At 64.8% G+C, this 114,078-nt stretch carries 102 protein-coding genes, 5 tRNA genes and 1 pseudogene (2 of these 108 only partly in view); 63 read left to right on the forward strand and 45 right to left on the reverse strand.

Annotated features, from left to right (window positions below):
* The 4 genes from P9239_RS14325 to P9239_RS14340 all read left to right on the forward strand — a co-directional run.
* Positions 1-816: the 3' portion of an adenosine deaminase gene (locus P9239_RS14325; RefSeq protein WP_309751916.1), read on the forward strand. The gene continues 207 nt to the left of window position 1, outside the view; the window shows 816 of its 1,023 coding nt (coding positions 208-1,023); its start codon lies beyond the left edge, outside the window; the stop codon is at positions 814-816.
* Between the two features lie 33 nt (positions 817-849).
* Positions 850-2,220: an NCS2 family permease gene (locus P9239_RS14330; protein ID WP_309751918.1), complete on the forward strand. Its 1,371-nt coding sequence runs from the start codon at positions 850-852 to the stop codon at positions 2,218-2,220.
* Between the two features lie 29 nt (positions 2,221-2,249).
* Positions 2,250-3,578 carry a guanine deaminase gene (gene guaD, locus P9239_RS14335; RefSeq protein WP_309751920.1) on the forward strand — a complete coding sequence of 443 codons (1,329 nt, stop codon included), beginning with the start codon at positions 2,250-2,252 and terminating at the stop codon, positions 3,576-3,578.
* Between the two features lie 129 nt (positions 3,579-3,707).
* A complete protein-coding gene (locus tag P9239_RS14340) occupies positions 3,708-4,148 on the forward strand; it encodes a hypothetical protein (protein WP_309751922.1) in 441 nt (146 codons plus the stop codon).
* Positions 4,149-4,157: 9 nt separating this feature from the next.
* On the opposite strand, the gene P9239_RS14345 is transcribed toward P9239_RS14340, so the two are convergent.
* The 8 genes from P9239_RS14345 to P9239_RS14380 all read right to left on the reverse strand — a co-directional run bounded on the left by P9239_RS14345 (position 4,158) and on the right by P9239_RS14380 (position 12,300).
* On the reverse strand, positions 4,158-5,222 hold the full coding sequence (locus P9239_RS14345; RefSeq protein ID WP_309751924.1) for a 2-aminoethylphosphonate aminotransferase: 1,065 nt from the start codon (positions 5,220-5,222) through the stop codon (positions 4,158-4,160).
* Positions 5,222-6,400 carry a phosphonopyruvate decarboxylase gene (aepY, locus tag P9239_RS14350; RefSeq protein ID WP_309751925.1) on the reverse strand — a complete coding sequence of 393 codons (1,179 nt, stop codon included), beginning with the start codon at positions 6,398-6,400 and terminating at the stop codon, positions 5,222-5,224. Before aepY ends, P9239_RS14345 begins: the two co-directional genes overlap by 1 nt.
* Entirely contained in the window at positions 6,393-8,090 is a 1,698-nt protein-coding gene (gene aepX / locus P9239_RS14355; RefSeq protein ID WP_309751927.1) for a phosphoenolpyruvate mutase, read from the reverse strand. Before aepX ends, aepY begins: the two co-directional genes overlap by 8 nt.
* Positions 8,087-8,863 (reverse strand): phosphocholine cytidylyltransferase family protein, encoded by a 777-nt coding sequence (locus P9239_RS14360; protein ID WP_309751928.1) that lies wholly within the window; start codon positions 8,861-8,863, stop codon positions 8,087-8,089. The genes aepX and P9239_RS14360 overlap by 4 nt, the downstream gene beginning before the upstream one ends.
* A gap of 25 nt (positions 8,864-8,888) precedes the next feature.
* Positions 8,889-9,905: a flippase-like domain-containing protein gene (locus P9239_RS14365; RefSeq protein ID WP_309751929.1), complete on the reverse strand. Its 1,017-nt coding sequence runs from the start codon at positions 9,903-9,905 to the stop codon at positions 8,889-8,891.
* Positions 9,902-10,714 carry a 2OG-Fe(II) oxygenase gene (locus P9239_RS14370; RefSeq protein WP_309751931.1) on the reverse strand — a complete coding sequence of 271 codons (813 nt, stop codon included), beginning with the start codon at positions 10,712-10,714 and terminating at the stop codon, positions 9,902-9,904. Before P9239_RS14370 ends, P9239_RS14365 begins: the two co-directional genes overlap by 4 nt.
* Positions 10,711-11,442 carry a CDP-alcohol phosphatidyltransferase family protein gene (locus tag P9239_RS14375; RefSeq protein ID WP_309751932.1) on the reverse strand — a complete coding sequence of 244 codons (732 nt, stop codon included), beginning with the start codon at positions 11,440-11,442 and terminating at the stop codon, positions 10,711-10,713. Before P9239_RS14375 ends, P9239_RS14370 begins: the two co-directional genes overlap by 4 nt.
* A gap of 132 nt (positions 11,443-11,574) precedes the next feature.
* Positions 11,575-12,300 carry a DUF4136 domain-containing protein gene (locus P9239_RS14380; RefSeq protein WP_309754057.1) on the reverse strand — a complete coding sequence of 242 codons (726 nt, stop codon included), beginning with the start codon at positions 12,298-12,300 and terminating at the stop codon, positions 11,575-11,577.
* A gap of 157 nt (positions 12,301-12,457) precedes the next feature.
* On the opposite strand from P9239_RS14380, the gene pepN reads away from it, so the two are divergent.
* The 5 genes from pepN to P9239_RS14405 all read left to right on the forward strand — a co-directional run bounded on the left by pepN (position 12,458) and on the right by P9239_RS14405 (position 18,092).
* A complete protein-coding gene (gene pepN, locus P9239_RS14385; protein ID WP_309751934.1) occupies positions 12,458-15,181 on the forward strand; it encodes an aminopeptidase N in 2,724 nt (907 codons plus the stop codon).
* 150 nt (positions 15,182-15,331) lie between these two features.
* Positions 15,332-16,351, forward strand: a complete 1,020-nt coding sequence (locus P9239_RS14390; protein ID WP_309751937.1) for a class 1 fructose-bisphosphatase — start codon at positions 15,332-15,334, stop codon at positions 16,349-16,351.
* Positions 16,352-16,404: 53 nt separating this feature from the next.
* A tRNA-Thr gene (locus tag P9239_RS14395) sits at positions 16,405-16,480 on the forward strand.
* A gap of 626 nt (positions 16,481-17,106) precedes the next feature.
* Positions 17,107-17,256: a hypothetical protein gene (locus P9239_RS14400; RefSeq protein ID WP_309751938.1), complete on the forward strand. Its 150-nt coding sequence runs from the start codon at positions 17,107-17,109 to the stop codon at positions 17,254-17,256.
* Between the two features lie 230 nt (positions 17,257-17,486).
* Complete coding sequence (locus tag P9239_RS14405; protein WP_309751940.1) at positions 17,487-18,092, forward strand: chorismate mutase; 606 nt, start codon at positions 17,487-17,489, stop codon at positions 18,090-18,092.
* Here P9239_RS14405 and P9239_RS14410 read toward each other — a convergent pair.
* Positions 18,014-19,243, reverse strand: a complete 1,230-nt coding sequence (locus P9239_RS14410; protein ID WP_309751942.1) for an exonuclease domain-containing protein — start codon at positions 19,241-19,243, stop codon at positions 18,014-18,016. The genes P9239_RS14405 and P9239_RS14410 overlap by 79 nt on opposite strands.
* A 642-nt stretch (positions 19,244-19,885) precedes the next feature.
* Here P9239_RS14410 and P9239_RS14415 point away from each other — a divergent pair.
* Complete coding sequence (locus tag P9239_RS14415) at positions 19,886-20,119, forward strand: hypothetical protein (protein WP_309751944.1); 234 nt, start codon at positions 19,886-19,888, stop codon at positions 20,117-20,119.
* A gap of 531 nt (positions 20,120-20,650) precedes the next feature.
* Complete coding sequence (locus P9239_RS14420; protein WP_309751946.1) at positions 20,651-21,796, forward strand: porin; 1,146 nt, start codon at positions 20,651-20,653, stop codon at positions 21,794-21,796.
* Positions 21,797-21,876: 80 nt separating this feature from the next.
* Here the strand turns inward: P9239_RS14420 and greB are convergent, their stop codons facing one another.
* The gene (gene greB / locus P9239_RS14425; protein WP_309751948.1) at positions 21,877-22,428 is read right to left on the reverse strand and encodes a transcription elongation factor GreB; all 552 of its coding nucleotides are present in this window, start codon (positions 22,426-22,428) and stop codon (positions 21,877-21,879) included.
* A 154-nt stretch (positions 22,429-22,582) separates the two neighbouring features.
* Here greB and P9239_RS14430 point away from each other — a divergent pair.
* Together P9239_RS14430 and P9239_RS14435 are read left to right on the forward strand one after the other, a co-directional pair.
* Positions 22,583-22,659 (forward strand) — tRNA-Arg (locus P9239_RS14430).
* A gap of 92 nt (positions 22,660-22,751) precedes the next feature.
* Positions 22,752-22,828: transfer RNA gene (locus P9239_RS14435), tRNA-Arg, on the forward strand.
* Between the two features lie 65 nt (positions 22,829-22,893).
* On the opposite strand, the gene P9239_RS14440 is transcribed toward P9239_RS14435, so the two are convergent.
* The 5 genes from P9239_RS14440 to P9239_RS14460 form a co-directional block, all read right to left on the reverse strand.
* Positions 22,894-23,385 (reverse strand): phage protein NinX family protein, encoded by a 492-nt coding sequence (locus tag P9239_RS14440; RefSeq protein WP_309751950.1) that lies wholly within the window; start codon positions 23,383-23,385, stop codon positions 22,894-22,896.
* Between the two features lie 62 nt (positions 23,386-23,447).
* Positions 23,448-25,844, reverse strand: coding sequence for a bifunctional (p)ppGpp synthetase/guanosine-3',5'-bis(diphosphate) 3'-pyrophosphohydrolase (locus P9239_RS14445; protein WP_309751952.1), 2,397 nt, complete (start codon positions 25,842-25,844; stop codon positions 23,448-23,450).
* Between the two features lie 103 nt (positions 25,845-25,947).
* The gene (gene rpoZ, locus P9239_RS14450) at positions 25,948-26,151 is read right to left on the reverse strand and encodes a DNA-directed RNA polymerase subunit omega (RefSeq protein WP_006025620.1); all 204 of its coding nucleotides are present in this window, start codon (positions 26,149-26,151) and stop codon (positions 25,948-25,950) included.
* Between the two features lie 69 nt (positions 26,152-26,220).
* A complete protein-coding gene (gmk, locus tag P9239_RS14455) occupies positions 26,221-26,895 on the reverse strand; it encodes a guanylate kinase (protein WP_309751955.1) in 675 nt (224 codons plus the stop codon).
* 9 nt (positions 26,896-26,904) lie between these two features.
* Positions 26,905-27,834 (reverse strand): YicC/YloC family endoribonuclease, encoded by a 930-nt coding sequence (locus P9239_RS14460; RefSeq protein WP_309751957.1) that lies wholly within the window; start codon positions 27,832-27,834, stop codon positions 26,905-26,907.
* A gap of 268 nt (positions 27,835-28,102) precedes the next feature.
* Here P9239_RS14460 and rph point away from each other — a divergent pair, with 268 nt between their 5' ends.
* From rph to P9239_RS14490, 6 genes are all read left to right on the forward strand, one after another.
* Positions 28,103-28,861: a ribonuclease PH gene (gene rph / locus P9239_RS14465; protein ID WP_309751959.1), complete on the forward strand. Its 759-nt coding sequence runs from the start codon at positions 28,103-28,105 to the stop codon at positions 28,859-28,861.
* Positions 28,854-29,483, forward strand: a complete 630-nt coding sequence (gene rdgB, locus P9239_RS14470; RefSeq protein WP_309751960.1) for an RdgB/HAM1 family non-canonical purine NTP pyrophosphatase — start codon at positions 28,854-28,856, stop codon at positions 29,481-29,483. The genes rph and rdgB overlap by 8 nt, the downstream gene beginning before the upstream one ends.
* Positions 29,480-30,703 carry a radical SAM family heme chaperone HemW gene (hemW, locus tag P9239_RS14475; protein WP_309751962.1) on the forward strand — a complete coding sequence of 408 codons (1,224 nt, stop codon included), beginning with the start codon at positions 29,480-29,482 and terminating at the stop codon, positions 30,701-30,703. The genes rdgB and hemW overlap by 4 nt, the downstream gene beginning before the upstream one ends.
* Before the next feature lie 29 nt (positions 30,704-30,732).
* Entirely contained in the window at positions 30,733-31,923 is a 1,191-nt protein-coding gene (locus tag P9239_RS14480; protein ID WP_309754058.1) for an MFS transporter, read from the forward strand.
* A gap of 44 nt (positions 31,924-31,967) precedes the next feature.
* A tRNA-Ser gene (locus P9239_RS14485) sits at positions 31,968-32,057 on the forward strand.
* A gap of 573 nt (positions 32,058-32,630) precedes the next feature.
* Positions 32,631-32,951, forward strand: coding sequence for a hypothetical protein (locus P9239_RS14490; protein WP_309751964.1), 321 nt, complete (start codon positions 32,631-32,633; stop codon positions 32,949-32,951).
* Positions 32,952-32,979: 28 nt separating this feature from the next.
* Here the strand turns inward: P9239_RS14490 and P9239_RS14495 are convergent, their stop codons facing one another.
* Positions 32,980-33,138 carry a hypothetical protein gene (locus P9239_RS14495; RefSeq protein ID WP_175939749.1) on the reverse strand — a complete coding sequence of 53 codons (159 nt, stop codon included), beginning with the start codon at positions 33,136-33,138 and terminating at the stop codon, positions 32,980-32,982.
* 133 nt (positions 33,139-33,271) lie between these two features.
* Between P9239_RS14495 and P9239_RS14500 the strand changes: the two genes are divergently transcribed.
* The gene (locus P9239_RS14500; RefSeq protein ID WP_309751967.1) at positions 33,272-33,769 is read left to right on the forward strand and encodes a TonB family protein; all 498 of its coding nucleotides are present in this window, start codon (positions 33,272-33,274) and stop codon (positions 33,767-33,769) included.
* 282 nt (positions 33,770-34,051) lie between these two features.
* Positions 34,052-35,356, forward strand: coding sequence for an MFS transporter (locus P9239_RS14505; protein ID WP_309751969.1), 1,305 nt, complete (start codon positions 34,052-34,054; stop codon positions 35,354-35,356).
* 556 nt (positions 35,357-35,912) lie between these two features.
* Here the strand turns inward: P9239_RS14505 and opgC are convergent.
* Positions 35,913-37,091, reverse strand: a complete 1,179-nt coding sequence (gene opgC / locus P9239_RS14510; protein WP_309751972.1) for an OpgC domain-containing protein — start codon at positions 37,089-37,091, stop codon at positions 35,913-35,915.
* Between the two features lie 214 nt (positions 37,092-37,305).
* Between opgC and P9239_RS14515 the strand changes: the two genes are divergently transcribed.
* Entirely contained in the window at positions 37,306-37,485 is a 180-nt protein-coding gene (locus tag P9239_RS14515) for a hypothetical protein (RefSeq protein WP_309751973.1), read from the forward strand.
* A 263-nt stretch (positions 37,486-37,748) separates the two neighbouring features.
* Positions 37,749-39,128, forward strand: coding sequence for a chloride channel protein (locus P9239_RS14520; RefSeq protein WP_309751975.1), 1,380 nt, complete (start codon positions 37,749-37,751; stop codon positions 39,126-39,128).
* Positions 39,129-39,234: 106 nt separating this feature from the next.
* On the opposite strand, the gene minE is transcribed toward P9239_RS14520, so the two are convergent.
* The 5 genes from minE to map form a co-directional block, all read right to left on the reverse strand.
* The gene (minE, locus tag P9239_RS14525; protein ID WP_008350955.1) at positions 39,235-39,489 is read right to left on the reverse strand and encodes a cell division topological specificity factor MinE; all 255 of its coding nucleotides are present in this window, start codon (positions 39,487-39,489) and stop codon (positions 39,235-39,237) included.
* A gap of 9 nt (positions 39,490-39,498) precedes the next feature.
* Positions 39,499-40,314 (reverse strand): septum site-determining protein MinD, encoded by an 816-nt coding sequence (gene minD, locus P9239_RS14530; protein ID WP_309751986.1) that lies wholly within the window; start codon positions 40,312-40,314, stop codon positions 39,499-39,501.
* Positions 40,315-40,392: 78 nt separating this feature from the next.
* The gene (gene minC, locus P9239_RS14535) at positions 40,393-41,175 is read right to left on the reverse strand and encodes a septum site-determining protein MinC (protein ID WP_309751989.1); all 783 of its coding nucleotides are present in this window, start codon (positions 41,173-41,175) and stop codon (positions 40,393-40,395) included.
* Positions 41,176-41,292: 117 nt separating this feature from the next.
* A complete protein-coding gene (locus P9239_RS14540; RefSeq protein WP_309751991.1) occupies positions 41,293-41,817 on the reverse strand; it encodes a GNAT family N-acetyltransferase in 525 nt (174 codons plus the stop codon).
* Between the two features lie 160 nt (positions 41,818-41,977).
* Positions 41,978-42,760, reverse strand: a complete 783-nt coding sequence (map, locus tag P9239_RS14545) for a type I methionyl aminopeptidase (protein ID WP_309751994.1) — start codon at positions 42,758-42,760, stop codon at positions 41,978-41,980.
* A gap of 220 nt (positions 42,761-42,980) precedes the next feature.
* On the opposite strand from map, the gene P9239_RS14550 reads away from it, so the two are divergent.
* The gene (locus P9239_RS14550; protein ID WP_309751996.1) at positions 42,981-43,331 is read left to right on the forward strand and encodes a hypothetical protein; all 351 of its coding nucleotides are present in this window, start codon (positions 42,981-42,983) and stop codon (positions 43,329-43,331) included.
* Positions 43,332-43,429: 98 nt separating this feature from the next.
* Here P9239_RS14550 and P9239_RS14555 read toward each other — a convergent pair.
* The 3 genes from P9239_RS14555 to P9239_RS14565 form a co-directional block, all read right to left on the reverse strand.
* Positions 43,430-43,520: transfer RNA gene (locus tag P9239_RS14555), tRNA-Ser, on the reverse strand.
* A gap of 109 nt (positions 43,521-43,629) precedes the next feature.
* Positions 43,630-44,925 (reverse strand): serine--tRNA ligase, encoded by a 1,296-nt coding sequence (gene serS, locus P9239_RS14560; RefSeq protein ID WP_309751998.1) that lies wholly within the window; start codon positions 44,923-44,925, stop codon positions 43,630-43,632.
* A gap of 118 nt (positions 44,926-45,043) precedes the next feature.
* Entirely contained in the window at positions 45,044-46,360 is a 1,317-nt protein-coding gene (locus P9239_RS14565) for a replication-associated recombination protein A (RefSeq protein ID WP_309752000.1), read from the reverse strand.
* Positions 46,361-46,594: 234 nt separating this feature from the next.
* Between P9239_RS14565 and cytX the strand changes: the two genes are divergently transcribed.
* A complete protein-coding gene (cytX, locus tag P9239_RS14570) occupies positions 46,595-47,899 on the forward strand; it encodes a putative hydroxymethylpyrimidine transporter CytX (RefSeq protein ID WP_309752002.1) in 1,305 nt (434 codons plus the stop codon).
* 120 nt (positions 47,900-48,019) lie between these two features.
* Here the strand turns inward: cytX and speB are convergent, their stop codons facing one another.
* Entirely contained in the window at positions 48,020-49,030 is a 1,011-nt protein-coding gene (speB, locus tag P9239_RS14575; protein WP_309752004.1) for an agmatinase, read from the reverse strand.
* Between the two features lie 126 nt (positions 49,031-49,156).
* On the opposite strand from speB, the gene P9239_RS14580 reads away from it, so the two are divergent.
* Together P9239_RS14580 and P9239_RS14585 are read left to right on the forward strand one after the other, a co-directional pair.
* Complete coding sequence (locus tag P9239_RS14580) at positions 49,157-50,089, forward strand: LysR family transcriptional regulator (RefSeq protein WP_309752006.1); 933 nt, start codon at positions 49,157-49,159, stop codon at positions 50,087-50,089.
* Between the two features lie 192 nt (positions 50,090-50,281).
* On the forward strand, positions 50,282-50,725 hold the full coding sequence (locus P9239_RS14585) for a hypothetical protein (protein ID WP_309752008.1): 444 nt from the start codon (positions 50,282-50,284) through the stop codon (positions 50,723-50,725).
* 44 nt (positions 50,726-50,769) lie between these two features.
* On the opposite strand, the gene lolA is transcribed toward P9239_RS14585, so the two are convergent.
* Both lolA and P9239_RS14595 read right to left on the reverse strand, forming a co-directional pair.
* Positions 50,770-51,441, reverse strand: coding sequence for an outer membrane lipoprotein chaperone LolA (gene lolA / locus P9239_RS14590; protein WP_309752010.1), 672 nt, complete (start codon positions 51,439-51,441; stop codon positions 50,770-50,772).
* Positions 51,442-51,473: 32 nt separating this feature from the next.
* Positions 51,474-53,801: a DNA translocase FtsK 4TM domain-containing protein gene (locus tag P9239_RS14595; protein ID WP_309752011.1), complete on the reverse strand. Its 2,328-nt coding sequence runs from the start codon at positions 53,799-53,801 to the stop codon at positions 51,474-51,476.
* Positions 53,802-54,145: 344 nt separating this feature from the next.
* Here P9239_RS14595 and trxB point away from each other — a divergent pair, with 344 nt between their 5' ends.
* The 5 genes from trxB (at position 54,146) to P9239_RS14620 (ending at position 57,959) form a co-directional block, all read left to right on the forward strand.
* Complete coding sequence (trxB, locus tag P9239_RS14600; RefSeq protein ID WP_309752013.1) at positions 54,146-55,153, forward strand: thioredoxin-disulfide reductase; 1,008 nt, start codon at positions 54,146-54,148, stop codon at positions 55,151-55,153.
* A gap of 208 nt (positions 55,154-55,361) precedes the next feature.
* Complete coding sequence (locus P9239_RS14605) at positions 55,362-56,153, forward strand: Smr/MutS family protein (RefSeq protein WP_309752014.1); 792 nt, start codon at positions 55,362-55,364, stop codon at positions 56,151-56,153.
* Between the two features lie 9 nt (positions 56,154-56,162).
* Positions 56,163-56,783 (forward strand): trimeric intracellular cation channel family protein, encoded by a 621-nt coding sequence (locus P9239_RS14610; RefSeq protein ID WP_309752016.1) that lies wholly within the window; start codon positions 56,163-56,165, stop codon positions 56,781-56,783.
* Positions 56,784-56,898: 115 nt separating this feature from the next.
* Positions 56,899-57,552, forward strand: a complete 654-nt coding sequence (locus tag P9239_RS14615; protein WP_309752018.1) for a protein-L-isoaspartate O-methyltransferase — start codon at positions 56,899-56,901, stop codon at positions 57,550-57,552.
* 83 nt (positions 57,553-57,635) lie between these two features.
* On the forward strand, positions 57,636-57,959 hold the full coding sequence (locus tag P9239_RS14620) for a rhodanese-like domain-containing protein (RefSeq protein ID WP_309752020.1): 324 nt from the start codon (positions 57,636-57,638) through the stop codon (positions 57,957-57,959).
* 404 nt (positions 57,960-58,363) lie between these two features.
* On the opposite strand, the gene P9239_RS14625 is transcribed toward P9239_RS14620, so the two are convergent.
* Genes P9239_RS14625 through hemC form a run of 3 tightly spaced genes read right to left on the reverse strand, consistent with a single transcriptional unit; the run spans position 58,364 to position 62,651 of the window.
* The gene (locus tag P9239_RS14625; RefSeq protein WP_309754059.1) at positions 58,364-59,557 is read right to left on the reverse strand and encodes a heme biosynthesis protein HemY; all 1,194 of its coding nucleotides are present in this window, start codon (positions 59,555-59,557) and stop codon (positions 58,364-58,366) included.
* Positions 59,557-61,605 carry a fused uroporphyrinogen-III synthase HemD/membrane protein HemX gene (gene hemDX, locus P9239_RS14630; RefSeq protein ID WP_309752022.1) on the reverse strand — a complete coding sequence of 683 codons (2,049 nt, stop codon included), beginning with the start codon at positions 61,603-61,605 and terminating at the stop codon, positions 59,557-59,559. The genes P9239_RS14625 and hemDX overlap by 1 nt, the downstream gene beginning before the upstream one ends.
* On the reverse strand, positions 61,605-62,651 hold the full coding sequence (hemC, locus tag P9239_RS14635; protein ID WP_309752024.1) for a hydroxymethylbilane synthase: 1,047 nt from the start codon (positions 62,649-62,651) through the stop codon (positions 61,605-61,607). The genes hemDX and hemC overlap by 1 nt, the downstream gene beginning before the upstream one ends.
* 284 nt (positions 62,652-62,935) lie before the next feature.
* Between hemC and ppc the strand changes: the two genes are divergently transcribed.
* A complete protein-coding gene (ppc, locus tag P9239_RS14640; RefSeq protein ID WP_309752025.1) occupies positions 62,936-66,088 on the forward strand; it encodes a phosphoenolpyruvate carboxylase in 3,153 nt (1,050 codons plus the stop codon).
* Positions 66,089-66,112: 24 nt separating this feature from the next.
* Here the strand turns inward: ppc and P9239_RS14645 are convergent, their stop codons facing one another.
* Positions 66,113-66,877: a class I SAM-dependent methyltransferase gene (locus P9239_RS14645; RefSeq protein ID WP_309752026.1), complete on the reverse strand. Its 765-nt coding sequence runs from the start codon at positions 66,875-66,877 to the stop codon at positions 66,113-66,115.
* Between the two features lie 131 nt (positions 66,878-67,008).
* On the opposite strand from P9239_RS14645, the gene P9239_RS14650 reads away from it, so the two are divergent.
* The 16 genes and pseudogenes from P9239_RS14650 (at position 67,009) to P9239_RS14720 (ending at position 83,390) form a co-directional block, all read left to right on the forward strand.
* Entirely contained in the window at positions 67,009-67,851 is an 843-nt protein-coding gene (locus tag P9239_RS14650; protein ID WP_404980091.1) for a helix-turn-helix transcriptional regulator, read from the forward strand.
* 55 nt (positions 67,852-67,906) lie between these two features.
* Complete coding sequence (gene argH, locus P9239_RS14655) at positions 67,907-69,310, forward strand: argininosuccinate lyase (RefSeq protein WP_309752030.1); 1,404 nt, start codon at positions 67,907-67,909, stop codon at positions 69,308-69,310.
* A 462-nt stretch (positions 69,311-69,772) separates the two neighbouring features.
* A complete protein-coding gene (locus P9239_RS23400) occupies positions 69,773-71,809 on the forward strand; it encodes a glycosyl hydrolase family 18 protein (RefSeq protein ID WP_404980008.1) in 2,037 nt (678 codons plus the stop codon).
* A 103-nt stretch (positions 71,810-71,912) separates the two neighbouring features.
* Positions 71,913-72,398 carry a type II secretion system major pseudopilin GspG gene (gene gspG, locus P9239_RS14665; protein ID WP_309752035.1) on the forward strand — a complete coding sequence of 162 codons (486 nt, stop codon included), beginning with the start codon at positions 71,913-71,915 and terminating at the stop codon, positions 72,396-72,398.
* On the forward strand, positions 72,395-73,600 hold the full coding sequence (locus tag P9239_RS14670) for a type II secretion system F family protein (RefSeq protein WP_309752037.1): 1,206 nt from the start codon (positions 72,395-72,397) through the stop codon (positions 73,598-73,600). The genes gspG and P9239_RS14670 overlap by 4 nt, the downstream gene beginning before the upstream one ends.
* 4 nt (positions 73,601-73,604) lie before the next feature.
* Complete coding sequence (locus P9239_RS14675; protein ID WP_309752039.1) at positions 73,605-75,251, forward strand: GspE/PulE family protein; 1,647 nt, start codon at positions 73,605-73,607, stop codon at positions 75,249-75,251.
* Between the two features lie 13 nt (positions 75,252-75,264).
* On the forward strand, positions 75,265-76,062 hold the full coding sequence (locus P9239_RS14680; RefSeq protein ID WP_309752041.1) for a hypothetical protein: 798 nt from the start codon (positions 75,265-75,267) through the stop codon (positions 76,060-76,062).
* On the forward strand, positions 76,059-76,910 hold the full coding sequence (locus P9239_RS14685) for a hypothetical protein (RefSeq protein WP_309752042.1): 852 nt from the start codon (positions 76,059-76,061) through the stop codon (positions 76,908-76,910). The genes P9239_RS14680 and P9239_RS14685 overlap by 4 nt, the downstream gene beginning before the upstream one ends.
* Entirely contained in the window at positions 76,907-77,428 is a 522-nt protein-coding gene (locus P9239_RS14690) for a hypothetical protein (protein WP_309752044.1), read from the forward strand. The genes P9239_RS14685 and P9239_RS14690 overlap by 4 nt, the downstream gene beginning before the upstream one ends.
* Positions 77,425-77,985, forward strand: coding sequence for a hypothetical protein (locus P9239_RS14695; RefSeq protein WP_309752045.1), 561 nt, complete (start codon positions 77,425-77,427; stop codon positions 77,983-77,985). Before P9239_RS14690 ends, P9239_RS14695 begins: the two co-directional genes overlap by 4 nt.
* Positions 77,982-79,934: a secretin N-terminal domain-containing protein gene (locus P9239_RS14700; RefSeq protein ID WP_309752047.1), complete on the forward strand. Its 1,953-nt coding sequence runs from the start codon at positions 77,982-77,984 to the stop codon at positions 79,932-79,934. The genes P9239_RS14695 and P9239_RS14700 overlap by 4 nt, the downstream gene beginning before the upstream one ends.
* Positions 79,935-79,956: 22 nt before the next feature.
* Positions 79,957-80,424: a type II secretion system protein gene (locus P9239_RS14705; protein ID WP_309754061.1), complete on the forward strand. Its 468-nt coding sequence runs from the start codon at positions 79,957-79,959 to the stop codon at positions 80,422-80,424.
* Positions 80,424-80,807, forward strand: a complete 384-nt coding sequence (locus P9239_RS14710; protein ID WP_309752049.1) for a prepilin-type N-terminal cleavage/methylation domain-containing protein — start codon at positions 80,424-80,426, stop codon at positions 80,805-80,807. The genes P9239_RS14705 and P9239_RS14710 overlap by 1 nt, the downstream gene beginning before the upstream one ends.
* Complete coding sequence (locus P9239_RS14715) at positions 80,782-81,264, forward strand: type II secretion system protein (protein ID WP_309752052.1); 483 nt, start codon at positions 80,782-80,784, stop codon at positions 81,262-81,264. Before P9239_RS14710 ends, P9239_RS14715 begins: the two co-directional genes overlap by 26 nt.
* A 32-nt stretch (positions 81,265-81,296) precedes the next feature.
* Positions 81,297-81,494: pseudogene (locus P9239_RS23405) on the forward strand (carbohydrate-binding protein); the annotation flags it as partial.
* Between the two features lie 267 nt (positions 81,495-81,761).
* Complete coding sequence (locus tag P9239_RS14720; RefSeq protein WP_309752054.1) at positions 81,762-83,390, forward strand: glycoside hydrolase family 19 protein; 1,629 nt, start codon at positions 81,762-81,764, stop codon at positions 83,388-83,390.
* 30 nt (positions 83,391-83,420) lie between these two features.
* On the opposite strand, the gene P9239_RS14725 is transcribed toward P9239_RS14720, so the two are convergent.
* The gene (locus tag P9239_RS14725) at positions 83,421-84,284 is read right to left on the reverse strand and encodes a lytic transglycosylase domain-containing protein (RefSeq protein ID WP_309752056.1); all 864 of its coding nucleotides are present in this window, start codon (positions 84,282-84,284) and stop codon (positions 83,421-83,423) included.
* A 33-nt stretch (positions 84,285-84,317) separates the two neighbouring features.
* Between P9239_RS14725 and P9239_RS14730 the strand changes: the two genes are divergently transcribed.
* A complete protein-coding gene (locus P9239_RS14730) occupies positions 84,318-85,190 on the forward strand; it encodes a 2OG-Fe(II) oxygenase (RefSeq protein ID WP_309752058.1) in 873 nt (290 codons plus the stop codon).
* Between the two features lie 46 nt (positions 85,191-85,236).
* Here P9239_RS14730 and P9239_RS14735 read toward each other — a convergent pair whose 3' ends face one another.
* Positions 85,237-86,706: a lytic polysaccharide monooxygenase gene (locus P9239_RS14735; protein WP_309752060.1), complete on the reverse strand. Its 1,470-nt coding sequence runs from the start codon at positions 86,704-86,706 to the stop codon at positions 85,237-85,239.
* 373 nt (positions 86,707-87,079) lie between these two features.
* On the opposite strand from P9239_RS14735, the gene P9239_RS14740 reads away from it, so the two are divergent.
* Both P9239_RS14740 and gstA read left to right on the forward strand, forming a co-directional pair.
* Entirely contained in the window at positions 87,080-88,009 is a 930-nt protein-coding gene (locus P9239_RS14740; RefSeq protein ID WP_309752062.1) for a bestrophin family ion channel, read from the forward strand.
* A 108-nt stretch (positions 88,010-88,117) separates the two neighbouring features.
* Positions 88,118-88,723, forward strand: a complete 606-nt coding sequence (gstA, locus tag P9239_RS14745) for a glutathione transferase GstA (protein ID WP_309752064.1) — start codon at positions 88,118-88,120, stop codon at positions 88,721-88,723.
* Between the two features lie 78 nt (positions 88,724-88,801).
* Here gstA and P9239_RS14750 read toward each other — a convergent pair whose 3' ends face one another.
* The 4 genes from P9239_RS14750 to apbC all read right to left on the reverse strand — a co-directional run bounded on the left by P9239_RS14750 (position 88,802) and on the right by apbC (position 93,665).
* Positions 88,802-91,087, reverse strand: a complete 2,286-nt coding sequence (locus P9239_RS14750; RefSeq protein ID WP_309752066.1) for an arginine/lysine/ornithine decarboxylase — start codon at positions 91,085-91,087, stop codon at positions 88,802-88,804.
* Positions 91,088-91,189: 102 nt separating this feature from the next.
* Complete coding sequence (gene dcd / locus P9239_RS14755; protein ID WP_014190693.1) at positions 91,190-91,759, reverse strand: dCTP deaminase; 570 nt, start codon at positions 91,757-91,759, stop codon at positions 91,190-91,192.
* Between the two features lie 158 nt (positions 91,760-91,917).
* A complete protein-coding gene (locus tag P9239_RS14760; protein ID WP_309752077.1) occupies positions 91,918-92,457 on the reverse strand; it encodes a superoxide dismutase family protein in 540 nt (179 codons plus the stop codon).
* A gap of 119 nt (positions 92,458-92,576) precedes the next feature.
* Positions 92,577-93,665, reverse strand: coding sequence for an iron-sulfur cluster carrier protein ApbC (gene apbC, locus P9239_RS14765; protein WP_309752079.1), 1,089 nt, complete (start codon positions 93,663-93,665; stop codon positions 92,577-92,579).
* 258 nt (positions 93,666-93,923) lie between these two features.
* Between apbC and P9239_RS14770 the strand changes: the two genes are divergently transcribed.
* Both P9239_RS14770 and metG read left to right on the forward strand, forming a co-directional pair.
* The gene (locus tag P9239_RS14770) at positions 93,924-94,580 is read left to right on the forward strand and encodes an OmpA family protein (protein ID WP_309752081.1); all 657 of its coding nucleotides are present in this window, start codon (positions 93,924-93,926) and stop codon (positions 94,578-94,580) included.
* A gap of 607 nt (positions 94,581-95,187) precedes the next feature.
* Positions 95,188-97,314 carry a methionine--tRNA ligase gene (gene metG / locus P9239_RS14775; RefSeq protein WP_309752083.1) on the forward strand — a complete coding sequence of 709 codons (2,127 nt, stop codon included), beginning with the start codon at positions 95,188-95,190 and terminating at the stop codon, positions 97,312-97,314.
* Between the two features lie 72 nt (positions 97,315-97,386).
* Here the strand turns inward: metG and P9239_RS14780 are convergent, their stop codons facing one another.
* Both P9239_RS14780 and P9239_RS14785 read right to left on the reverse strand, forming a co-directional pair.
* Positions 97,387-101,496: a translocation/assembly module TamB domain-containing protein gene (locus P9239_RS14780; protein WP_404980090.1), complete on the reverse strand. Its 4,110-nt coding sequence runs from the start codon at positions 101,494-101,496 to the stop codon at positions 97,387-97,389.
* Positions 101,497-101,530: 34 nt separating this feature from the next.
* On the reverse strand, positions 101,531-103,336 hold the full coding sequence (locus P9239_RS14785) for an autotransporter assembly complex family protein (protein WP_309754063.1): 1,806 nt from the start codon (positions 103,334-103,336) through the stop codon (positions 101,531-101,533).
* A 413-nt stretch (positions 103,337-103,749) separates the two neighbouring features.
* Between P9239_RS14785 and P9239_RS14790 the strand changes: the two genes are divergently transcribed.
* From P9239_RS14790 to panD, 4 genes are all read left to right on the forward strand, one after another.
* A complete protein-coding gene (locus P9239_RS14790; RefSeq protein WP_175940608.1) occupies positions 103,750-103,938 on the forward strand; it encodes a DUF3460 family protein in 189 nt (62 codons plus the stop codon).
* 59 nt (positions 103,939-103,997) lie between these two features.
* Positions 103,998-104,825 (forward strand): ScpA family protein, encoded by an 828-nt coding sequence (locus P9239_RS14795; protein WP_309754065.1) that lies wholly within the window; start codon positions 103,998-104,000, stop codon positions 104,823-104,825.
* A 72-nt stretch (positions 104,826-104,897) separates the two neighbouring features.
* Positions 104,898-105,731, forward strand: a complete 834-nt coding sequence (panC, locus tag P9239_RS14800) for a pantoate--beta-alanine ligase (RefSeq protein ID WP_309752087.1) — start codon at positions 104,898-104,900, stop codon at positions 105,729-105,731.
* Between the two features lie 14 nt (positions 105,732-105,745).
* Positions 105,746-106,132, forward strand: a complete 387-nt coding sequence (gene panD, locus P9239_RS14805) for an aspartate 1-decarboxylase (protein ID WP_250499116.1) — start codon at positions 105,746-105,748, stop codon at positions 106,130-106,132.
* 57 nt (positions 106,133-106,189) lie between these two features.
* Here panD and P9239_RS14810 read toward each other — a convergent pair whose 3' ends face one another.
* Positions 106,190-106,816, reverse strand: coding sequence for a ParA family protein (locus tag P9239_RS14810; RefSeq protein ID WP_309752091.1), 627 nt, complete (start codon positions 106,814-106,816; stop codon positions 106,190-106,192).
* Between the two features lie 175 nt (positions 106,817-106,991).
* Between P9239_RS14810 and P9239_RS14815 the strand changes: the two genes are divergently transcribed.
* Positions 106,992-107,408, forward strand: a complete 417-nt coding sequence (locus P9239_RS14815; RefSeq protein ID WP_309752093.1) for a PaaI family thioesterase — start codon at positions 106,992-106,994, stop codon at positions 107,406-107,408.
* Positions 107,409-107,413: 5 nt separating this feature from the next.
* Here the strand turns inward: P9239_RS14815 and P9239_RS14820 are convergent, their stop codons facing one another.
* Positions 107,414-108,886, reverse strand: coding sequence for a cobyric acid synthase (locus P9239_RS14820; RefSeq protein WP_309752096.1), 1,473 nt, complete (start codon positions 108,884-108,886; stop codon positions 107,414-107,416).
* A gap of 56 nt (positions 108,887-108,942) precedes the next feature.
* Between P9239_RS14820 and cobU the strand changes: the two genes are divergently transcribed.
* Genes cobU through cobD form a run of 3 tightly spaced genes read left to right on the forward strand, consistent with a single transcriptional unit; the run spans position 108,943 to position 111,434 of the window.
* Positions 108,943-109,491 carry a bifunctional adenosylcobinamide kinase/adenosylcobinamide-phosphate guanylyltransferase gene (gene cobU, locus P9239_RS14825; protein ID WP_309752098.1) on the forward strand — a complete coding sequence of 183 codons (549 nt, stop codon included), beginning with the start codon at positions 108,943-108,945 and terminating at the stop codon, positions 109,489-109,491.
* 13 nt (positions 109,492-109,504) lie between these two features.
* Positions 109,505-110,446, forward strand: coding sequence for an adenosylcobinamide-phosphate synthase CbiB (gene cbiB / locus P9239_RS14830; RefSeq protein WP_309752100.1), 942 nt, complete (start codon positions 109,505-109,507; stop codon positions 110,444-110,446).
* Positions 110,439-111,434, forward strand: a complete 996-nt coding sequence (cobD, locus tag P9239_RS14835; protein ID WP_309752101.1) for a threonine-phosphate decarboxylase CobD — start codon at positions 110,439-110,441, stop codon at positions 111,432-111,434. The genes cbiB and cobD overlap by 8 nt, the downstream gene beginning before the upstream one ends.
* Positions 111,435-111,608: 174 nt before the next feature.
* Here the strand turns inward: cobD and P9239_RS14840 are convergent, their stop codons facing one another.
* Entirely contained in the window at positions 111,609-111,926 is a 318-nt protein-coding gene (locus P9239_RS14840) for a hypothetical protein (protein ID WP_309752103.1), read from the reverse strand.
* A gap of 164 nt (positions 111,927-112,090) precedes the next feature.
* Here P9239_RS14840 and P9239_RS14845 point away from each other — a divergent pair, with 164 nt between their 5' ends.
* On the forward strand, positions 112,091-112,939 hold the full coding sequence (locus P9239_RS14845) for a cobalamin-binding protein (protein WP_309754067.1): 849 nt from the start codon (positions 112,091-112,093) through the stop codon (positions 112,937-112,939).
* A 7-nt stretch (positions 112,940-112,946) separates the two neighbouring features.
* Here P9239_RS14845 and cobC read toward each other — a convergent pair whose 3' ends face one another.
* On the reverse strand, positions 112,947-113,516 hold the full coding sequence (gene cobC, locus P9239_RS14850) for an alpha-ribazole phosphatase (protein WP_309752105.1): 570 nt from the start codon (positions 113,514-113,516) through the stop codon (positions 112,947-112,949).
* A protein-coding gene (locus P9239_RS14855; RefSeq protein WP_309752107.1) for an adenosylcobinamide-GDP ribazoletransferase crosses the window boundary here: on the reverse strand, positions 113,501-114,078 show its 3' portion. It continues 184 nt past the right edge of the window; 578 of the gene's 762 nt are visible here — the last part of the coding sequence; its start codon lies off the right edge, out of view — the gene reads right to left on this strand; the stop codon is at positions 113,501-113,503. Before P9239_RS14855 ends, cobC begins: the two co-directional genes overlap by 16 nt.

Below are 114,078 nucleotides of genomic sequence, written 5' to 3' on the forward strand. Positions count from 1 at the left end.
AGCGTCTTGCTGCATGAAGCCGATTTCTACGACATGACGATGGCCTACGTCGAGCGCGCGCTCGCCGACCACGTCACGCACGCGGAAATCTTCTTCGATCCGCAAACGCATACGGAGCGCGGCGTCGCCATCGAAACGGTCGTCGCGGGCATCGAGCGCGCGCTTGCCGAAGGCGAGAAGCGCGGCCTCACGTCGAAACTGATTCTCTGCTTCCTGCGTCATCTCTCCGAGGAAGACGCGCTCGCCACGTACGAAAGCGCGCTGCCGCTCTTCGACCAGTACGCGCACCGGCTGATCGGCGTCGGGCTGGATTCGTCGGAACGCGGGCATCCGCCGTCGAAATTCGAGCGCGTCTTCGCCAAGGCGCGTGAGCGCGGGCTGAAGCTCGTCGCCCATGCGGGCGAGGAAGGCCCGCCCGCGTATGTCTACGAGGCGCTGGATGTGCTCAAGGTGGATCGCGTCGATCACGGTGTGCGCAGCATCGAGGACGCCGCGCTCGTCGCACGTCTCGCGGATGCGCGCATCGCGCTGACCGTGTGCCCGCTCTCGAACATCAAGCTCTGCGTGTTCGACGACATGACCAAGCACACGCTGAAAGACCTGCTGGATCAGGGCGTCGCGGTGATGATCAATTCCGACGATCCCGCGTATTTCGGCGGCTACGTCAACGCGAACTACTTCGCTATCGTCGATGCGCTGAAGCTGTCGGACAAGGAGGTCTACACGCTGTTGAAGAACAGCCTGGAAGCCTCGTTCGTCACCGACGACGAACGCGCCACAATGGTCGCGCGCCTCGATGCGTACTGGAAGCAGTAAAGCCAAGCACTAACCGTACTAAACGCAATAAAGATGGATACCACAGCAACAACCCAACGCGACACCACCGCCCTCGAACGATTCTTCGGCATTCGCGCGGCGGGCTCGCGCACGAAGACCGAAATCGTCGCGGGCATCACCACGTTCCTCACGGCGATGTACATCATCGTCGTCAATCCCGGCATTCTTTCGCAGGCCGGCGTGCCGTTTCCGGCGGCGCTCACGGCAACCGTCATCGTCAGCTTTCTCGGCAGCTGCGCGATGGGCCTCTACGCGCGCAATCCCGTGCTGGTCGCGCCCGGCATGGGCATGAACGCGCTCTTCGCCTTCGTGATGGTCCACGGCGGCAAGATGCCGTGGCAGACGGCGCTCGGCTGCGTGTTCTGGGCCGGCGTGATCTTCGCGGTGCTCGCGGTGTTCAACGCGCGCAAGCTCGTCGTGGATGCGATTCCCGCGAACCTGCGCCATGCGGTGTCGTGCGGCATCGGCTTGTTTATTAGCCTGATCGGGCTCGTGAACGCGAAGTTCGTCGTCGGCGATCCGGTGACCATCGTGCACTCGGCATCGCTCAATCCGGTCGTCATCACGTTCCTGATCGGCCTTGCCGTCACGACGATCCTGGTCGCGCGCAAGGTGACCGGCGCGCTGATGCTCGGCATCGTGTTCACGACGATCATCGCCATTCCGATCGGCCGCGTCTGGGGCGACGGCACCGCGTACTGGCCCGCCGCCATCGCCACGAAAACGCTGGTGAACTGGAACGGCCTGTTCTCCGCGCCGGACTTCTCGGGCATCTGGCAACTGGACCTCACGGGCGCGCTGAAAGTGGTTTACTGGCCGTTCATCTTCGTGATGCTCTTCACGTCGTTCTTCGACGCGCTTTCCACTTTCATGGCGATCTCGGAGGCCGGCAAGCTCTTCGACGCGAACGGCAACCCGCGCAACATTCGCCAGTCGATGATGGTGGACGCGTTCTCCGCGCTGGTTTCCGCGCCGCTCGGCACGAGTCCCGCGAACGCCTATATCGAATCGGCAGCGGGCATTTCGGCGGGCGGGCGCACCGGGCTCGTCGCCGTCGTCGCGGGCCTGTGCTTCCTGCCGTTCCTGTTTCTCTCGCCGCTCCTCTCGCTCGTTCCGGCAATCGCGACCGCGCCCGCGCTCGTGCTCGTCGGCGTGTTCATGATGGAAGCGATCACGCAGATCGAATGGCATCGCTTCGATGAAGCCATTCCCGCGTTCCTCGCGATGATCCTGATCCCGCTGACCTACTCGATCACCGACGGCGTCGCGTACGGCTTTCTCGCGTTCGTCGTGCTCAAGTCGGCGACGGGGCGCTTCAAGGAGATCAAGCCGGCGATGTGGATCATCGCGGCCTTCTCGCTCGTATTGCTTTCGCAGCTGTAGACATCACTAGAAATCGGAGACGTTGCACCATGACTCAGACCGCCTACCGCGCCCAGTTGCTCACCTTCCGCGAAGACCCCGCGCTTGCCGCCGACGGCGCGGTGTACGAGGCCGACGGCCTTCTGATCGTCGAGGACGGCAAAGTGGTCGCGGCGGGCGCGTATGCGTCGCTGCGCGACACGCTCGGCGCGGACGCGATCGTTCACACCATGCGCGACAAGCTGATCGTGCCGGGCTTCATCGACTCGCATATTCACTTTCCGCAGACGGACATGATCGCGTCGCCCGCGCCGGGTCTTCTGCCGTGGCTCGACACGTACACGTTTCCGACCGAGCGCGGCTTCGAGAACCCGGCCGTCGCGCGCGAGACGGCGAGCTTTTTCCTCGATGAACTGCTCGCGTGCGGCACGACCACGGCGCTCGTCTACTGCACCGTGCACAAGCAATCCGCCGATGCGTTCTTTACCGAGAGCGAGGCGCGCAATCTGCGCATGGTGGCGGGCAAGGTGCTGATGGACCGCAACTGCCCCGAATTCCTGCGCGACACGGCGCAATCGGGATATGACGACAGCGCCGAGCTCATCGCGCGCTGGCATGGCCGCGGGCGTCAGCATTACGCGCTGACGCCGCGCTTCGCGCCGACATCGACCGAAGCGCAGTTGGAAGCGTGCGGCGCGCTCGCGCAGCAGCATCACGACGTGTTCATTCAGACGCACGTCGCGGAGAACACCGACGAGATCAAGTGGGTCGAGAGCCTTTTTCCGGGGCATCGCAGCTATCTCGACGTCTACGATCACTACGGCCTCCTGCGGCGGCGCGCGGTGTATGGCCACTGCATCCATCTCGACGATACCGACCGGCAGCGCATGGCCGAAACGGGCGCGGTGGCGTCGCATTGTCCGACGTCGAACCTGTTTCTCGGCAGCGGTTTGTTCGATTTCGAGAAAGCTGGCGCGTCGAAGATGCCCGTGGCGCTCGCGACGGACGTCGGCGGCGGCACGTCGTTTTCCATGCTCCAGACGATGAACGAAGCGCACAAGGTTGCGCGTCTGACGGGGCATCACTTAAGCGCGACACGCATGTTCTGGCTCGCGACGACGGGCGCGGCGCAAGTGCTCGAACTCGACGACAAGATCGGCACGCTCGCGCCCGGCAGCGAAGCGGATTTCGTCGTGCTCGACCCGGCCGCGACGCCGCTGCTCGCGCGGCGCACGGCGCGTGTGGAGTCGCTTGAAGAACTGCTGTTCGCGTTTGCGCTGCTCGGCGACGACCGCGCCGTGTTCGAAACCTACGCGGCAGGCAAGCGTGTGCACGAGCGCGAGCGGCGCAACCCGGCGGCGCTGGAACTGGCGGCCTGAGTGTCGATTAAGCGCCCTTCCGACGAAGGGCGTTTTTCTTTGCGATGTGGATCGAGCGCGCTCATCCGAGCACAATTTTTGCGCGCTCGCTAAAGTGCAAGCTTTCGTCCGTCACCGTGAAGACTCCCTATGAAGGCCGACGCGCTTCTATTACGCCTAGCCGCATCACTCGCACTCGCCGCGCTGGCCACGCCGTCACATGCGCGCGCAATCGAAGCGCAGCTCGATTGCCGCTCCACCGCGCACGATTTCATCGCGCCGCTTCAGCAAGACGGGTTGATCGAGAAGAAGCCGATGCGCGTGGAGCCGAACTCGGTCAACGCGTTCAAGGCGGTCAAAGGCGCGGTGCTGACCGCGTACGGTTTCAAGGTGTATGCGGTCGTCGGCTACCAGAAGGACGATCCGATCTTCAAACAGGGCAACGGTGAGCCGATTGCGGATTCGGCTTACGGCGTGGTCGTCTGGGCCAGCGACGACGCCGTGCAGGAGAAGGTCGACGCAGCGGGCAGCGACGCGGACGTGCACCACGTCGCGCCCTTCATCACGGCGATTTTCTGCAAAGGTCCTTGAGGCTTACGCTTAACGCAGCAGTTCCGCGACGGACGCAACGAGGCGGTCCATGTCGCTGGCGTCGAGCGCGCCCATCGTCGAGATGCGGAAGAGCGTCTTGGACAAGCCGCCCTGCCCCGCGTAGATCACGAAGCCCTTGGCCTTCAACGCATCGTGCAGCGTTTCGTAGCTGATGCCCGCCGGCAGCCGATACGCGCGCAACACGACCGACGATTCGTCCGCCGGCAATGCGCTTTCGATGCCGAGCGCCGCAAAGCCCGCGCGCACTTGCTCCGCGAGCGCCGCATAACGCGCGTGACGCTTACGCCAGCCGCCTTCGTCCTCGAATTCGCGCAACGCCTCGACGAGCGCGTAGTACGCATGCACGGACGGCGTGAACGGCGTGTTGCGCGCGTCCTGCAGCTTGGCAAGCCGCGCGATGCCGAGGTAGTACGTGCGGCTCGCGGCCTTCGCCAGCGCGTCGCGCCGCACGATCACGAATGCCGCGCCCGGCACGCCGTGCAGGCACTTGTTGGCGGTCGCCGCGACTGCGACGATGCCGCCGCCGTCGAAGTCGATTGCTTCCGCGCCGAAGCTGCTCACGCCATCGACCAGCAAGCCGACGCCGCGTTCGGCGCACGCCCGCGAGAGCGCGTACAGCGGATTCAGGCGGCCGGTCGTCGTCTCGTGATGGATGATCGCGACGTGCGAGAACGCTTTCTCGTCGATCAATTTGACGATCGCGTCGGTGTTCGGCGCCTGCATCCATTCGTACTTCAGCACTTCATGCTCGATGCCGTATTGCGTCGCGATCTGCGCGATGCGGTCGCCATACACGCCGTTTTCCACGACGAGCAGCCGCCCGCCTTCCGGCACGAGGCCCGCGATCATGCTTTCGACGGCAGCCGTGCCGGAGCCGGTCATCAGCACCGCTGTCCACTTCGCGGGATCGAGCGCGTAGGCGGCGACGAGCCGCGCTCTCGCTTCGTCCTGCAAGTCGAAGAACTCCGGCTCGCGATGGCACATGTCTGTCTGCAACAGGCTGTTGCGCACGCGTTCGGTGAGCGTGACGGGACCGGGATTGAGCAGCAGCATCAGCGTTCTCCGATGTGTCGTTGCAGGCGCGCGCGCACGTCTTCCGGCGTGATCTTCGGGCGCGGCAGGTCGGCGGGCGTGCCGGTGCGGATCGACAGGCGCGCGAAGCGTGCGCCTTCGGGCGCTTGCGCATCGATGAGGCGGTCGATCACGCCGATGTCGTCGCCGTCGAGCGCGAGCGCGTAGCCGCACGCCGCCGCGATCGACGCGAAATCGACGCCGCGCGACACGGTCGCCTGTCCGCCGGTCGATTCGTGCGCGCCGTTGTCGAGCAACAGGTGGATCAGATTGGACGGGCCGTACGCGCCGAGCGTCGAAAACGCGCCCATGCGCATGAGCGCGGCGCCGTCGCCGTCGAGCGCGACGACGGTCAGGTCCGGTCGCGACAGCGCGAGGCCGAGCGCCATCGGCGTCACGCAGCCCATGGAGCCGACGAGATACAGCTGATTCTCGCGGTCGTCGATAGCGTACAGTTCGCGGCCACAGAAGCCGGTCGATGCCAGGACGACCGTCGAATCCTTCGGCGTGCGTGCGATCACGCGCTCCAGCGCGGCATGACGTGTCACGCGCTCGCCTTCGAATCGGTCGACCGGCGCGGCGGCTTCGGCGGAGCGCACGCCCGACAGCCCGGTCTTCTTCAGCTCGTATGGCGCAACGCTGCCCTTCTGCATGACGAGCGCATACGGACGGCCCGTGCGGTCCATGTAGTCGGTCGCGCGATCAAGCGCCGGGCCGATGGCGTCCGCTTCCGTCGGGAAAAGCTCCCACGGAATCTCCATCGTGTCGAGCATCTGCGGCGTGATCGGGCCCATCAGCGCGTGCTGCGGCTCGTCTGCGACGCCCGGCTGGCCGCGCCACGTCACGATCAGAAGCTGCGGCAGGCGAAACGTCCACGTGAGCGAGGTCAGCGGGCTCACCGCGTTGCCGAGCCCGGAGTTTTGCATCATCGCGATGCCGCGACGTTTGCGCTCGCTGTTCCGCGTGCCGCTTCCTGCACCAAGCGCGACGCCCGCAATCAGCGCGACCGCATCGCCTTCGTTCGCCGCCGACACGTAGTGCAGCGATTCGTCCTGCAGCACGTAGTTGATGAACGGCGTGAGAAAGGAGCACGGCACGCCCGCGTACCAGTCGAAGCCGCGCGCGCGCGCCGCCTCGACGAACTGGGCGGCCTCAATCACGCGCGTTCTCCAGACCTTCGGAGCCGATCGGCGTTTGACCGTGCGCGAAGTCGCCCGCGCGGCGGAAGTCGTCCAGGTCGTTCACGCCGCGCCAGTGGCCGTGCACGTACTGCACTTCGATCTTTTCGCCCGCCGCGACGAGCGCGTTCAGGAGCGCTGCCATGTCGAGCGTGTCGAAGTCGGGGCGCTGCTGAAGCTGCGCGAGCACCGCGAGCAGGCGATCACGTGCACTGCTGCGCACATTGATGAGACCCATCCAGCGGCCCTGCGGCGCGCGGCCTTCGGTCAGACCGTGTCCCGCGCCGACCACGCTTTCCAGCCACACTTTCTGGCCGAAGAGCGCGCGGTCATCCGGTTGCGAGCAGTAAGCGAAGTCGGTCGCGGACGCGCCCGATTGCGGCGTCTGCGACGAATCGACGACGACGCAGAAGTCGCTCGGCGATTCGACGAGATCGCGCAGGATGTAGCTGCGGAACAGCAAATCGCCGTAGGAGAGCACCGTGTCGCCGGTGATGTGCTTCGCGGCGCACGCGAGCGATGCCAGTTCGCCCGTCGACGCGTGCTTGTCGTTGACGACGAGCCGCACGCCCGACGTATCGATCGCATCGGCACGGTAGCCACCGACCACGGTGATGTCGTTGATGCCTTCCTTTTTGAACGCCTCGACGAGATGGCGCAAAAGCGGCTTGCCCGCGACCGGCAGCATCACTTTCGGACGATCCGCCGTCACGGCTTCGAGACCCGCGCCGCGGCTCGCCGCCAGCACGACCGCGCTGCGCTTTTCGTTGGCCGCCGTCAGATAGATGTTCTCTGCCGCCGAGTATTCGTCGGCGTCTTGCAGGCGGAAAATCTCGTTCACCGTCGCGATGCGGTCTTCAACATTGACGAGCGTTTCGCTGTCGTGGATTTCCTTCGCGATGGCCTGCATCGCCGACACCGCGCCGCGAATCAGATGGTTCGCCCAGATCACGCAGCTGATGCCCGCCTGACGGAACGCGTCGGTCGGCGTGCTGTAGTACTTCGTCGGCACGATCACGAGCGGACCGCGCCCGGCCCATTCGCGCGCGAAGGTCAGGATTTCGTCGGGCTTCGAGAGCTTGCTGTGGATCAGGATCGCGTCTGCGCCCGCCTGGCGATATGCCTCGGCGCGCTTGAGCGCCTCTTCCATGCCCCAACCGGCGATCAGCGCCTCGACGCGCGCCACGATCGAAAAGTTAGGATCGCTCTGCGAATCCTTGCCTGCCTTGATCTTTCCGCAGAACTCGTCCATGTCGGCGAGCGGCTGCGCTTCGCCGTTGATGAAGCTGTTGGTCTTCGGGAACTGCTTGTCCTCGATGCACACGCCCGCGATGCCGCGCTGCTCCAGCTTCTTCACGAGCCGGCGCACGTTGTTGAAGTTGCCGTAGCCGGTGTCGCCGTCGAGCAGAATGGGCAAGTCACTCGCGTCGGCCATGAATTCGAGGTTATCGACGACCTGCGTCCAGCTTGCTTCGTTGTTGTCGCGCACGCCGAACTGCGCGGAGATCGACAGGCCCGAGCCCCAGATCGCCTTGAAACCGGCTTCCTTCGCGATGCGCGCGGAGATGCCGTTGTGCGCTTCCATCAGGAATTCGAGGCGGTTGCTTTGCAGCATCTCGCGCAGACGCATGGTGCGCGAGTAGCCGACGGGAATGGTTCCGGGTGCGTTCATTGTTGGGATGCTCCTGCAAACTCACGTAGCGGTTGCAACTGCGGCAGCACTTCGTCGGCTGCGCGCGTTACATCGTTCTGAAAGTCGATTTCGATCCACGGCGCGCCGGTGACATCGGCGATATCGAACACGTGGGCTTTTTCCAACAGCAGGTCGCGCACCGCTTCTTCATGCGGCATCTTCGCGCGGCCCGTCTCGACGTAATGCGCGACGATCTCGGCAAGACGCGCGGCCGTCTTCTCGTCGAAGCGGAAGAAGCCGACCGATTCGCCGATGGTGTCGTACGTGAGGCCCGCCGCGACCTGCTTGCGCAGTTCCACCGGCACGCCGTTCTCGACGCACAGCTTCACCGGCTCGTCGCCGGCTTCGAAGTCGCGGTCGATAAGCAGGCGGTTCACGGCGCCGCCAGCGACCAGCGGTTCGATGATGCGCTCATCGTAGAGCACGTCGGCATCCATCAGCAGCACGTCGCCGCCGCGCGTCATGGCTTCGCGCGCCGTGTGAACCGACAACACGCTGCCGAGCGTGAATTCCTCGTTCACGACGATTTCCGTCTTCGGCTTCCAGTCGATCGACGCCAGTTCCGCCTCGATCTGTTCGTGCTTGAAGCCGGTCACGAAGACGATTTCATCGACGCCCGCGCCCTTCAGATAATGAAGATGGCGTTCGAGAAGCGACGCGTCGCCGAAGCGCAGCAGGCACTTCGGCTTTTGCTGGCCCTCGGGCTGAACGAGACGAAGTCCCATCCCGGCCGCAAGAATGATTGCGCGCATGGTTGTTGTTCCCTTCGAGGGTGAATCAGTCGATATCCGGCACGCGCGCAAGACGGCGGCGCTGCCAGCCTTTTTCAACGAAATGCAGATAGACGATGCCCGGCACGCCCAGCAAGAGCTCGCGGGCACGCTTGGCCAGCGAGAGCGCCAGCGCCGTTTCGGGCGGCAGGCCGACGAGGCGCGCGAGCAGCAGATAACCGCCCTCCTGCACGCCGAGCGAGCCGGGAATGGCGAACGCCGCGCCGCGAATGGCCTGACCCAGGCTTTCGAGCAGCAGCGCCTCCGTCCAGCCGACCGGATGCCCGAGCAGATCGAGCACGATCCAGACTTCGCCCGTGCCGACGATCCAGCCAAGCATGCTCAGGCCGAAACTCGCCGCCACCTTGCCGCGCTCGCGATACAGCGCGTGAACCGCCGTATCGACCGCCTCGGCGCGCGTGACGAGCGACGACCAGTCGCGCTTCTTCGAAAAGCGCGCTGCGATGCCGGATGCGAAGCGCATCGCGCGGCCGAACAAACCGCGCCGCTGCGCGAGATAGAACCCGAAGATCATCGCCCCGATGACGCCGACGACCGCCAGCACCGCAATCGACACGACCGTCGACGAGCCGCCCGCCGCGTAGCCCGTCAAGAGGACGACGCCGACGAGCGCGAACAGCAGTTGCGCGACGGTCTGCATCGTCGTGCTGACGGTGATGACGGCGGCGGCGTCGCGCGCGCGCATGCCGCGCTGCGAGAGATGCCGGACCATCAGCATCGGCCCGCCGATCTGCCCGGCGGGCATCAGACTATTGACCGATTCGCCTGCCCAGCGCGCGAGCAGCGCGTCGCGCAGCGTGACGTCGCGTTCGTTGCGGGAAAAGAGCACGCTGATCGCGCCGGCGTCGAGCACGAGCGGCGCAAAGTGGAACGCGGCCACGGCGAAGAGGCCCCAGCCTGCGGCGGCGAGCGTCGTAGCGACGGAGCCGAAGCCTTGCCAGCCGAGCAGCGCGATGAACAACACCACGCCGATCGACAGCAGAAACGTCCCGGCGCGACTCATGCCTGCCCGTTCTTGCCGCCTTTGCGGCGAAAGACCTGCTTGAACCCGAAGTACGCGATCGAGTCCTTCATGTTCGAAATGAAACGCTGGAACGGCCGCATTTCCGGGTTCGTGACGTACTCGAACGTGAGGGACACGCGCATCTCGTTCTCGCCGAGCGGCGTCACGCGATGCCGGAGCTTGTCGCCGTCGAAGAACACCAGCGCGCCCGGCGGATACTGCACGGAGCCGGGTTGCGGCGGCACGTTTGGCGTGCGCGTATGCAGTTCGTAGTCGAGACGGCACGACGAATCGTCGATCACGCCGAGCAGCATGGTGTAGCGCCGGCCGTTGTAGTACGACGTGTCGTAATGCCAGCCGATGTGATCGCCGGGGCGGGTATAGAAATACAGCGCGTAGGCGTGAGGATCGTCTTCGGGCGAGAGTTGCAGCTTGTCGCCGCTTACCGCCTCCAGCCACTTGATGAGCGCCTCGGAGCGGTACAAGTCCGCGATGAACGGCGCGAGCTTGTCGAGCGTGTGACGGCTCACGCTGCCGCCCGCCTTGTGCCCCGGCAAGTAGTTGCGGTTAACGGCCGGCATCACGTCGTGGACGGCGGCGATCAGGCGTTCGGTATAGTCGCGCGGAAGGAAGTCGTCGAGATAAAGGAAGGAGCCTTGCTTCTCGTAGTCGGCGTGCAGCCTGGGCGTGGACAATGTCGCCAGACGCGCGTTGAGCGTCGCGTCGATGTCGCGCGGTGACGGGCGGCTCGCGCGGTCTACCTGTGACTGTCCCGGATGCTGGTTGACCGGAGTTGCCGTATCGCTCATCTCACCGCCTGAAAATCGTTGCCGTCCTTGCGCGCAGGGTGCGCCGCCTTCGCCGCCTTCGCCGCCGTGCACACCGTCGCTTCAGCCCGCACGCGCCGTATGACCCGCCGATAATCCACCGCGACGTACACGGCGAACAACGGCGCGCCGATGGCTGCGGCAATCAGAAACGGCGTCATGCCGTTGAGCACCGTAACGAGCGGCAGCAGGTACAGCACGTCCTCGGTCTCGAAGCCGCCCGCCGAAGCCTGCTTGGTTCCGGATTTGCCGACCATCGACTCGATGCGCATACGCAGGAAGAAAATCAGCGCGACCGCGACGCCCGCGACGCCGCCGAGCCACTGCGCGGCGACCGCGTACGAAGGATGATGCGCCGCGACATAGAAACCGATGCCCGCGAAGAGCAGCACGGTCACGAGCGCGTCGCACGCAAGGTCGTAAAAGTGTCCGATCTTACTCGACTGACCGCTGATGCGCGCAAGCTCGCCATCGGTGTGATCGACGAAATTTGACAGCGCAATCAAGAGCGCGCCCAGCGAGCACAACCAGAAGTCGCCGAGCGAGAGGCAGTACGCGCCGCCGAGCCCGATGGCGAGGCGAACGGTCGTCAGATGATTCGGCGTGACGGGCGTGCCGACGAGCGGCGTGACGAGGCGGCGGGCGAGCCGCGCGTCCCACGTGGTGGGCTCGGGAACGGCTTTCGGATGGGGCGGACACGGTTTTGTCATGACCGCGAATATATCGCTTATTGACCGCCGCTGCATATATTGCGGCGGGTTTCCCGCGCGCCCGAACGCTTTGTCCGCGTGCCTTTCGGCGTGACGCAGGCGCGTTCGGCGCACGCTCTCATTCCACCGTTTTCATTCCACCGTTTTCGGCGCGGCCGCGGGCGCCGGCGCGGTCCCGCTCGCCGCCGTATCGAGCGATGCGGCCGTCTCGTTGCCGATGCCGCCGCTCTTGTCCACCGGCAGCGTCACCGTGCGCACCGTGCCGTTGCCGAGCGGGAAACCGGCGAGCGCGCTGCGGGCAAGATACGGCATCGCGCGATACAGCGAAGAGTCGTCGGTTGAATTGACCGCCGTCACCTTGTAGACCTCGCGTCCCGTCGAACGGTCCGTCATGCGGATCTGCAGCGCGTGGATATAGACCGGGTAACTCTGATCCACATAGCCGGTCGGGCCCCACGGCCCGTAGGGGCCGAAGCCGCCCCACGGACCCCAGAACGGACGTCCGTAATAGCCGTACCACGGCCACGGGTCGTAGTAGACGGGCTGGCGCACGGTCACGAGATCGCCGCGCACCGAAAACGCGAGCGCGACCTGATAGCGCGCGCTCGCCTCCGGCACCTGTCTGAACGCGAGCTTCGCCAGTTCGTTCGCGACGAGTGTTTCGTATGTCCTCTGCTCGATGCTGTTCTGCTGCGCGTCCTGGCGCGCGAAGGCATAAGTGCGCGTGGCGTCGCTGCCGGTCCAGTCGGAGAACGCGGTCACTTGCGTCTGCACATAGGTCGTGCAGCCCGCGAGCCACAGTGCGCCGGCCACGCACGCGGCGCGCATCAGTCGAGATGTCGAGCGACTCATGGTCATCCTCACTTGGTTCACTGCGCTTTCCAGGTCGAACGGCGCCGACTCACGACAGCCCACCGTTTTGTACAATGGTTCGACCTGCCGAGCCCGCATTCGTGCCTGACGTCTTGCCGCACGTAAGCGTACGGGCCGCCACTCTCACCGAGAAGATCTTGCCATGTCCAACACGCCCGCACCGACCGCGTCCGCTGTGATCCGCCGCGAGGACTATACGCCGCCCGCATTCCTGATCGATTCGGTCGCGCTGGAATTCGACCTCGTGCCGTCGCGCACCGTCGTGAAGAACACCATGCGCCTGCGCCGCAACCCCGACGCGCCCGGCCATGCGGCGCGCCTGGAACTGATCGGCGAGCAACTGGAGTTCGTGCGCGCCGCGATCAACGGCGCCGCGCACGCAGATGTCCAGATCAACGAGCACGGTCTGTCGATCGGCGATCTTCCCGGCGACGCGTTCGAACTGACCATTGAAAGCATCTGCAATCCGGAACAGAACACGACGCTCTCCGGACTTTACGTGTCGAGCGGCAACTTCTTCACGCAATGCGAGGCGGAAGGCTTCCGGCGCATCACGTACTTCCTCGACCGTCCGGACGTGATGTCCACCTACACCGTCACGCTGCGCGCCGACAAGGCCGCGTATCCGGTGCTTCTGTCGAACGGCAATCTGATCGAAGAAGGCGATCTGTCCGATGGCCGCCACTTCGCCAAGTGGGAAGACCCGTTCAAGAAGCCGAGCTATCTGTTCGCGCTCGTCGCGGGCAAGCTCGTGGTGCTGGAAGAGCGCATCAAGAGCGGCTCGGGCAAGGAAAAGCTGTTGCAAGTGTGGGTCGAAGAACACGATCTCGACAAGACGCGCCACGCCATGAATTCGCTGATTCACTCGATCCGCTGGGACGAGAAGCGCTTCGGGCTGGAGCTGGATCTTGACCGCTTCATGATCGTCGCGGTGAGCGACTTCAACATGGGCGCGATGGAGAACAAGGGCCTCAACATCTTTAACACGAAGTACGTGCTCGCCAACCCGGAAACGGCAACGGACACGGACTTTTCGAACATCGAGGCCGTGGTCGGCCACGAGTACTTCCATAACTGGACCGGCAACCGCGTGACGTGCCGCGACTGGTTCCAGCTGAGCCTGAAGGAAGGGCTGACGGTGTTCCGCGATCAGGAATTCTCCGCCGACATGGCCGCGGGCGACGCCGATGGCGCGGCGAGCGCCGCCGCCCGCGCAACGAAGCGCATCGAAGACGTGCGCGTGCTGCGGCAAATGCAGTTCGCCGAGGACGCCGGCCCGATGGCGCATCCGGTGCGCCCGGAGAGCTACGTCGAGATCAACAATTTTTACACGATGACCGTCTACGAGAAAGGCTCGGAAGTCGTGCGGATGTATCAGACGCTCTTCGGCCGCGACGGCTTCCGGCGCGGCATGGACCTCTACTTCCAGCGCCACGACGGCCAGGCCGTGACCTGCGACGACTTCCGTCAGGCCATGGCCGACGCCAATCATCGCGACCTCGCGCAGTACGAACGCTGGTACAGCCAGGCGGGCACGCCGCGCGTGAACGTCCGCGCGTTTTACGACGCCGCGAACAAGACATACACGCTGACGCTCACGCAAGGCTACGGCGAGACGTCCGAAGCCGCCCGCGCGACGCAGAAAGGGCCGCTCTTGATTCCGTTCTCGGTCGGTCTGATCGGCGCGAACGGCGCGGATTTGCCGCTGCGTCTGGAAGGCGAAAAAGAGCCGAGCGGCACGACGCGTGTGCTTGAATTCACGGAACGCGAGCAGTCGTTCACGTTCGTCGATGTCGACGAGGCGCCCCTGCCCTCGCTGCTGCGCAATTTTTCGGCGCCGGTGATCGTCGAATTCGATTACACGAATGAACAGCTCGCGTTCCTGCTCGCGCACGACAGCGATCCGTTCAACCGCTGGGAAGCCGGCCAACGCCTGGCCACGCGCGAGTTGCTCGCGCTCGCCGGGCGCGCGGCCAAGGGGGAAACGCTTTCGATTGGCGACGAAGTGATCGCGGCGTTCGCTCAAGTGCTCGACGACACGTCGCTCACGCCCGCCTTCCGTGAACTCGCGCTGATGCTGCCGTCGGAAAGCTATCTGGCGGAGCAAATGAGCGTATCGGACCCTGCCGCCGTGCATGCAGCGCGCGTGTTCCTGAGCCGCCGGCTCGCGACGCAGTTGCGCGACAAGTGGCTCGCCGTCTACGAGGCGAATCAGACGCCGGGCGAGTATCGTCCGACGCCGGAAGACGCCGGCAAGCGCGCGCTCAAAAATCTGGCGCTCGCGTATCTCAGCCAGCTCGACGATCCGAGCGACGCCGTGCGTCTCGCGCAAAAGCAATACGACGACGCGAACAACATGACGGACCGCTCCGCCGCCCTTTCCGCGCTGCTGGCGAGCGCGACGGCAGGCGCCGACGCGAGCGTCGCGGACGCGGCGCTGGCGGACTTCTATCGCCGCTTCGAGAAGGAGGCGCTGGTCATCGACAAGTGGTTCGCGCTTCAGGCGACGCAGCGCGGCGGCGACGAGCGCAAGGTGATCGAGATCGTGCGGCAGCTGATGCAGCATCCGGCGTTCACGCTCAAGAATCCGAACCGCGCGCGTTCGCTGATTTTCAGCTTCTGCAGCGGCAATCCGGCGCAGTTCCACGCCGTCGACGGCTCCGGCTATGCGTTCTGGGCCGAACAGGTGATCGCGCTCGACGCGCTGAATCCGCAAGTCGCGGCGCGGCTCGCGCGCGGACTCGAAATGTGGCGGCGCTTCACGCCGGCGCTGCGCGAGAAGATGCACGCGGCGTTGAGCGAAGTCGCGTCGAAGGCTAAGTCGCGCGACGTGCGCGAAGTCGTGGAGAAGGCGCTGGCCGCGTAAGAGCGTTTCAGCCGTTCGATGGCCGTCGCGCGTTGTTTCGCGCGACGGCCATTCTTGTTTATGGCGGCGACGGCCGGTGCTGTCACATCGGCGAGCAGGATCGAGCGGTTAGAATCGTGAATATTCGTCTAACGCTCACCGGAGCCCAGCATGTCCTCCATTTCCAGCCGTACCACGCTTACGAAGTACCTGATCGAGCAGCAGCGCGAACACCAGAATCTGCCGGCCGACTTGCGTCTTCTGATCGAAGTCGTCGCGCGTGCCTGCAAGCAGATCGGCTATCAGGTGAGCAAAGGCGCGCTCGGCGATGCGCTCGGCTCCGCCGGCAGCGAAAACGTTCAGGGCGAAGTGCAGAAGAAGCTCGATGTGCTCTCGAACGAAATCCTGCTAGAAGCCAATGAATGGGGCGGAAACCTGGCCGCGATGGCCTCGGAAGAAATGGAAAAGATCTTCCCGATTCCGAACCGCTACCCGAAAGGCAACTATCTGCTGACGTTCGATCCGCTCGACGGCTCGTCGAACATCGACGTCAACGTGTCGATCGGCACCATATTCTCGGTGCTGCGCTGCCCGGATGGCGCCGATCCCTCGGAAGCGGCGTTCATGCAGCCGGGAAGCGCGCAGGTGGCTGCGGGCTATGCGGTGTACGGCCCGCAGACGGTGCTCGTGCTGACCGTCGGACATGGCGTCAACTGCTTCACGCTCGACCGCGAGCTCGGCTCGTGGGTGCTGACGCAGCGCGACATGCAGGTGCCGACCGAAACGCGCGAATACGCGATCAACGCGTCGAACAGCCGCCACTGGTACGAGCCGGTGCAGCGTTACGTCAACGAACTGAACGAAGGCAAGGACGGCCCGCGCAAGGAAGACTTCAACATGCGCTGGATTGCGTCAATGGTCGCGGACGTGCATCGCATCCTGAATCGCGGCGGCATCTTCATGTATCCGGCCGACAAGCGCACGCCCGACCGTCCCGGCAAGCTGCGCCTCATGTACGAAGCGAATCCGATGGCGTTCATCGTCGAGCAGGCGGGCGGCGCGGCGACGGACGGCGAACGGCGCATTCTCGATATCGTCCCGACGAGCCTGCATCAGCGCGTGCCGGTGTTCCTCGGCTCGAAGAACGAAGTGGATCGCGTGACCCGCTACCATCAGACAAAGAAAATTTGATTCAGGCTATTGCCAAATCGAGAATGTGGTCGCTATAATCTTGTTTCTCTGATGCCGGAATAGCTCAGACGGTAGAGCAGCGCATTCGTAATGCGAAGGTCGGGGGTTCGATTCCTCTTTCCGGCACCACAAGATTCAGCAGTAATCAAAACCCCGCGTTCATGCAAATGGCGCGGGGTTTTGCTTTTGGTCTTGACCAAGCGCGTCAGGACGTCTCCGCTCTCTCGTGCGTCTTTTTGCAACGCACATCCCCACGATCTCCCGATTCGCATTTCTTGGCGCAATTGCGCACAAGCGTTTCGCATTCGGGCACTCGACTTCGCTAATTCCAGCGTTATGTGCGCTTTCGTACAACGACGCGTCGTTTTCCGCTTCGCACCATGCAGCGTCAACGACGGTTTCCCGGTATCGTTATATCCATAGAGGAAAGGCGAAAAATTCTGCGCGCGGAATCGGCGGCAGCCGCAACGCCAAGCGCGACGGGCCTTTCCGCCGTGCCGACCATTTGGACGACCGCGCAGTTTTTGCTAAAACTGAAGTGCGCGAGCGGAGTCGGAGAGGCGGAAATTACCGGCCGCCGTGCGAACGGTCATACGCTCGACTAAAGCGCTCGATTCACGCTCAAGCTGAAGCCACGCCGATCCGATAACGCATAAACAGAGGAACAGCTAATCGGCTGTTGCGGTCGTTCGTAAAAGGTGCGGCGACCGGATTGGCCAGCAATCGAATGTCGATGTCACCCCGAGGAGAGAACCATGGACGCCAAACCGACGAAAATCCCGACGCCCGACAAGGTGCACTGTCCGGACCCGGAGCCGGTAGCGGTGGAGTTTCTCGCGACTGAACTGCCTGCGCACGTGCGCGCGTTCTTCGACGAGCAGCGCAAGCTGACTTCGGTCAAGTAGGCGGCCGAGCTGAATCATCACGCCGCCGTCGTGAGTTCGACGCCCGGTGCGCGCGGCGCGCACGGACTTCGCTGTCCGGTTCGCAGTCCGCATATGGCAGACGCCAGGACGCGTCACGCCCTGTTCTTCTGAACGGAGTCGGGCGCGCGCCTGGCTTTGTTCGTCCGATCCCCGCCTGCGTTCTCTCGCGCCTGCGCTATGCTGGCGCTTTTGTGCGGACCGCCCAGACGATGCACGCTCGATCGGCCCTTACTTTCCTATCTCGCCTGACCGTCGCTTGCGCGCTGCTGTTCGCGGCCGCCGCGCCCGCGCCTGCGCACGCTGACGGCGACGATACCGCGTTCACCAACCTCATCGCGCTGGTTTCGCAGCGTCTCGCGCTCGCCGAACCGGTCGCGCGCTGGAAGTGGGCGCGCCACGAACCGATCACCGACGCGCCGCGCGAAGCCGCGCTGCTCAAGCAAGTCGAGGAACGAGCGCGCGCCGCGGACCTCGATCCGGAATTCGCGCAGCAGTTCTTTCGCGACCAGATCGACGCAAGCAAGGACGTGCAGAACGCACTGTTCGCGAACTGGCGCGCGTTGCGAGCCGCGCCCGAAGGCTCGCCGCCGGATCTTGCCAGCGACACGCGCCCGAAGTTGGATCGCCTGACGACCGCACTCTTGAGCGCCCTTTCGCGCGTCGAGCCGATGCGTCATGCCGACGATTGCCCGCTTCGCCTCGCCGACAGCGTCGCGCGCTGGAAGCATGTCACGCGCTATGACTCGTCGATGAACGCGCCGCTTGCGCGTGCGCTGTCGCATGTGTGCGCGGGCGGCGTCGGCGCTGTCGGCTGAGGTGACGAGACGGCGGCCGCGAGCGCGTCCTGCCGCAGCGGCGTGACCGCGAGACCGCGCGACAGGCGCTCGCCGAGGATGCGGTAGATCGCCAGATCGAACGACGCAGGCTGGCCGTTCGCGCGCAGTTCGCGGGCTTGCGGCAGCGCGTCTGCGGTACCGAAGTATTGCCAGTTGTCGATGACGTGCCACGCGCGCTGCCCCGTCGCCGCGTCGCGTTCCTCGATCGCAATGGCGCCTGCATAAGGCCACGGCATGCTGCGGGCATCGCCGGCTCGCGATTTCGGCGCACGGTTCAGCGAAGGCCGCAGTGTCGCGATCATCTTCGCTTCGGCGAGCATCGCGCCGATTTCACCGCCAGTCGCTTTCCATTCGACACGACGCACTAGCGCCGCGAGTCGCAAATCCTTCGCCGAGCGGCGCGGCCCCGTGAGATGCGAACGCACGCGCTGACGCAGCCGCACGCTTCGGCCGACGTAGAGCGGTGCGTCGTCGTCGCCGAAAAATGTGTACACGCCGCAGCCCGCCGGAATGCGCTCGATGGTGTCCTCGTCGATCTGCGCCGCGAGCCGGAACCGGCGCGTCACGCGCTCCACATGCGCGCGCAGAATCTCCGGGGCGTGCGCACGATGCAGATGCTGCCAGAACTGCCACAGAAGATCGGCATCGGCGAGCGCGCGGTGGCGCGCCGCGGGCACGAGCGCGTGCCGTTCGACGAGCGCGTCCAGACCGTGCCGCGTTTCCGCCGGATATACCGCGCGCGAGAGCTGAACCGTGCATAGCACGTCCGGCATGAAGCGCATGCCGATGCGTTTGAACTCGCCCTTCAGAAAGCTATGGTCGAAGTGCGCGTTGTGCGCCACGAAGAGCCGCCCGTCCATTCGCTCCAGCAGGCCGGCGGCGAGTTCGGCGAACGTGGGCGCATGGCGCACCATGGCATCGTCGATACCGGTCAACTGCTGGACGAACGCCGGAATGGACCGTTCGGGGTTGACGAGCGATGTCCACTGCGACACGCCGTGCGGCCCGACCTCGACAATCCCGATCTCCGTAATGCGATCGACACCGAACGTCCCGCCTGTCGTTTCCAGATCGACGAAAATCAGCGGAGCGGACGGCAGCGTGAAGTCGGGAGGCGGTGGAAGATGCATCGTGATGGAAGGCAGTGCGGCTAAATCGGGCCGTGCGGTACAGTTTCGGATTGCTCATTCTAACGCACGGGTACTTCGGCACGCCGGCGGCGACGCGAAGCCCGGCTGTATCGGCATTTGCGTGAAAAACTTGAGCGCGTTCGGACGTAAGTAGTATTACCGATTTACGTGACTATTATGGAGCCGCACTAGCGATCCGACTTTTTCGCGCACCTCCCATGGTATGTGCGAGTTTGCAATTCCGGGGAAACCCGGAATCCGGACGTTACCGCTCGAATACTTTTTCGATTTTCGGTGTGGTATGGCTTGCCAGCACCGTCGTCCCGCGCCCTCGCCCGCGCGCCTCTGCGCCCCGTAGCGCCTGCCGCAGCGCCGCGCGACCGCAAAGCGCAGATCAGACCGCATTAATGCGCTTAATAGTCGGGGCAATTAAGCTTTGCGTTCGCCTTTTATTTTATCTGCCAATGGACCCTTATTCTTTTAACCGCTCTCATCCACCCGCGTTACTTGAATGCCGATCTTTTCTCAGCGCAAAGCGTGTTAATCCAATTCTAGGCAGTAAGTGTTAACTCGCCTTGCCCGATTCTCCGCGCGCGCGCATCATCGAATACAGCTAGTCATGTAATGAGAGGAGGTTAAACGATGAACCACTTAACGCGTCTTGCGCAATGGTGCAAATCGTTCGCCAATTCGTCGACTATTCCAGGCGAATCGTCCTTATCTTCCATTGCATTCGAACCAGCATGGCATGGCGATCATTGGCAGAACCTGCTTTCATCGCCGATGGATGCCCGCCGCTACGTGATGGAAGACTGGGCGACGCCGCTGGACGACGACCTCGTGCCGGCTCAAACGACCGACCTGGAAGCGCTCTGACGGCACCGCGCAGGCGGCAAACGGCGAAAAAAAAGCGCGACCGCAAGGCCGCGCTGACAAAGTTTGGAGATCTTTTCCGTCAACGAAAAAGTCTGCTTCGGAAAGCAGAAATGACAGTATAGCCAGCCACGTCGCAACTATTACCCTTACTCGGCGCAAACTTCTGTTTCCGTTTCATCAACAATCGATTTTCAGGGCTTTCCGATTCCCTCGCATTGCAAATGCGTGTCGCACATCCGCAACGCAGTTTATGTTGACACTTAGGTCCTTACGACTTTATTCGGCTTTAAAGCACTGAATATAAAAGAAAAAACGCCCGCTTTCGATCATTGCTGATCGGAGAATGATTTATTGCGGAAACTGGAACGCCCTCGCCTGTAACACCGTCTTTACACTTCGTCTGGTCCGGAAACAGATGCGTCGCTCTGCGCGATACATCGCTCCTCCGATCGTGCCTCTCGCAGCCGGTCGCAGCGAGGTTTCCTCAAAGCCTGGGTTCCTTAGGCCCAAACTGCTCTCGGAGTGACAAAGATGAAAAAGACTCTCATGGTCGCAGCCCTCACGGGCGTCTTCGCAACCGCTGCTCATGCGCAAAGCAGCGTCACGCTGTACGGCCTGATCGATGCGGGCATCACCTACACGAACAACCAGAACGGCCACAGCAACTGGAAGGCGACGAGCGGCTCGGTCAACGGCAGCCGTTGGGGCCTGCGCGGTTCGGAAGACCTGGGCGGCGGCCTGAAGGCGATCTTCACGTTGGAGAACGGCTTCAACATCATGAACGGCACGAACGGCCAGGGTGGTCGTGAGTTCGGCCGTCAAGCATACGTCGGTCTGTCGAGCAACCAGTTCGGCGCCGTCACCCTCGGTCGTCAATACGACTCCGTGGTCGACTTCCTCGGGCCTCTCGCTCTGACGGGTACGCAATACGGCGGCACGCAGTTCGCCCACCCGTTCGATAACGACAACCTCGACAACACGTTCCGCGTCAACAATTCGGTCAAGTACACGAGCGCGAACTACGCTGGCCTGAAGTTCGGCGCGCAGTACGGCTTCTCGAACGCAGCCGGCGGCTTCTCGAACAACCGCGAGTACAGCGCGGGCGTGTCGTACAACTACGGTCCGTTGAACATTGCCGGTGCTTACCTGCAACTGAACAACACGCAGACGACGGGCGCATTGGCAAACGCCGCCGGCGCAGTCGCAGGCGACGCTCCGTTCTCGGCAGGCCGTCAGCGCATCTTCGGCGGCGGCATCAGCTACGCGTTCGGCCCGGCTACCGTCGGTTTCGTGTTCACGCAGACGATGCTCGACAACGCGATCTCGATCAACCCGAACGGCACGCAGAACGGCACGACGGTCAACCTGACCAACGGCCACGTCCGCTTCACGAACTACGAAGTGAACGGCCGTTACAACCTGACGCCGGCTCTGTCGCTCGCAGCGAACTACACGTACACGAACAGCCGCATCGACGGCGTGGCGCCGAAGTGGCACCAGGTCGACCTGCAGACGGCGTATGCGCTGTCGAAGCGCACCGACGTGTACCTGCAAGGCGAGTACCAACACGTTTCGGGCACGGGCGATTCGGGTCTGGGCGCAACGATCAACGGCGTGGGCGTTTCCTCGACGCCGAACCAAGTTTCGGCAACGGTTGGCGTTCGTCACCGCTTCTAAGCCGCAACAGCTGTTCTGCTTGTCAAAAAGCCGCTCTTCGGAGCGGCTTTTTTTCGTCCCTACACAGCGCGACGCCCGCCCTAGCGCGGATACCGGACGTCCAGAATATCGATCTGCTGCACGCCAAGAGGCGTATGCAGCGGCACCGTATCGCCGATTCTCGCCTTCAGGAGCGCACGCGCGACCGGCGAGACCCAGCTTACGTGCCCGCGATCCAGATCCACCTCGTCGACGCCGACGATAGTGACCGTATGCACGATGCCGTCATCGCCGGCGTAGTCCACCGTCGCGCCGAAGAAGACCTGATCGACGTTCTCCTGCTTGCGCGCATCCACCACCTCCGCGAGATCGAGACGCTTGGTGAGAAAGCGGATGCGCCGGTCGATCTCGCGCAGCCGGCGCTTGCCGTAGATGTAGTCGCCGTTTTCCGAGCGATCGCCGTTCGACGCCGCCCACGACACGAGCTTGACCACTTCCGGGCGCTCGTTATCGAGCAATTGCAGAAGTTCGTCGCGCAGCCGCTGATGCCCCGCCGGCGTGATGTAGTTCTTCGCGCCCGCCGGCACATCCGGCTGGGCCAGCTCGAGATCGTCGTCGCTCTCGTCCGATTCTTTGACAAATGCCTTGTTCATGATGCAAAACGATTCCAGATTTCCGCGCATCGCGCGCTGAGTGAGTAGAGGCGTGTACTCGTCAACTTACCACGGCGCGTGCCAGCGTCAGCCATTTTTCGGTCAACGCCTCTTCCTTTTTCAAACAGGCTTGGCTATAATTCCGCTTCTGCGTGCGGCTGTAGCTCAGTTGGATAGAGTACTTGGCTACGAACCAAGGGGTCGTGGGTTCGAATCCTGCCAGCCGCGCCACTTATTCCGGTGTTTTGCCTCGAAGCCGAACATTAGCGCTTAACCAAAAGCGCGTTGAAGTCACAAGCAGTAACGTTAGTACCGTTTCGCGTGCGGCTGTAGCTCAGTTGGATAGAGTACTTGGCTACGAACCAAGGGGTCGTGGGTTCGAATCCTGCCAGCCGCGCCACTTTTAAAGGGCCTTCCATCCGGAGGGCCCTTTTTGTTTTGGCCGCGCCATCGCTATGCTGATCGTCAGGGCCGTGGCGGCGACTTGATATCGCCAATGCGCGCGTTGGGCGCGGGTACGTCCTCCGCCGAATAGAAGGCTGTCGGCTCGCTGATCGCTTCGGCACGCGTGCCGAGCAAGGTCTGCGGATGCCGCAAATAGACGTCCTCGACGCTATCGCCGAACGAATGCCGCACGAACGCACGCAGCAGCGCGATCCGCAACGACGGCCCCTTCGCCTGCACCGGCTCGCCATCCTTGCCGAACGTCGCCGTGCATTCCACTTCGCCGCGCCCGATATCGCTCATTTCCAGCCGGCAGGCGCGCTCCAGCACGACAGACGCCGCTTCCCACGACGTCGACGGCAGAAAGCGCCCGTCCCACGCCTTGCCGCGGTCGTTGCCGCGGATCGAGAGCGTCTCGCCGCTGTCGGTAAAGTGAATTTCCCTGATGAAGTCGTGAAGGCCGCGCGCCACCCAGTAATCGAGCGTGGGGCCTTCGAGGTCGGATGTATTCATACGGCGCTCTCCATGCTTTCGGTCGACTGACAGCCGCATGCACGCCGCGTTCCCGCGCCGGATCAGTAGTCGGCGCGTTCCCGGTCGATGCGCATGCCGCCGTCCTGATTGCGATGATGCGGCTCGTCGCTCGGACGCTCGCGCGCAATGCGCATCACGTCGAGGTTCGTGCGCACGCGACGCATCACGTTCGCAAGATGCACGCGGTCGCTCACCTGAATCACGAAGCGCAGCAGCTTCGCTTCCTGCGAAACGTCCTCGTCCATCGCGATATGAACGATGTTCGCGTCAGCCGACGTGATATCCGCCGCCACGCGCGCGAACACGCCCTTCGTGTTCTTCACGAGCACCTTCACGGCGACGTCGAAGAGACGCCCCGGCTGCGGCGCCCACGCCACGTCGATCCAGCGGCCGGGATCGCGCCGGTGGATGCGCTGCGCGACACGGCATTCGGTCGTGTGGATCGCCATGCCGAGCCCGATGCCGATATAGCCCATGATGTCGTCGCCGGGAATCGGGCGGCAACACGGCGACAGTTGCACCGACATGCCTTCCGTTCCCGTGATGACCACGGGCGGCGCGGTATTGGTGTTGTGGTGCTCGCGATGCGGATGATCCTCGTCGTCCGCGATGCCGTTCATCAACACTTCGATGCGCTTTGCCATGACCGCCGCCACGCGCCGGCCGAGACCGATATCCGCGAAAATTTCCTGGCGCGTCTTGTTGCCGGTCCACTGCACGAGCTTTTCCCAGACCTCCGGCGTCACGTCCGACAGCGCGAGGCCGTAGCCCTTGAGACTTTGATCGACGAGCCGCTCGCCCAGCTGCACGGATTCGTTCAGGCGCATCGTCTTCAGGTAGTGACGGATGGCCGAGCGCGCCTTGCCGGTGCGCACGAACCCGAGCCACGCGGGATTGGGCTTCGAGTACGGGGCGGTGATCACTTCGACGATATCGCCGCTCTTCAGCTCCGTGCGCAGCGGCAGCAGTTCGTTGTTTATCTTCACCGCGACGCACTGATTGCCGAGGTCGCTGTGAATCGAATACGCGAAGTCGAGCGCCGTCGCGCCACGCGGCAGCGGCATGATCTTGGACTTCGGCGTGAACACATAGACCGCGTCCGGGAAAAGATCGATCTTGACGTGTTCGAGGAATTCGCTGGAATCGCCCGCTTCGCTCTGAATGTCGAGCAGCGACTTGAGCCACTGATGCGCGCGCTTCTGTACGTCGTTCAGATCCGCGCCGCCGTTCTTGTAGAGCCAATGCGCCGCGACGCCTGCCTCGGCGATCTCGTGCATCTTGCGCGTGCGAATCTGGAACTCGATGGGCGCGCCGAACGGCCCGACGAGCGTGGTATGCAACGACTGATAGCCGTTGACCTTGGGAATCGCGATGTAATCCTTGAACTTGCCCGGCACGGGCTTGTAGAGCGCATGCAGCGCGCCGATGCACGTATAGCACTCGAGCGCGCTTTCCACGACCACGCGAAAGCCGTACACATCCAGCACTTGCGAGAACGACAACTGCTTGTCGCGCATCTTCTTGTAGATGCTGTAGATGGTCTTTTCGCGGCCGGTCACTTCCGCGCTGATCTTCGCGTCCGCAATCGTGCGCTGCACTGCTTCGAGAATCTTGCCGACCACTTCGCGCCGGTTGCCGCGCGCCGCCTTCACCGCTTTTTCGAGCGTGGCGTAACGGTTCGGATTGAAGTTCGCGAAGCTCAGGTCCTGCAGCTCGCGATACGTGTTGTTGAGGCCGAGCCGATGCGCAATCGGCGCGTAGATATCGAGCGTTTCGCGCGCGACGCGCCGGCGTTTCTCCGGCGGCACCGCGCCCAACGTGCGCATGTTGTGCAGCCGGTCGGCGAGCTTCACCAGAATGACGCGCACGTCGCGCGCCATCGCGAGCAGCATCTTGCGGAAGTTTTCCGCTTGCGCTTCCTCGCGGTTGCGGAACTCCATCTTGTCCAGCTTGGACAAGCCGTCGACCAATTCCGCGACCTTCGCGCCGAACCGCTCGGCGATTTCCGTCTTGGTCACGCCCTGATCTTCGATCACGTCGTGCAGGAGCGCGGCCATGATCGATTGCGCGTCAAGCTTCCAGCCCGCGCAGATTTCCGCGACCGCGACCGGATGCGTGATGTACGGCTCGCCGCTCTGGCGATACTGCCCGAGATGCGCTTCGTCGCTGAAGTGGAAAGCCGACTTCACTTCCTTGATCTCGTCGGCGGAGATGTAGCTTGCCAGCGCGTTCGTCAGATTCGCGATGGAAACGACGTCGTGCTTGCGTGGCTGCTCCGGCGTGGCGGTCGGCCCGAACAGATGGCGAAACGACTGTTCGAGAACCGCGTCGATGTATTTGCGCGCCGCGTGCGGCTTGTCGGCATCGAGAAGCGAATCCTGATCGATCTCGATGTCCGGATCCACTGAAGCGGAGACGGGCAGCGGTGTCTGACTCATGTTCGCCTCCGTGTTCGTCTGACGCGCCGCTTGTCCATCAGTTGCGCCGGTTGCAAGAAGTAAAACGGATGAAACGGATAAAAGACTTAGAAAAAGCCAGCCGTCAGACGGGCACTTTCTTCAGCATTTCGACGCCCACCTGCCCCGCCGCGATTTCGCGCAGCGCGACGACGGTCGGCTTGTCGCGGCTTTCGATCTTCGGGGTGTGACCTTGCGCGAGCTGACGCGCGCGATACGTTGCCGCGAGCGCGAGCTCGAAGCGGTTCGGAATTTGTTTCAGGCAGTCTTCGACAGTGATGCGGGCCATGTTTGTATCCTTCTCGATGTGTGTTTTATTCTACCTTATGTGACCGATACGACTCGGCCACCGCTCGCGTCATTGCGGGTGCGTGGGATGAATGCCGAGCTCGACGAAAAGCTGCGTGTGACGCGCGTATTGCGAGGTGAAGCGCAGGCGCGTCGCGGCGACGAGGCATCGCAGTTCGGTGAGCGCGCGATCGAAATTCTCGTTGATGACGACATACTCCGCTTCCGACGCATGCGCCATCTCGCTGCCCGCCGCGAGCAGCCGCCGCACGATCACGTTCGGCGCGTCCTGGCCGCGCTTCTTCAGTCGGTCTTCGAGCGCATCCAGCGAAGGCGGCAGAATGAAAATCTCGACCGCGTTGCGAAAGCGCTTCTTGACCTGCTGCGCGCCCTGCCAGTCGATTTCGAGCAGCACGTCGTGCCCCATCTTCATCTGGTCTTCGATCCACAGACGCGACGTCGCATAGTAGTTGCCGTGCACTTCCGCACTTTCGAGGAACTCGCCCTTGTCGTGCCGCTCCATGAATTCGTCGACGGACACGAAGTGATACTGCACGCCGTTGGTCTCGGCCGGGCGCGGATCGCGCGTCGTGTAGGAAACGGACAGGCGGATGGCCGGGTCCTGCGCGAGCAGCGCATTCACGAGCGTGGACTTGCCCGCACCCGACGGCGCGACGACCATGAACAGGTTGCCGGGATAGATGCCCGTGTACGTGCTATGCGAGCGGTGCGTGGTGTTCGGCATGATCGAGCGTTACTCCAGATTCTGTACTTGTTCGCGCATCTGTTCGATGAGCAGCTTCAGCGTCATCGACGCATCCGCGAGTTCCTTGGCAGCCGCCTTCGAGCCGAGCGTGTTCGCTTCGCGATTGAGCTCCTGCATCATGAAATCGAGCCGCTTGCCGACCTTGCCGCCCTTTTGCAGCACGTGGCGCGTTTCGGTGAGATGCGCGCTCAGGCGCTGCAACTCTTCCGCGATGTCGATGCGGATGCCGTACATCGTCACTTCCTGACGGATGCGCTCGGCGATTTCATCGCGCGGCACGCTCGTCGTCGCGCCGTTTTCCGACGTTGCGATGCCGAGTGCGTCCTGCAGGCGCTCGACGATCTTCTGCTGATGCTTCGCGATCAGTTCGGGCACGAGCGGCGTGATGCGCGCGACGATCGCTTCCATCTCCGTCACGTTATTGATGAGCACGTTGGCGAGCGCCGCGCCTTCGCGTGCGCGCACGTCGATGAGATCCGCAATCGCCTGCTTGGCGCACGCGAGCACCGCTTCCCGCAGCGTGTCCTGCGAGACCGAGCTTTCCGCGAGCACGCCCGGCCAGCGCAGAATTTCGCCGGTGCGCATGCGTTCGGCATCCGGGAAGATATCGAGCACCGCGCGCTCGAGCGTGGCGAGTTGCGTGAGTGCGTCGCGATTGAGCGCGCCCGCATTGGCCGTCTGCTCGACGCGATTCAGGTTGATGCGGATATCGACCTTGCCGCGCGAGAGCTTCGTCATCAGCATTTCGCGCATTTGCGGCTCGGTGGCGCGCACGTCTTCGGGCATACGGAAGTTCAGGTCGAGAAAGCGCGAATTCACCGTGCGCAATTCCACCGAAACGCCGACACCTGCGCCGCCCGCGCCGTCGGCGACCACTTCGCGCGTCGCGCTGGCATAGCCTGTCATGCTGTAGATCATGGTACGTCTCGCGATGTGAGCCTTCGCTTGGCGGAAGGCCGGTTCAACGAAACGCCCGGCGCGAATGAAGGTGCGCTGGGATTGGCACGCGTTTGGCCGCCGGGCGATGAACCCGCATTATCCCATTTTTACCGCGCCCGCCGTCCAGCCGGGCGGGACGCCGTGCATTCCGTGCCCGAAAACGCGGCGCATTGATTGACGATAAAATCTTGCCACTTGGCGCACCGACGGCTCGAACCGCGCCCGACTCTCTCTTTCCTCGCTCACCATGACCGACTCTCCCCTGCTCAAGCCTTCCATCCCGCGTCCGAGCGGCCGCCGCGCGAGCCAGTTGCGCGACGTGCGCATCACGCGGCATTACACGAAGCACGCGGAAGGATCGGTGCTCGTCGAGTTCGGCGATACGAAAGTGATCTGCACGGCAAGCATCGCCGAACGCGTGCCGGCGTTTCTCACCGGACGCGAGCAAGGCTGGCTCACCGCCGAATACGGCATGCTGCCGCGCGCGACGCATACGCGCAGCGACCGCGAAGCCGCGCGCGGCAAGCAGACCGGCCGCACACAGGAGATTCAACGCCTGATCGGCCGCGCGCTGCGCTCCGTTTTCGATTTGAACGTGCTCGGCCCGCGCACGCTGCACCTCGACTGCGACGTGATTCAGGCCGACGGCGGCACGCGCACCGCGAGCATCACGGGCGCGTTCGTCGCCGCGCACGATGCCGTGACGAAGCTGCTCGCGAGCGGACGCATCACGCAATCGCCGGTAAAGGATTTCGTCGCGGCCATTTCGGTCGGCATCTTCGAGGGCTCGCCGGTGCTCGACCTCGACTACGAAGAAGACTCGCAGTGCGATACCGACATGAACGTCGTGATGACCGGCGCGGGCGGCTTCGTCGAAGTGCAGGGCACGGCCGAAGGCGCGCCGTTCTCGCGCGACGAAATGAACGCGCTACTCGATCTCGCCGACAGCGGCATCAAGGCGCTGATCGCCAAGCAGAAGGCCGCACTGGAGATCGACGGTGTCTGAGTCACATGGCATCGGGCATGGCATCGGCCGCGTGGTGCTCGCGTCGAACAACGCGGGCAAGCTGCGCGAGTTTGCGTCGCTCCTGAACGCCGCGGGCATCGAACTGATCGCGCAGGGCGAACTGGGCGTGCCGGAAGCCGAGGAGCCTCATCCGACATTCGTCGAAAACGCGCTCGCAAAGGCGCGTCACGCGTCGGCATTGACCGGCCTTCCCGCACTCGCTGACGACTCCGGCCTCTGCGTGCGCGCGTTGAACGGCGCGCCCGGCGTGCACTCGGCGCGCTACGCGATGAAGCACGGCGGCGAAAAAAGCGATGCCGCGAACAACGCGCGGCTCGTCGCCGATCTCGCGAAGGAAGCGGACCGCCGCGCGTATTACTTCTGCGTGCTCGTGCTCGTGCGCCACGCCGACGACCCCGAGCCGCTCATCGCGGAAGGCCGCTGGCACGGCGAAGTGATCGACACGCCGCGCGGCGCGAACGGCTTCGGCTACGACCCGTACTTCTTTCTGCCGGCGCTCGGCGCGACCGCCGCCGAACTGGACCCGGCGCGCAAGAACGCGGTGAGCCATCGGGCGCTTGCATTGCGCGACTTGCTGCAACGACTGAAGGAACTCGCGTGAGCAGCGGACCGAAGACGATCAACATCGTGCAGGCATTCACGTCGCCCGGAAGCATCCGGCTGACGTCGCTGCCGCCGCTTTCGCTGTACGTGCATTTTCCGTGGTGCGTGCGCAAGTGCCCATATTGCGACTTCAACTCGCACGAGTGGAAGGACGATACGTTCCCCGAAGAACGCTATCTCGACGCCTTGCGCGCCGACCTCGAACGCGCGTTGCCGCTCGTCTGGGGACGGCAGGTGCATACCATTTTCATCGGCGGGGGCACGCCGTCGCTGCTGTCGGCCAAGGGCCTCGACAGGCTGCTTTCGGACGCGCGCGCGCTCTTGCCCATCGACGCCGACGCCGAAATCACGCTCGAAGCCAATCCCGGCACGTTCGAAGCGGCGAAGTTCGCGTCGTTCCGCGCGAGCGGCGTGAACCGGCTGTCCATCGGCATTCAGAGCTTCAACGAGGCGCATCTGAAGGCGCTCGGCCGTATCCATGACGCGACGCAGGCACAGCGCGCCGTCGAGATTGCGGCGAAGCATTTCGACAACTTCAATCTCGACCTGATGTTCGCGCTGCCGCAGCAGTCGCTCGACGAATGCCGGCGCGATATCGACACGGCGATTGCGTTCGCGCCGCCGCATCTGTCGCTGTATCACCTGACGATGGAGCCGAACACGCTCTTCGCCAAATACCCGCCCGCCCTGCCCGACGACGATGCCGCCGCCGACATGCAGGACTGGATCCACGAGCGCACGCGCGATGCCGGCTACGAGCGCTACGAAGTGTCGGCGTATGCGAAGCCGCATCGGCAGAGCCGCCACAATCTCAATTACTGGCGCTTCGGCGACTACCTCGGCATCGGCGCGGGCGCGCACACGAAGCTGTCGTTTCCGTCGAAGATCGTGCGGCAGGCGCGCTTCAAGCATCCCGCGACGTATATGGATTACGCGTTGTCGCCCACTGAAAGCGCGATTCAGGAAGAGCGCGAAGTCGGCCCGCGCGATCTGCCGTTCGAGTTCATGCTGAACACGCTGCGGCTGGTAGAAGGCTTTCCGGTGCATGCTTTCGTGGAGCGCACGGGACTCGCGCTCTCGGCCATCGAGCCGGCGCTCGTCGAAGCAGAAAAGCGCGGCCTCATCACGCGGAATTTCGAGCGCATTGCGCCGACCGAGCGCGGCCAACGCTTCCTCAACGATTTGCAGGAGCTGTTCTTGCAGGATGCCGCAGAGTGAGCGCCCCGACGGTGGCGCCGGGTTCGGTCATGCGACATCGCCCGTTCGCGCTCTTCTGGACGGCGCGCGTGATGTCGTCCGTCGCGTTTCAGATGATGTCGGTCGCAATCGGCTGGCAGGTCTACTCGATCACGCACAGCGCGTTCGCGCTCGGTCTCGTCGGCCTCGCGCAGTTTCTGCCGATGTTCGTGCTGACGCTCGTCGTCGGGCACGTCGCGGATCGCTACGACCGGCGCACGATTGCGTACGTCTGTCAGACGGTCGAGAGCATCGCGGCGCTCACGCTGTGTCTTTACGCGTGGCGCGGCTGGAATCACGCCGGCCCGATCTACGCGATCGCCGCGATCACGGGCGCGGCGCGCGCGTTCGAATCGCCGTCGATGGCGGCGCTTTTGCCGAACCTCGTCGCGAGAAAACAGTTGCAGCACGCAAGCGCCTGGTCGACTTCCGCGAATCAGACAGCGCAAATTCTCGGCCCCGCGATGGGCGGCCTGCTCTACGGCCTAGGCGCGCTGACGGTGTACGGCGCGGTGACGGTGGCGTTTCTCGTGGCGGCGTGCGCGGTCGGCGCGATCAAGATAGACAACGCCGTGCGCATGCGTGCGCCGCTTTCGTTCGAGGCGCTGTTCTCGGGCATCGCGTTTATTCGCAGCAAGCCGGTGATTCTTGGTGCGCTGTCGCTGGATCTTTTCGCGGTGCTGCTCGGCGGCGCCACGGCGCTGCTGCCCGTGTTCGCGCGGGACATTCTGCATACTGGGCCGTGGGGACTCGGCATTCTGCGCGCGGCGCCTGCGGTGGGCGCGCTCGCCGGGTCCATCTGGCTCGCGCATTTTCCGCTGCGGCGGCGCGCGGGCACGGCGCTCTTTGCCGGCGTGATTGCGTTCGGCATCGCGACGATCGTCTTCGGGCTCTCGCGCAACGTCTATCTTTCGCTGGTTGCGCTGGCGGCGCTCGGTGCATCGGATGTGATCAGCGTGGTCGTGCGCATGTCGCTCGTGCAGTTGCAGACTCCGGACGATATGCGCGGCCGCGTCGGCGCGATCAATTCGCTCTTTATCGGAACGTCGAATCAGCTTGGCGAATTCGAGTCCGGCATGACGGCTGGATTGTTCGGCGCGGTGCCGGCGGTGCTGATCGGCGGATTGGGAACGATTATCGTCGCGATTCTGTGGATGCGGCTTTTTCCCGCGCTACGGGCGACGCGCACGCTCGAAGGCTGAGGTCGCTCGACGCCGACGAGTTGCGCTACAATACGCGCCTTGCTGGAGGTGTGGCCGAGCGGTTTAAGGCACCGGTCTTGAAAACCGGCGAAGGAGCGATCCTTCCGTGAGTTCGAATCTCACCGCCTCCGCCAGCATCGCCTCTCCGCTTGTTCCCCGCTGCCTGCAACAGCTGCGCGAAGAAGCGCTCGCTCGTCAACAACAAGCCCGGCAAGCCCGCTCGTTCCGGCCAGCGCAAATGCCCGCAACCGTGATAAAGAGCAAGTCGCCGCGCCGTCACATCGTTCGGAAGACTCAACAGTATCTATCCGAGGCTCTCGCGCCCCCACGATCATTCCGAAACAAGCGGGCTAGCTCCGATGCTCGATCCGACTGCCCCAGCGGCGGGAAAGTATCGCAAAGAGTTACTCATGCGGGAGTTGCAATCCCAGCGCTCCCCGTCTTGGACGAGCATTCACCATCGCACGAACACGCGCCCAAAATTCAGACAAACCGCATTGCGCCCCAATCGCCCGCCACGTATCGTCGTGGAGCTTCTTCACGCGTTCCCCCGTATCCGCGTGACGGGAGCCTTCAATGGTAGGTTGGCTTGGCCTCGCCGCGTGCGAGGCTTTTTTTCGTCATCGGCGTCTCTTCAAACTCACTAAGTGAACGCCGCGCACTCTGCGTCATCTAACCGCGCTCATGGGAATACCGGAGCCCTGCCGATGAAGCGCCCTCGCAACATCACACTTGTCCTGGCGCTCGCCGCCTGCTGCAGCCCGGCCTTGGTCCACGCGGACACATTGCCCAACGCGCAATGGCGCCTTGCCGACACCACGTTCTTCGACCTGATTCAGAACGGCTACGGCATCGTCGGCGTGACGAGCGTCGCCGCGCGCGGTTCGGGCTTGCCCGAGGACACGTACATCCTGCAGAAAACGAACAGTGTGTACCGCTGCGTCGAAACGCGCGCCGCCGAATCTGCCGCCACGCGATCGACCTCGCCGCTGCACTGCGCCGAGCTCGTCAAGCCCTACTCCGACTAGCCCGGCGCGAACGTGCGCGCAACCGCGCTCAACCCACGGGCGGTTCGCCCTCGCCAGGCTGCTGGCCCGGATTGTCGTGCGGCGCCTGCTTGCGCCCTTGATCGTCACGCTCGGGCAGCTTGCTCTTCTCGTTATCGCTGTGCTCGGCAGGCTGCGCGTCGTCGGGACGATTGGTTTCACCGGTCATGACTCCCTCCTTGTACGTTCGAAGTATCGAAGTAACGGAGCAAAACCCGCACCCGGAAAGCGCTAATACCGGGTGGCTCCCGCAGCAGCTAGTATGTCGTTATCGCCCTGCGCGCCACTCGTCCTCACGAATCATGATCGCGACGCCCGCATCGCCCGTCCGGATTACCGCGGCCTCACTTGGCATCGCGCTGTTGCTCGCGACGACCGCCTGCACGATCACGCCGCCGCCGAGCGTCGTTCAGGCGCGCGCCGCCGCACCGTCCGCTGCGCCCGGCCTCACGCTCGATCAGTACAAATCGCGCATCGCCGAGCGGATATTCGAGCGCAATCCGTCGCTCGTGCTGCACGGCACGCCGCAGGCGATGCTGCGGTCCTTCGTGCTCGTCACGTTCACGGTGGACCGTGGCGGGCGGCTCGTGCAGTCGTCCGTGTATCGGACGAATGGCGACGACGAAGCCGAAGCCACCGCGCTCGCCTCCCTGCGACGCGCCGCGCCGCTGCCGCCACCGCCCGCGCGCCTTTTAAACGGCAAAGGTCAGGTCGAATTGTTCGAAGGATGGATGTTCAACGACAACGGCCAGTTCCAGCTTCAGACCTCGCACTCGCCGCAAGCGACGAGCATCGACTAGCGCGCATTGGTACAGATTGGCGCTCGCGAGGCACGATCGTTATAATTTTTGGCATCCCCCGCCGGCTCACCGCCGGCCCGGCCTTCGCCACGCGCTCACCCCGCGCGACGTGCGAAGCGCTCCTCGAGCGTGGCCCGCCCGCGCCAGCCTCGCGCATCACGCCCTGCGCAGCCCGAGCCATCGCGCCCGTCTCCCCAGACGCATGACGCAGCGCCCGTCGAGCACGATCCGCCGATGCGCGCGAGCAGTACACACGACACACACACGATAAACGGAGACACCATGTCATCACCCTCGCTTTCCGCCGCCAAACCGGGCGACGGCGCCCAAAGCACCTCTCGCGTGATTTTCGCGAGTTTCATCGGCACCGCGATCGAGTTCTACGACTTCTACGTCTACGCGACCGCCGCCGCGCTCGTCATCGGGCCGGTGTTCTTTCCGCACGGCTCGCCCGCCGCGCAGGCGCTTTCCGCGTTCGTGACGTTCGGCATTGCGTTTCTCGCGCGGCCGGTCGGCTCGTTCCTGTTCGGGCATTTCGGCGATCGCGTCGGCCGCAAATCGACGCTCGTCGCCTCCTTGCTGGTGATGGGCCTCTCGACGACGCTCATCGGCTTGGTCCCCGGGTACGACTCCATCGGCGGCCTCGCGCCCGTGCTGCTGTGCGTCCTGCGCTTCGGGCAGGGCATCGGGCTCGGCGGCGAATGGGGCGGCGCGGCGCTGCTCGCCACCGAATACGCGCCGCAAGGCAAGCGCGGCCTCTTCGGGATGTTCCCGCAACTCGGTCCGTCGGTCGGTTTTCTGGCGTCGAACGGTCTCTTTTTCGGCCTCGCGCTCTCGCTGTCGGACGAGCAGTTTCGCAGCTGGGGCTGGCGCGTGCCGTTCCTCGTCAGCGCGGTGCTTGTGGCGCTCGGGCTCTATGTGCGGCTGAAGATCGCCGAGACGCCCGCGTTCCGTGCGGCGCTCGAACGCCAGGAACGCGTGAAGGTGCCCATCGCGACGCTCTTCAGCCGCTATCTCGCGCCGACGCTTCTCGGTGCGCTCGCGATGGTCGTCTGCTACACGCTCTTCTACATCTCGACGGTCTTCTCGTTGTCGTACGGCGTCGCGACGCTGCATTTCTCGCGCGAGAAGTTCCTCGGGCTGCTGTGCTTCGCGGTGCTATTCATGGCGATTGCCACGCCCATCTCGGCTATCGCGAGCGACCGCTTCGGCCGCAAGCCGGTGCTGGCCGTCGGCTGCATCGCGGCAATCCTGTCCGGTTTCGCGATGTCCCCGCTCCTCGGCAGCGGCAACACCGCGTATGTGGCGCTCTTCCTGACCATCGAACTGTTTCTGATGGGCGCGACCTTTGCCCCGATGGGCGCGCTCCTGCCCGAACTCTTTCCGACGAACGTGCGCTACACCGGCGCCGGCGTCGCGTATAACCTCGGCGGGATTCTAGGTGCGTCCGTGGCGCCGTATATCGCGCAACTGCTCGCGAATCGCGGCGGGCTGGCGTGGGTAGGCGGATACGTGTCGGCGGCGGCGGCGGTCAGCCTGCTGGCGGTGCTCGCCATGCGCGAGACACGCGACATCGTGATGGAGTGAGGGCGGCGGTTACCGGTGTGCGTGGGCGCGGGCCGTCGAGGTTCGGCGGCCGGAGCGCGGAGTCGTGCGACGTCTAGACCGACGAGTGCGGCTATTAGGCTGCAACAGCGCGTTGACGTCGTGCACGGCCGTCGCTATTTTGCGGCGGGCATATAGCACCGCAAAGGCGCCGGAGTCGAAGCGGTGAGTCCGGTCAGCCATCACCGCGGACCGTGTGCGCGGGACGTCGCGATTTTGCGGTCGGCGTGTGGATCGGCGCAACCGACACTGCAACAGAGCGGCGGGTCTTTCGGCAATCACCCGTCAGTCGCGTCGGCGTGACGTCGCGATTCGCGTGCTCTTCCGCGCGACGAACTATCGAAGAAAAGCGGTTGGCTTCGGTCGGGGATCAACCGCCTCGAGACCGCACGCCGAGGATGTCGCGCCTGCCAATCCGCGCACAACAGACACTGGCACCGAAGCGGCTGATCCGGTCACCGATCGCAGGTTGACGGCCAGCGTAGGATCGGCCTGCGCCGCTTCCTGCCCGGCGCTCGCCTAGACATAGTCGCAACGCTCACCGCTCCCGCCGATGCACCGCATGCGCCGGCACGGGCCGTCGCTCGATCACGGCGCGCCGCTGCGCCGTCTCAACGCAGACCCGCGTCGCCTTCGCCGCCTTCCGCTCCGCCCAGAATCGCGCGAGCCACAGCAGAAAGCCGACGGCGATCGCATCCGCGACGATTCCCGCCAGCCAGTGCGACGGATACCGTCCGAGGTTCTCGACGCCCATCGCGCGCAACGCCGAATCGAGCACGAGCGAAACCGCCGCGCCCGCGATGAAGCACACGAGCCCCTGCTGCCCGACCGTCACGACGCCCGTCAGTCTGTGCGCGAGCCTCCCGATCCAGCCCGCATAGACCGCACGCGCGATGATCCAGGCGACCGCGCCGAAGCTGACGATACGCAGCGTCGCCAGATTCTGCTTCATGTAGCCCGGCGGCGCCTGCGTCTCCAGAAAGAGCTTCGCGAACGCGAACGTCAGCGCAAACGCGACCGCCACACACGTGAGCGCGCGCGCGGTGCGTCCCGCGTGAAAGCCGTCGCTGATCGGCTGAACGCGCGCAAGCACGCCGGTCATGAACATGAGCTGCCAGGCCAACGGATTGAACGACCACGCCTGCGCGTAGGAAGGCGGAAGCGCGTTCGCAAGCGGCGTCGCGGCGAGCCACACGAGCAGGCTGCCGAACATGGCGACGACCGGCCTGCGTTCGGCAAGCGGCACCGCGACCGGCACCGCGAGCGCGAAGAGGGAATACATCGGCAGGACCGACGAGAGATACGGCTGCTGCCGAAACAGCGCGACATCGAAGAGCAGAGTGAACGGATGCGCGAGCAGCGCCGGCCACTCGGTGTACTGGAGCATCGGCGAATCGATACGGAGCAGCATCAAGAGCGCGCCGCCGATCAGCATGAGGACCGCCGTCAGCAGATACGCGCGGTAGATCTCCCAGCTGCGCCGGAAAAAGCGACGGCGAGCGGCCGAATCACTCCGGCGCGTCGCAAGCGCCGTGTAAGCCGCCGCCGACGCGTAACCGCCCAGAAACACGAAGACCTCTGCGGAATCGCAAAACGCATATTGGTGCAGCGTGAAGCGCGACAGCACGCTTCCCGATATGTGGTCCACCGCGATGATCAGAAGCACGATTCCCCGAAAGAAATCGACTTCGAGCGAACGTGTCGGCGGGGAAGTCATCTGGCGATTGCTCCTCGGACTGCGGTCGGCGCGCCTGTCGGAAGCGATCGCGCGCATACGGGGTTTGTACCTAGCGTCGAAACAAAATTCCCGTGGCAACGTAATCAGGTACGTGTATTCAAAGTAACACCGGCACACGGTCGGCAAGCTGACGGAGAAATGACTTTTTCGTCGGAATCGCCGTGCGCGGTTAGACCGATCCTGGACAATCGACATGCGCATTCATCTGGTCAGTTCCCATCTCGTCGCGATGATCGCCATCGCGCTCTCGGTCGCCTTGCTGCTCGCCATCAGGTTTCGGCCCGCGACGTGGCGCGGCGTGGTCTGCGAGGCGCTCGTCGCCAATCTCGGGGCGATTGCCGCGGTCGTCGCCTTCGAAATGCTGACGGCCTGACCGAAGTCGTGGCCGACTTTCGATTTGTTTGAACTCTTGTCAGCCGGCGCGGTCGGAGACTGTATTGCCGGTCGTCTCGCTGCCTGTGGCGCGCCCGGCTCCCTTCTCCTCTCCGCTCCTGATTGACGGGAGCGTTTCCTGGGCGCCTGGCGAAAGCCTCGCGCCTGTTCTTTTTTCTGCTCCAGCTTGCCGTCCGGCGCCTGCGTCGCGAAATGCTATTTTGAGATCGTCGCTATAATCGGCGCTTTGCCGATGGCCTTTGCATGATCCGCGCGCTCCGTTCCATCTCGACCGTCACCACGCGCCGAACGCGCAGCCTCTGGCGCCGCTACGGCATCTTCTGGCTCGGCGCCATTCTCGTCGGTCTGGTCGCCGTGTATTACGCGCGGCTCATCGACTGGGGCTACGGCCTCTTCATGGGTTTTCGCGCGGAGCACGCGTGGCTGCCGCTCATCGTGACGCCGGCGGTCGCGGCGCTGTGCGTGTTCGTCACGCGCGCGTTCTTTCGCGGCTCGGAAGGCAGCGGCATTCCGCAAGTCATCGCCGTGCTGCACAGTCCCACATCGGCGGCGGGCGGACGCTTGCTGACGCTCAGAATTCTCGCGAGCAAGATCGCCGTTTCGTTCCTCGCGATTCTCGGCGGCTTCACCATCGGTCGTGAAGGGCCGACGGTGCAGGTCGGCGCGGCGCTCATGTTCAACATGCGGCGCTTCTATCCGCGCTCGAACTCGCTCATCGAACGCCAGCTCGTGCTGGCCGGCGCGGCTGCCGGACTCTCGGCGGCGTTCAACACGCCGCTCGCGGGCATCGTGTTCGCCATCGAGGAACTCACGCGCAGCTTCGAGGTTCGCGCGAGCGGCGTGCTCATCACGGGCATCATCATCGCGGGTATCGTCGCGCTCGGGCTCAACGGCAATTACACGTACTTCGGCACCATCGACATCGGCGCGCATTTTCCGAAACTGCTGGCCGTGGCTGTCGTGGTGACTGCGATCGTCACCGGCATCGCGGGCGGCGTCTTCTGCTGGCTGCTGCTCAACACGAGCAAGTGGATTCCGGCGCCGCTGCGCAAGCTGCACGCGTCGCAGCCGGTCGCGTTCGCCGCGCTGTGCGGGCTCGTGATCGCGGCGGTAGGAATCGTGTCGGGCGGCAACACCTTCGGCAGCGGCTACGCGGAAGCGCGCGGTCTGCTCGAAGGGCGCGAGCATCTGTCCGTGTTTTATCCGCTGTTGAAAATGATCTCGATGATCGGCTCGTATCTGCCCGGCATTCCCGGCGGGATTTTTGCGCCGTCGCTGTCCATCGGCGCGGGCTTCGGCAACGTCCTGCACATGGTGTTCGCCGACATGCAGTTGCCCATGCTGATCGCGCTCGCAATGGTCGGCTATCTCGCTGCCGTCACGCAATCGCCGATCACCGCGTTCGTCATCGTGATGGAGATGATCAACGGTCACGCGCTCGTCATCTCGCTCATGGCCACGGCGCTCATCTCGAGCCGCGTGTCGCGCGTGTTCGCCCCGCCGCTGTACGAGGCGCTGTCGGAGCGTTATATGACGCCGCTCGCGCATCCGGCGGCACCTTCACCCGAAGTGCCGGACCCCGAGACGGAGGCGGCTGCCGAGGCGGCTGCATCGCAGAAATAGCGCGCGCAAACGATAGCGCGCCAAAGCAAAAAGCCAGGATCACCCGATCCTGGCTTTTTTCATTTCGATGTCCGCGACAGCAGCGCCGCGCGGACCGATGGCGGCGCTAGGCCTGCGGAATCTCGATCTTCACTTCCAGCACTTCGAGATCGTCCTGACGTTCGAGGCTCACCCGAATATCGTCATCGGAAATCTTCACGTACTTCGAAATCACGGCAACCAGTTCTCGTTGCAACGCCGGCAGATAATCGGCGGCGGCTTTGCCACCCGCGCGCTCGTGCGCAATGATCAACTGCAAGCGTTCCTTCGCGACCGTAGCGGACTTCTTCTTCTCGCCCAGCAAAAACGAAAGAATCGACATTGCGTCCCCTTACTTGGTGCCGAAGATGCGTTGCAGCAGACCAGGCTTCTGATAGTCGGTGAAACGCAGCGCCTTTTCCTCGCCGAGGAAACGCGACACCACGTCCTTGTAGGCTTCCGCGACATCCGTGCCGTCCAGATGCACCGCCGGCAAACCCTGATTCGATGCATGCAGCACCGCTTCCGATTCCGGGATCACGCCGATGAGGTCGATTCGCAGAATCTCCTGGATGTCGCTAAGCGACAGCATCTCGCCTTCGGACACACGCTTCGGGTTGTAGCGCGTGATGAGCAGATGCTCCTTCACGGGCTCCTTGCCTTCCATCGCGCGCTTCGTCTTGGAAGCCAGAATGCCGAGAATGCGGTCAGAGTCGCGCACGGACGAGACTTCCGGATTCGTCACGATAAGCGCCTCGTCGGCGAAGTGCATGGCCATCAGCGCGCCCGACTCGATACCGGCCGGCGAATCGCACACGATGTACTCGAAGTCCATCTTGATCAGTTCGTTGATGACCTTCTCGACGCCTTCGAGCGTGAGCGCGTCCTTGTCACGAGTCTGAGACGCCGGGAGGATGTAGAGGTTCTCGCACTTCTTGTCCTTGATGAGCGCCTGATGCAGATTCGCCTCGCCCTGGATCACGTTGATGAGGTCGTACACCACACGGCGCTCGCAGCCCATGATGAGATCGAGGTTGCGCAGACCGACGTCGAAGTCGATCACGGCCGTCTTGTGGCCGCGAATCGCGAGCGCCGATGCGAAACTCGCGCTCGTGGTCGTCTTGCCGACGCCGCCCTTCCCCGAAGTCACCACAATGATTTTTGCCATACAAGTACCTTGTGTTCGTCAAATGGGTCCGCCTGCGCTTCCTGCATGAGCGCGCGCCAACGCACCGGGCGCGCGGCTTCAGGTCAGCCGCAGCGGTTCGATCATGAGTTTTTCATCGTCCAGCCAGATCTGCACGGGCTTGCTCGCCACGTCGGCGGGCAGCGGGTTCTCGGTCGTCCGGTAGATCCCCGCGATGGAGATCAGTTCCGGTTCGAGACACGTGCAGAAGATGCGCGCGTCGAGATTGCCGTGCACGCCGGCGAGCGCGCGGCCGCGCAGCGGCGCATAGACGTGGATGTTGCCTTCCGCGATGACCTCGGCCCCGTACGACACGAGCCCGAGCACGATGAGATCGCCCTTCGCGTAGACCTGCTGCCCCGAGCGCAGCGGCCGGTCGATGATGGTCGCCGGTTGCGGCACGGCGGGCGGCGGTTCTTTGGCGACGGCCGCTTCGATGACGGCGGCGGCTTCCGTGTTCGGCTTGGCTTCGTCCACCGAAGGCTTCGGCGCGCCGCGACGGTCGCGTGCTTCGAGAATCGGCAGGCCGCCCGAGTTCGCCCATTGAATCGCCCACGTCTGCGCGGGCAGCGCGACGACGCCGACCGGCCGCATGCGCACGCTCTTCAACAACGTCTCCAGCTCCGCGAGCGAGATGCGTTCGCCTTCGCCGCCATTGCCCGTACCGGCGAGACGCCGCACGTCGATGGCGACGACATCATTGGCGAAAAATTCGGGAGTTGCCTCGAAACGCCGCGTGAGTTCGGTGCGCAGGGCATCGAGGTCGGGAGTCTTGACGACGAAGAGAAGCGTGTCGACGGAGCCGCTGCGCAGTTCGAAGAAGGGCGTTTTGTTGAGCGACATAAGAACGGCCAAAAATTTTGCGTATTTTACAGGCGTACACGCTCGCGGCCATATTTTTTAGGACCGATTTTCAGCTGCTGGAAAAGAAGAACGCGCGACGAGATGCGCCCGAAAGTCTCAGGCGTCGCGCCCGGGCTTCACATGACGCACATAGAGCGATTCGGCTTCCTGCTCGTTCGGAGGCATGGCGCGGCGGTCGCCCGTGGGACCGAAGCCGAGTCTTTCGTAGAAGCGCATCGCGGTGCGGTTTTCGTCGGCGATCCAGGCATGTACTTCCGCTACGCCCTGCCCGGCCAGCCATTCCGACGCGACGTTCACGAGCAGTTCCCCGCCGCGCAGATGGCGCACCGCCGGCGCGACCCACAGTGCGCTCACGAACGCGCGCTTGTCGCCGCTCTCTTCGATGTATGCATGCACGAGCCCTGCGGGATGACCTTCGGTGTACAGCAGGAACGTCGCGAGCCGGGGCGACGTCGCGTGCAGCGCGGCGGTCTGATCGAACGACGCGGGATCGACGAGCAGCGCATCTTCCAGCGTCTCGCCGAACGCATACGGCGCTTCGCGCAGCGACGCCGTGCGAAGCTCGCGCAGAACCGAGCCCTGGTGCGCGGCAATGCGGCTGACGGTCAGTGAGGGACTCATGCGGGCAATTATCTCTCTGGCTTCCTGGCTGTAATCCGAGCGCCTCGCGGCGGCTCGGGCACATCGCCCATTCGCGTAGCTTCAACCGAACGGGCGAACCCGTCAATTCCTAAATCCTTGGAAAGTGCCTTACAGCGCACACGTCGGCGCGAGTCGCGGCTCAAGGCGTCTGATATGCGCCCGTGCCGTCCGGCCACGGCGTGAGCACTTCGTAGCCGTCGTCGGTGACAGCGACCATGTGCTCCCACTGCGCGGACAGCGAACGGTCCTTGGTGGTCACGGTCCAGCCGTCGCGCGATTGCTGCGTGGCCGCGCGGCCCGCGTTGATCATCGGCTCGATGGTGAACACGAGGCCGGGTTTCAGGCGCAGACCCGCGCCCTTCTGACCATAGTGCAGCACTTGCGGATCTTCGTGATACACGCGGCCGATGCCGTGGCCGCAATACTCACGCACGACCGAGAAACCTTCGCGGTGCGCGACCGACTGAATCGCGAAGCCAATGTCGCCGAGTGTCGCCCCCGGACGCACCTCGCGAATGCCCGCGAGCATCGCTTCGTAGGTCGTCTCGGTGAGGCGGCGCGCTTCCTTGCCCGGCGTGCCCGAGTAGTACATGCGGCTCGTGTCGCCGAAGTAGCCGTCCTTGATGATCGCGACGTCGATGTTGACGATGTCGCCGTCCTTCAGTTCTTTCGGCCCGGGGATGCCGTGACAGACGACATGATTCACCGACGTGCAGACCGTCTTCGGAAATCCCATGTAGCCGACGTTCGCCGGCACGGCCTTCAGTTCCTCGACGATGAACCGGTTGCAGCGGGCGTCGAGTTCGTCGGTGGTGACGCCGGGCCGCACATGTTCGGCGATCATCGCGAGAACTTCGGCGGCCATGCGGCCTGAGATGCGCAACTTTTCGATGTCGGCGGGAGTCTTGAGCGTGATGGCCATTGAGCGATGCGGATGGATTCGTGCCGCCTGCATGCGGGCGCTGCGCCGCCGTTCGCGAACGTTCGACGCGCGCCGCGCACGAGGACAATGAGGCCGATGATAGCATTCCCGCTTTCGTCGCCGGCTGCTTCGAGGCTTTGAATCGCGCGGGATCGCTGCCCTTGCGATGCATCTTCGACTGTGGTCGACTGCGGCGGATCGACTTTTTGTACGGAGTGTTATGAGCTTGTATCGCTTGACCTTTGCTTGTGTTCTCGCGTCGGCTGCGGCGGCGCTCGCCGCGTGCGGATCGACGAGCGGCCCCGAATTGCGGGCGTCGAAGCCGGTGATCTATGTCTCGTCGGCGCGCACGGCGTCTGACATATCGAGCTGCCTGCAGCGCATGCTGCCTTCCGCGAAGATGACGCGTGACCAAGGGTCGACGGAGCTTCTCGTCGGGTCGAATGCGTGGCTCGTCACGCTGACGCCTTCGGGCTACGGGTCGATCGTGAAGGTGCAGCATGCCGCGTCCGACGACGGTGGCGTGCCGGAACCTGAACTGCGCTTCGACGTGGCGCGCTGCGCGGTCTGAAGGCGACGAGCGGCCGTCGCGCCGCTCGCCTAGCTCCGAAACCGTCGCCCCAAAACGAAAACCCCGCAAGTCTGACGACTTGCGGGGTTTTGATGTCTTGGCGGAAAGGGTGGGATTCGAACCCACGGTACGGGGAAACCGTACGCCTGATTTCGAGTCAGGTACATTCGACCACTCTGCCACCTTTCCGTCTACCAGCTTGCTGCTGCCGGCCTTCGCTGAACGGGTCGTGCTCAACGAAGAATCGAAGTATATCGAAGTCCCGAAAGCTTTCCAAGCACCTTTTTGCAAATTAACGTCAAGCCGCAGGCGCTTCGATTCGCTCCGCGCCGCGCATATAGGGACGCAACGCCGCGGGAATCGTGACCGAGCCGTCCGCGTTCTGGAAGTTCTCCAGCACCGCGACGAGCGTGCGCCCGACGGCAAGCCCCGAGCCGTTGAGCGTATGCACGAACTCCGGCTTGTTCTGCGCGTTCCGAAAACGCGCGTGCATGCGCCGCGCCTGGAACGCTTCGGTGTTGGAGCAGCTCGAAATCTCGCGATACGTGTTCTGCGCGGGCAGCCACACTTCCAGATCGAAGGTCTTCGTGGCGGAGAAACCCATGTCGCCCGTGCAGAGCGTGATCACGCGATACGGCAGTTCCAGCTTCTGCAAAATGGCTTCGGCCTGACCGACCATCTCGTCGAGCGCCGCGTAGGAGTGTTCGGGCGCGACGACCTGCACCATCTCCACCTTGTCGAACTGATGCTGGCGAATCAGGCCGCGCGTATCGCGTCCGTAGGAACCCGCCTCGGAACGGAAGCACGGCGAATGTGCGGTCAGCTTCACCGGCAGCGCGCTCGCCTCGAGGATGCTGTCGCGCACCGTATTCGTCAGCGAAATCTCGGACGTGGAGATGAGGTACTGCGTGACCGTATTCTCGTCGCCGCCCTTCTCGACGCGGAACATGTCGTCGGCGAACTTCGGCAACTGGCCCGTGCCGTAAAGAATCTCCGGATTCACGATGTACGGCGTGTACGCCTCCGTGTAACCGTGCTGTTCCGTGTGCGTGTCGATCATGAACTGCGCGAGCGCGCGATGCAGCCGCGCAATCGGCCCGCGCAGCAGCGTGAAGCGCGCGCCCGAGAGCTTCGCGCCGGTCTCGAAGTCGAGGCCGAGCGGCGCGCCGACGTCCACGTGATCCTTGACTTCGAAGTCGAATGAACGCGGCGCGCCCCAGCGCCGCACCTCGACGTTCTGCGTCTCGTCCTGACCGACAGGCACGCTTTCGTGCGGCAGGTTCGGCACGGTCAGCATGAGGTCCGACAGGCGCGTCTGAATCTCTTCCAGCTTCGCTGCCGATTCCTTCATGGTGTCGCCGATGCCGCTCACCTCCGCCATCACCGCCGACGTATCCTCGCCGCGCCCCTTCATCGCGCCGATCTGCTTCGACAGGCTGTTGCGGCGCGCCTGCAGTTCTTCGGTGCGCGTCTGAATCTCGCGGCGCTCGGCTTCGAGCGCGGCGAAAGCGGCGACGTCGAGCGTATAGCCTCGATCGGCGAGGCGCTTCGCGACGCCGTCAAGGTCTTTGCGGAGAAGTTGAATGTCGAGCATGGCGGGGCTGCGTTTGTTAAGTATTCGGAAACGCCGATTTTAGCGCACGGCCATCGGCGTTCGCGGGCGTCGCGGGATCGCTTGGCGAAATGGCTTGCGTCCAGCAGTGAAACGGCGCTCAGCGCTTCTTCGGCTCCTGATGCTCGCGGCGCCAGGCGTCATCGAGTTCGGAGAGCCGCGCGAGCTTTTCGCCGATCTTCCCTTCGAGGCCACGCGGCGTCGGGTGATACCAGTGCGGATCGCGCATACCGTCGGGCAGATACGTTTCGCCGGCAGCATACGCGTCCGGCTCGTCGTGCGCGTAGCGGTACTCGTGACCGTAGCCGAGCTCTTTCATCAGCTTGGTCGGCGCGTTGCGCAGATGCACCGGCACGCCGCGCGACTGATCCCGGCCGACGAAGCGCCGCGCCTCGTTATACGCGTTGTAGCCCGCGTTCGACTTCGGCGCGACGGCGAGATAGATGAGCGCCTGCGCGATTGCGAGTTCTCCCTCCGGCGAGCCGAGGCGCTCGTACGTTTCGGCTGCGTCGAGGGCGATGCGCGCGCCGCGCGGATCGGCAAGCCCGATGTCTTCCCACGCCATGCGCACGATGCGCCGCACGAGATAACGCGGGTCCGCGCCGCCGTCGAGCATGCGGCAGAACCAGTACAGCGCGGCGTCCGGATTGCTGCCGCGCACCGACTTGTGCAGCGCGCTGATCTGGTCGTAGAACGCGTCGCCGCCCTTGTCGAAACGGCGGAGATTCTCGGCGAGCGCGCTGCCGAGCAGCGCGCCGTCCACTTCGGTTTTCTTTTGCTGCGCCGCCGCCCGCGCGACGATTTCCAGATTGTTCAGCAGCTTGCGGCCGTCGCCGTCGGCCGAACCGACGAGCGCCTCGCGGGCTTCGTCCGTGAACGTCAGTCCGCCGAGTTCCGCGGTCGCCCGTTCGAGCAGTTCCTTGAGCTCGTCGGCATCGAGGCTCTTCAGCACGTACACGGCCGCGCGCGATAACAACGCGCTGTTCACTTCGAACGACGGATTCTCGGTGGTCGCGCCGACGAACACGAAAAGTCCGGATTCGACGTGCGGCAAGAACGCATCCTGCTGACTCTTGTTGAAGCGATGCACCTCGTCGACGAACACGAGCGTCTGCCGCCCGTTCGCGCGATGAATCTGCGCGGTCTCGACCGCCTCGCGGATATCCTTCACGCCGGAGAGCACCGCCGACAGCGAAATGAACTCGGCGTCGAAGGCCGCCGCCATGAGGCGCGCGAGCGTGGTCTTGCCGACGCCGGGCGGCCCCCACAGAATCATCGAGTGCGCCTCGCCCGACTCGAACGCGACGCGCAGCGGCTTGCTCGGCCCGAGCAGATGCTTCTGCCCGATGACTTCGTCGATGCTGCGGGGACGCAGACGCTCCGCGAGCGGAACGGTGCCACGGTTTTCTTCGAACATGTGCTGTGGACGCAATTTGAAGCGATTGAAGCAATGGAAGCAGGCTGCCGCGCAAACCGCGCACGCGGCGATAATCTTGCGCTTTTCAGAGTGCGCGCGGCATCGGCCGTTCGGCCTAGTGTTCAAGCCGGACGCCGGCAGGCACAATCGCGCACGATTCGCGTGATTATGACAGCCGCGCGCCCGGCGCGAATGGCGCCGTTCCAATCGACCTCCCTATAGGCAGACCTTTCGATGCAGCAAGAGAACACTTCCACTTACGCGCCGCTCGTGCCGGTGCCCGCCGAGCGCCGCGCCTTCGGCGTGAGCGACGCCTTCGCGCTCTGGTTCTCGCTCGGCATCGGCTTGCTCGTCGCGCAGGCGGGCGCGCTGCTGGTGCCGGGGCTGTCGCCGCCGCACGCGCTCGCCGCCATCGCCATAGGCACGGTCATCGGCGTCGTGCTGCTCGCCCTCGCGGGCGTGGTCGGCACGGATACGGGACTCGCGGCCATGTCCTCGCTGCGCCCGACGCTCGGCGTGCGCGGCGCGTCGGTGCCCGCCGTGCTCAACGCGGTGCAACTGGTCGGCTGGGGATCGTTCGAGATCATCGTCATGCGCGATTCCGCCGACGCGCTCGCCAAACAATCGTTCCATTTCTCGATGCCGCTCGTCTGGACGCTCCTCTTCGGCGCCCTCGCGACGCTGCTCGCGGTGAGCGGACCGCTCTCTTTCGTGCGGCGCTTTCTGCGCACGTGGGGCATCTGGCTTTTGCTCGGCGGGGCGGGCTGGCTGACATGGAATCTGCTGTCCAAGCACGATCTCGCCGCGCTGATGGCGCGCCCCGGCACCGGCGAGATGGCGTTCGGCGCCGGTATCGACCTCGTGGTTGCAATGCCGCTGTCGTGGCTGCCGCTGATTGCCGACTACACGCGCTTCGGCCGCAGCGCGGGCGGCACGTTTCGCGGCACGCTGCTCGGTTACGGCATCGCGAACCTGTGGTTCTATGCGCTCGGCGCGGTGTACGGGCTGGCTGCGGGCGGCGGCGACACGCTGCTGACCGTGGCGCTCGCGCAGGCAGGCGGCGGCATCGCGCTGCTCTTGATTCTCATCGACGAAATCGACAACGCGTTCGCCGACATTCACTCGGCGGCCGTGTCCACCGGCACTTTCTGGGCGCGCGCGAGCGTGCCGATGCTATCGGCGGCGTATGGCGCGTTGTGCACGCTCGTCGCGCTCGTCGTGGCGATGGGCAAGTATCAGAACTTCCTGCTCTTAATCGGCTCGGTATTCGCGCCGCTGTTCGGCGTGGTGCTGGCGGACCACTTCATCGTGCGAAAGCGCCGTGTGGATGCTGCCGCGGTGGGCCGCATCGACGGGCGCTATGGCTACTCGGGCGGCTGGCACGTGAGCGCGTTCATCGCGTGGGGCGTGGGAATCGCGGCTTATCACGCGATCAACGCATGGCTGCCGAACCTCGGCGCGACGCTGCCGTCGCTCGCGCTGGGCGCGGTGTGCTATCTGCTCCTGGTGTCGGCGCGGCGAACGGCGGTGGCTTCCTGAGCGCAATGTCGGCGCGCGCCGATTCGTCTTGCGAATCAGCGCGCTAGCCGACTTGTCAGGCGATTTTCCACAGGGCGTTGCACAGAAGTTGTGGAGAACTGCCCGGGGCGCGCGCCATCGTCAGTTGCGTCTCTCTACGCCCGGCAGCACGCAAAGCAGTTCGAACGCCAGATTCGCCCCGAGCAGCGCAGTCGTGCCGAACGGATCATAAGGCGGCGCCACTTCCACCAAGTCCGCCCCGACGATGTTCAGCCCCCACGCGCCGCGGACGATCTCCAGCGCTTGCGGCACAGTCAGCCCGGCTATTTCCGGCGTCCCGGTGCCCGGCGCGAACGCGGGGTCGATGCCGTCGATATCGAACGTGATGTACACCGGTCCGTCGCCCATCTGCGCGCGCACCTCGTCCATCAAGGGCGCGAGCGAGCGGTGCCAGCACTCCTCCGTCTGCACGACGCGAAAGCCCTGCTCGCGGCACCAGTCGAAGTCGCCCGCTTCGTAGCCCGTGCCGCGCAAGCCGATCTGAACGACGCGCTCGCAATCGAGCAGTCCCTCTTCCACCGCGCGGCGAAACGGCGTGCCGTGCGCGATTTTCTCGCCGAACATGGTGTCGTTGACGTCCGCGTGCGCGTCCACATGAATGAGGCCGACTTTCCCGTGCTTCGCGTGCATCGCGCGCAGAATCGGCAGCGCGATGGTGTGGTCACCGCCGAGCGTGATCGGCTTGCAATCGTGCTCCAGAATCTCCCGATACGCGCGCTCGATGCGGTCGATCGAATCGAGCAGGTTGTACGGATTGATCGACACGTCGCCGATGTCCGCGACGCGCAACGAATCGAACGGCGCGGCGCGCGTCGCCATGTTGTACGGACGCAGCAGCACCGACTCGCTGCGCACCTGACGCGGCCCGAAGCGCGCGCCCGTGCGGTTGGATGTGCCGAGATCGAACGGCACGCCGACGAAACACGCGTCCAGCCCCGACGCCGACTCGACGTACGGCAGACGCATCATCGTCGCGATGCCGCCGCAGCGCGGCATCTGATTGCCCGAAAGCGGCTGCGGCCGCTCCGCGCGATGGTCGCGCAAATAGGAATCGAAGTGGTCGGCGGGCGCGAACAGCGAGGACGTATTCATATCGGTCAATGTCGGTCAATGTCAGTTGAAGTCGGACACTTCGTATTAATACGCGCATCTGCCGCGAGATAAAATGCGGCCGAAATAACCTTCACATCGATTTCGATCGATGTTCCGGCGGCGCGCATGTTCACTCACCTTTCCGACCTCGATTTGCGGCTCATCCGCGTCTTCCTCGCCATCGTGGATGCGGGCGGCGTCTCGTCCGCGCAGGCGACGCTGAACGTCGGCCAGTCGACCATCAGCACGCAGCTGGCGACGCTCGAAAGCCGCCTCGGTTATCGGCTGTGCGAACGCGGGCGCGGCGGCTTCGCGTTGACATCGCGCGGCGAGCAATTCGTCGATGCGTGCCGCACGCTGCTCGCCGCCGTCGATACCTTCGATTCGACCGCGCGCAATGTCGGCAAGAAGCTCGTCGGCACGCTGACGCTCGGGATGATCGGCAATACACCGGTGAGCGCGAACGCGCGCATCAGCGAGGCCATCGCGCGATTCAGGCAGCGCGACGAATCGGTGCGCTTCTCCGTGCTCGTGCGATCGCCGGGCGAACTCGAAGAAATGCTGCTCGCCGGGCGCATCCAGATGGCGATCGGCTATTTCTGGCATCGGGTGCCGTCGCTCGACTACACGGAGATCTTCGCGGAGGACCAGCTCGCCTATTGCGGGCAAGCGCATCCTCTCTTCAAGCGCGCGGGCCGCGTCACGCTTGCGCAGACCGCCGGTCACGACTGGGCGTGGCGCAGTTACCCGCTGCCGGAGGCCGCAGCGCTGATGCCGGGCTCGATCACCGCCGTCGCCGACAACATGGAAGCGGTCGCCATGCTCGTGCTGTCAGGGCGGCACCTCGGCTATCTGCCGGAGCATTTCGCTGCACCGTATGTAGACGACGGCTCCCTTGCGGCGCTGAATCCGAAGGCGATGCGCTACCGGGTCGCGTTCCAGATGGTCACGCGCGCGGACAGGGCGCGCGGCGCGCGCGGAACGAAGAGCGATATCGTCGATGCGTTGATCGAGGATATGACGACAGCGCATCGCGTGTCGCCAATAACAGCTTCTTAGCCGTCAAAACTAATCAACGCCTGCCTCTACAACATGCATCGCGCATTTTTCAACCAGGTAGGCGAAAATCGATTGCGAATTCAATCGGACTCCTCTTATTATCGTCTGACGCATCAACGGATCGCTTGAGAACAGTCCGTCCATGCGCGCGGTCTCGACAGCCGCGACAACACGACCAATAAGGGGAACACGATGAGCAAATCGAAGCTGCGCAGTGCGGAACGCTGGGGAATCGCAATGACGGCCGCGGCCGCCTGCGTTGCCACGTCGGCGAACGCGTACACGATGCCGGGCGGCACGATCACATTCAGAGGCGCACTGGTTTCGCCGCCGTTCGCGGTAGCGGCGGTATCAGCGCAAGCGGGATCAGCGACATGGAGCCGAAGCGGGCAAACCGCGATTGTCGCGTTCGACGCCTATCCGAACAGCACACCGAACGCTGCCGTTTCGCTGAGGGCGGACAACCATCGCGCGACATCCGATGCCCTGACCACGGACTTCGTGGACGGCAACGGTCGTCGCATTGCGGCGGGCAGCGACGGCGCGTTTCGCGTCGGCGGCTCTGGTGGAGTCTTATCGATAGAGAGCAAGGCGCGATCAGCACAACGCGTGACGGTCGTCACCGAATATCGCTAGACCCGCGAACAGGACGCGCGGCTCCGACGAGCCGCGCCGAGAAATCATCCGTTAATGACGTCCGCGCCTTTGGGCACGTTGAACTTGAAGGTATCGGCCTTGACAGGCGGATTCTTCTGGATGTTCGAGAACGTGAGCAACGTCACGTTGCCGAATACGTCGTGCAGTTCCATCGCTTCCAGATTGCCGTCCTTGAAGCCGATGCCAACCGTCTGGAACTGCGTGTCCTTCGCCTTCGGTGTCAATTCCAGCCAGTCGATGCCGCCTTTTACGCCCGCATCGCGCAACGTGAAGTTCTTTTCCAGATCGTTGCTGCCGAAGAGAATGGCCGCCGGGCTCGCGCCGAGCGCGCCGCCGAGACTGCGCACCGTGACCTGGTTCAAGTCCTTGTCGTAGACGTAGAGCTTGTCGCCGTCTGCCTGCAAGAGCTGCGAGTACGGCTTCTCATAGGACCAGATGAACTTGCCCGGCCGCGCGAACATGAACGTGCCGCTCGACATCGTGCCCTTGGTCGGCGTCGTGACCGTGCTCGCGCCGTTATTGACCTTGCCGGGCGCCTTGACTTCCTGCTGCGTGAAATCGCCGCGCGCCGCGTGAACCTGCGACACGAACAACTTCAACTGCTCGGTCCCGCTCGCGAATGCGTGCGATGCAAACGACATCGACGCCGACAGCAGCGCCGCGCCGAATGCCTTCTTCCCCGTGTACTGCTTCATCCTGTTGTTCTCCTTCCGTAGCCGTCCGCGCGCTATTCCGACTCGCGAGCGGGCGTGAGGATCTCGCGGTTGCCGTTCGACGACATGGCGGACACGAGACCCGAATTCTCCATCTGTTCCAAAAGGCGCGCGGCGCGGTTATAGCCGATGCGCAAGTGCCGCTGCACGAGCGAAATAGACGCGCGCTTGTTCTTGATGACGACCTCGACCGCCTGATCGTACAAAGGATCGGACTCGCCATCGGTCGACCCGGTTCCGCCCGCGCCCGCCGCGCCTTCGTCGCCTTCGCCCGCCAGCCCGCCTTCCAGAATGCCTTCGATGTAATTCGGCTCGCCGTGCTCCTTCAGCTTGTCGACCACGCGATGCACTTCCTCGTCCGACACGAACGCGCCGTGCACGCGCACAGGCAGGCCCGAACCCGGCGGCAGATACAGCATGTCGCCCATGCCGAGCAGCGATTCGGCGCCCTGCTGATCCAGAATCGTGCGCGAGTCGATCTTCGACGACACCTGGAACGCCATGCGCGTCGGCACGTTCGCCTTGATGAGGCCGGTGATCACGTCCACCGAGGGACGCTGCGTCGCGAGAATCAAATGGATGCCCGCCGCCCGCGCCTTTTGCGCGATACGCGCGATCAGTTCTTCCACCTTCTTGCCGACGACCATCATGAGATCGGCGAGTTCGTCGATCACCACCACGATGTTCGGCAGGCGCGTAAGCGGCTCCGGATCGTCGGGCGTGAGGCTGAACGGATTCGGAATCTTCTCGTCGCGCTTCTTCGCTTCGTCGATCTTCGAATTGAAGCTCGCGAGATTTCGCACGCCCATCTTGCTCATGAGCTTGTAGCGGCGCTCCATTTCGGCGACGGCCCAGTTCAGCGCGTGGCCGGCCTGCCGCATGTCGGTGACGACCGGGCACAGCAGATGAGGAATGCCTTCGTAGACACTCATTTCGAGCATCTTCGGATCGATCAGAATGAGCCGCACCTGGTCCGCGCTCGCCTTGTAGAGCAGCGACAGGATCATCGCGTTGATACCGACCGACTTGCCCGAACCCGTCGTGCCCGCGACGAGCAAGTGCGGCATCTTGGCGAGATCGGCACAGACCGGATTGCCGCCGATGTCCTTGCCGAGGCCCATCGTGAGCGGCGAGGCCGCCGCCGCGTAGACTTCGGAGCCGAGAATCTCCGAGAGCTTGACCGTCTGCCGGCGCTGGTTCGGCAATTCCAGCGCCATGTAGTTCTTGCCGGGAATCGTCTCGACGACGCGAATCGACACGAGCGACAGCGAACGCGCCAGATCCTTCGCCAGACCGACGATCTGGCTGCCCTTCACGCCCGTCGCCGGCTCGATTTCATAGCGCGTCACGACCGGCCCCGGATACGCGGCGACCACGCTCACTTCGACGCCGAAATCCTTCAGCTTCTTTTCGATCAGGCGCGACGTGTATTCCAGCGTATCGGCGGCGATGGTTTCCTGCGTCTTCGGCGGCGGATCCAGCAACGCGATGGCCGGCAACGTGGAATCGCCCGGCAGATCCGCGAAAAGCGGCACCTGCTTTTCCTTTTCGACGCGCTCCGAGCGCGGCGGCGTCGCGACCGGCGGCACGATCACGACCGGCTCGTGATCCTCGTGCTTCACGCGCGAGCGCACGACCTTGCCTTCGCGCTTCGATGCGGCTTCTTCGCCGAGCTTGCGGTCGCGGCCCGCTTCGCGGCGCAGTTGCGCGCCGGTGATCGCGTTGAGAATGCCTTCGCCGACTTTCTCGCACACCGAGAGCCACGAGAACCGGAAATACAGCGACAGACCAATGGCGAGCGCAATCAGCAGAAAAAGCGTCGCGCCCGTGAAACCGAGGGCATGCGATACGTGACGCGCGATCATGTCGCCGACCACGCCGCCGGGCGCGCGCGGCAGCGGCACCTTGAGCGACCACATGCGCAGCGCCTCGATGCCGTCCGTTGCGAGCAGCACCAGGACGAACGCGAACGCTTGCGCAAGCCACGTGCGGTCGCGCGGCGCGCCTTCATCGTCCGACGATGCTTGCGCCGCAGGTTCCGCGATGCGCCGGTAATTGGCGACAATGCGCCGCCCGAGCAGCACGACGAGCCAGTACGACGACAGCCCGAACACCAGCAGCAGAATGTCCGACGTGTACGCGCCGACGCGCCCCGCCCAGTTTGAAATGTGATCGACGCTCACGGCGTGCGTCCAGCTCGGATCTTTCCGGCTGTACGAAATGAGCGCCATGACGAGGAAAAGCCCGAGGGCGACCTGGAGAATCCAGCGAATCTCGGTGAAGAGCCGCGACATGCGGTGCGGCAACGCCTGCGGGCTCGCGGAATAGGATGCTTTGGCCATTGATTCGGTGTCGCTTGTCGCGGCCGCCGTCGATTCGATCGGGGCCGCATGAACGGTGACCTATTGTAAACGCTGCATTGCGGCGAGAGGCGCAAAAACGGCCGCGTTCTTGCAACCTGTAACACTCCTCACATGCCGTTCATCGCCCGTTTCTGCGTGAAATCTGCGGCGCGCGCCTATCAAAGCGATTGAAAGGTTCACTCGGAGGGCTCTCGCGGCGGCCTTTATAATTGACGTCTCGCATCCAACTACGGGTCATCGGCGGCACGCACCAGGTGCCGAATTTGCTGCACGAATCGCAACGCATGCACTGCCGATCCGACCATCAATAACGGACCACCATCATGTCATCACCGCAACCCGCGCCCAAACACGCCAAAGTGCTGATCCTCGGTTCCGGCCCCGCCGGCTACTCCGCCGCCGTCTACGCGGCCCGGGCGAATCTGGCGCCGCTGCTCGTCACCGGCCTCGCGCAAGGCGGCCAGCTGATGACCACGACCGACGTCGAAAACTGGCCGGGCGATCCCTCGGGCGTGCAGGGTCCGGAACTGATGCAGCGCATGGAAGAGCACGCGCGCCGGTTCAACACCGAAATCGTGTTCGATCACATCCATACCGCGAAACTCAACGAGCGTCCGCTCCGTCTTATCGGCGATGCGGGCGAATACACCTGCGATTCGCTGATTATTGCGACGGGTGCGTCGGCGCAGTATCTCGGCAATCCGTCGGAGCAGGCGTTCATGGGCAAGGGCGTGTCTGCCTGCGCGACCTGCGACGGCTTTTTCTATCGCAATGGCGAAGTCGCCGTGATCGGCGGCGGCAACACGGCCGTCGAAGAGGCGCTGTATCTGTCGGGCATCGCAAAGAAAGTGACGGTCATTCACCGCCGCGACAAGTTCCGCGCCGAGCCGATTCTGATCGACCGCTTGCTCGCGAAGGAAAAGGAAGGCGTGGTCGACATCAAGTGGAATCACGTTCTCGACGAAGTGACGGGCGATGAATCCGGCGTCACCGGCCTGCGCGTGAAGCACACGCAGACCGGCGAGATCACGGACATTGCGTTGCAGGGCGTGTTCGTCGCGATCGGCCACAAGCCGAACACCGAACTGTTCGCGGGTCAGGTGGAGATGAAAAACGGCTACATCCTGACGAAGGGCGGCACGAGCGGCAACGCGACGGCAACCAGCATCCCCGGCGTGTTCGCGGCCGGCGACGTGCAGGACCATATCTACCGCCAGGCGATCACCAGCGCGGGAACCGGCTGCATGGCCGCGCTCGACGCGCAGCGTTACCTCGAAGCCATCGACGAAACGCCGACGCCGCATTCGATGAGCCACGAAAAGGATCGGTAAGCAGGGAGGCGCCGCGCGCCTAGCCGACGTTTCGTCAAAAACGGGCCCCGGTTCGCGCCGCCGGCCCGTTTTTTGTTTCCAGCATCGTGGACGGGCGTTTCGTGCCGGCGCATCCGGCAATGACCGCGCCCGTGGCACAATCGGCGCTTCACGTCGGATCGCCGCTCCTTCCGCCGCTGCATTCGCAGCCGTACTTTCTGGCCGAACGATGCCCAAAAATCTTCCCCACCCGAACGAACCGAAGCCGCGCCGACCGCAGACGCCGCGTCCGGCCGCTGCGGAAAAGCCGCCTGCCGCCGATCCGCGCGATGTGAAGGACGCGCTCAAGCGCGACGGCCTCGCGGGGCTGGCTGCGCTGAAAAGCGCGCTCGAGGCGGACGCCGACAAGCGCGCCGCCGAACGCGCCGCGGCGGCGCTCGCCGAGCGTGAAGCGGCCGCGCACGCTGACGAGTTTCGCCGCTCGATCGGCCAGATCGAGCCGCTGAAAACGCCGCCGCGTATGACGGTGACGCGCGTTCCCCCGCCGCCGCTTCCGCTGCAAAGCCGCCGCGACGAGGAAGCCGTGCTGCAGGAGGCGCTCTCCGACGAGTACGACCCGGAAAGCCTGCTCGACATCGACGAGACGCTTTCGTATTGCCGGCCGGGTATCAGCCAGGAAGTCGTGAAGAAGCTGCGGCGCGGCGCGTGGATCGTGCAGGCGCAGCTCGATCTGCACGGCATGCGCCGAGAGGAAGCGCGCGAGGCGCTCGCGGAATTCATCCGTGAATCGGTGAAGCGCGGGCTGCGCTGCCTGCGCGTGATTCACGGCAAGGGCTTGGGCTCCATCGGCAAGGAACCGATTCTCAAGGGCAAAGTGCGCGCGTGGCTCACGCAAAAGGCGGAAGTGATTGCCTTTTGTCAGGCGCGTCCGCACGACGGCGGCGCAGGCGCCGTGGTCGTTCTGCTGCAGCCGGGCGGCACGCCGCGGCATCACAATCATCCACAAGACAAGACCCGCTGAACAACGAACGTGCATCCCAGACTCACCCTCGCCATTTCCATCATGGAGGCGCTCGCGATCTTCGCGTATGCGCTTTCCGGCCTCATCGAAGCGAGAAAGCGGCGGCTGGATGCCGTCGGCGCTTTTCTCGTCGCGCTCGCCACGGCATTCGGCGGCGGCACGGTGCGCGACGTGCTGCTGTCGCGCCGCCCGTTCTACTGGGTCGAACATCAGGATTACGTGCTCGCCATTTTCGCGATGGCGATTTTCGCGCCGCTCTTTCTGCGGCTGACGTCGCGCGTTTTCGATCAGCGCGCGTTGCTCGTCACCGATGCGATCGGACTCGGCCTGTTCAGCGTGTCGGGCACGTCGATCGCGCTCGATGCGCAGATGCCCGCGTTCACCGCCACGATGATGGGCGTCACGACCGGCGTCTTCGGCGGCATCATGCGCGACGTGCTGTGTAACGAGATTCCGCTGATCTTGCGCGATTCGCGCCCCTACGCGGTGTGCGCATTCGCGGGCTGCTGGATTTATCTCGGCCTCGCGCATCTGGACGTCGACACCATCTACAACGTGCTGCTTTCGACGGCGTTCATCCTCGTCGCGCGGCTTGCCACGTTCAAGCTGGACATTCGCCTGCCGCATTAGGGCGGGCGGGAAAACGCGTCCGTTTGCTACAATCGCGAAGTCAATCCGCCTCGCCCGGCCGCTCGCGCCGGTGCTTCGGGGCACCGGTTTCCTGCCGTCAACACGCACACAGAACATGAACATCGAGCAAGCGCGTTTCAACATGATCGAGCAACAGATTCGTCCCTGGGATGTGCTGGACCTGGACGTGCTCAACCTGCTGTCGATCGTCAAGCGCGAGAACTACGTTCCCGCCGCCTATCGCAATCTCGCTTTCGCGGACCTCGAAATTCCGCTGCCCGGCGGCGAGCGCATGCTGGCTCCGAAGATCGAAGCGCGCATTCTGCAGGAACTGACCGTTCACAAGGGCGAGACGGTGCTGGAAATCGGCTCGGGCTCGGGCTACATGGCCGCCCTCCTCGCGCATCGCGGACGCAGCGTTACGACCGTCGAAATCTCGCAGGAACTGGCCGAATTCGCGAAGCAGAATCTCGCGGCCAACGGCGTGACGAATGCGGAAGTGGTCGTCGGCGACGGCGCACGCGGCTGGAGCCAGGGCGCGCCGTTCGACGTGATCTGCGTCTCGGGCGGCCTGCCCGTGATGCCGCAGGAATTTCTGGAACTGCTGAACATCGGCGGGCGCATCGCTGCTTTCGTCGGCACCGCTCCGGTGATGGAGGCGCAGATCATCACGCGCATCGACGAAAAGCAGTATCGCGTGTCGGCTGTCTTCGAGACTTTCGTCGCGCCGCTGAAGAACGCATTGCATCCGCCGGCGTTCAAGTTCTGAGCGTTCGACTTTCGCCGCCAGGCCGCCGTGCTTCCCCGGGCCCGGCGCCCGTTTTGCCTAACCTGCTCCGCGCCCGCGATTCCATGCAAAACCTGACCGCATCCGAACTTGCCGCGTGGCTCGCGGATTCGTCCCGCCCCGCTCCCGTTCTGCTCGACGTGCGCGAACCGTGGGAGCTTGAGACCGCGAAGATGGAGAACGTCGTCTCTATTCCAATGCGCGACATCCCCGCGCGCAGCGAAGAACTGGAAGACGACGCGCAGATCGTCTGCATCTGCCATCACGGCGCGCGCAGCGCGCAGGTCGGCATGTTCCTCGAATCGCGCGGCTTCACGAATATCTTCAATCTGTACGGCGGCATCGACGCGTGGTCGCGTCAGGTCGATCCTTCGGTTCCGACGTATTGAGCACCAGCGGGCGCTGCGGGCGGCATTCCCGGCGATTGGCGACGGCCCGAAGCACGAATTGTGTCCGCGGCATCGATCGCTCCATTTCGGGTCCTGACGTCGACGAGCGCTGCGCGGTCGGTATGGGTTGCCCCGCGTTGCAACGGGCCCGGAGCGCAATAGCGGGCCTGGCGGCTTTGACCCCTGCTGCGCCTTGGCGGCGTGCCTTCGTTCTTAACGGTCCACGAATTAATTTCGATTCCTGCGCCGCATCGGCCCGGGATCGCGCGAAGCCGATCCTCCGCTTCAACGCATTCATTTCCGCGAGCGCCCCGCCGCCCACTATTTCCGGCGCTTTACGAAAGCAAAAGGCCGCATGCGCTTTCACACATGCGGCCTGATATAGATCACGCCTGAACTACGCTCTAAACCACGTTCATCGCTAGCGCGCTCGCCCGATAATGCTCGGCGGCCTTCTCGGCATCGCCCAATTGCTCGTGCAGGCGAGCCAGCGCCCGGTGCGTCCGGATCTTGAGCGGCTCGTTGTCGGCCAGTTTGAGCGCCGATTCCAGAAACGCCTGCGCCTTGCCCCACAACTGCTGATGCAGACACAAGCGCCCGAGCGTGAAGAGCAGGTCCGCGTCTTCCGTGCGCTCCTTCTGCCAGGCTTCGGCGCGCTGAATGAGCGGGAACGCATCGCCGCCGACGACGCAATCCGGATAGCGGCGCAACAGGCGCGCGTCCCAATTGTGCGCAAGCGCCTCTTCGACGATCTTCCTCGCCTCCGCACGACGGTCAAGCGCGATCAGCAATTCCGCCGCGAGATCCGCGAGACGCGGCGACTGGCGCTCCGTCGCGGAGAGCGACTGCCACAGTTCCAGCAGCGCGTCGGGATTGTGCCGCCGGTCGCGCAGCAGGTTCTCCGCCGCGACCTGCCGCAAACGCACCGCCACGGCCGGATGCAACGCTTCGCGCTTCTCCAGCATGCGCACGAGCTTCAACACTTCCGCCCAATTCTTGAGTTGCTGCTGCGCTCGCAGCGCGATCTGCTGCGCGTGAATGCGCCGCCCGCCTTGCGCCTGAATCTCGGTCAACGCGACGAGCGCGCCGTCAGCGTCGCGGCCATCGGCGCGCATGTCGGCGGTGGCCATGAGGCGCGCGTCCTGCCAGTCGGCGCCGCCGATTTGCGCGAGCCATTCGTCGCGACGCGCGTATTCATGCAGCCGATGCGCCGCGTTCGCGCCGATGAGCCTTGCCGCGCCCTGATTCTCGTCGACGGAAAGCGCATCGCGCGCCGCCTTCTCCGCCTTCGAAAAACGCCCGGCGTACAAGTGGCCGATGGCATCGCGCAAAGAAGCGTTGGCCTTCGCGAGCCGGCTGCGCGCGCGGTAAGCGGCCACGCGCTGCGGCATTTTCCAGACGCCGCGCGCCGCGCGAATCAGCCCGTACAGCACGATAAACAGCACGACGAGCGCAACCGCGAACAGATTGAGCGAGACGTCCACGCGATACGGCGGAACGACGATCAATACCTGCCCGCCGTTGAAGCCGCCGACCGTCGCCACGATCACCGCGACCGCGAAAAGCAGCGCGAGCCAGATGAGTCCTCGAATCGTCATCATCCGCCTCGCTTGAACTGATGCACGGCGGCAAGGCTCGCGTCCAGGTTCGGCACGGCGACCGCGAGCGACGCCTGATCGACCTGTTTCACGAGATCGCGCACGGCGGCGACCTTCTTCGACGACGGATCGAAGTATCGGCCGAGCGAGGCATCCGCGGCCGCGAGATCGGACTTGAGCGTCGGTTCGCTGCGCGACAGCAGCGACAAACGCGCCGACAAGAGCCTCAGCTTGACGTTCTCGCGCACGAAGTAGCCTTGATCGGGCGATGTCAGCATGGCGTCCGCATTGTCGATGCGCCGCACCGACACGAGACTCGACAACTGCTGGCCGATGCCGCTCGTGATCTGCCGCCACAGCACTTTCCAGCGCGGCTCGCCGGTGGCCGCCGCAATCGAAACGCTGTCGCCCGGCGCGGCGGCCTGCGCCCGCGCACGCTCGATCGGCGCTTCGCCCGCGAGCGGCAAGCCGTCGATCTGCTCGATGGCCGTGTCCAGCTTGATCGCGAGACCGGTGAGGTCGGTGGTTTGCGTCGACTTCAGCTTGTCGATGTCCTGCGCGACAGCCTTGCGGATCGCGACGACTTGCGGGCCGGTCGTCGCGGCGAGGCGCGTGTCGGCGCTCTGCAGCGCGAAAAGCGCGAGCTGAACGTTGCCGGTCAACTGCAACTGCTGGCTCGCGCTGGAGAGAATCTGCTCGACTTCCGCGATCGTCCAGTCGTCGCGGTTGCTCGCGAGATCCTGATACTGCTGCTGCAACGCCTGACTGTGCGCTTCGGCATCGGCGAGCTTGCCCTGCAACTGGATCAACTGCGTGTTGAGCGCGGAAGTGGCGCTCGCCGCCTGGTCCGCTTTTGCGCGCAAAGCGGCGTTCTGCGCATCGGCTTCTCCGGCGCGCTGCGCCATTTCCTGTTCCTTGCGGTCCACTTTGCGGTTGAGCGCGTAGCCGCCCGCGCCTGCCGCCACCGCCAGAATGACGACGACGAACCACAACAACACAGTGCCCGCGCCGCCGCGCCGCTTCTGCTGTTCATACGGCGTGAAGGGCGTGTTCGGCGGCAAGGGTGGTGTCACGTTCGGCTGAGGTGAAGCTTTCTTGGAATCGTTCGAGTCAGTCATGCGTGATTGAGCCGGTTGGTGGGCCGGCGGCGTGGCCGGCGATGTATCGGTCGCTCGAGAGAATGCGCCGGCCGTCGCCTGCGCGTCGGGCTCCCGATTCGCTGCCGAGGCGTAGGGAAACAGCGCCTCCAGCGTATGTACGATGCGTTCGTCGCCGGCGCCGGACACCGTAATCCTATCAAAACCCGTTTGGCGAGCGGCTTCGGCAATGCGCGGGTGCGGGCACACGAGCGGCGCGTGCTTAAGCCGCGCGATTTCGTCGGCGGTGAGATGCTCGCGGGCAAGCTGGTCGAGATTGCGCACGCCCTCCGAACTGGTGAGCAGCCACGCATGGTCGCCACCGAGCAGCGCGTGGATGCGCTCCCACTTGCGCATGGACGGCTCGGGCAACAGACGCCGGTACGCCGCGACCTTCGTCACGCGCGCGCCGGCCTGTTCCAGGCGCTCGGCGAGCCATTCGCGCCCGCCGTCGCCGCGCACGATCAAGACACGCTTCCCGTCGAGCCCGTCTGTGCCGAAATGCGCCTCGATGGAAGCGTAAAGCGCCTCGGAATCGAAACGCGGATCGGCTTGCTCTTCCGACGGGCTGATCACGCGATGCCCCGGCGCATGAACGCCCTGCCGCGCGAGCGCCGCGACGCTGCCCGGCCCGACGACCGCCACCGGCACGTCCGCCGGCCACGGCGCGAAGAGGCGGCCGAACGCGTGATCGACCGCGTTCGGCGACACGAACACGACGAGCGCGTATCGCTCCGGCGCGTAAAGCTCGTCGAGTGCGGCGCGAAGGGGCGCGTCGTCGGCAACCGGCGCGATGTCGATCAGCGGGAACTCGAACGCCTCGAAGCCCGCGCGGCCAAGCCGTTCGACGAGCGCCGACGACTGCCCGCCCGGACGCGTGATGACGACGGTGGCGCGGACCGCGCTCGCCATCAGGACGCGTTCGCCGCGGACGGCGGCGCTGGATTGTCCGGCGAACCGTTCGCGGACGGCGGCGCGTTGGGCGCGTCGGCGCGGCTCATCGTCGAAAGCGCGTTGACGATGTCGGTGGCGCCTTGCGCTTCGAGATCCGCCGAAACGCGCTGACCCAATGCGAGCGCGCGCGCCAGATCCGGCGCGCGCACCGATTCTTCCGCGCGCAGCACGCGCTTGCCGTCAGGCATCGAAACCGCGCCGCGCAGAAAAAGCGAGCCGTCGCGCCAGTGCGCAAAGGCCGCGAGCGGCACCTCGCAGCTCCCGCCGAGCGCACGCGAGACCGCGCGTTCCGCTTCCACGGCGAGCGCGGTGGCTTCGTCGTGCAGCGGCGCGAGCCACGCGGCGAGTTCCGGCCGATCCGCGCGGATCTCGATGCCGAGCGCGCCCTGCCCTGCCGCCGGCAAGCTCTCCGAGACGTCGAGCCAGGCGCGGATGCGCGATTCGAGGCCGAGCCGCTTGAGACCCGCCGCCGCCAGAATGACCGCCGCGTAATCGCCGCGGTCGAGCTTGGCCAAGCGCGTATCGAGATTGCCCCGCAGCGGCCGCACGTCGAGATGCGGAAAGCGCGCGCGGATCATCGCTTCGCGCCGCAGGCTGGACGTGCCGACCACGCTGCCCGCAGGCAACGCATCGAGCGATTCGAAATGCGGCGAGACGAAGGCATCGCGCGGGTCGTCGCGCTCGAGAATCGCGCCGAGCGTGAAGCCTTCGGGCAACTGCATCGGCACGTCTTTCAGCGAATGCACTGCGAGATCGGCGCGGCCTTCCGCGAGCGCGGCTTCCAGCTCTTTCACGAAGAGACCCTTGCCGCCGACCTTGGACAGCGTGCGGTCCAGAATCTGATCGCCGCGCGTCGTCATTCCGAGAATTTTGACGTCGCAAGATGGATATAATTTGTGCAGCGCACACCGCACGTGCTCGGCTTGCCACATGGCGAGCCGGCTCTCCCGCGAAGCGATGACCAGCGTGGCGGGCGGTGTCGTTGAATGCGTCTCGGAATTCATTGATGCTCGATCGAATACGGGATGAAATAACAAACAATGGTAGCACGCACGCCACGGTCCATTCGGGCATGGGCGGCGCGCGAAAGCCTTGTCCGGCGCGCCTTTCGGAGCGCCGAAAAGCGGGCGCGGCGCATGGGGAGACACACGCGCCACGCCCGGACGCCTCGCGCTCGTTCCGTTTTTGCTGGTCCGCATGACACGCTTCGCGCGGCCCCGTACGGGCCGCCTAGCAGCCCGCCGTACCCGTCGATGGTCCCTGGCTTCGCATCAGAGAGGAACTCAACGTGACGTCTTCCGCATCGGCCCGCACGGCGCGCCGCAACGCCGCATCGCCCGACTCATCGTCCGACACGTCCATCGCGGCGGCGTCGCCTTCCATCTCGAAAACGCGGGCCGCAGGCGCCGCGAAAGCGTCCACGGCGGCCGTCGCGGTCAAGGAGAAGCCGGGCGTCGAGGCGGTGGTAAAGGCGCCCAAGGCCGCCAAGCCGGCGAAAGAAGCGAAGCCGTCGAAGAAGGCCAAAGCCGCTTCGCTCTCGGATGCGAACGCCGCCGGAGCGTCCGCCGAGCCGGCGCGGCTCGCGGAGTCCGCGGATTCCGCCGAACGCGCGAAACCTGCGAACCGCGCCCGCGACGACAAAGACCGCCCGCTCTTCGAAGACATCCGCTTCCTCGGCCGCGTGCTCGGCGAAGTGCTGCGCGAGCAGGAAGGCGACGCCGTGTTCGACATGGTCGAGGCGATTCGTCAGACGGCCGTCAAGTTCCGCCGTGAAGACGACGTCGACGCCTCGCAGACGCTGGAAAAGCGCCTGCGTGGCTTGTCGCCGGAGCAGACGGTGTCCGTGGTGCGCGCGTTCAGCTATTTCTCGCATCTCGCGAATATCGCGGAAGACCGTCATCACAACCGCCGCCGCCGCATTCACGCGCTCGCGGGCTCCGCGCCGCAGCCGGGCACCATCGCCTATGCCATCGAGCGCATGCGCGAGCAGAAAAACGTCAGCGCCACGCGCAAGATGTTGCAGACCTTCTTCGACGACGCGCTGATCGTTCCGGTGCTCACCGCGCATCCGACCGAAGTGCAGCGCAAGAGCATTCTCGACGCGCAACACGACATCGCGCGTCTGCTCGCCGAGCGCGATCAGGAGCTGACCGCCCGCGAACGCGCGCAGAACGAAGCGGTGCTGCGCGCACGCGTGACGTCGCTCTGGCAGACGCGGATGCTGCGCGACGCGCGTCTGACCGTCGCCGATGAAATCGAGAACGCGCTCTCCTACTATCGCGCGACTTTCCTCGCCGAAATTCCCGCGCTGTACGCCGATATCGAAGCCGCGCTCGCCGAGCACGGCCTGCCCGCGCGCCTGCCGCCGTTCTTTCAGATGGGAAGCTGGATTGGCGGCGACCGCGACGGCAATCCGAACGTCACGGCCGAGACGCTCGACGCCGCCATCACGCGGCAGGCGACCGTCATCTTCGAACACTATCTGGAAGAGGTGCACAAGCTCGGCGCGGAACTGTCGGTGTCGAATCTGCTGGCCGGAGCGAGCGATGCGCTGCTCGCACTCGCCGATGCCTCGCCCGACCACTCGCCGCATCGCACTGACGAGCCGTACCGGCGCGCGCTGATCGGCATCTACACGCGGCTCGCGGCGAGCGCGCGCGTGCGGCTCGGCGAAGGCGTCGTCGCGGTGCGCAGCGCCGGGCGCGGCGCGGCCCCGATTCGCGCGACGCCGTATGCGGACGCCGCCGAGTTCACGCGCGACCTGAACGTGCTGATCGAATCGCTTGCGCAGAACCACGGCGCGTCGCTGGCGGCGCAGCGCCTGTCGCCGCTCGCGCGGGCATCGGAAGTATTCGGCTTTCACCTCGCGAGCATCGACTTGCGGCAAAGCTCGGACATTCACGAGGCGGTCGTGGCCGAACTGCTTGCTCGCGCGGGGGTCGTCGCGGATTACGCGTCGCTCGACGAAGCACAGAAGCGCGACGTGCTGCTGAAGGAACTCGGACAGCCGCGGCCGCTGCGCCTGCCTTACGCGCAGTATTCCGACCTCGCGAAAAGCGAACTCGGCGTGCTCGAAGCGGCGCGCGTCATCCGCGAGAAATTCGGCGCGCGGGCGGTGCGCAACTACATCATTTCGCACACGGAAACCGTCAGCGATCTGCTCGAAGTGATGCTGCTGCAAAAGGAAACCGGCGTGCTGAAAGGCTGCCTCGGCAACAACGAGGATGCCGCGCGCGACGGTCTGATGGTGATTCCGCTCTTCGAAACCATCGCGGACTTGCGCAATGCGCCCGTCATCATGGGCGAATTCTTCGCGCTGCCGGGCATCGACAAGCTGATCGAGGCGCAGGGCCAGGAGCAGGAAGTCATGCTCGGCTATTCGGACAGCAACAAGGACGGCGGCTTTCTTACGTCGAACTGGGAGCTGTATCGCGCGGAACTGGCGCTGGTCGCGCTCTTCAAGGAACGCAAGACGACGCTGCGGCTCTTTCACGGGCGCGGCGGCACCGTTGGGCGCGGCGGCGGTCCGACGTATCAGGCGATTCTTTCGCAGCCGCCGGGCACCGTCGACGGCCAGATTCGGCTCACCGAGCAAGGCGAAGTGATCGCGAGCAAGTTCGCGAACGCGGAAATCGGGCGGCGCAATCTGGAAACGGTCGTGGCCGCGACGCTCGAAGCAACGCTCTTGCCGCACGAGAACGCGCCCGCGCAACTGCCGCAGTTCGAAGCGACCATGCAGACGCTTTCGGACGCCGCGATGTCGGCGTATCGCGCGCTCGTCTACGAGACGCCCGGCTTCACCGATTACTTCTTCTCCTCGACACCGATTGCCGAAATCGCGGAACTGAACATCGGCAGCCGGCCGGCGTCGCGCAAGCTGCAGGACCCGAAGCATCGGAGAATCGAAGATCTACGCGCGATTCCGTGGGGCTTTTCGTGGGGTCAGTGCCGTCTGCTCTTGACCGGCTGGTACGGCTTCGGCAGCGCGGTGACCGCTTATCTCGACGAAGCCGGGTCGGATGCCGAGCGCACTCGCCGTCTTTCAGCGCTTCGCAAGATGCACAAGACCTGGCCGTTCTTCAAGAATCTGCTGTCGAACATGGACATGGTGCTCGCGAAGACCGACCTCGCGGTGGCGTCGCGTTACGCGCAACTCGTCAGCGACAAGAAGCTGCGCAAGCTCGTGTTCGACAAGATCGTGGCCGAACACGAGCGCACTTGTCACGTGCTCACCGAGATCACCGGCCGAAGCGAGCGGCTTTCCGACAACCCGCTGCTCGCGCGTTCGATCAAGAACCGCTTCCCGTATCTCGATCCGCTCAACCATTTGCAGGTGGAACTGCTCAAGCGCCACCGCGCGGGCGATCAAAACGTGCGGCTGCGGCGCGGCATTCACCTGACCATCAACGGTATCGCCGCGGGTCTGCGCAATACCGGCTGACGGTCGCGGCGAGGCAAAGCGGCTTCAGTCGCGCCGCTTTGCCTCGATCATCAACGCGTCCAGCTCGAAGGAGAAGTCGTCCTTCACGCCGAAGTACTGGCGCACTTCTTCGGGCGCGCTCGTCCACATCGACTTGATCGCGGTCACGCGCTCAGGCGGCGTGCGCATTCTCGTCACCCACGATTCGAATTCCAGCGGAATGCGCCAGCGTTCGGTCACGCGCGCATCGAAGCCGGCTGCGTCGAGCATCGCGATCCATTCGTCCGCGCGATAGTCGCGAACATGCGATGCGTCGCGCAGCACTTCGATCGCCTGAATATGCGTGTCGTAAAGCGGATCGTCGATGCCCGCGATGTCGATGAACTTCAGCCGCCCGCCCGTCTTCAGCCCGCGATGCACTTCGGCGAGCGCCTTCGGCACGTCGCGCCAGTGATGCGCGCTCATGCGGCTGATCGCCCAGTGGAACGACGCGTCGTCGAACGGCAGCGTTTCGGCCGCGCCCTGCTGCGTGCGGATGGTCGTCAGTCCGCGCTCTTTCGCGGCGGTTTCGACGGTGGCGAGCATCTGCGGCGCGATGTCGTAGGCCACGACTTCCTTCACGTGCGGCGCCACCGCGAAGCTCGCGTGACCCGCGCCGCAGCCCATGTCCAGCACGGTGGCGTTGCCGCAGGTCGCGGCGAAGGTCGCGGTGAGGTTCTGCAAATCCGCGCCGCTCGCGTGGACCTGGCTCGTGAGATACGCGGCGGCGGTCGAGCCGAACGCGTCGGCGACCTGTTCGTGGTGTTTCATCGTGGACTCCGCATGGTGTTTGTGGGCGTTTGTATGCATTTCTGCGCCGGAAGCCGGGCGTCGCAGCGCCGGCCTGCCGCTACAATAGAGCTCGCTTTGTACCGGTACAAGTTGACTGGTTATTCTGGTATCTGAACCACCCGTCGCACGCCCACGCTACACCTGAAGTTCCCATGAACCGAACCGAAGACAAGCTCGCCGATACGCCCGCACGCGCGCTCGGCGAGTTCATACGCACGCATCGCGAACGCTTGTCCCCGCTCGCTGTCGGCTTGCCGCCCGGCCCGCGCCGCCGCACGCCCGGCCTGCGCCGCGAAGAAGTCGCGCAACTGTGCGGCGTGAGCCCGACGTGGTACACGTGGATCGAGCAGGGCCGGCCGGTGTCCGCTTCCGCCGATGCGCTCGCGCGCATCGCCGTCGCGCTGCAATTGTCGCGCGCCGAACGCGCGTATCTCTTCGAACTGGCTGCGCAGCGCGATCCCGCCGAGCCCGATCCCGCCGCGCAGGACGTCCCCGCCGCGCTGTTGCAGACCGTCGGGCTGATCGACGCGCCCGCTTACGTGCTCGACCGCCAGTGGAACGCGCTGCGCTGGAACGCGCCGGCGGCGGCGCTTTTCGTCGGCTGGCTCGATGGCGAGCACGACCGCAACCTGTTGACCTACACGTTCACGTCGCCGGCGGCGCGCGCGCTGATCGTCGACTGGGAAACGCGCGCGCGCCGGCTCGCCGCCGAATTTCGCGCCGATTCCATCCGCCATCTGAACGATCCGCCGACGCGCGCATTGATCGACGCATTGAGCGCCGCGAGCGATGCCTTCGCGCGCTACTGGGCGTCGCAGGACGTGTTCGAGCGCGAAGGCGGCGAGCGCGCGTTCGATCATCCGTCGCGCGGGCGCGTGGTGTTCAATCAAATCACGTTCAAGCCGGCGCATCGGGAAGACCTGAAGCTCGTGATTCTGGTCGGGGACGCGTAGCCCCGAATGTTAAAATTCTCGTCTTTCTGACGCCTCGCACGCCGAAAACATCACCATGACGTCCCAACTTCACAAAAAAGGCGAAGCCTGGTCGGCTCGCTTCTCCGAGCCGATGTCGGAGCTCGTCAAACGCTATACGTCGTCGGTGTTCTTCGACAAGCGGCTCGCGCTCGTCGACATTCAGGGTTCGCTCGCGCATGCGTCCATGCTCGCGGCGCAGAAGATCATCGGCGCGGACGACCTCGCGGCCATCGAGCGCGGCATGGCGCAGATCAAGGGCGAAATCGAGCGCGGCGAGTTCGAGTGGAAGCTGGATCTCGAGGACGTGCACCTGAACATCGAGGCGCGGCTGACCGCGCTGATCGGCGATGCCGGCAAGCGGCTGCACACCGGCCGTTCGCGCAACGATCAGGTCGCGACCGATATCCGCCTGTGGCTGCGCGGCGAAATCGACCGCATCGGCGAGTTGCTGAAGGACCTGCGTCTCGCGCTCATCGACATGGCGGAGAAGCACGCGGACACCATCATGCCCGGCTTCACGCATCTGCAAGTGGCGCAGCCGGTGACGTTCGGGCATCACCTGCTCGCTTACGTCGAAATGTTCACGCGCGATGCCGAACGCATGCGCGATTGCCGCAAGCGGGTGAACCGGCTGCCGCTCGGCGCGGCGGCGCTCGCGGGCACGAGCTATCCGATCGACCGTCACGCGGTGGCGAAGACGCTCGGCTTCGACGGCATCTGCGCGAATTCGCTCGATGCCGTGTCCGACCGCGATTTCGCGATCGAATTCACGGCGGCGGCGGCGCTCATCATGACGCACGTGTCGCGCTTCTCCGAAGAGCTCGTGCTGTGGATGAGCCCGCGCGTCGGCTTCATCGATCTCGCGGACCGCTTCTGTACCGGTTCGTCCATCATGCCGCAGAAGAAAAACCCCGACGTGCCCGAACTCGCGCGCGGCAAGACGGGCCGCGTGAACGGCCATCTCATGGCGCTGCTCACGCTGATGAAGGGTCAGCCACTCGCGTACAACAAGGACAATCAGGAAGACAAGGAACCGCTCTTCGATACCGTCGATACGGTCGCCGACACGCTGCGCATCTTCGCGGAAATGGCGGCGGGGATCACGGTGAAGCCGCAGGCCATGCGCGCGGCGGCCCTGCAAGGCTTCGCGACCGCCACCGATCTCGCGGACTACCTCGTGAAGCGTGGCCTGCCCTTTCGCGATGCGCACGAGGCCGTGGCGCACGCCGTGCGCATCTGCGACGATCGCGGCTGCGATATCGCGGACCTGTCGCTCGAGGCGATGCGCATCGAGTTGCCGAACGTCGCGCATCTCATCGGCGAGGACGTGTTCGAGTATTTGACGCTGGAAGGGTCGGTCGCGAGCCGCAATCATCCGGGCGGCACCGCGCCGGATCAGGTGCGCGCGGCGGCAAAGGCAGCACGCGAGGCGCTTTGAAAGCCGTCTGCGCGGCATCGTCACGATCTGCATGACCCGCCTCGGCGGGTCTTTTTTTTTGCCGCATTCGCGAAACCGGACGAGCATTGCATTGCTCAGGAGGTCGGCACGATGCGTTCTGCAAGTTCAATGCGCCATTGCGTTTACGTCTTGCATAGGCGTCGAACGGCATGATGATCCCGTATGAACCGCCGTCGGAAACGACCGGTTCGGCATCCACCAAGCCGTGCCTTTCCTGATAGATCGAATCAAGAAACGGATGGGCGGTTTGTGGTGCCTCGGCTCTTGCAGTCGAATTTCAGAGTTATCTGTTCTCCTTTTGGAACTTGCCTAGCGTGAATGGCTGGGCTATCACTACATCCGCATGACCTCGCGCTGGCGATCCGCATATCACGTCGAACGCCACGGCTCGCGCAAGAAATCGAAACGAACAACGCATAACAAACGTGGCAGGGGCGTTTTATGAATCGTCTTGATAAGCAATCCAAAGTTTTGTCGCTGATTTTGGCTGCGGTGGTCGCCTACTCGGCGCCCGCATCAGCTGCCGAGTGGCAAGAAGGCGCAACCTATCCGGCAGGCACCACGGTCACTTACAACGGCCACACCTATCAGGCGCTTCAGACACACACCGCTTATGCAGGCGCGGGATGGACGCCCTCTTCGACGCCGACGTTGTGGAAAGATCTTGGGGCGTCGGGCGCAACGCCATCGCCGGAGCCGGCTCCGGCTCCAGCGCCAACACCGACGCCAGCACCGACGCCTGCACCGACGCCCACTGCCTGCTTCACGGCGTGGTCGGCATCGCAGGTTTATGCGAACGCGGGCAGCCGTGTCACATACAACGGGCGCAATTACCAAAACAAGTGGTGGACTCAAGGCGAGAACCCGGCGCAATCCGGGCAATACGGCGTGTGGCAGGACATCGGCGCTTGCTCCGGCGGGCCGACGCCAGCTCCGGCGCCGACTCCCGTCCCGGCGCCGACGCCGACGCCGACGCCTACCCCTACGCCGACACCGACGCCAACGCCCGTCCCAACGCCGACGCCAACGCCTACGCCTACGCCTACGCCAACGCCTACCCCAACGCCAACGCCAACGCCAACGCCGGCACCAGCACCAACACCCACGCCCACGCCAACACCAGCACCGGCTCCCGCGCCCGTCGGCGGTCGCGAAATCGGAGGCTATTTCGCCCAATGGGGCATCTACGATCGCAATTACAAGATCAGGGACGTGGACACGACCGGTTCGGCCAAACTGCTCACGTTCATCAATTACGCATTCGGCAACATCTATCAAAAGAACGGCGGTTTCGAGTGCGGCATCGTCAACAAGGCGGAGCCGGGCGCGACCAATCCGAGCGCGCCGGATGCAGGCACCGGCGGCGATGCATGGGCCGACTATCAGAAAGGCTTCTCCGCGAACGAAGCCGTCAGCGGCCAGGCCGACGCCTGGGACTTTCCGCAAAACGATCCGCGCTACGGCAGCGGCAAGGCGGGGCCGCTCAAAGGTAACTTCAACCAGCTGAAGCAGTTGAAGGCCAAATATCCGAACCTGAAGATCATCATCTCGATCGGCGGATGGACGTGGTCGAAGTGGTTCGGCAAGGCTGCATCGACGGATGCAATGCGCAAGCAACTGGTCGCGTCGTGCATCGATGTCTACATCAAGGGCAATCTGCCGTTCGATTCAGGCTCGAATGCGGGCGGCGAAGGCATCGGCGCGAACGTGTTCGACGGCATCGACATCGACTGGGAATTCCCGGGCGGCGGCGGCCAGCCGTACAACGTCGTCGACCCGAACGACAAGAAGAACTACACGCTGTTGCTCGCCGAGTTCCGCAGGCAACTGGATGCAATCGGCTCGCAGAACGGCAAGCACTATTACCTGACCGTGGCCATCGGCGCGGGCGGCGACAAGATCGCGATGACCGAGCCGGCCGAGTACAGCAAGTCGCTCGACTGGATCAACATCATGTCCTACGACTTCCATGGCGGCTGGGAAGCCAACGGCCCGACGGACTTTCAGGCGCCCCTCTATGGCGATCCGGACAGCCCGAACTACAAGGCAGGCCAGTACGCGCCGACCTACAACGTCGACGGTGCAGTGAAGGATCTCCTCAACGCGGGCGTGCCGACGACGAAGATCGTCGTGGGAATCCCGTTCTACGGACGCGGCTGGTCCGGCGTGAGCGCGGGACCGAGCGGCAACGGCCTCTATCAGAAGGCGACGAAACCCGCGCCGGGCAAGTACGAGGAAGGGATTCAGGATTACCGCATTTTGAAGAGCGCAGCGGGCACGCTCTACGAACATCCGGTCGCGAAGACGTCCTACAAGTTCGACGGCAACAACTGGTGGTCCTACGACTCCCCGGCCGCCGTTCGGCTGAAGATGGACTACGTCAAGGCGCAGAGCCTGCGCGGCTCCTTCGCCTGGGAACTGGACGGTGATGGGCCGAACGCGGAGCTGCTGAAAATCATGAGCGACGGACTCAAGTGATTCGCCACCGAAAGCGCGCGTTGCGCACGAGGTGACGCGCCGCCGCGCCTATCGCGACGTATTGGACCGTACCGCGCCATATCGAACTTTGCCGGGAGCAGCCATGCACGGACCTTCATCGAAAGCCGCATGCCCGACGGCGGCGGCCTTGCGCGCGCGGCTCGCAGAGCGCGCCACCCGCTGGCCGCAGCGCGGCTTCACGCTGCTGGAACTGCTCGTGGTGCTGCTCATCATCGCGCTGCTGGCGGGGTATGTCGGGCCGAAGCTCTTCGGCGAAGTGGGCAAGGCGCGCAGCAAGACGGCCGCCTCGCAGATGAAGGGCATCGAAAGCGCGCTCGATCGTTACCGGCTCGACACAGGACACTTTCCGGGCACGGACGCCGGCCTCGCCGCACTCACGACCAACGTGGGCAACGCGACCGGATGGGACGGCCCGTACATGAGCAGCGCGATCCCGAACGATCCGTGGGGCAAGCCGTACATCTATCGCTCGCCGGGCGAAGGCGGCAAGGACTACGACCTGATGACCTACGGCGCCGACGGCAAGCCCGGCGGCTCGGGCGAGGACGCGGATATCGTCAACAAATGACGAGCGCACCGGTCATCATGCGATATCGCGCCCGGGTGGATAGCGAAAGCGGCCCGCAGGATCTCGAACTGGACGCCGACGACGAAGCGCAGTTGCGCATGCGGCTCGCGGAAATGGGCTTCTCGCTCGTCGATGCGACGCCGCTCGACGCGAAGAAGCGCGGCTTCTCGCTGCGCAAACCGGTATTCGAGCGCGGGCTCTTCACGCAGGAACTCATCGCGTTGCTCGAAGCTGGGCTCAGCCTCGTCGAAACGGTGGAAACGCTGCGCGACAAGAGCAAGGAAGGGTTGAACCGGGCCGTGCTGCAAGGCATCGTCGCGGCGCTGTATGAAGGCGAGCCGCTCTCGCGCGCGCTCGAACGTCAGCCGGAGCATTTTCCGCCGCTGTATGTGGCGACGGTCGCGTCGGCGGAGCAGACCGGGCATCTCGCCGAGGCACTGAAACGCTATCACCATTACGACGCGCGGCTTTCGACGGTGCGCAAGAAGGTCGTGTCGTCGATGGTGTATCCGTCGATCGTCATCGGCACGGGCGCCATGATCATCCTCTTCATGGCGTTTTACGTGATCCCCAAGTTCAGCCAGGTTTTCGCGACGATGAAGGACATGCCGCTCACCGTACGCATGATGCTCGCGTGGGGCAATCTCGTCGAAGCGCACGGCGGCGTGCTGCTCGCGGCGCTCTTCGCGGCGATGGTCGGCGCGGGCCTGTCGCTGCGCAGCGCGAAGGTTCGTGAGCGGCTCATGTCGGCGTTTTTCAGATTGCCGAAGCTCGCGGACTATCAGCGCCTCTTCGGCCTCACGCGCTTCTATCGCACGCTCGGGCTGCTGCTCGCGGGCGGGATGTCGATGGTGACCTCGCTCGAACTGGCCGCGCAGGTGTTGCCCGCGCATTTGCAGAGCGCGTTGTCCGAGGCGCTGGGCGAAATTCGCGCAGGCAAGCCGCTATCCGGCGCCCTGCCCGCCGCGAACCTGACGACGCCGGTCGCCGAGCGGCTGATTCGCGTCGGCGAACAGAGCGGCGAACTCGCCGACATGGTGACGCGCTCCGCCGAGTTCTGCGACGAGGAACTCGATCGCGCCATCGACACGCTCATGCGCGTCGTCGAACCGGTGCTGATGCTCGCGGTCGGCGGCATCGTCGGGACGATCATCTTCTTGCTGTACATGCCGATCTTCCAACTGGCGGGCGCCGTGGGGTGACATCATGAACCAGGTCGTCAGCGCACCGGCTCGCCGGCGTCAGCAACAGGTCTGGGAGGACGCGGGACACGATCCCGCCGCCTATCTGGAGACGGTCGCGCGCATGCTTCACTTGCGCGGGTTCGACGCCGCCGCGCTCGAAACGCTCGAACCGCGCTTCGACCTGCTCTCCTTCGGAGACGCCCTATCGCGCAAGTGCCTGCTCGCCGCCGATTCGAAAGCGACGGAGGCGAAGCTCTGGCTCTTGCTCGCCGATCCCTTCGATCCGCTCCTGCGCGCCTGGGCGATGAACCGCATCAAGAAGCCGTTCGCCTTCGCCTTCTGCGTGCCGACGGAGCTGATGGCGTTCCTCGCGCTGCACGAGTCGGCGCACCAGGCGCTCACACAGATCAATGTCGAAGGCCAGTCGGCCGCGGTTGCCGACGCGGGCGTCGAGATCACGCTGGCGACGCTAGCCGCCGACTCGCATCCGGTAATACGGCTCGTCAATTCGTCGCTGTACGACGCGCTCAGGGCCCGCGCATCGGATATTCACATCGAGAGCACGGCGACGGGACTCGTCATCAAGTACCGCATCGACGGCGTGTTGCAGGAAACGGCGACAGCGAACGGCACCGACACGGCGGAACAGGTGCTCTCGCGCCTGAAGGTCATGGCGGATCTCGACATCGGCGAGCGGCGCATTCCTCAGGACGGCCGCTTCAAGGCGATCATCAATCAGCGCGAAATCGACTTTCGCGTGTCGATCATGCCGTCGATCCACGGCGAGGATGCCGTCTTGCGCGTGCTCGACAAACAGCGCGGCGAGGCGACGGCGAGTGCGCTGCGGCTCGATTCGATCGGTCACGAGCCGGAGATCGTCCATGCGATCCGCAAGATCGCGCACGAGCCATACGGCCTTCTGCTCGTCACCGGACCGACCGGCTCCGGCAAATCGACGACGCTCTACGCCACGCTCACCGAGATCAACACCGGCGACGAGAAGATCATCACCATCGAAGATCCGGTCGAATACGAACTCGCGGGCGTGCTGCAGATCCCGATCAACGACAAAAAGGGGCTGACGTTCGCGCGCGGGCTGCGCTCGATTCTGCGTCACGATCCGGACAAGATTCTCGTCGGCGAAATCCGCGACGGCGAGACGGCGAACATCGCGGTGCAGGCGGCGCTCACGGGCCACCTCGTGCTGACGTCGGTGCACGCGAACAACGTGTTCTCCGTGCTCGACCGGTTTCTGCACATGGGCGTCGACATGCACAGTTTCGTCGATGCCCTGCTCGGCGCGGTCGCGCAACGGCTGATGCGCAAGAACTGCCCGCATTGCATCCGCGATGACGATCCCCCCGATGACGCCACGCTGCGCGCCTCCGCACTTTCCCGCGAGCAGGTCGCGCACTGGCGCTTCAGGCGCGGCGCGGGCTGCGAGATGTGCCGGCGCACCGGCTATCTCGGGCGTCAGCCGATCGCGGAAGTGCTGCGTCTGAACGATGCGATCAAGCAGTGCTTCGTCGAACGGCGCCCGATCATGGAACTGAAGCAGCTCGCGTACGAAAACGGCTTCGTGCCGATCCGGCAGATCGCGTTGCGTGCGGTGGCGGACGGGCGCACGACGCTCGCCGAAGTCAATCGCGTCACGATCGTCGAAAGCTGAGGCAAGGCGCACGATGTCGCGTTTCTCCGATCACATCGAGTCCCTGCGCGCGAAGGCGGCGGCATCGAGCTCCGCCGCTTCCGGCGTTTTCAGCCGCACGACGATTCTGCTGGAAGGCGGTCGCGCACGCGTGCCCGGCACGGCTCGCAGCGCCGATCCGTTCACGCCCGGCGATGTCGCGGCGGCGCTCAAGGCCATCGAAACGCTCGCACCGAAGCCGTCCGGTTTCGGTCTGCATGTGCTGCGCGTGGTTGCCGGCGCGCCGTTCGCCCGCTATCACGCGCTGCCGTGGCAGCCGCTCGCAAGGCCGCAAGACTGGATTCCGGCCGCGCGCGTGCAGTCGTTGCAGACGGGCGCAGGCAGCGAAACATCGCGCTTTGCCGCGACCGACGGGAACTGGCGATGCGGACGTCTCGCCGCCGCGATGCCGGAGGCGCTGTGCTCGGGCATCGGGAAGATGTGCAAGGCGCGCAGGCTGATGCTGGGCGGCATCGAGCCGGGCTACACGTTCGCGCTGCAACGGCACGCCGCGCGGATTCGCGACGGCTCCATCGCCATCGTCGCGCTGGAGACGGTGGACGACGGCGCGACCGTCGCGCAGATCGGACTGCGCAACGGCGGCGGCTGGACGGGCTTCATCACGCTGCCGCTGGCCGGCACGCTCGACGATGTGCTGCGCGATGCCTTCGCGCTCTGCGCCGATACGCCGCCCGCGCGCCGCTACGTGATCGGCCCGGGCGATGGCACGCGCTGGTCGGCACAGGCGGCGGGCATCGAATGGCTTCGCGCGCCCTGGGACGACGCGCCATGAAAGCGCCGCGCATCGATCTGCATCGCGCGAATCGTCCGGGCGCGGCGGCGGGGCTCGCTGCGCTCGTCGTGGGCGTCGCCGCCGTGATCGCGGCGATGCAGGTCCGCGATGCGCTTCACGCGAGAGGCGAGGCGCTCGACGACCGCGAGTCCGTCGTCGCGAGGAAGGAAGCGCAATTCGCGCGCATCAGCAACGCGCATCGCGGCGGCGCCGACGCGCGCAGCGCCGCGCTCATGGCGCAGCAACGCTATGCGGCCGAACCGGCGCGCGATCTGATCGAAGCGGGATGGCATCCGAATATCGCGTTTCTCACGATCGATATCGTGACGGCATCGCGGCAGATCAACATGCAGTTCGAGACGCGCTCGGTGCAGGAAGCAATCTCTTACGCCGACTGGTTTCAGGCGCAGCCGCAAACCGAAAGCGTGACGCTCAAGCGGCAGACGGAGAAGCCGGGCCCGCCGGCGCCGTCGGTGGAAACGTCGTTGCAGGTGACATGGAAGGCATTCGGCGGCGCGTCGGCGGGGCCGTCGGCGCAGGTTTCCGGAGCGCCGTCCGCGCCGGCCTCATCCGCGACTGCTTCGCCCGCGTCCGCGCCGGTTACCGCGCGGGTTTCCGGAGCGTCCTCCGCGCCGGCCCCATCCGCGACCGCTTCGCCCGCGTCAGCGCCGGTTACCGCGCGGGCCTCCGGAGCGTCCTCCGCGCCGGACTCATCGGCGACTGCTTCGCCCGCGTCCGCGCCGACTGCAGCGCCGGCTGCTGCGCCAGCATCAGCGTCACCGTCGCCCGCGCGACACCCGCCCGCGCCGCCGACGCCCGCAGGCCACGCGTCCGGAGGCCGCCGATGAACCGCTGGACGTGGGAACTGCGCCGCCTGCAGTGGCGTCTCGGAACGTTCGGGCTGATCGCGCTGCTGCTGATCGGCGGCGCGGCGATGATCGCGCTCGCGGACATCGTGCCGCTGCGCCGCGACATCGCCGCGCGCGAAGCCGATCTCGATGCGCGCGCCGCGAAGCTCACGCAACCGCCGCCGTCGTCGCCCGATGAAGCGGTCGCGCCCGTCAGCGCCGAACAGCGATATTTCGTTTTCCTTCACAGCATGCACGCCATCGCTGCGAAGAACGGCTTGACCATTCCGCAAGTCACTTATCAGCTCGCCGCGCAGGACAAGAATTCGTCGCTGCGCCGGTATATCGTGGAGGCGACCTTCACGAGCCGCTATCTCCCGCTGCGCAATTTCGTCTTCGAGATGCGGACCTTGCCCGGCACGCGCTGGGAGCGCGTCACGATCTCGCGGCCGAACATCGGCGCGACGGATCTGGAAGTGCGTCTGCAATGCGCGTTCGTCGTGGAAGCGTCGAAATGAAGGCCCTCGACACGCGCACACTGAAGGTCTCGCGGCCGCTTCTGCTGCTGCTCGCGCTGACGCTCGGACTGATCGTGTTCGTGTACTTCCGGGGCAAAACGCAGGGCGACGCGCCCTCCGCGACGACACCGACACCGCGTGCAGCCGCGCCGCGGCCGCCTGCCAGCGCGCCCCAAACGCCTGCGCCCGAGTCCGTCGCGGATGCCGCGAGCGCGCCCGTCGATCTGTTTCCGAGCCAGAACTGGCAACCGCCTCCTCCCCCGCCGCCGCCACCGCCGCCGCCCGGTTCCGTCAAGCCGCCGCCGCCCGAACCGCCGCCGCTGCCCTTCAGCGTGCGCTCGCTGTGGCTCGATTCGCGTGGCGCGTTCTACATCGTGCTGTCCGGCACCGGACGCGAGTTCGCGCTCTGTGCGAACTGCCCGAACAAGGGCTTCCTGCACCGTGGCGACACCATCCTCAACGCGTACCGGATCGACGAGATCGACCGCAAGCAGGTTCGCTTCACGTATCTGCCGCTCAAGCGTCAGCAAACGCTGCCAATCGGAGGAATCGAATGATCCGGCTGAAAAACGTGGCCATGTGGCTGCTACTGCCGCTTCTGACCTCGTGCGCGGGCGAACTGCATCGTCAGGATCTGCAAAACCGGCTCGCCGGCATGCCGCCCGACGCGCAACTCGATCTGCTCGCGCAGCAGAGCGCGGAATATCCCGACGATCTCGAAATCCGAAGCTGGTACATGAGCCTGCGACGCCGCATGTCGGTCGAATACCTGCAACGCGCGACAGTCGCGTACCGCGCGGGCGACCCGGCACAGGCGCTCGCGTGGGCGCGCCGTGCGCAAGCCGCCGCGCCCGGCGACGACCAGCCGCGCGAGCTGATCGAGTGGATCGACCGGCAGGCGGCCATCGACGGCGCGCTGCAATACGCCGAGTCGATCCGGCTGGACCAGCCGCAGGCGGCGCTTGCCATCGCCACCGACACGCTCGCCAAGCAGCCGGAAAACGCCCGCGCCGCGCGTTTGCGCGACGATCTGCTCACGCCGAAAGCCGCCGATCTCGCGCCCAGGTTGAACAAGGACATGGATCAGCCGATCACCGTGCAGTTTCGCGATCAGCCGCTCATCAGCATCTTCGAACTGATGTCGAATATCACGGGGCTGAACTTCAGTTTCGATCACGACGTGCAGTCGGGCGCGCCGACCACCATCTACGCCAGCAATACGCCCGTCAAGCAAGTGCTGACGATGGTGCTTCAGGCCAATCAGCTTTCGAGCAAGGTCGTGGGCGACAACGCGCTCCTCATCTATCCGAAGCGGCCGGACAAGGAAACGGAGTACCGCGATCTCGTCGTGCGCACGTTCTACCTCACGAATTCCTCGGCGGCGCAGGTGCTCGGCGTGCTCAAGCAGATGGTCAAGACGCGCGATGCCGTGCTCGACGAGCGCACCAACGCCATCATCATGCGCGACGCGCCCGAAACGCTGAAGGTGGCGGAGCGCATCATTCGCGCGCTGGACGTGACACCCGCCGAAGTCGTCATCGATGCGCAGATTCTCGAAGTGTCGTCATCGGACTTGCTGCATCTGGGCATTCAGTATCCGGACAGCATCGTGTTCGGATTGCAGTCCGGCACCGCCGCCGATCAGACCACGCTGCCGCAAAACACCGTCACGCTCCAACAATTGCACAACCTCAACAGCAGCGACGTGCTCGTGCGTATCGGGCCGGTGGGCATCGACTTCCTCCAGACGCAGGGCAAGACGCGCACGCTGGCGAACCCGAGCATCCGCGTGCGCAATCGCGAAAAGGCGAAGGTGCTGATCGGCGATCGCCTGCCTGTCGTGACGACCACGCTGTCGAGCAACTTCAGTTCGGAGAGCGTCAATTATCAGGATGTCGGACTGTCGCTGGAGGTCGCGCCCGTCATCGTCAATAGCGACGAAGTGCAGGTGAAGCTGCACATGGAAGTGTCGAACGTGACGGATACGATCACGACATCGACGGGGCTCGTCGCGTATCAGATCGGCACGCGCACGGCGGACACCGTGATGAGCGTGCGCAACAATGAAACGCAGATGCTCGCCGGCCTCCTTCAGCGCAACGAGCGCGCCGCCGCGAGCGGGCTGCCGGGAATCAGCCGCCTTCCGCTGCTCGACCGCATTTTCGGCGACCGCACCGACGACGCGCACGCAACCGAGCTCGTGCTGTTGCTGACGCCGCGCATCGTGCGCAGTCAGGCGGTTCCCGCAGGCAACGTCGTGCAATTCGATTCGGGCACGGAAAGCCGCATCACGACCGAACGCGATGTCGTAGGCGGCAATCCGAGCGCGCGCATGGCGCCTCTGCCTGCGCCTGCGCCTGTGCCAGCGCCTGCGCCGCAGATTTCCCCGCCGCCTGCGCCGCCGCAGCCGCCCGCGCCGCCGCAGCCCGTCGGCGCGCTGCCGCCGCCGTTGCCACGCCTGTCGCCCGTCGCCGCGCCCGATACGCCGCCGCGCACGCAGCCCTGATCCGGAACGCCGGCCCATGACGATGCAACGAGGCTTCACGATCATCGAACTGCTGGTGACGCTCGCCATTCTCGCCGCGCTCGCGATGGTCGCCGCGCCGCTCGCCGAGGTGGCGGCACAGCATCAGCGGGAAGACGAACTGCGTCGCGCGCTGTGGAGCATTCGCGATGCGATCGACGCGTACAAGAAAGCCGGCGACGAAGGAAAGATGGACCGCGCGCCGGGCGATCCGGGCTATCCGCCGAAGCTCGAAACGCTCGTCGAAGGCGTGGTCGACAAGACCAATCCGACGCACGCGCGCATCTACTTCCTGCGGCGCGTGCCGCGCGACCCGATGTGCGATTGCCCGAGCCGTTCGGACGAGGCGACATGGGGCAAGCGCAGCTACGCGAGCGACGCGGAATCGCCCGCCGAAGGCGACGACGTGTACGACGTGTACTCGCTTTCCGAAGGCACGGGACTCAACGGCGTCCCCTACAGGAGATGGTGATGGCCAAGCTGCGCAGGCTGAGTCGCGCGTTCACGCTGATCGAGCTGCTCGTCGTGCTGGCGATCATTGCGACGCTTCTTACGATCGTCGTCCCGCGCTATTTCGGCCAGGCGGACAAGGCGAAAGAAACCGTGCTGCACGAGAATCTCGCCGCCATGCGCGATTCGATCGACCACTTCCGCGCCGATCAGGGCCGCTATCCGCAAACGCTCGACGAACTGGTGCAGAAACACTATCTGCGCGAAATCCCGCTCGACCCGGTTTCGATGAGCCGCACGACATGGACGGTCGAGCAGCCCGCCGACGGCACGCCGGGCGTCTACAACGTGCGCAGCGGCGCGAAGGGCAAGGCGAAAGATGGCACCGATTACAGCGCGTGGTAGAGAGCGCGGCTTCGGCATGTTATGGGCGCTGATGTCGGTGGCGATCATCGGCATCTATCTGATGAAGGTTGGCGAAGTGTGGAGCACGCAGCAGCAACGCGCCAAGGAAGACGAACTGCTGCGTCGCGGCGACGCGATACGCGCGGGCATCGAAGCCTTCGTGAAGGCGGACAAGGGCGGCGCGTTCCCGAGGGACTTGAAGGATCTGACGCGCGATCCGCGCGCGTCGTTCGTGCGGCGCTATCTGCGCCAGCCCTACGACGATCCCATGACGGGCGGTGAATGGCAAACCGTTCGCGGACCGGGCGGCGAGTTGTACGGCGTCTATAGCGCATCGACTCAGGCGCCGCTCAAGAAGGACGGATTCTCCGACAGCGACGCGAGCTTCGCGACGCAGACGAGCTATTCGGAGTGGAAGTTCACCTATTTCCCCGACAGAGGCATGACCCGGCGCTGATCGCCGCGGACGTTCGCGTGTGGAGGACTGAGATGTCATCGATTCGAAGAAAGCTGGCGGTGCTGCCCGCCGCATTGCTGCTCCATGCCGGCGCGGCGCTGGCGCAGGAAGCCTGGCGCGAGGGCACCACGTACTCGGCCGGCGCGACCGTGACCTACAACGGGCGCGTGTATCAGGCGTTGCAGACGCACACGGCTTATCCCGGTGCGGGATGGACGCCATCGTCCACGCCGACTTTATGGCGCGATGTCGGCACGGCCGGCGGCACGCCGGCGCCGACGCCCGCGCCGACGCCAACGCCAACGCCAACGCCAACGCCAACGCCAACGCCAACGCCAACGCCAACGCCAACGCCAACGCCAACGCCAACGCCAACGCCAACGCCAACGCCAACGCCAACGCCAACGCCAACGCCAACGCCAACGCCAACGCCAACGCCTGCAGGATGCTATGCGGCGTGGTCGTCGAGTCAAACCTATGCGCAGCCCGACAGCCGCGTGACATACAACGGTCGGAACTATCGCAACAAGTGGTGGACGCAAGGGGACAACCCCGCGCAATCCGGCACGTATGGCGTCTGGGAAGACCTCGGCGCGTGTGGCGGAGCGCCTGCGCCTGCACCTGCGCCTGCGCCTGCACCTGCGCCTGCACCCGCGCCCGCGCCTGCGCCTGCACCCGCGCCTGCACCCGCGCCTGCACCCGCGCCTGCGCCTGCACCTGCACCTGCACCTGCACCCGCGCCTGCACCTGCGCCTGCACCTGCGCCTGCACCTGCACCCGCGCCTGCACCCGCGCCTGCGCCTGCACCCGCTCCGACGCCGACACCAACGCCGACACCATCGCCCGCCCCGACGCCCGCCTACAAACCAAAGATCACCTACATTCCCGAACCGGCTGGTTATCCGACGCCCGCGCAGTTCAGCGCGACCGAAAAGACGCTCGTCGATCAGACCAACGGCCTTATCGCAATCGTGCGCGACGCCCTGCGCGTCTTGCCCGACGACGACGTCAACGCCGTCGTTCCGGGCCGCGCAGCGAACCCGTCCAACGTGAGGCGTGTCGAGTCGATCGTCAACGAGCAGAAGTTCGACCAGCTTTTTCCGGTGCGCGACATCCACTACTCGTATGTGAACTTCCTGCGCGGCGTCGCCAAGTTCCCCGCCTATTGCGGCGACTACACCGACGGACGCGATGCGCTCGCCATCTGCCGCAAGCTGCTCGCGACATCGTTCGCGCACTTCACGCAGGAAACCGGCGCGAACTGGCCCACGCTCACGCCGGCGCAAGTGCGCTCGGGCTATCCGGATCACAACAACGCCGTGCTCGCGAAGATGCCGCAGGACACGCCCATTCCGTTCTGGCAGCAGGCGCTGTGGTTCCTACGCGAATCGGGTTATCAGGAAGGCTCGGCGGTAGGCGCGTATCAACAATGCGAGCCGGGCTCGCACGCGACGAACTGGATCTTCTATGCGTGCGCGAAGAATTCCGCAGGCCGCTATCTCGACTACTTCGGACGCGGCGCGAAACAGTTATCGTGGAACTACAACTTCGGGCCTTTCTCGCAGGCGCTTTACAACGACCCGAACGTTCTGCTCGACAATCCGGGCCGCGTCGCCGATACGTGGCTGAATTTCGCGTCGGCGATCTGGTTCGCGGTGACGCCGCAAACGCCCAAACCGCCGATGACGTGGGCTATCGACGGCACCTGGAAGCCGAACGCGGTGGACCTCGGCAACAACATGAAGCCGGGCTTTGGCGCAACCGTGTTCATCATCAACGGCGGCATCGAATGCGGCAAGGGCGGCGCGGAGCAGCCGCAAGTCACCAACCGCATCAACGCGTACAAGGAGATGGCGCGAGAACTGAACGTCACTATCCCGCCCGAGGAACCGCTCGGCTGCGCCAACATGCGCGGCTTCAACGAAGGTTCGGCGGCGGCAATCAAGGCGTATCTGGACAAGGATTATTCGTGGGCCAACGGCAAGCCCGTGACCGGATGCAAAGTGGTCGACTACGGCATGCCCTTCTCGCTCATCAATCCGGGCGATTACAAGGCATGCACGGACTACTTCTTCCGGGGCAAGGTCGAATACAACGGACAGGTCGTGATCGACAACACGAAGTAGACGCGCCGCATCGAATGAATGGCACGACCGCTAGCGCACGGCGCGATAGCGGTCCGCGAGCAGCTTGACGCGAGATACATACGCCTGTGTCTCGGCATAGGGCGGCACGCCGTCATGACGCGCAACCGCCCCTTCGCCGCTGTTATACGCCGCGAGCGTCAGGTCGAGGTCGCCGCCGAAGCGCCGCAAGAGCCACGCGAGATAGCGCACGCCGCCGCGGATGTTCTGCGCCGCGTCGAACGGATCGCCGACGTCGAAGCGCGCCGCCGTCGCGGGCATCAGCTGCATGAGTCCCTGCGCGCCCTTGCCCGAAACGGCGTCAGCGCGATACCCCGATTCGGCATGAATCACGGCTCGCACCAGCGCGCGATCCACGCCGAACGATGCCGCCGCGGCATCGATCTCGCGCTGGTAAGAACGCGTGTCGAGCGAAAGCGCGGCGACGTTCACTTCGGCGGCAGGCTCGCACAGGTTGCACGTTTCGATGAAGTGCAACTCGATCACCGACACGCTTGCTGCCACGCCATCGGGATTCCGTGTGAGATAGTGCCGCACACCATCTTCCATGTAGCTGTAGATGCGCGCCGTGGCTTGGCGCCGCCGCAACGCGACGGGACGCGGCATCGCGGGCGCAGACGCGATCGCGCTCGACGCGGACGCTATGGACGACGCCGACTCGCGCCAGTTCATCGTCAGACGGCTGCATCGCGCGTGTTCGATGCGCTCGCTGACATAGCTCACTCGGTTGTTGTCGTCAGACTCGCAGCGGAGCATGTTCGCCGCGTGCGCGTGCGCGTGACACGTGCATAGCGCGCACGCGAAGAGCCACGCTCGCATCATGCGGCGCGCTGTTTCAAGCAGATCGTTGAGATGCGGGCGCTTTTGTGCTTCCATGAATGGACGTTTCATCCTCCTCGTCAGGCAGCCATGAGCACCCTTCCCCGCTTCGATGCCGCATGGAAAACGTGGCTCGATGAAAACATCCTCCGCGGATGCGCGCATCAATCGTTGATCGATGCCATGGTCGCCGCCAATTTCCATCCGAACACAGCGCGGCTGATTCTCGCGCGTCGTCTTGCGGGCGAAGCGTTCGACATGCCGGATGCCGCCGCTGCCACCGATGCCTCCGCCTACGTCTACGGCACGCCGATGCTGCCGCCCGGCCGCGTCCTCACCGCAAGCGACTGCGAAGCGCCCAAGCTCTTCAGCTTCGGGCAGCCGGTCGTCGCGCTCTTCGCCGATGTCCTCACGCACGACGAATGCGACCGGCTCATCGCAATCGGCCGCGCGCGCGTGCAACGCTCCAGCGTCGTCGACCCGGATTCGGGCAACGAAGTCACGATCACCGCACGCCAGAGCGAAGGCGCGTTCGTCAATGCGTCGACGGATGCGCTCGTCGGCACCATCGACCGGCGACTCGCGGAACTGTTCCGGCAGCCTGTCGAGAACGGTGAGGATCTTCATATTCTTCGTTATGGCGTCGGCGGCGAATATCGTCCGCATTTCGACTATTTTCCCGAGGAGCAGGCGGGCAGCCGGCATCACATGCAGCGCGGCGGACAGCGGGTAGCGACCATCATCCTGTATCTCAACGAGGTCGCGCGCGGCGGCGACACGACGTTTCCCGCCGTGGGCCTTGCGATACATCCGCGGCGCGGCAGCGCGCTCTATTTCGAGTACGTCAACGAACTCGGCCAGAGCGATGCGAGAACTCTGCATGCCGGCACGCCCGTCGAACAAGGCGAAAAGTGGATCGCAACGAAGTGGGTCCGGCGCGGACGCTTTCGTGCGGAGCAATGACCGCATCGCGCGGGACGTCCGGTCCCGCGCGACGCGCTGCAGAGGATCACCTGCACGGTCCGATCTTTTCCCACGCGCCGTCGGAGTTCGTCGCCGGATCGACATTCGCCGACCACCACTTGTTGCGATAGTTCATGCCGTTATAGCTCACGTTCGTGCCGGCGGTCGCATAGGTCTTGCTCGCGCTCCACGGCGCGGCGCACGCCAGCGCCGTTTGCCCCGAGCACGTGCCCATGTCTTGCCAGGCCTTGCCGCTGCCCGAATTGGTTACCGGATTGTCACCGTTCTCCCAGCGTGCGCTGTAATTGCGTCCGTTCGCCGAGACCTGCTCTTTCGACTTGTAGATCGTGCCCGCCTGCCACGGCACCGCACACGTGCCGCCCGCAGTCGGTGATGGTGCGGGCGCGGGTGCGGGTGCGGGCGTTGGTGTTGGAGTTGGTGTTGGAGTTGGAGTTGGCGTGGGAGCAGGCGTTGGCGTCGGCGTTGGAGCTGGAGTCGGAGTCGGTGTCGGTGTCGGTGTCGGTGTCGGTGTCGGTGTCGGCGCGGGAGCCGGAGCGGGCGTCGGTGTCGCCGAGCCGGTGTAGTCCACCATGAAGTTGTAGTCGGTCGGGCCATCGACGTAAATGCGGTTCGCCGACGGCTCCTTCTGCGGCACGATATTGCCGTTGTTGTCGATCAGGCCGACATGCACGCGCTTGGATTGATTGTTGATGGTCGAAGCCATGGCATACATCCAGTCGGCCGCGTTCGTGGTCTGCGCGGTCACGGTGTAGCTGATCGATTCCAGATCGTGGCCGTCCGGGTCGAATACGCGCAGGGTGATCTTCATGCCGGCGGGCTGATTCTGCGCGGTCGTCGGCACAGGACGCAACTCGCGCCACGTCGACTTCACGCCATTGATGACCACGTCCGTGCACGCGTAGAACGCCTCGGCGCTGTCGTTGCGCTGCCAGATCACATAGATGATGCGCTTGCCCGTCTTGCCCGCCGGCAGTTTGCATTGCATCTTGTAGCGGCCGTTGTCCAGCGTGACGTTGTTGATCTCGCAAAACGGCTTGCTGTCGAGATCGGACCATTTCAGCGGCTGGCTAAAATCGTAGTTGTCGTTCGTCATGTAAAACTGGAAGTACCGCGTGACGTGCGGCGCGGTCGCGTTCCACACAAACGTGAAGTTACCGCTCAGATCCGACGAGATAGACGTGGCCGGCCAGTCGTTGCGTCCGAGATCCAGTCCGTAGTAATTCGTCTTTCCGCCGCTGCACAGATGCCCGTCCGGCACGAACGCCTTGTGATCGCCGTTAGGCAACTGGTTGACGCCTGCCCAGTCGTAGAGGAACGCTGGCCCCGCGACAGCCACCGCCGCCTGGCACGCAGCCGACTTCAGATTTTCCGGCCCTTCGAGATAGCACGAATACACGCGGCTCAGCGGAGTCTCGAGCGTTCCGTGCGCCGATGCAGCACATGGAAGAGTAAGGGGAAACAGCACCAAAAAGATGTTGCGCCTGGCTGCGGGCATGAATGCCTCCTTTTTGTGGCCTGCCTACGAGGTTCTTGGAAGAGGTGCCGCATTGATCTCAGTGCCGCAACCATCGGCACGATTACTTCGAATACCTAACTTATGCACGGATAGCAGGCTTCGATTGGAATCCATTCTAGTAGGTGTCTCGAGGAGCAGTTAGCACGAAGACGCTCAGGCCGATCGTCATCGACTCGCATGGCGCATCACTCACGGGATGCCGGTTCCTGCCTGCATGTGGCAAACGAAGCGCGCCGCGCCGATCGTTCAAGGTTTCGATACGGCGCCATGCTGACTTAAAATGTATGACGCGCAACGTCTCGTCTTAGCGTATCGCACCGCACGCCACTCACTCCGAGAGCAGACCCGAAACATGATCATTCGCCCGAAGCTGCACTGGTTCCGCATGCTGTTCGTCTGGCGCGGCTCGGTGTTGCCGCAACTGCTGCCGCGGCTCGGGCTCATCTTCACGCTGTCGGTCGCCGCGATCTTCATGCACGACCACATGCGCCATTACCCGATCGGGCTCGGCACGCCGCCGTTCGCGCTCGTCGGCATCGCGCTCGCGGTGTTCTTAGGCTTTCGCAACAGCGCGAGCTACGACCGCTGGTGGGAAGGCCGCAAGCTCTGGGGCTCGCTCGTCATCACCGCGCGTTCGCTTGCGCGTCAGGCGTTGTCGATGCCGCATCCGCGCGATGCCGCCGACACGCGGCGCTTTCTCGCGGCGATCGGCGGTCTGGCGCATGCGCTAAGGCATCAGTTGCGAGGCACCGACGCTTCCAGCGATCTCGCGCCGCGCCTGCCGCCCGAACTGCACGCGCGCGTGGCCGCCGCGCAGTGCAAGCCGGCGCTCATTCTGCTCTGGCTCGGCGAATGGGTCGCGGCGAGGAAACGGGAAGGCGCGCTCGACGGCTACGCGATGCTCGCCATCGACGAGAATCTGAACGCGCTGTCGGCCGTGATCGGCGGCTGCGAGCGGCTCACCTCGACACCGCTGCCCTTTTCGTACTCGGTGATGATTCACCGCACCATCTATCTCTTCTGCGTGATGCTGCCGTTCGGCCTCGTCGATGGCGCGGGGCTGCTCACGCCGCTCTTCGCGCTGCTGGTGGCGTATGCGTTCATGGCGCTGGAGGCGATCGCCGCGCAGATCGAAGATCCGTTCGGGCTGGAAGAAAACGACCTCGCGCTGAATGCCATCTGCGATTCACTGGAAAACGCGCTGCACGACATGGCCGCGGACCCGGCGTTCGAACGCGTGCCGCCGCGGCCATCCGCCGCGCCGCGCCACATTCTCGACTGACGCGCGACCGGCGCTTCGCGGCAAGACACAGTTAATTTCAAGCGCGTACCTGCGGAAAGCACGGCATTTCGGTCATAATTTCCAGCGGTTCAATACGGAGAATCTGACTTGAAACTGTTCTACAAAGCCGGCGCGTGTTCGCTTGCCTCGCACATCGTCCTCGAAGAATCGGGTCTGCCTTACGAGATCGAAGCCGTCGATCTGAAGACGAAAGTCACCGCGAGCGGCGCCGATTTCATGGCGATCAACGCGAAGGGCTACGTACCCGCGCTTCAGCTCGACAATGGCGACGTGCTGACCGAAGGCCCGGCGATCATGCAGTACATCGCGGATCAGGTGCCGGCGAAGCATCTCGCGCCGCTCGCCGACGCGATGTCGCGCTATCGCCTGCAAGGATGGCTGACGTTCATCGGCACGGAATTGCACAAGAACTTCTCGCCGTTCTTCAATCCGGCGGCGACAAGCGAGTGGAAAGCCGCTGCGAAGGCCAATCTCGAACGCCGTCTCGCGTATGTCGCGAAACACATTGACGACAAGCAGTACCTGCTCGGCGACGAATACGGCATCGGCGACGCTTACCTTTTCACGGTGCTCAGTTGGGCGTCGTTCATCGACCTCGATCTGAACAAGTGGCCGGCATTGACCGCGTATCAGGCGCGCGTCGGCGCGCGTCCCGCGGTGCAGGCGGCGATGAAGGCGGAAGGCCTGATCTGAGCGATCCGCGCTTCCCGGAAAGACAAACGGCCCTTCATCGAAGGGCCGTTTGTTTTGCAGCAGCGAATCAGACGAACGTCAATCCCGCACGCAATCGACAAAATACTCGATACGTCCGTTGATCATTTCGCCGACCAGCCCGTGGATATCCGTATGGAAGCCGGGGAAGCGTTCGTTGAACTCACGCGCGAATCGCAGGTAATCCACGATAGTGCGATTGAAACGCTCGCCCGGAATCAGCAACGGAATGCCCGGCGGATACGGCGTCAGCAGAATGCTCGTCACGCGGCCTTCGAGTTCGTCGATCGGCACGCGGTCGATCTCGCGGTGCACGAGCTTCGCGTATGCCTCGGACGGCTTCATCGCGGGCTCCATGCTGGAGAGATACATCTCGGTCGTGAGCCGCGCGATGTCGTTCGCGCGGTAGACGCTGTGAATCTGCTCGCACAAATCGCGCAAACCGATGCGCTCGTACGACGGGTGTTGCGCAATGAACTCCGGCAGCACGCGCCAGAGCGGCTGATTGTTGTCGTAGTCGTCCTTGAACTGCTGAAGCTCGGTGACCATCGAATTCCAGCGGCCTTTCGTGATGCCGATCGTGAACATGATGAAGAACGAGTAAAGACCCGTCTTTTCGACAATGATGCCGTGCTCCGCCAGATACTTCGTCACGATGGCAGCTGGAATGCCCGTTTCGCCGAACTCGCCGTCCACGTTGAGCCCCGGCGTGATGATCGTCGCCTTGATCGGGTCCAGCATATTGAAATTTTCGGCGAGCGCGCCGAAGCCGTGCCAGCGGTCGTTCGGTTTCAGCATCCAGTCCTCGCGGTCGCCGATGCCCTCTTCGGCCAGCGCGTCCGGGCCCCAGACCTTGAAGAACCAGTCGTCGCCGTATTCGGCGTCGACCTTGCGCATGGCGCGGCGGAAATCGAGCGCCTCGGCAATCGACTCTTCCACGAGCGCCGGGCCGCCCGGCGACTCCATCATCGCGGCGGCGACGTCGCACGACGCGATGATCGCGTATTGCGGCGACGTCGACGTGTGCATCAGATACGCCTCGTTGAAACGATGGCGGTCGAACGTGCTGTTCTCGCTGTCCTGCACGAGAATCTGCGACGCCTGCGAAATGCCGGCGAGCAGCTTGTGCGTGGAGTGCGTCGCGAACACGAGCGCGCCGGTACGCGGCCGGCCCGCGCCGATGGCGTGCATGTCCTGATAGAACGAGTGGAACTCGGCGTGCGGCAGCCAGGCTTCGTCGAAATGCAGGGTGTCGAGCATGTCGCCCAGCAGATCCTTGATCATCTCGACGTTATAGACCACGCCGTCATACGTGCTCTGCGTGATGGTCAGAATGCGCGGCTTGACCTTCGGGTTCTTCGCGAGCGCCTCGCGCGCGAACGGATTCGCCTCGATCTTGCGGCGAATATTCTCGGGCTTGAACTCGTCGCGCGGAATCGGCCCGATGATGCCGAAGTGATTGCGCGTGGGCGTCAGAAACACGGGAATCGCGCCCGTCATGGTGATGGCGTGCAGGATCGACTTGTGGCAGTTGCGGTCCACGAGCACGATATCGCCCGGCGCGACGGTGGCGTGCCACACGATCTTGTTCGACGTGGACGTGCCGTTCGTCACGAAAAAGAGGTGATCCGCGCCGAAGATGCGCGCCGCGTTGCGCTCCGACGCCGCGACCGGGCCGGTGTGATCGAGCAGCTGGCCGAGTTCCTCGACCGCGTTGCAGACGTCCGCGCGCAGCATGTTCTCGCCGAAGAACTGGTGGAACATCTGCCCGAGCGGATTCTTCAGGAACGCGACGCCGCCCGAATGCCCCGGACAGTGCCACGAATACGAACCTTCGTCTGCGTACTGCACCAGTTCCTTGAAGAACGGAGGCGCGAGCGCATCGAGATACACCTTGGCTTCGCGAATGACGTGCCGCGCGACGAACTCCGGCGTGTCCTCGAACATGTGGATGAAGCCGTGCAGCTCGCGCAGGATGTCGTTCGGCAAGTGCCGCGAGGTGCGCGTTTCGCCGTACAGGAAGATGGGGATGTCGGCGTTGCGGCGGCGCACGGCGTTGATGAACGCGCGCAATGCGACGATGGCCGACGCCAGTTCGGGCGTGTCGCCTTCCACGACGACGTTGTCGGCGTAAGGCAGCAGTTCGTCGTCGTCGATCGACAGAATGAAGCACGACGCGCGGCTCGACTGCTGCGCGAAAGCGGCGAGATCGCCGTAGCTCGTGAGGCCGAGCACTTCGGCGCCTTCGCCCTCGATCGCCTCGGCCAGCGCGCGAATGCCGGAACCCGAGATGTTCTCGGAGCGAAAGTCTTCGTCGATGATGACGACGGGAAAGCGGAACTTCATGAGGCGAATCTCCAAATGGAACGACCGCTGCCCGGGACTTTTTCCGGAGCCAGCGGTCCTTCGACAAGCGCGTGCCGTGTGCGGTTCTAAGGCGCGGGGCGATCAGGTTTTCGGCAGCGTCACGCCGTGCTGCCCTTGGTACTTGCCGCCGCGGTCGGCGTAGGACGTCTCGCAGATTTCGTCGCTTTCGAAGAAGAGAACCTGCGCGACACCCTCGTTCGCGTAGATTTTGGCGGGCAATGGTGTCGTATTCGAGAATTCGAGCGTCACGTAGCCTTCCCACTCCGGTTCGAAGGGCGTCACGTTCACGATGATCCCGCAGCGCGCGTAAGTCGACTTGCCGAGACACACGGTCAGGCAGGAGCGCGGAATGCGGAAATACTCGACCGTGCGCGCGAGCGCGAACGAATTCGGCGGAATGATGCAGACATCGCCCTTGAAGTCCACGAACGATTTCTCGTCGAACGCCTTCGGATCGACGATGGTCGAGTTGATGTTCGTGAAGATCTTGAATTCGTCGGCCACGCGAATGTCGTAGCCGTAGCTCGACGTGCCGTAGCTCACGATCTTGCGGCCGTCCTCGGCCACGCGCACCTGATCGCGCACGAACGGCTCGATCATTTTGTGCTCTTCGGCCATGCGCCGAATCCACTTGTCGGACTTGATGCTCATAGGGGACGCTACCCAACGTTGCGGCCTGTGCCGTGCGCTCGCGCGATGGCAGGCCTGCGGTGAAACGGCGCATGGCCTTGTGCGGCCAGACGTAAACGGAAGCGCGTATTTTACGCGGAACGCTGGGCGCCGCGAGATCGGCCGTTGGGCCGATGCCGTTATCGGCGGATCACGCCGCACGCAAGCGCCGGACCCACGTTGTGCGGACTCATTGCGTAGGGGTCGGTTGCTTCGCGATGCAGCATGATCGCGCGGGAAATGACCGAGCGCACGCCGTCGAGCGACACGTCCGTCGCCACGATGAAACCCGTGGCCGCGCCGGTGGCGTCCGCGTGGATGTTGGCGAGTTCGCCTTCCAGCCGGTTGCCCGTGCGCCTGCGGTCCGAAGGCAACGCGAACACGGGGCTCGCGTCCCCGTTCACTGCGATGCAGTCGCCGCGCTCGTGAACCTGCAACGCGTGGTCGCTGTTGGGCGGCATGTCGACGAGGTTGTACGAGATCTGCACGCCGTCCGCGCGCTCGATGAGCGTGACCGTGCCGCGCGCCGTGTTGCCGGGCGTAGGCGTCAGCGTGGCGTCGGCGCGTTTTTCGTGTTCCTGGAAGATGATGCCGCAGCCGCCGAGCAGCACGCCGCAAACGGCCACGGCGAACAAGGCGAACCAGGCGGAGCGCGTCCGCCCGTTGACTCTGTCTCTCATGCGATCCTCTCGGCGGCCCGCCGACACCCGTTGCGTCGACGCTGCCGCGTCTCGAAGGCGACATGATACCGCGAGCCGCGCCGCACAAGGCTCGCGCAAGAGGGCTGCTTTGCCGCGGATCAGGTGTTCTGCACGACGATGCTCGGGAACTTCGAGGTCATGTCGCGCTGACGCTCGGCGACCGAGATCGCGACGCGACGCGCAATCGCGCGATACGTCTCCGCGATATGGCTGTCCGGCTGCGACACGACCGTCGGCTGGCCCGCGTCGGTGCGCTCGCGGATAGAAATGTCGAGCGGCAACGAACCGAGAATCTGCACGCCGTATTCCTTCGCCATGCGCTCGCCGCCGCCCGCGCCGAAGATATGCTCTTCGTGGCCGCAGTTCGAGCAGATATGCGTGCTCATGTTTTCGACGATGCCGAGAATCGGAATGCCGACCTTCTCGAACATCTTCAAGCCCTTCTTCGCGTCGAGCAGCGCGATGTCCTGCGGCGTCGTCACAATGACCGCGCCCGTCACCGGCACCTTCTGCGACAGCGTGAGCTGGATGTCGCCCGTGCCCGGCGGCATGTCCACGACGAGGTAATCGAGGTCCTTCCAGTTCGTCTGACGCAGCAGTTGTTCGAGCGCGGACGTGACCATCGGGCCGCGCCAGACCATCGGATTGTCCTGCTCGATCAGAAAGCCGATCGAATTCGCCTGGATGCCGTGGCCGGTGAGCGGATTCATCGACTGGTTGTCGGGCGATTCGGGGCGGCCCGAGATACCGAGCATCATCGGCAGTGAGGGGCCGTAGATGTCGGCGTCGAGCATGCCGACCGATGCGCCTTCCGCCGCGAGCGCGAGCGCCAGGTTGGTCGCCGTCGTGCTCTTGCCCACGCCGCCCTTGCCGGACGCCACCGCGATGATGTTCTTGACGTTCGGCAGCAGCTTCACGCCGCGCTGCACCGCATGCGCGACCACTTGCGAAGAAACGTCGACGGCGGTATCGGTGACGCCAGGCACCTGACGCAGCGCGTCCGCGACGAGCTTGCCGATCAATTCGAACTGCGTCTTCGCCGGATAGCCCAGCACGACGCTCACCGACACTTTGCCGCCTTCGACCGATACGTTGCGGATGCTCTTGGTGTCGACTAACTTGCGCTGGGTGTTGGGATCGGTCAGGGTGGCGAGTGCAGTGTCGATCTGCGCGCGGTCAATGCTCATTGAAACTCCGTGGAACGAGGGTTGCTGCCGTGCGTCGCCGTGCAACAAACTGAGGAAATTGAAAATAATTGTTAGCGCCGTTGCGCGCGACTTGTTTCGCGCTGCACTATGCCGCTGCTGTCGTTTTCCGGGGACGCATCGCTGCGAGCAAACGGGCCTTTCTCAATATTGTAGAGGCTCGTCCGAAAGCCCGTCCGAAGACCCTTTCGCACTGTCGGCGCGTGGCGTCGAACCGCTTGTTGATTTAAGGAGAGCAAGATGAAGATGAAGATGTTGACCCGTTTGTCCGTGTTCGCCGTCGCCGGCGCACTTGTCGCCGGCTGCGCGTCGCAGCAGGGCACCAACGCGGCCGTCGGTACGGGCGTCGGCGCGGCCACGGGCGCGGGTATCGGCGCCATTTTCGGCGGCGGCAAGGGCGCGGCGATCGGCGCGGCCACGGGCGCTGCGGTCGGCGGCATCACCGGCTACAACTGGCAGGCCATCCGCAACAAGATTTCCGGCGACTCCAAGGGCACCGGCACGCAAGTGACGGAGCAGCAGGACGGCTCGCTGAAGGTCAACATCCCGAATTCCATCTCGTTCGATACGAACAGCTACGCGATCAAGCCGTCGTTCGATCCGGTCCTGAACTCGGTCACGCAAACGTTGCAGCAGCATCCCGAGCTGATCGCGAGCGTCGTCGGCCATACGGACAACACCGGCACGGCTGCGTATAACCAGACGCTTTCGCAGAACCGCGCGCAGAGCGTGGCGTCGTATATTTCCAGCCACGGCGTCCCGGCGCAGCGTCTGTCGGCGCAGGGCATGGGCCAGAACCAGCCGATCGCCGACAATTCGACCGAAGCGGGGCGCGCGCAGAATCGCCGCGTGGAAATCTACCTGCGCGCGACGGCGCAGCCGGGTCAGGTCCAGTAAGCGCCTGACTCGCGGAGAACTCGCGGCAAGCGCGCGATCCGTCACCGTTTCGGATGCCCGCGAAAAATTTTTGAAACTTGGCGGGCCGCCGCTTGTCTGTCGTTACGGTAGGTGCGTGGCTGGGCCATCGCCTGCCATTCTCCTCTTGTCGTTGTTGCTCCGGGGCCCGATTGGACCCCGGTTTTTTTTTGGGGCGAACAATCCGCGGCGAAACCCTCGACTGCGGCGTTGAGATGTCGAACATGTCCGCCCGTGCGCAATCCTGATCGCGGCCGCCTCTGGTAGGCCGATAAGACAGATCAGCCGTTCACCAGATGCAAACGTGCGTCGCGTGCGGCGTTGGCTTCCCCTCTCTACTGGATCGTCCCGTCCGCCAGCAAGCTGTTAGCTGGTAGGCGAATCCGACAACCCGGTGACTCGTCTCAGCTTGTAGTGGCAACGGCACTTGTTCCGTGCACAGACTGAACCGCGCTTCGATCGATTTCTCTCCCAGCGTACCGACTCGTAACGGGACGAAGGCGTCGGCACCTGCGTGTCGTGCCCGCCCTGCTAGAATCGACATTCCCCTTTTCACCCGCTTCCAGCACTTCCTTCGGGCCGCGCCTCCATGTCAGCATCGTCAGCACCGATTTCCGCCACCGCGTCCGCCGCTTCAGTCAACGAAGGCGGCCGCCGCCAGATTCTCGTCACGTCCGCGCTTCCGTACGCGAACGGCCAGATTCATATCGGCCACATGGTCGAGTACATCCAGACGGATATCTGGGTGCGGACGCTGCGCATGCACGGCCACGAGGTTTATTACGTCGGCGCCGACGACACGCACGGAACGCCGATCATGCTGCGCGCCGAAAAGGAAGGCATCACGCCGAAAGCGCTGATCGAGCGCGTCTGGAAGGAGCACAAGCGCGATTTCGACAGCTTCGGCATCTCGTTCGACAACTATCATTCGACCGACGCCGAAGAGAACCGCGTGCTCTGCGATTCCATCTATACGGCGCTCAAGCAAGCCGGCCTGATCGAAGCACGCGACATCGAGCAAGCCTACGATCCCGTGAAGGAAATGTTCTTGCCGGACCGCTTCATCAAAGGCGAATGCCCGAAATGCGGCGCGAAGGACCAATACGGCGACAATTGCGAAGTCTGCGGCTCCACCTATCAGCCGACCGAGCTCATCAATCCGTATTCGGTGGTCTCGGGCGCGACGCCCATCCGCAAGACCTCGACGCATTACTTCTTCCGCCTGTCCGATCCGCGTTGCGAAGATTTTCTGCGCGGCTGGGTCGGCGGACTCGCGCAGCCAGAAGCCACCAACAAGATGCGCGAATGGCTCGGCGACAAGGGGGAAGCCAAGCTCGCCGACTGGGACATTTCGCGCGACGCGCCCTACTTCGGCTTCGAAATTCCCGGCGCGCCGGGCAAGTACTTCTACGTGTGGGTCGACGCGCCCGTCGGCTATTACGCGAGCTTCAAGAATCTGGCGGATCGTATCGGCGTGAATTTCGACGCTTGGGTGAAGCCCGGCTCGAAGGCCGAGCAGTATCACTTCATCGGCAAGGACATTCTGTATTTCCACACGCTGTTCTGGCCCGCGATGCTTCAGTTCTCCGGCCATCGCACGCCCACGAACGTGTTCGCGCACGGCTTTCTGACCGTGGATGGCGCGAAGATGTCGAAGTCGCGCGGCACGTTCATCACCGCGCAAAGCGTGATCGACACGGGCATCAATCCGGAGTGGCTGCGCTATTACTTCGCGGCGAAGCTCAACAGCACGATGGAAGACATCGACCTGAACCTCGACGACTTCCAGGCGCGCGTGAACAGCGATCTGGTCGGCAAGTACGTGAACATCGCGAGCCGCGCGGCGGGTTTTCTCATCAAGCGCTTCGACGGCCGCGTGCAGGACAGCGCGATGCAGCATCCGCTCATTGCACAACTGCGCGGCGCGATTCCGCAGATCGCGGCGTTCTACGAGTCCCGCGAATACGGCCGCGCGCTGCGCACGACGATGGAACTCGCCGACGCCGTGAACGCCTACGTGGACACCGCGAAGCCGTGGGAACAGGCGAAAGACCCGGCGAACGCCGTCGCGCTGCATGAGACGTGCAGCGTGAGCCTTGAAGCGTTCCGGCTGCTTTCGCTGGCGCTGAAGCCCGTACTGCCGAAGCTCGTCGAATCCGTGGAGGCGTTTCTCGGCGTCGCGCCGCTCACGTGGGCTGATGCCGAGCGCCCGCTCTCGTCCGCGAACGCGATCAACGCGTACAAGCATCTGACCACGCGCGTCGATCCGAAGCAGATTGAGGCGCTGCTCGCCGCGAATCGCGAATCGCTGCAACCGGCCGCGCCGGAAGCGGCGACCGCAGCCGCGAAGAAGGAAACCAAGCAAGAAGAGTCGGGCTCCATTTCCATCGACGACTTCGCGAAGGTCGATTTGCGCATCGCGAAGATCGTCGATTGCAAGGCAGTCGAAGGCTCGGACAAGCTGCTGCAACTGACGCTCGATATCGGCGAGGACAAGACGCGCAACGTGTTCTCCGGCATCAAGTCGGCGTATCAGCCGCAGGATCTCATCGGCAAGCTGACGGTGATGGTCGCCAATCTCGCGCCGCGCAAGATGAAATTCGGCATGTCGGAAGGCATGGTGCTCGCCGCTTCCGCGACCGACGAGAAGGCGGAGCCGGGGCTTTACATTCTGGAGCCGCATAGCGGAGCGAAGCCGGGTATGCGGGTGAAGTAACGCGCGGCGGCAGACAATACGCAAAGGGCACGCAAAACTGCGTGCCCTTTTGCTTTCAGCGCGAGGCGCCGATCAATCCGATTCCACCGCCGTCGCCGATGCCCCGAACGGCGCCGACACGCCCGACGCGCCCGATGCCGCCGAAGGCTGGTCCGCCGAGGCCGTCGACGCGGATGTAGCCGACGAAAACAGCCGCATCCACGAATTGAACCGCCGCGTGTACGACAGGTCGACGCCCTGATACGTGCCGCCGTACGCCGTCACCGACCAGAATCGCGACAGGCTCAGCGTCGCTTTGATCGCGTTGGCCGCCGACTGAAGCCCCTGCTCGTAGCCGATCACGAGCCGCTCGTTGATCGCCTTCGAAATGAGCACGACCTGCTGATCCGTCAGGCCGACTTCGCTCGATCCGATGGAAAACTCATCGAGCCCGAAAGTCTGCGCAATGCGCTTGCCGCTCGACCCGCCGATCAGCGCGAGCGCGCTCGTCATCGCGCTCTGCTGACCGACATTGTTGCCCTGATCGGTGCCGTGGCCGAACAGCAACCACGAGAGCTTCTCGTTGTCGGGCACGTTTGGCTCCGAAATGAGCTTCGCCACCGGCGACTGCACCGTGCCCGTCACCTGTACGCCCGCCTCGATTTCCTGATTGCGGCGCATCGCCAGAATATTGATGCCGGGATTCGTCACTGGGCCGTTGAACGTGAAGAAGCCGTTCTCGATGTTCAGCTTGCGGCCGAACGCCGTGTACGTCGATCCGGGCGTCACGCGCACGTTGCCAACCGCGCGCAACGGCTGATTCGGCGCGCTCGTCGCGGTAATCGTGCCGGCAAGCCCGAGATCCGCGCCCGCGCCCTTGAAGCGGAACCGCTGCCCGAGATCGATATCGATGTTGGCGCGCGGCGTGAACGGCCCGACCGGCTTTTCCGTCGCGGCTTCGAACGACTTCGTGTTCTCGCCCTTCACCGTGCCGTCCGGACGCATGACCACGACATCGTCGCCGAGTGCGGGCGCCGAGCTTTCGGGCAGGTCGAAGAGTCCGTGATCGACGACGAACTTGCCGTTAATCGCCATGCCGCCTTCCCGCCCCGCATTCGCAATGCTCGCGCTTCCCGAGAGCATCAGTTGACGGTCCGGCGAGGCGAAGAGTTCGAGCTTGTCCGCGATGATGCTCGCCGTCAGATCCGGCGCTTCTTGATCGAGCCGCACCTTGCCCGTCGCCCGCAACGTGCCGCTCGCGCCGTGGAACTCGACCTGGCGGAAGTCGACGAGATTCTCCGACAGCGCAATCCGGATGATGCCGTCCTTCAATTGCACGCCCTGATCGACGACCGTCGCCGACACGTTGTCGCCCGTCAGCGAACCGGACACGGTCGGCTTCGCGACGATGCCCGCGATCGTCAGTTTCAGCGCGATCCTGCCGCCGAGCAGATAATTCGCGCCGAGCAGCCCACCGGTCGTGCGCAGTTCGGGGATAGTCGCGTCGATGGCGCCGGTGAGCGGCGCTTCGTCGGCGATGGTGAGCACGCCGTCGCGGGTGACGAGCGTCGTGTGCACATTGGCGTCGATCACGCCGATGCGGCTCGCCTGCGCATGCAGCGTCGCGTTCAGGCGATTGCCGCCGCTGAAATTCGCACGCGCGACGATATCGGAAATGCCGAGCGCGGCGACGCCCCGCGTGCCGTCGATAGACACGTCCCCGGCGCGCCGTTTGATCTGCGCGTAGCCGGTCGCGGTCGAGCCGAGCGAGAAGTTCCAGTCGCCGTCGAATACGAGGTCCGTGCGCAGCGACGACTCTTCGCCCGTCATCTCGCGCCGCACTTCCATCAAACGCGGCACGGAGAGATTCGTGAGCGTGCCGGCTGATTGCATGCGGCCGTTCTCCAGCGCGAACGACTTGAGGTTGAGCACCGCGCCCTCGGCGACCAGCCGCGTCGCCCCGAGCACGATGCGCTTCGGCCCGTAACTCACCGAGAGCGGCGCTTCCAGATTCACCGAGGGCGTGCCCTTGTTCGACAGCTTCGTGATGGTGCCGTCCCAGTGCGGGCCGTCGGCGGCGTCGGTGAACTTGCCGTTCGCGCCGAGCGCCAGATTCACCGCCTGCCCCTGCACCTTGCCCGTCGCGGTGACGGCGAGCGTGTGCTGCATGCGGGTGCCGTTGAGATTGGCGTCGAGCGTGGCGACTTCGATGCCCGTCGTGCTCGCGTCGCGCGCCTTTAGCGTGAAGACGAGCGCGCCGTTGGCGCCGTCGCGGATATCGGCGCGCCCTTCGGCATGGCCGAGCCGGTTCGCGCCGAACACGACGCCATCTGCCTGATAGTTCGCCGCGACGTTCGGGTGCGCGAGCGAGCCGGTCAGATCGCCATCCGCCTTCACCGTACCCGCGATGCCGAAGCCGAGCCGCTCCAGTTGCGGCGCGTTCACGCGAAAGCGCAACCGGTCGCCCGGCGCGCCGAAGCTGCCGTTCAGATCGACATCGTTGCCCGCAACCGAAAGCTGGGCCGCGCTCGGCAGAATGCGCATACCCGCCACCTGCACGGTGCCTGCGCCGGTGAGCGGCAAGTTGTCGTAGGTGCTGTCGTTCAGCTTGAAGGTGGCTTTCGCGGTGAGCGTCGGGGCGAGCATCCCGGTCGCCGCGAGCGTGCCGTTCACGCGGGCTTCGACCACACGCTGCGCCGGCGCTTTCTTCGCCGCGGGCTTCGGCTGGATCAGTTGCTGCGTCAGCAGAAGCGGATTGAAGTCGATGAACTTCGCTTTGACGTCGTAGCTCGAATTCGCGTCTTTCTTTAGCGCGCCGCTCGCCTCCACGCGGCCTTTCCCGACGATCAGCTTCACGTCGTCGAGCGAGGTCGCTTTCGGATCGAGTTTCACCTTCGCTTGCGCGCGGATGGCGGCGCGCGGATCGTTCAGATCGGCGGTGACGGTTTGCGTATCGCCCGCCAGCACGACGCGCACGGGTCCCGCAAAGTCGGTCGGCCGCACGCTCGGCTCGATTGCGTTGAGGTCGAGCTTCGCCACGTTCAGGTCGAACTGTCCCTTGCCGTCCGACAGCGCGCCGCCGCCCGTGATCGTGGCGTTCTTCAGAAGCCGCACGTTCAGATCCGCGATGCGCTGCGCCGACGCGTCGAGCCGCACGTCGGCGCGGGCGTCGATGAGCGGCAGCAGCTTCTTGTCGATGGAACCGGGCTTCGCATTGACGATGGACACCGGCCCGCTCACCACGAAGATCTTCGCGTCCGGCTCCGGCTTCAGTTCGGCGCGCACGGCGAGATCGGCGGCGGGCGCGCCCGCGCTAAACGCCTGCGGATTGATGTGATCGGCGGTGACGATGGCGAGCTTGAGCGGCACGTCGGCGAACGGCGTCGCTTCGACGTGCGCCTGGCCGGCGAGCTTCAGACCGCTCGCCTTCACGTCGGCGACGAGGTCTTCGAGCGAACCGGAAAGGCGCGCGCCGACCTGCACCGTCTCGCCGCTGACCTTGCCCGCGTAGGTCGCGTCGCCCGTGAGCGGGAACGGACGCGCGCCGCCGTCGAGCTTCGCGGCCGCCGTCACCGAGCCGAACGGCGTTTCCAGCCGCTGCACCGTTGCTTCGTGATGCTGGCCGTCGCTGCGCCCGTTGAAGAGCAGGCGCGAGAATTCGGTTGTCGTCGTCGCCTGATGCAGCCGCAATTTTTCGACGCTCAGGTCGCGGATCGCGAGCTGGATCGGCAGGCGAAGGTCCTTCGGCAGTTCCGTCTTCTTGCTCGGCTCGTTCGACGGCGCGATGCGCGCGTCGATGGTGCCGACATGCAGATAGTCGATGGTGAAGCGCAGCGGATCGCGCGTGAGCGACCAGCGGCCCGAGACGCTGTCGACGGCGATGTCTGTGCCCTTGCCGTCCAGGCTCTTCCAGTGGACATCGCGCAGTTGCAGGCCCGTGGCGACCGCGCCGCCGTCCAGCTTGCCGGTGAGCCGGCCGCCGAGAAGCGACGTCGCCGCCTGCCACAGATAACGCGTGCCGGGCTCGGTCGTGAGCGCGAGGAAGACCGTGCCGAGCGCCAGCACGACGATGATCAGCGCGACCAGCACCAACGCCGCGAGCCAGCGCAGCAAGCGCCGTCCGCCGCTGCGGCGCGGCGGCGTGTTCGGCGCTTGCCCGTTGCCATTGCCGTTGCCGCCTGCTTGCGTGTCGGGTTCCGTCATGCGTTCGTTGTCGGGGAGATCGCTCATGACATCCTCAGAACGCGATGCCGAGCGTCAGATACGGCTTGATGCTCTTGTTCTTCAGGCCGTATGCGACGTCCACGTTGACCGGCCCCACCGGGCTGCGCCAGCGCGCGCCGACGCCCACGCCCGGCTGGAACACGCGCTCGCTCCACGTATCGGTCGCCGTGCCGATGTCGAAGAACACCGCGCCGCCCCAGTCGTGCGTGAACCAGTGCTGATACTCGCTGCTTCCCGTCACCATGTACTTGGTCGGCAACACCGAACCGGCGACATTGTGGCCGATGCCCAGATAGCTATACCCGCGCACCGAATTCGCGCCCCCCGCGCGGAACAGAAGCGACGCGGGCACGCCGCTCGACGGCCCGCTCGTGAACACGCCGCCGAACTCGGCGCGGAACACGAAAAGATCGCTCTTGCCGAGCGGCAGGTACTGCTGCGCGTTCGCGTAGAGGCGCGCGAAGGTCTGATCCGTCATCACATTCTTGACCGCAAAGCCCGCTTCCGCCCGGATCACGTTGCCGCGGCGCGGGAACAAAGGATCGTCGACATCGCGGCGCACCCACGTCCACGCGGGCACGAGCGCGCGCGCCGTCGACGGGTTCGGCTCGTTCTGCGTGAGACGGTCGTCGTAGAACGTCAGCGAATACGTGGTGTCGATGTTCTGCGTCGAGCGCGAACGCTGCACGCCGACGCGCGAGCTGTAGATCTTCGTGTCGGAGACGTCCGTGATCGTGTACGAGCCGAACACCGCGTTGACCCAGCCGCGCGAATCCGGCGGCATGGCGAGCTGCACCCGGCCATACTGCTGCGTCTGGTCGAGCCGGCCGGAAATGGTGAACGGATACGCCGCGCCGAACGTGTTCAGATAGCTGTAGGCGCCCTGAATGTGAAAGCCCGTGTCCGTCGCATAGCCGACGCCGTAGCGCACGCTGTTGTACGGATACTCGCTCACCTTGATATGCAGCGGCGTCTCGATGGGCTTCGTGACGTCGTTGCTCGCGTCGATGGCAACGCTCGCGTAATACGGCGTGTTCTGGACCTGCCGCTGCAATTCGTTGACGCGGGCGATGTCGTAGATTTCGCCTTCGTGAATCGGATTCACGTTCTCGATGATCTTCTGCGGATAACGCTTCGTGCCGCTGATGTCGAGCTTGCCGAAGGTGAAGGTCGGGCCGCTGTCGAACGTGACCGAGAGATCGGCCATCTGCGTGCGCGGATTGATGCGCGCCTGCGAGCGCACTATGCGCGCGCCGAGATAGCGGCGCGATTGCAGCGCGCGCAACGCCGCGCTCTTCGCGTCGTCCCAGGCGTGTTGCGAAAAGGCGTCGCCTTCGTTGATCGAAAACGCGAAACGCGCGGCGTTTTCCTGCGTGCGATCTTCCGTGGCCACCGCGCCCGTGAAGTTGAGCTGCACCGAGGCAACCTTCGTCTGCGGACCGGGATCGACGCTGACTTTCACCGAACGCTTCTCGCCCGCGCTGTTGACGTCCGTGCGCACGACGGGCGTGAAATACCCTTCGGTCGCGACGAGATCGCGCACGTCTTTCGGTGTGGCCGTGACGAGAAACTGGAACTGGTCGTCGCTGACGTCGTCGCGCTTGGCGAAACGCGCGAGATCGAGGTGATCCTTCAGCAGCTTCCTGATGCTGCGCGGCGCGTCGATGTCCACGTCGTATTTCGCGAAAGCGGGCGTCGCGGCGGCCAGCGATAAAAATGCCGCGACTGCCGCCGATGCGAAACGGGACCCCGCGACGGCAGCCCGCCGGTTGCGGCCGGGAGGCGCAAACGGTTCCGCTGTGCGCGATCTTGCGGCCAGGCCGCGCAGCGCGCGCAGCGAATCAGACAAACGCCCCGCCAAACGTGACCTCCGGCATCGGGATGAGTGGAATCGAAAGGTGAAGCGGTCCAGCGAGTGCGGCTTTCGCGCCGGCTTCGCGCGGTTCGGCGCGTCGCCGCGCCGCACGGCGCAGGCGCTATTTCACCACATCGATGCGCCCGGGCACGTAAAAAAGCGCCTTGCGGCTTACGGCCGTGCGCCGTTGGACGGCGCGAGGCACCAGCGGGTTCCACACACGAGCCGCCGAACGGGCGGATAGGCGTGGACCGCGCCCTGGCTTGCGGTAAAATCGCCGACGCACGCGCGCGCCGCCAGCCTGGCCCGCAGCCTTCAGGCAATCGCCGACCGGCGCGCCGCCCTTCATCGAACCGAATCGACTCAACGGAAGCCGCATCATGTATCAGTCGGACATCACCCAGTTCATCAATCAGCTGAAAGCGCAGAAACCCACGCTGGAAGACGAACAGCGCCGCGGCCGCGCGCTCTTGTGGGACAAGCAGCCCGTCGATCTGGACGAGCGCGCGCGTCAGCAAACCTCGCGCGTGAAGCAGACGCCCTACGTGTACTACCAGAACTTCTGAACGTGAGCGCCGGCCAGGAGCCGCAAGCAGCGCGGGAAGATGCACGCGAAAGCCGCGACGTGGCGCTCGCCGCGCCCGCGACCGATTCGACGCCCGACACGATCGACGGCGTCGCGATCGCGCATCTGTACGGCGAGCCGCTCTGGAAGCTGCCGACGGATCTGTACATTCCGCCCGACGCGCTCGAAGTCTTTCTGGAAGCGTTCGAAGGCCCGCTGGACCTGCTGCTCTACCTGATCCGCAAGCAGAATTTCAACGTGCTCGACATTCCGATGGCGGATGTCACCGCGCAGTATCTCGGCTACGTGGACCAGATTCGCCAGTCGAATCTGGAACTGGCGTCGGAATATCTGCTGATGGCGGCCATGCTCATCGAGATCAAGTCGCGCATGTTGCTGCCGGTGAAGAAGGCCGACACCGGCGAGGACGCCGAAGACCCGCGCGCCGAACTCGTGCGGCGGCTGCTCGAATACGAGCAGATGAAGCTCGCGGCGCAGCGCATCGACCAGTTGCCGCAACTCGGCCGCGACTTCCTGCGCGCGGAGGTGTATATCGAGCAGGCGTCGGTGCAACGCTTCCCGGACGTCGACATGAACGACCTGCGCGCCGCCTGGGCCGACGTCATCAAGCGCGCGAAGCTCGTGCAGCATCACAAGATTTCGCGCGAAGAGCTTTCGGTGCGCGAGCACATGAGCATCATCCTGCGCCGCCTGCAAAGCGCGCGCTTCATGGAGTTCACGGAGCTTTTCGATACGTCGCGCGGCGTGCCGGTGGTCGTGGTGAACTTCATCGCGATGCTGGAGCTGTCGCGCGAATCGCTGCTCGAAATCACGCAGGCCGAGCCGTATGCGCCCATCTACGTGCGGCTGGCGTACTCTCCTGCCTAAGAACCCGATTTTCTCCCACCTTTGCCCCGGGGCAGCCGATGTTTACGCCGCCCGCCAGGAGACACCCGCTCGATGAAAGTCATCAGCTCGATCCATGAACTGCGCGACCAGTTGCGCGGCCAGAACCGAACCGCCTTCGTCCCGACGATGGGCAATCTTCACGAAGGCCATCTCTCGCTGATGCGGCTCGCGCGCCAGCACGGCGATCCCGTGGTCGCGAGCATCTTCGTGAACCGCCTGCAATTCGGCCCGAACGAAGACTTCGACAAATATCCGCGCACGCTGCAGGACGACATCGAGAAGCTGCAAAGCGAGAACGTCTACGTGCTTTTTGCGCCGACCGAAAAGGACATGTACCCGGAGCCGCAGCAGTATCGCGTGCATCCGCCGCACAACCTCGGCGACATTCTCGAAGGCGAATTCCGCCCCGGCTTCTTTCATGGCGTGTGCACCGTCGTGATGAAGCTGATGTCGTGCGTGCAGCCGCGCGTCGCCGTATTCGGCAAGAAGGACTATCAGCAGTTGATGATCGTGCGGCAGATGTGCCACCAGTTCGCGCTGCCGACGGAAATCGTCGCCGCCGAAACAGTGCGCGACGAAGACGGCCTCGCGCTCTCTTCGCGCAATCGCTTTCTGTCGCCTGCCGAGCGCGCGGAGGCGCCGCAGCTTGCCGCGCAACTGCAGCGCGTGCGCGAAGCCGTGTTGTCAGGCAATCGCGATGTCGCCGCGCTGGAACGCGACGCCATGAACGCGCTCGCCGCGCGCGGCTGGAAGCCCGACTACGTGAGCGTTCGCAAGCGCGCCGACCTGCTCGCGCCGGGCGAGGCGGACGCGGATGCGCCGCTCGTCGTGCTCGCGGCGGCGAAGCTCGGCGCGACGCGCCTCATCGACAATCTGGAAATCTGAAGGAAGTCAGCAACATGCAACGCACCATGCTCAAATCGAAGATCCATCGCGCGACGGTCACGCACTGCGAGCTGCACTACGAAGGCTCGTGCGCCATCGACGAAGATCTGCTCGAAGCGGCGAATCTCCTGGAGAACGAGCAGATCGACATCTGGAACGTGAACAACGGCGAGCGCCTGACCACCTACGCGATCAAGGGTGAGCGCGGCAGCGGCATGATCTCGCTCAACGGGTCGGCGGCGCGGCGCGCGCAACTGGGCGATCTCGTCATCATCGCGGCATTCGCGCAGGTGGACGAAAAGGAGATCGCGGCGGGCTGGAAGCCGAATCTCGTGTTCGTCGATGAGAACAATCGCATCAAGGGCAGCCGCGATCACGTGCCGACGCAAAACTGGACGTAAATCGTCGGAGATTTGCCCGCATGAAGCCGGCGCATCCGTCATGGAGCGCCGGCTTATTTATTTCTTCTGCGCCCAGTCGATGATTGGCTGCCACTGCTCCAGATCTTTTTCGACGCGGCTTTGCGCGACATCCCAAATCGTGAGGCCGTGCGCGGCGAGTTGCACATAGTTTTGCGTGTCGCGCAGAAAGCCCAGCACCGGCAAGTCCAGCCCTCCCACGAAACGATGCAATTGCTCGGCCGAGCGCGTGCGCGCATCGACGCGCATGCCGACCACGCCCACCTGAATCGAGCCTTTGCGAACCGCCTTTTCCTTCGCCAGCTTCGTGAGGAAGTCTTGCGTCGCGAGAATGTCGAACATGGATGGCTGCAACGGCACGATGACCTTGTCGGCCAGTTGCAGCGCCAGCGCGAGCCGGTTGCCGTGCACGCCGGCGGGTGTATCGACGATGGCTTTTTCTAGTCCCTTGGGCGGCTTCGCGGGCGTGTCCGGATCGACGCCCCATTGCTCGATTTTCGGCAGCGTATCGACGCGCAGCGAGAGCCAGCCGTGCGCGGAACGTTGTTTGTCGAGATCGGCGAGCGCGACCCATTCGCCGTTCGCGGCGAAATAGCCCGCCAGGTTGGTTGCGAGCGTGCTTTTGCCGACGCCGCCCTTCGGATTTGCCACCACGATCACGGTCATGAAATGTCCTGATATTTGTTCGGCGCGCGAGAAAGTGCGAAAGGCGCGCACGGTTTCGTCGTTTAGAACGAATACATGATTCGAGCCGTTGATAATATCGGCAAACGACACGCGCGGCACGCTGGCCGGTTGGCCTATGGCGCGCGCTCTTTCCTCTCTTGACGGATGACCGCTCATGCCACTTCGCCCCGACGTCACGCTCGATTTCCTGCGCAACCGCCAGAAAGGCCGTCTGCCTGATCTGCTCGGCATCGAGTTGCTTTCGCTCGATGAAGGCGCGCTATCCGGCGAACTCGTGATCCGCCCGGAACTGCTCGCGCCGAACGGCTTTCTGCACGCGGCGACCGTCGTCGGGCTCGCGGATACGTGCTGCGGCTACGCATGCATCGCGCATTTGCCGGAGAAGGCGCAGAACTTTACGACGCTCGAACTCAAGAGCAACCACGTTTCGACGGCGCGCGAGGGAAAGATCGTCGCGAAGGCGAGCGCGGTGCATCTCGGACGCAGCACGCACGTGTGGGACGCGACGGTGACGAACGGCGACGGCAAGCTGATCGCGATGTTTCGGTGTACGCAGATGATCTTGTATTGACGCGTCTAGGCGAACAACCCCGCCACCGCATCCAGATCGAGCGACTGCGCGAACGCATCCGCGAGCCGCTCCAGCGACGCCTCGCGCAGCGCCGGATAATCGAGCGGCGCGGCATCATCGACGCCCGCCCACGCGAGCAGCGCGGCGCAGGCTTCGGGCGTATCGAAGACGCCGTGCAGATACGTCGCGGCGATTTGTCCATCGTCCGATACCGCGCCATCGACGCGCCCCGAATCCAGCGCGATCAAAGGCCGATCCAGCGCCGCGCCGCGCGTGCGGCCCATGTGGATCTCGTAGCCGCGCACGGTCGCTGAATTCGAATCGATCAGCAAGCGCCCGCTCACGTTTTCCAATTGCTTCTGCGGCGTCAGCACCGTGTACAGATCGAGCAGACCGAGACCCGAAACACGCCCAGCCGCGCCTTCCACGCCATCCGGATCGTCGATCTCGCGCCCGAGCATCTGCATGCCGCCGCAGATGCCGAGCACTTTCCCGCCGTATCGAAGATGCCGCGTGATCGCGCGATCCCAGCCGTGCTCACGCAGCCAGGCGAGATCGCGCTGCACGCTTTTCGACCCCGGCAGCACCATCAGATCGGCAGGCGGCGGCGCGACGCCCGCGCGCACGTATTCGAAATCGACCTGAGGATGCGCCCGCAGCGCGTCGAAGTCCGTGTGATTGCTGATGCGCGGCAGCGCGGGCACGATCACCTTCAGCGCGGCCCGTTCGCTCTGCGTCCGGGAATCACGCGGCAGCATGTCTTCGGCATCGAGCGTGAGGCCGTGCAGATAGGGCAGCACGCCGAGCACGGGCTTCCCTGTCTGCGCTTCGAGCCAGTCGAGCCCCGGCTTTAGCAGCCCGATATCGCCGCGAAACCGGTTGATGACGAAGCCTCGCACGCGCGCCCGCTCGCTCTCCGACAAACACGCGAGCGTGCCGACCAGATGCGCGAACACGCCGCCGCGATCGATGTCCGCCACGAGCACGACAGGGCAATCGACGCGCTCCGCGAAGCCCATGTTCGCGATGTCGCGGTCGCGCAGATTGATCTCGGCGGGACTGCCCGCGCCTTCCACGATCATGGCATCGAATTCGGCCTGCAAGCGCGTGTAGGACTGCAGGACGGCATCGAAGGCAATGCTCTTGTACGCGTGATAGGCGCGCGCGTCGAGATTGGCGTGCGCGTGGCCGTGGATGATGACCTGCGCGCCGCGATCGCTCGTCGGCTTGAGCAGGACCGGATTGAAGTCGATGCGCGCCGGCACGCCCGCCGCCACCGCCTGCAACGCCTGCGCGCGGCCGATCTCGCCGCCGTCGATCGTCACCGCGCTGTTGAGCGCCATGTTCTGCGGCTTGAACGGCGCGACGCGCACGCCGCCGCGCCGCGCGAGACGGCACAGGCCCGCGACGAGCGTGCTCTTGCCGGCATCGGACGTGGTGCCCTGAATCATTAAAGTCCCGCGCGGAGTGAAGGGCATCGGAGGATTCCCATGAAGAACGACGCGCTATCTTAGCCCGTCAGTACAATATTGCGATGACCCCCGACCTCACGTTCATCCTCGGCGGCGCGCGCTCCGGCAAAAGCGCGCACGCCGAACGCCTCGCCGAAGAAAGCGGCCTGCCCGTCACCTACATCGCGACGGCGCGTATCGGCGACGCGGAGTTCGCCGAGCGCGTGCGGCATCATCGGGCGCGCCGGCCCGCGCACTGGACGCTCGTCGAAGCGCCGCTCGATCTCGCGGGCGCGTTGCGCGAGGCGGACCGCGCGGGGCACTGTGTGCTGATCGACTGTTTGACGCTCTGGCTCGCCAACTTGCTCTGCCCTTCCGATTCCGTGTTCGACAAGCCCGCCACGCTGCCGCCCGCCGCCATCGAAGCATTCGATGCCTTCGACCGCGCCCTCGCCGATGCGCGCGGCAAGGTCATCGTCGTGAGCAACGAGATCGGGCTCGGCGTGGTGCCGCTCGGCTCGGTCACGCGCCTTTACGTGGACGAACTCGGCCGGCTGAATCAGCGCGTCGCGGCGGCGAGCACGCGCGCCATGTTGATGGTCGCGGGCCTGCCGCTCGGGCTCAAAGGCTGAAGGTCAGAACGCCATGCTTCTTCTTTCCGTCTACGCGATGTCGCTGCTCGCCGTGCTCGGCGTGATCGTCGATCGCATCTTCGGCGAGCCGCGCGGACGGCACCCGCTGGTCGCCTTCGGCAACTTCGCGACGAAGCTCGAAGCGCGGCTCAACACCGGGCGTCGCGCGCGGCCGGCGGGCATTCTCGCGTGGATCGCCGCGGTGGCGCCGCCGGTTTGCATCGCGTGGCTGCTGGTGAGCGTGCTGCCGTTCGCGTATGCGTGCATCGTGCATGTGATGCTGCTGTGGTTCGCACTCGGCGCAAAGAGCCTGCGCGAGCACATCGCGCCGATTGCACGGGCGCTCAGTCTCGGCGATATCGATGGCGCGCGCGCGCTCACGTCGCGCATCGTGTCGCGCGACACGTCGCAGGCGGATGAGCTGGCGCTGTCGCGCGCGGCGGTCGAATCGGCGCTGGAAAACGGCAACGATGCGATCTTCGGCGCGCTCTTCTGGTTCGCGGTCGCGGGCGGGCCGGGCGCGCTCGCGTTCCGGCTAGCAAATACGCTCGACGCGATGTGGGGCTATCGCACGCCGCGCTATTTGCGTTTCGGCTGGGCGGCGGCGCGCTTCGACGACGTGCTCAACTTCGTTCCCGCGCGCCTCACGGCGGCGAGCTACGCGCTCACGGGCGACACCGGCATGGCGTGGCACTGCTGGCGCACGCAGGCGCGCTCGTGGGACAGCCCGAACGCCGGTCCCGTGATGGCCGCGGGCGCGGGCAGCCTCAACGTGCTGATTGGCGGCGCGGCGGTCTATCACGGCGTGCTGGAAGCGCGGCCGACGCTCGGCGCGGGCCACAACGCGACGCCCCGGCATGTCGTCGCGGCGCTGCGGCTCATCGACCGTTCGGTGCTGCTGTGGCTCGCCGTGTTTCTGGTCCTCGCTGTTTTGAGTGTGACGACGAATGCCTGATCCGATTCTCCACGGCGGAAATCTGCGCGAAGCCGCGCGCCGCTATTCGATTGCGCTCGACGACTGGCTCGACCTTTCGACGGGCATTAACCCGCGCGGCTATCCGGTGCCGGCCGTGCCGCCCGACGCGTGGCGGCGCCTGCCCGAAGACGACGACGGTCTCGCCGATTGCGCAGCGCGTTACTACGGCGCGCCGCTCGCGTTGCCGGTGGCGGGCTCGCAAGCGGCCATCCGCGCGCTGCCATATCTGCTCGAACGCGGCACGATCGGCATCGCGCCGCTGACATACGGCGAATACGCGCCGGCGTTCGTGCGCGCGGGGCATCGCGTGGAGCCGCTCGATGTCGGCTGCGCGGAGCCGCCTGCGTCGCTCGATCACGTGATCATCGCCAATCCGAACAACCCGACCGCCGAGCGGCTCGACCGCGAAACGCTGCTGCGCTGGCACGCGCAGTTGGCTTCGCGCGGGGGAACGCTGATTGTCGATGAAGCCTTCGCCGACGCCGATCCACGTGCATCGCTTGCCAGCGAAACAGCACGTGATGGACTCGTCGTGCTGCGCTCGGTCGGCAAGTTCTTCGGGCTGGCGGGCATCCGCGCGGGCTTCGTGCTCGCCGCGCCTGCCTTGCTCGACGCGTTGCGGGACATGCTGGGCGCGTGGACCGTCGGCGGACCGGCGCGGCATGCGGTGATGGCTGCCTTCGGCGATCTTGCGTGGCAGCTTGAGACACGCGAGCGTTTGCAGCGCGACGGCGCGCGGCTTGCCGCGATGGTCGCGCGACACGGGTTCGATGTGCGCGGCACGCCGCTGTTCACATGGACGCCGACGCCGCGCGCGCCCGCGCTGCAACACGAACTGGCGACGCGCGGCATCTGGACGCGGCTCTTCGAGCCGCCCGATATCACGCCGAGTCTGCGCATCGGTCTGCCGGGCAGCGAAGGCGACTGGGCGCGGCTCGAACGCGCGCTCGCGGAGATTGCGGGATGAACTTGCGCCTGAATCTTTGCCCAAGCGTCGCCGGGTTGGCGATAGATCGCGCTGATTGCCTGCAGCCACACGGGCGCTTTGTTGACGCTTATAGCGCCACGGAGATCGCCGGATGAACGCGTTCACACGTCCCTACTCATGCGTCGCCGTCTGTGCGATAAAACGCGCCGACACTCAGCGGCCATTTGGGCGTTTTGTGGACGCTTCTAACGCCACGGAAATCGCCGGATGAACGCGCGCACATGCAACCTGCGTCTCATCGCATGCGTCGCCGGCTTCGGGATGGAGCCCGTTGACCATCACCGGCCACACCGTCGCTCTGGACTCTTCCAATGCCACCGAGGTTGCCGATTGAATGCGCGCACTTTCAACCTGCGTCTCATCGCATGCGTCGCCGGGTTGGCGATGAATGGCGCCGACCGTCAGCGGCCACGCGAGTGCTCTGTTGACGCTTTCAACGCCACGGAAATCGCCGGATGAACGCGCGCACATGGAAACTGCGTCTCTTCTCATGCGCCGCCGTCTTCGCGGTGGATCGCGCCGACCGTCAGCGGCCATACGGGCGCTTCGATGACGCTTCCGGCGCGCACGAAAATCGCCACATGAACGCGCGCAAGTGGAACCGCTATGCAGCTACATGCGCCGCCGTCTTTGCGATGAACCACGCGCACGCGTCGCTCACCGTCACGGACGACACCGGCGCCCCCGTGACGCTTACCGCGCCCGCGACGCGCGTCGTGAGCCTCGCGCCGCACGTCACCGAGTTGCTGTTTGCGGCGGGCGGCGGCGCGCGCATCGTCGGCACGGTGACCTACAGCGACTATCCGAAGGAAGCGCAGACGATACCGCGCGTCGGCGACAACAAGGCGCTCGATCTGGAGCGGATCGTCGCGCTGCATCCGGACCTGATCGTCGTGTGGCGGCACGTCAATGCCGCGCGTCAGACCGACAAGTTGAAGGCGCTCGGCATCCCGCTCTATTTCAGCGAGCCGAAGCGTCTTGCCGATATTGCCGCCAGCATCGACAAGCTCGGCGCGCTGCTCGGCACGGAAGACACGGCGCGCGCCGCATCGACGGCTTTCACTCGCGACATCGCGGCGCTGCGCGCGCAGTACGCGCAACTGCCGCCGGTGCGCGTGTTCTATCAGGTCTGGGACGATCCGCTGATGACGCTCAATCGCGACAACGTGTTCAGCGAAGTGATCGGGCTATGCGGCGGCGTGAACGTGTTCGCTGCCGAAGCGCCGCGCGTGCCGACCGTTTCGACCGAAGCCGTGCTCGCCGCGAATCCCGAAGCGATCGTCACCGCGACGCCCGGCGCGACGAAGCCCGATCGCCCGTTGCCCGCGCTCGACCGGTGGAAGCAATGGACGTCGATGACGGCGGTCGCGCGTGGCAATCTGTTCGGCATCGACGGCGATCTGATCAATCGGCCGACGCCGCGGCTTGCGCTCGGCGCGGCGCAGCTTTGTCGCGATCTGGATGTGGCGCGCAAGCGGCGCTAAGCACGCCCTACGCGTTCCACCGCACAAGCCCCCACCCCGTATCGAACCGACGAAACTGCACGATCCCACCGAACGCGAGCGGCCATTGCAGCGCACTCGCCCGATCCACGCGGAGTAGATGCGCCGCGAGCACGCGCACGACGCCCGCGTGCGCCACCACATGCACCGCACTCGAAGCATCGGCGCACGTGTCATCGAACCATCCGGTCACGCGCTCGCTGAACTGCGCGAGACTCTCGCCGCCGTGCGGACGCGCGTGCTCGATATCGGCGGCCCACGCGTCGATGAGCGCGCGGTCGATATCGTTCCACGCGCGGCCTTCCCATGCACCGAAATGCAGTTCGGCGAGCCGCGCGTCGATGCGGGCCGGGCCGAGCGCCGCGGCCAGCAAAGCGCATCGACGGAGAGGGCTCGTGTGCCATCCATCGACGCACGCGGGAACATCGAGCGAACGCATACGCGTCGCAACTTCGTGCGCCGAATCGCGCGCATCGCGGGCAAGCGGCACATCAGTTTGGCCGTAGCACGTGCCTTCATCGACCGCGACGGCCGGGTGACGAATCAATACGAGGTCCATGCGAGCCCGACGAGATAGATCGCGATTTCGAGAATCTGCTGCGCGCAGCCGAGGCAATCGCCCGTATAACCGCCGATGCGCCGCACGAAGTAGCGGCCCGCCATCACGCGCAGCAGCGCCAGCACGGCAAGTGCGACGCAAGCGAACTTCCAGCCGATGCAAAAGAGCCAGGGCAAGCCGAACAGCATCGCGACCGCGAAGGACGTCGCGCTCATGCGCTGCGCGACGGGCTTCGCCTTGCCTTCGGCACGCACGTAGTCGAGCGTGACTAGATAGCTGATGGCGACCGTTCGGCTCGCGGCATGCGCGGTGATCATTAGGATTCCTGCGCGCATCGGTGGCAACGCGCCGAGACTTTGCCACTTGAGCGCGAACGCGATCACGAGCGCAATTGCCCCGAAAGCGCCGATGCGCGAATCGTGCATGATGCGCAGCACGTCGTCGCGCGTGTAGCCGCCGCCGAAGGCATCGGCGCAATCGGCAAGTCCGTCTTCGTGGAACGCGCCGGTGAAGATGAGCGTCGCGGCCATCGAAAGCAGCACCGCGACGCCCGCAGGAAACA

The organism is Caballeronia sp. LZ062 (assembly GCF_031450785.1).
Classification (GTDB): domain Bacteria; phylum Pseudomonadota; class Gammaproteobacteria; order Burkholderiales; family Burkholderiaceae; genus Caballeronia.

Coding starts and splice junctions, on each gene's coding strand:
- P9239_RS14330 (WP_309751918.1), top strand. CDS start 850: ATGGATACCACAGCAACAACCCAACGCGACACCACCGCCCTCGAACGA.
- guaD (WP_309751920.1), top strand. CDS start 2,250: ATGACTCAGACCGCCTACCGCGCCCAGTTGCTCACCTTCCGCGAAGAC.
- P9239_RS14340 (WP_309751922.1), top strand. CDS start 3,708: ATGAAGGCCGACGCGCTTCTATTACGCCTAGCCGCATCACTCGCACTC.
- P9239_RS14345 (WP_309751924.1), bottom strand. CDS start 5,222: ATGCTGCTGCTCAATCCCGGTCCCGTCACGCTCACCGAACGCGTGCGC.
- aepX (WP_309751927.1), bottom strand. CDS start 8,090: ATGAACGCACCCGGAACCATTCCCGTCGGCTACTCGCGCACCATGCGT.
- P9239_RS14360 (WP_309751928.1), bottom strand. CDS start 8,863: ATGCGCGCAATCATTCTTGCGGCCGGGATGGGACTTCGTCTCGTTCAG.
- P9239_RS14365 (WP_309751929.1), bottom strand. CDS start 9,905: ATGAGTCGCGCCGGGACGTTTCTGCTGTCGATCGGCGTGGTGTTGTTC.
- P9239_RS14370 (WP_309751931.1), bottom strand. CDS start 10,714: ATGAGCGATACGGCAACTCCGGTCAACCAGCATCCGGGACAGTCACAG.
- P9239_RS14375 (WP_309751932.1), bottom strand. CDS start 11,442: ATGACAAAACCGTGTCCGCCCCATCCGAAAGCCGTTCCCGAGCCCACC.
- P9239_RS14380 (WP_309754057.1), bottom strand. CDS start 12,300: ATGACCATGAGTCGCTCGACATCTCGACTGATGCGCGCCGCGTGCGTG.
- pepN (WP_309751934.1), top strand. CDS start 12,458: ATGTCCAACACGCCCGCACCGACCGCGTCCGCTGTGATCCGCCGCGAG.
- P9239_RS14390 (WP_309751937.1), top strand. CDS start 15,332: ATGTCCTCCATTTCCAGCCGTACCACGCTTACGAAGTACCTGATCGAG.
- P9239_RS14400 (WP_309751938.1), top strand. CDS start 17,107: ATGGACGCCAAACCGACGAAAATCCCGACGCCCGACAAGGTGCACTGT.
- P9239_RS14405 (WP_309751940.1), top strand. CDS start 17,487: ATGCACGCTCGATCGGCCCTTACTTTCCTATCTCGCCTGACCGTCGCT.
- P9239_RS14410 (WP_309751942.1), bottom strand. CDS start 19,243: ATGCATCTTCCACCGCCTCCCGACTTCACGCTGCCGTCCGCTCCGCTG.
- P9239_RS14415 (WP_309751944.1), top strand. CDS start 19,886: ATGAACCACTTAACGCGTCTTGCGCAATGGTGCAAATCGTTCGCCAAT.
- P9239_RS14420 (WP_309751946.1), top strand. CDS start 20,651: ATGAAAAAGACTCTCATGGTCGCAGCCCTCACGGGCGTCTTCGCAACC.
- greB (WP_309751948.1), bottom strand. CDS start 22,428: ATGAACAAGGCATTTGTCAAAGAATCGGACGAGAGCGACGACGATCTC.
- P9239_RS14440 (WP_309751950.1), bottom strand. CDS start 23,385: ATGAATACATCCGACCTCGAAGGCCCCACGCTCGATTACTGGGTGGCG.
- P9239_RS14445 (WP_309751952.1), bottom strand. CDS start 25,844: ATGAGTCAGACACCGCTGCCCGTCTCCGCTTCAGTGGATCCGGACATC.
- rpoZ (WP_006025620.1), bottom strand. CDS start 26,151: ATGGCCCGCATCACTGTCGAAGACTGCCTGAAACAAATTCCGAACCGC.
- gmk (WP_309751955.1), bottom strand. CDS start 26,895: ATGCCGAACACCACGCACCGCTCGCATAGCACGTACACGGGCATCTAT.
- P9239_RS14460 (WP_309751957.1), bottom strand. CDS start 27,834: ATGATCTACAGCATGACAGGCTATGCCAGCGCGACGCGCGAAGTGGTC.
- rph (WP_309751959.1), top strand. CDS start 28,103: ATGACCGACTCTCCCCTGCTCAAGCCTTCCATCCCGCGTCCGAGCGGC.
- P9239_RS14480 (WP_309754058.1), top strand. CDS start 30,733: ATGCGACATCGCCCGTTCGCGCTCTTCTGGACGGCGCGCGTGATGTCG.
- P9239_RS14490 (WP_309751964.1), top strand. CDS start 32,631: ATGAAGCGCCCTCGCAACATCACACTTGTCCTGGCGCTCGCCGCCTGC.
- P9239_RS14495 (WP_175939749.1), bottom strand. CDS start 33,138: ATGACCGGTGAAACCAATCGTCCCGACGACGCGCAGCCTGCCGAGCAC.
- P9239_RS14500 (WP_309751967.1), top strand. CDS start 33,272: ATGATCGCGACGCCCGCATCGCCCGTCCGGATTACCGCGGCCTCACTT.
- P9239_RS14505 (WP_309751969.1), top strand. CDS start 34,052: ATGTCATCACCCTCGCTTTCCGCCGCCAAACCGGGCGACGGCGCCCAA.
- opgC (WP_309751972.1), bottom strand. CDS start 37,091: ATGACTTCCCCGCCGACACGTTCGCTCGAAGTCGATTTCTTTCGGGGA.
- P9239_RS14515 (WP_309751973.1), top strand. CDS start 37,306: ATGCGCATTCATCTGGTCAGTTCCCATCTCGTCGCGATGATCGCCATC.
- P9239_RS14520 (WP_309751975.1), top strand. CDS start 37,749: ATGATCCGCGCGCTCCGTTCCATCTCGACCGTCACCACGCGCCGAACG.
- minE (WP_008350955.1), bottom strand. CDS start 39,489: ATGTCGATTCTTTCGTTTTTGCTGGGCGAGAAGAAGAAGTCCGCTACG.
- minD (WP_309751986.1), bottom strand. CDS start 40,314: ATGGCAAAAATCATTGTGGTGACTTCGGGGAAGGGCGGCGTCGGCAAG.
- minC (WP_309751989.1), bottom strand. CDS start 41,175: ATGTCGCTCAACAAAACGCCCTTCTTCGAACTGCGCAGCGGCTCCGTC.
- P9239_RS14540 (WP_309751991.1), bottom strand. CDS start 41,817: ATGAGTCCCTCACTGACCGTCAGCCGCATTGCCGCGCACCAGGGCTCG.
- map (WP_309751994.1), bottom strand. CDS start 42,760: ATGGCCATCACGCTCAAGACTCCCGCCGACATCGAAAAGTTGCGCATC.
- P9239_RS14550 (WP_309751996.1), top strand. CDS start 42,981: ATGAGCTTGTATCGCTTGACCTTTGCTTGTGTTCTCGCGTCGGCTGCG.
- serS (WP_309751998.1), bottom strand. CDS start 44,925: ATGCTCGACATTCAACTTCTCCGCAAAGACCTTGACGGCGTCGCGAAG.
- P9239_RS14565 (WP_309752000.1), bottom strand. CDS start 46,360: ATGTTCGAAGAAAACCGTGGCACCGTTCCGCTCGCGGAGCGTCTGCGT.
- cytX (WP_309752002.1), top strand. CDS start 46,595: ATGCAGCAAGAGAACACTTCCACTTACGCGCCGCTCGTGCCGGTGCCC.
- speB (WP_309752004.1), bottom strand. CDS start 49,030: ATGAATACGTCCTCGCTGTTCGCGCCCGCCGACCACTTCGATTCCTAT.
- P9239_RS14580 (WP_309752006.1), top strand. CDS start 49,157: ATGTTCACTCACCTTTCCGACCTCGATTTGCGGCTCATCCGCGTCTTC.
- P9239_RS14585 (WP_309752008.1), top strand. CDS start 50,282: ATGAGCAAATCGAAGCTGCGCAGTGCGGAACGCTGGGGAATCGCAATG.
- lolA (WP_309752010.1), bottom strand. CDS start 51,441: ATGAAGCAGTACACGGGGAAGAAGGCATTCGGCGCGGCGCTGCTGTCG.
- P9239_RS14595 (WP_309752011.1), bottom strand. CDS start 53,801: ATGGCCAAAGCATCCTATTCCGCGAGCCCGCAGGCGTTGCCGCACCGC.
- trxB (WP_309752013.1), top strand. CDS start 54,146: ATGTCATCACCGCAACCCGCGCCCAAACACGCCAAAGTGCTGATCCTC.
- P9239_RS14605 (WP_309752014.1), top strand. CDS start 55,362: ATGCCCAAAAATCTTCCCCACCCGAACGAACCGAAGCCGCGCCGACCG.
- P9239_RS14615 (WP_309752018.1), top strand. CDS start 56,899: ATGAACATCGAGCAAGCGCGTTTCAACATGATCGAGCAACAGATTCGT.
- P9239_RS14620 (WP_309752020.1), top strand. CDS start 57,636: ATGCAAAACCTGACCGCATCCGAACTTGCCGCGTGGCTCGCGGATTCG.
- P9239_RS14625 (WP_309754059.1), bottom strand. CDS start 59,557: ATGACGATTCGAGGACTCATCTGGCTCGCGCTGCTTTTCGCGGTCGCG.
- hemDX (WP_309752022.1), bottom strand. CDS start 61,605: ATGGCGAGCGCGGTCCGCGCCACCGTCGTCATCACGCGTCCGGGCGGG.
- hemC (WP_309752024.1), bottom strand. CDS start 62,651: ATGAATTCCGAGACGCATTCAACGACACCGCCCGCCACGCTGGTCATC.
- P9239_RS14645 (WP_309752026.1), bottom strand. CDS start 66,877: ATGAAACACCACGAACAGGTCGCCGACGCGTTCGGCTCGACCGCCGCC.
- argH (WP_309752030.1), top strand. CDS start 67,907: ATGACGTCCCAACTTCACAAAAAAGGCGAAGCCTGGTCGGCTCGCTTC.
- P9239_RS23400 (WP_404980008.1), top strand. CDS start 69,773: ATGAATCGTCTTGATAAGCAATCCAAAGTTTTGTCGCTGATTTTGGCT.
- gspG (WP_309752035.1), top strand. CDS start 71,913: ATGCACGGACCTTCATCGAAAGCCGCATGCCCGACGGCGGCGGCCTTG.
- P9239_RS14670 (WP_309752037.1), top strand. CDS start 72,395: ATGACGAGCGCACCGGTCATCATGCGATATCGCGCCCGGGTGGATAGC.
- P9239_RS14675 (WP_309752039.1), top strand. CDS start 73,605: ATGAACCAGGTCGTCAGCGCACCGGCTCGCCGGCGTCAGCAACAGGTC.
- P9239_RS14680 (WP_309752041.1), top strand. CDS start 75,265: ATGTCGCGTTTCTCCGATCACATCGAGTCCCTGCGCGCGAAGGCGGCG.
- P9239_RS14685 (WP_309752042.1), top strand. CDS start 76,059: ATGAAAGCGCCGCGCATCGATCTGCATCGCGCGAATCGTCCGGGCGCG.
- P9239_RS14690 (WP_309752044.1), top strand. CDS start 76,907: ATGAACCGCTGGACGTGGGAACTGCGCCGCCTGCAGTGGCGTCTCGGA.
- P9239_RS14695 (WP_309752045.1), top strand. CDS start 77,425: ATGAAGGCCCTCGACACGCGCACACTGAAGGTCTCGCGGCCGCTTCTG.
- P9239_RS14700 (WP_309752047.1), top strand. CDS start 77,982: ATGATCCGGCTGAAAAACGTGGCCATGTGGCTGCTACTGCCGCTTCTG.
- P9239_RS14705 (WP_309754061.1), top strand. CDS start 79,957: ATGCAACGAGGCTTCACGATCATCGAACTGCTGGTGACGCTCGCCATT.
- P9239_RS14710 (WP_309752049.1), top strand. CDS start 80,424: ATGGCCAAGCTGCGCAGGCTGAGTCGCGCGTTCACGCTGATCGAGCTG.
- P9239_RS14715 (WP_309752052.1), top strand. CDS start 80,782: ATGGCACCGATTACAGCGCGTGGTAGAGAGCGCGGCTTCGGCATGTTA.
- P9239_RS14725 (WP_309752056.1), bottom strand. CDS start 84,284: ATGGAAGCACAAAAGCGCCCGCATCTCAACGATCTGCTTGAAACAGCG.
- P9239_RS14730 (WP_309752058.1), top strand. CDS start 84,318: ATGAGCACCCTTCCCCGCTTCGATGCCGCATGGAAAACGTGGCTCGAT.
- P9239_RS14735 (WP_309752060.1), bottom strand. CDS start 86,706: ATGCCCGCAGCCAGGCGCAACATCTTTTTGGTGCTGTTTCCCCTTACT.
- P9239_RS14740 (WP_309752062.1), top strand. CDS start 87,080: ATGATCATTCGCCCGAAGCTGCACTGGTTCCGCATGCTGTTCGTCTGG.
- P9239_RS14750 (WP_309752066.1), bottom strand. CDS start 91,087: ATGAAGTTCCGCTTTCCCGTCGTCATCATCGACGAAGACTTTCGCTCC.
- dcd (WP_014190693.1), bottom strand. CDS start 91,759: ATGAGCATCAAGTCCGACAAGTGGATTCGGCGCATGGCCGAAGAGCAC.
- P9239_RS14760 (WP_309752077.1), bottom strand. CDS start 92,457: ATGAGAGACAGAGTCAACGGGCGGACGCGCTCCGCCTGGTTCGCCTTG.
- apbC (WP_309752079.1), bottom strand. CDS start 93,665: ATGAGCATTGACCGCGCGCAGATCGACACTGCACTCGCCACCCTGACC.
- P9239_RS14770 (WP_309752081.1), top strand. CDS start 93,924: ATGAAGATGAAGATGTTGACCCGTTTGTCCGTGTTCGCCGTCGCCGGC.
- metG (WP_309752083.1), top strand. CDS start 95,188: ATGTCAGCATCGTCAGCACCGATTTCCGCCACCGCGTCCGCCGCTTCA.
- P9239_RS14780 (WP_404980090.1), bottom strand. CDS start 101,496: ATGACGGAACCCGACACGCAAGCAGGCGGCAACGGCAATGGCAACGGG.
- panC (WP_309752087.1), top strand. CDS start 104,898: ATGAAAGTCATCAGCTCGATCCATGAACTGCGCGACCAGTTGCGCGGC.
- panD (WP_250499116.1), top strand. CDS start 105,746: ATGCAACGCACCATGCTCAAATCGAAGATCCATCGCGCGACGGTCACG.
- P9239_RS14810 (WP_309752091.1), bottom strand. CDS start 106,816: ATGACCGTGATCGTGGTGGCAAATCCGAAGGGCGGCGTCGGCAAAAGC.
- P9239_RS14815 (WP_309752093.1), top strand. CDS start 106,992: ATGCCACTTCGCCCCGACGTCACGCTCGATTTCCTGCGCAACCGCCAG.
- P9239_RS14820 (WP_309752096.1), bottom strand. CDS start 108,886: ATGCCCTTCACTCCGCGCGGGACTTTAATGATTCAGGGCACCACGTCC.
- cobU (WP_309752098.1), top strand. CDS start 108,943: ATGACCCCCGACCTCACGTTCATCCTCGGCGGCGCGCGCTCCGGCAAA.
- cbiB (WP_309752100.1), top strand. CDS start 109,505: ATGCTTCTTCTTTCCGTCTACGCGATGTCGCTGCTCGCCGTGCTCGGC.
- cobD (WP_309752101.1), top strand. CDS start 110,439: ATGCCTGATCCGATTCTCCACGGCGGAAATCTGCGCGAAGCCGCGCGC.
- P9239_RS14840 (WP_309752103.1), bottom strand. CDS start 111,926: ATGTGCGCGCGTTCATCCGGCGATTTCCGTGGCGTTGAAAGCGTCAAC.
- P9239_RS14845 (WP_309754067.1), top strand. CDS start 112,091: ATGAACCACGCGCACGCGTCGCTCACCGTCACGGACGACACCGGCGCC.
- cobC (WP_309752105.1), bottom strand. CDS start 113,516: ATGGACCTCGTATTGATTCGTCACCCGGCCGTCGCGGTCGATGAAGGC.